83 protein-coding genes, 3 pseudogenes and 1 riboswitch are annotated in these 91,217 nt (G+C 68.9%); of the genes and pseudogenes, 47 read left to right on the forward strand and 39 right to left on the reverse strand.

Annotation, left to right across the window (positions count from 1 at the left end):
- Window positions 1–188: pseudogene (locus A5713_RS27620) on the reverse strand (cutinase family protein); the annotation flags it as partial.
- Between the two features lie 275 nt (window positions 189–463).
- Between A5713_RS27620 and A5713_RS13700 the strand changes: the two are divergent.
- Together A5713_RS13700 and A5713_RS13705 are read left to right on the forward strand one after the other, a co-directional pair.
- Window positions 464–1,372, forward strand: a complete 909-nt coding sequence (locus A5713_RS13700) for an SDR family NAD(P)-dependent oxidoreductase (RefSeq protein ID WP_068096215.1) — start codon at window positions 464–466, stop codon at window positions 1,370–1,372.
- The gene (locus A5713_RS13705; RefSeq protein WP_068096217.1) at window positions 1,369–2,934 is read left to right on the forward strand and encodes an AMP-binding protein; all 1,566 of its coding nucleotides are present in this window, start codon (window positions 1,369–1,371) and stop codon (window positions 2,932–2,934) included. The genes A5713_RS13700 and A5713_RS13705 overlap by 4 nt, the downstream gene beginning before the upstream one ends.
- Window positions 2,935–2,952: 18 nt before the next feature.
- Here A5713_RS13705 and A5713_RS13710 read toward each other — a convergent pair whose 3' ends face one another.
- Both A5713_RS13710 and A5713_RS13715 read right to left on the reverse strand, forming a co-directional pair.
- Window positions 2,953–7,776 carry a cation-translocating P-type ATPase gene (locus tag A5713_RS13710; protein WP_068096220.1) on the reverse strand — a complete coding sequence of 1,608 codons (4,824 nt, stop codon included), beginning with the start codon at window positions 7,774–7,776 and terminating at the stop codon, window positions 2,953–2,955.
- 151 nt (window positions 7,777–7,927) lie between these two features.
- Window positions 7,928–8,908 (reverse strand): annotated as a pseudogene (locus tag A5713_RS13715) (sigma-70 family RNA polymerase sigma factor); the annotation flags it as partial.
- 122 nt (window positions 8,909–9,030) lie between these two features.
- Between A5713_RS13715 and A5713_RS13720 the strand changes: the two are divergent.
- The gene (locus tag A5713_RS13720; protein WP_068096224.1) at window positions 9,031–9,795 is read left to right on the forward strand and encodes an SDR family oxidoreductase; all 765 of its coding nucleotides are present in this window, start codon (window positions 9,031–9,033) and stop codon (window positions 9,793–9,795) included.
- A 32-nt stretch (window positions 9,796–9,827) separates the two neighbouring features.
- Complete coding sequence (locus A5713_RS13725) at window positions 9,828–10,565, forward strand: DUF899 domain-containing protein (protein WP_068096226.1); 738 nt, start codon at window positions 9,828–9,830, stop codon at window positions 10,563–10,565.
- Between the two features lie 99 nt (window positions 10,566–10,664).
- On the opposite strand, the gene A5713_RS13730 is transcribed toward A5713_RS13725, so the two are convergent.
- Together A5713_RS13730 and A5713_RS13735 are read right to left on the reverse strand one after the other, a co-directional pair.
- The gene (locus A5713_RS13730; RefSeq protein WP_067919454.1) at window positions 10,665–10,889 is read right to left on the reverse strand and encodes a hypothetical protein; all 225 of its coding nucleotides are present in this window, start codon (window positions 10,887–10,889) and stop codon (window positions 10,665–10,667) included.
- Window positions 10,890–10,947: 58 nt separating this feature from the next.
- A complete protein-coding gene (locus A5713_RS13735) occupies window positions 10,948–11,310 on the reverse strand; it encodes a nuclear transport factor 2 family protein (protein ID WP_102419121.1) in 363 nt (120 codons plus the stop codon).
- A gap of 98 nt (window positions 11,311–11,408) precedes the next feature.
- Here A5713_RS13735 and A5713_RS13740 point away from each other — a divergent pair, with 98 nt between their 5' ends.
- On the forward strand, window positions 11,409–12,275 hold the full coding sequence (locus A5713_RS13740; protein ID WP_082972944.1) for a rhomboid family intramembrane serine protease: 867 nt from the start codon (window positions 11,409–11,411) through the stop codon (window positions 12,273–12,275).
- Window positions 12,272–12,733, forward strand: coding sequence for an SRPBCC family protein (locus tag A5713_RS13745; protein ID WP_068096230.1), 462 nt, complete (start codon window positions 12,272–12,274; stop codon window positions 12,731–12,733). The genes A5713_RS13740 and A5713_RS13745 overlap by 4 nt, the downstream gene beginning before the upstream one ends.
- Here the strand turns inward: A5713_RS13745 and A5713_RS13750 are convergent, their stop codons facing one another.
- The 4 genes from A5713_RS13750 to A5713_RS13765 are packed head-to-tail and all read right to left on the reverse strand — an operon-like array spanning window position 12,734 to window position 17,477.
- Window positions 12,734–13,507 (reverse strand): SDR family NAD(P)-dependent oxidoreductase, encoded by a 774-nt coding sequence (locus A5713_RS13750; RefSeq protein ID WP_068096231.1) that lies wholly within the window; start codon window positions 13,505–13,507, stop codon window positions 12,734–12,736.
- A gap of 1 nt (window position 13,508) precedes the next feature.
- Complete coding sequence (locus A5713_RS13755; RefSeq protein WP_068096233.1) at window positions 13,509–15,107, reverse strand: AMP-binding protein; 1,599 nt, start codon at window positions 15,105–15,107, stop codon at window positions 13,509–13,511.
- 9 nt (window positions 15,108–15,116) lie between these two features.
- Window positions 15,117–15,863, reverse strand: a complete 747-nt coding sequence (locus A5713_RS13760; protein WP_068096235.1) for a GntR family transcriptional regulator — start codon at window positions 15,861–15,863, stop codon at window positions 15,117–15,119.
- A gap of 9 nt (window positions 15,864–15,872) precedes the next feature.
- The gene (locus A5713_RS13765) at window positions 15,873–17,477 is read right to left on the reverse strand and encodes an SMP-30/gluconolactonase/LRE family protein (protein ID WP_068096237.1); all 1,605 of its coding nucleotides are present in this window, start codon (window positions 17,475–17,477) and stop codon (window positions 15,873–15,875) included.
- 147 nt (window positions 17,478–17,624) lie between these two features.
- Here A5713_RS13765 and A5713_RS13770 point away from each other — a divergent pair, with 147 nt between their 5' ends.
- The 7 genes from A5713_RS13770 to A5713_RS13800 all read left to right on the forward strand — a co-directional run bounded on the left by A5713_RS13770 (window position 17,625) and on the right by A5713_RS13800 (window position 27,251).
- Window positions 17,625–18,485, forward strand: a complete 861-nt coding sequence (locus A5713_RS13770) for an SDR family NAD(P)-dependent oxidoreductase (protein WP_068096239.1) — start codon at window positions 17,625–17,627, stop codon at window positions 18,483–18,485.
- Window positions 18,486–18,499: 14 nt separating this feature from the next.
- A complete protein-coding gene (locus A5713_RS13775; protein WP_068096241.1) occupies window positions 18,500–19,876 on the forward strand; it encodes an SRPBCC family protein in 1,377 nt (458 codons plus the stop codon).
- The gene (locus A5713_RS13780) at window positions 19,873–21,045 is read left to right on the forward strand and encodes an LLM class flavin-dependent oxidoreductase (RefSeq protein ID WP_067919474.1); all 1,173 of its coding nucleotides are present in this window, start codon (window positions 19,873–19,875) and stop codon (window positions 21,043–21,045) included. The genes A5713_RS13775 and A5713_RS13780 overlap by 4 nt, the downstream gene beginning before the upstream one ends.
- Window positions 21,042–22,883 (forward strand): NAD(P)/FAD-dependent oxidoreductase, encoded by a 1,842-nt coding sequence (locus tag A5713_RS13785; protein ID WP_068096243.1) that lies wholly within the window; start codon window positions 21,042–21,044, stop codon window positions 22,881–22,883. The genes A5713_RS13780 and A5713_RS13785 overlap by 4 nt, the downstream gene beginning before the upstream one ends.
- Complete coding sequence (locus A5713_RS13790) at window positions 22,883–23,812, forward strand: SDR family NAD(P)-dependent oxidoreductase (RefSeq protein ID WP_068096245.1); 930 nt, start codon at window positions 22,883–22,885, stop codon at window positions 23,810–23,812. Before A5713_RS13785 ends, A5713_RS13790 begins: the two co-directional genes overlap by 1 nt.
- On the forward strand, window positions 23,805–25,013 hold the full coding sequence (locus tag A5713_RS13795; protein ID WP_068096316.1) for a CaiB/BaiF CoA-transferase family protein: 1,209 nt from the start codon (window positions 23,805–23,807) through the stop codon (window positions 25,011–25,013). The genes A5713_RS13790 and A5713_RS13795 overlap by 8 nt, the downstream gene beginning before the upstream one ends.
- Window positions 25,014–25,247: 234 nt before the next feature.
- Window positions 25,248–27,251 carry an acyltransferase family protein gene (locus tag A5713_RS13800; protein WP_068096247.1) on the forward strand — a complete coding sequence of 668 codons (2,004 nt, stop codon included), beginning with the start codon at window positions 25,248–25,250 and terminating at the stop codon, window positions 27,249–27,251.
- Between the two features lie 3 nt (window positions 27,252–27,254).
- Here the strand turns inward: A5713_RS13800 and A5713_RS13805 are convergent, their stop codons facing one another.
- Window positions 27,255–27,914 carry an O-methyltransferase gene (locus A5713_RS13805; RefSeq protein ID WP_068096248.1) on the reverse strand — a complete coding sequence of 220 codons (660 nt, stop codon included), beginning with the start codon at window positions 27,912–27,914 and terminating at the stop codon, window positions 27,255–27,257.
- Between the two features lie 124 nt (window positions 27,915–28,038).
- Window positions 28,039–28,226, forward strand: a riboswitch (M-box (ykoK) riboswitch).
- Between the two features lie 266 nt (window positions 28,227–28,492).
- Here A5713_RS13805 and A5713_RS27625 point away from each other — a divergent pair.
- Window positions 28,493–28,702, forward strand: a complete 210-nt coding sequence (locus A5713_RS27625) for a hypothetical protein (RefSeq protein ID WP_082972945.1) — start codon at window positions 28,493–28,495, stop codon at window positions 28,700–28,702.
- Between the two features lie 19 nt (window positions 28,703–28,721).
- On the forward strand, window positions 28,722–30,476 hold the full coding sequence (locus A5713_RS13810; protein ID WP_068096321.1) for an NRAMP family divalent metal transporter: 1,755 nt from the start codon (window positions 28,722–28,724) through the stop codon (window positions 30,474–30,476).
- Here the strand turns inward: A5713_RS13810 and A5713_RS29205 are convergent.
- The 3 genes and pseudogenes from A5713_RS29205 to A5713_RS13820 all read right to left on the reverse strand — a co-directional run bounded on the left by A5713_RS29205 (window position 30,468) and on the right by A5713_RS13820 (window position 35,894).
- A complete protein-coding gene (locus tag A5713_RS29205; RefSeq protein ID WP_369804453.1) occupies window positions 30,468–31,409 on the reverse strand; it encodes an NADP-dependent oxidoreductase in 942 nt (313 codons plus the stop codon). The genes A5713_RS13810 and A5713_RS29205 overlap by 9 nt on opposite strands.
- Window positions 31,410–31,433: 24 nt before the next feature.
- Window positions 31,434–35,012, reverse strand: a pseudogene (gene car / locus A5713_RS13815) (carboxylic acid reductase); the annotation flags it as partial.
- Window positions 35,013–35,138: 126 nt separating this feature from the next.
- A complete protein-coding gene (locus tag A5713_RS13820; protein WP_067919498.1) occupies window positions 35,139–35,894 on the reverse strand; it encodes a L,D-transpeptidase family protein in 756 nt (251 codons plus the stop codon).
- Window positions 35,895–36,086: 192 nt separating this feature from the next.
- Between A5713_RS13820 and A5713_RS13825 the strand changes: the two genes are divergently transcribed.
- A complete protein-coding gene (locus A5713_RS13825) occupies window positions 36,087–37,019 on the forward strand; it encodes a LysR family transcriptional regulator (RefSeq protein WP_068096324.1) in 933 nt (310 codons plus the stop codon).
- On the opposite strand, the gene oxc is transcribed toward A5713_RS13825, so the two are convergent.
- Window positions 37,003–38,715 (reverse strand): oxalyl-CoA decarboxylase, encoded by a 1,713-nt coding sequence (gene oxc / locus A5713_RS13830; RefSeq protein ID WP_068096249.1) that lies wholly within the window; start codon window positions 38,713–38,715, stop codon window positions 37,003–37,005. The two genes, A5713_RS13825 and oxc, sit on opposite strands and share 17 nt — an antisense overlap.
- Before the next feature lie 255 nt (window positions 38,716–38,970).
- Here oxc and A5713_RS13835 point away from each other — a divergent pair, with 255 nt between their 5' ends.
- The gene (locus A5713_RS13835; RefSeq protein ID WP_068096251.1) at window positions 38,971–40,563 is read left to right on the forward strand and encodes a FadD7 family fatty acid--CoA ligase; all 1,593 of its coding nucleotides are present in this window, start codon (window positions 38,971–38,973) and stop codon (window positions 40,561–40,563) included.
- Between the two features lie 4 nt (window positions 40,564–40,567).
- Here A5713_RS13835 and A5713_RS13840 read toward each other — a convergent pair whose 3' ends face one another.
- Entirely contained in the window at window positions 40,568–42,724 is a 2,157-nt protein-coding gene (locus A5713_RS13840) for an elongation factor G-like protein EF-G2 (RefSeq protein WP_068096253.1), read from the reverse strand.
- A 165-nt stretch (window positions 42,725–42,889) separates the two neighbouring features.
- A complete protein-coding gene (locus A5713_RS13845) occupies window positions 42,890–43,306 on the reverse strand; it encodes a TIGR03668 family PPOX class F420-dependent oxidoreductase (protein WP_068096255.1) in 417 nt (138 codons plus the stop codon).
- A gap of 176 nt (window positions 43,307–43,482) precedes the next feature.
- Between A5713_RS13845 and A5713_RS13850 the strand changes: the two genes are divergently transcribed.
- The 4 genes from A5713_RS13850 to A5713_RS13865 all read left to right on the forward strand — a co-directional run bounded on the left by A5713_RS13850 (window position 43,483) and on the right by A5713_RS13865 (window position 48,549).
- Complete coding sequence (locus A5713_RS13850) at window positions 43,483–44,532, forward strand: S1C family serine protease (protein ID WP_067926845.1); 1,050 nt, start codon at window positions 43,483–43,485, stop codon at window positions 44,530–44,532.
- A 121-nt stretch (window positions 44,533–44,653) separates the two neighbouring features.
- On the forward strand, window positions 44,654–46,435 hold the full coding sequence (treS, locus tag A5713_RS13855; protein ID WP_068054511.1) for a maltose alpha-D-glucosyltransferase: 1,782 nt from the start codon (window positions 44,654–44,656) through the stop codon (window positions 46,433–46,435).
- Window positions 46,435–47,796: a maltokinase gene (locus A5713_RS13860; RefSeq protein WP_067926842.1), complete on the forward strand. Its 1,362-nt coding sequence runs from the start codon at window positions 46,435–46,437 to the stop codon at window positions 47,794–47,796. The genes treS and A5713_RS13860 overlap by 1 nt, the downstream gene beginning before the upstream one ends.
- Window positions 47,797–47,835: 39 nt before the next feature.
- On the forward strand, window positions 47,836–48,549 hold the full coding sequence (locus tag A5713_RS13865) for a YoaK family protein (protein ID WP_067926838.1): 714 nt from the start codon (window positions 47,836–47,838) through the stop codon (window positions 48,547–48,549).
- A gap of 33 nt (window positions 48,550–48,582) precedes the next feature.
- On the opposite strand, the gene ag85C is transcribed toward A5713_RS13865, so the two are convergent.
- From ag85C to A5713_RS13900, 7 genes are all read right to left on the reverse strand, one after another.
- On the reverse strand, window positions 48,583–49,623 hold the full coding sequence (ag85C, locus tag A5713_RS13870; protein WP_068096257.1) for a diacylglycerol acyltransferase/mycolyltransferase Ag85C: 1,041 nt from the start codon (window positions 49,621–49,623) through the stop codon (window positions 48,583–48,585).
- A 187-nt stretch (window positions 49,624–49,810) separates the two neighbouring features.
- Entirely contained in the window at window positions 49,811–50,629 is an 819-nt protein-coding gene (locus A5713_RS13875; RefSeq protein WP_068096326.1) for an ABC transporter permease, read from the reverse strand.
- Window positions 50,619–51,449 carry an ATP-binding cassette domain-containing protein gene (locus tag A5713_RS13880; protein WP_068096259.1) on the reverse strand — a complete coding sequence of 277 codons (831 nt, stop codon included), beginning with the start codon at window positions 51,447–51,449 and terminating at the stop codon, window positions 50,619–50,621. The genes A5713_RS13875 and A5713_RS13880 overlap by 11 nt, the downstream gene beginning before the upstream one ends.
- Window positions 51,446–51,898, reverse strand: a complete 453-nt coding sequence (locus A5713_RS13885; RefSeq protein WP_068096261.1) for a MarR family winged helix-turn-helix transcriptional regulator — start codon at window positions 51,896–51,898, stop codon at window positions 51,446–51,448. Before A5713_RS13885 ends, A5713_RS13880 begins: the two co-directional genes overlap by 4 nt.
- Before the next feature lie 65 nt (window positions 51,899–51,963).
- Window positions 51,964–52,461: a metallophosphoesterase gene (locus A5713_RS13890; protein WP_068096262.1), complete on the reverse strand. Its 498-nt coding sequence runs from the start codon at window positions 52,459–52,461 to the stop codon at window positions 51,964–51,966.
- 24 nt (window positions 52,462–52,485) lie between these two features.
- Window positions 52,486–55,404: an RND family transporter gene (locus A5713_RS13895; RefSeq protein ID WP_068096264.1), complete on the reverse strand. Its 2,919-nt coding sequence runs from the start codon at window positions 55,402–55,404 to the stop codon at window positions 52,486–52,488.
- On the reverse strand, window positions 55,401–55,832 hold the full coding sequence (locus A5713_RS13900) for an MmpS family transport accessory protein (protein WP_068096266.1): 432 nt from the start codon (window positions 55,830–55,832) through the stop codon (window positions 55,401–55,403). The genes A5713_RS13895 and A5713_RS13900 overlap by 4 nt, the downstream gene beginning before the upstream one ends.
- 235 nt (window positions 55,833–56,067) lie before the next feature.
- Between A5713_RS13900 and A5713_RS13905 the strand changes: the two genes are divergently transcribed.
- The 4 genes from A5713_RS13905 (at window position 56,068) to A5713_RS13920 (ending at window position 58,260) form a co-directional block, all read left to right on the forward strand.
- Window positions 56,068–56,388: a metal-sensitive transcriptional regulator gene (locus tag A5713_RS13905; protein WP_068096267.1), complete on the forward strand. Its 321-nt coding sequence runs from the start codon at window positions 56,068–56,070 to the stop codon at window positions 56,386–56,388.
- A gap of 31 nt (window positions 56,389–56,419) precedes the next feature.
- Complete coding sequence (locus tag A5713_RS13910; protein WP_068096269.1) at window positions 56,420–57,034, forward strand: DsbA family protein; 615 nt, start codon at window positions 56,420–56,422, stop codon at window positions 57,032–57,034.
- 38 nt (window positions 57,035–57,072) lie between these two features.
- Complete coding sequence (locus A5713_RS13915; protein WP_068096270.1) at window positions 57,073–57,492, forward strand: DUF302 domain-containing protein; 420 nt, start codon at window positions 57,073–57,075, stop codon at window positions 57,490–57,492.
- 99 nt (window positions 57,493–57,591) lie between these two features.
- Window positions 57,592–58,260 carry a GAP family protein gene (locus A5713_RS13920; RefSeq protein ID WP_197516371.1) on the forward strand — a complete coding sequence of 223 codons (669 nt, stop codon included), beginning with the start codon at window positions 57,592–57,594 and terminating at the stop codon, window positions 58,258–58,260.
- Window positions 58,261–58,293: 33 nt separating this feature from the next.
- Here the strand turns inward: A5713_RS13920 and A5713_RS28755 are convergent, their stop codons facing one another.
- The gene (locus A5713_RS28755; protein WP_197516372.1) at window positions 58,294–58,467 is read right to left on the reverse strand and encodes a hypothetical protein; all 174 of its coding nucleotides are present in this window, start codon (window positions 58,465–58,467) and stop codon (window positions 58,294–58,296) included.
- 117 nt (window positions 58,468–58,584) lie between these two features.
- Window positions 58,585–58,914, reverse strand: coding sequence for a hypothetical protein (locus A5713_RS13925; RefSeq protein WP_068096331.1), 330 nt, complete (start codon window positions 58,912–58,914; stop codon window positions 58,585–58,587).
- Between the two features lie 294 nt (window positions 58,915–59,208).
- On the opposite strand from A5713_RS13925, the gene A5713_RS13930 reads away from it, so the two are divergent.
- Window positions 59,209–59,664, forward strand: coding sequence for a MaoC family dehydratase (locus A5713_RS13930; protein ID WP_068096272.1), 456 nt, complete (start codon window positions 59,209–59,211; stop codon window positions 59,662–59,664).
- Window positions 59,665–59,754: 90 nt separating this feature from the next.
- On the opposite strand, the gene A5713_RS13935 is transcribed toward A5713_RS13930, so the two are convergent.
- The 3 genes from A5713_RS13935 to A5713_RS13945 all read right to left on the reverse strand — a co-directional run bounded on the left by A5713_RS13935 (window position 59,755) and on the right by A5713_RS13945 (window position 63,150).
- The gene (locus A5713_RS13935) at window positions 59,755–61,059 is read right to left on the reverse strand and encodes an acyl-CoA dehydrogenase family protein (protein ID WP_068096334.1); all 1,305 of its coding nucleotides are present in this window, start codon (window positions 61,057–61,059) and stop codon (window positions 59,755–59,757) included.
- An 82-nt stretch (window positions 61,060–61,141) separates the two neighbouring features.
- Window positions 61,142–61,840, reverse strand: coding sequence for a GAF and ANTAR domain-containing protein (locus tag A5713_RS13940; RefSeq protein WP_068096274.1), 699 nt, complete (start codon window positions 61,838–61,840; stop codon window positions 61,142–61,144).
- Between the two features lie 212 nt (window positions 61,841–62,052).
- Complete coding sequence (locus tag A5713_RS13945) at window positions 62,053–63,150, reverse strand: F420-dependent hydroxymycolic acid dehydrogenase (protein WP_068096276.1); 1,098 nt, start codon at window positions 63,148–63,150, stop codon at window positions 62,053–62,055.
- 73 nt (window positions 63,151–63,223) lie between these two features.
- On the opposite strand from A5713_RS13945, the gene A5713_RS13950 reads away from it, so the two are divergent.
- Together A5713_RS13950 and A5713_RS13955 are read left to right on the forward strand one after the other, a co-directional pair.
- Window positions 63,224–63,829 (forward strand): GNAT family N-acetyltransferase, encoded by a 606-nt coding sequence (locus A5713_RS13950; protein ID WP_068096278.1) that lies wholly within the window; start codon window positions 63,224–63,226, stop codon window positions 63,827–63,829.
- Between the two features lie 47 nt (window positions 63,830–63,876).
- Complete coding sequence (locus A5713_RS13955; protein ID WP_068096280.1) at window positions 63,877–64,272, forward strand: hypothetical protein; 396 nt, start codon at window positions 63,877–63,879, stop codon at window positions 64,270–64,272.
- A gap of 55 nt (window positions 64,273–64,327) precedes the next feature.
- Here A5713_RS13955 and A5713_RS13960 read toward each other — a convergent pair whose 3' ends face one another.
- Window positions 64,328–64,975, reverse strand: coding sequence for a TetR family transcriptional regulator (locus tag A5713_RS13960; RefSeq protein ID WP_197509211.1), 648 nt, complete (start codon window positions 64,973–64,975; stop codon window positions 64,328–64,330).
- A gap of 97 nt (window positions 64,976–65,072) precedes the next feature.
- Here A5713_RS13960 and A5713_RS13965 point away from each other — a divergent pair, with 97 nt between their 5' ends.
- The 4 genes from A5713_RS13965 (at window position 65,073) to A5713_RS13980 (ending at window position 68,970) form a co-directional block, all read left to right on the forward strand.
- Window positions 65,073–66,167 carry a ferredoxin reductase gene (locus tag A5713_RS13965; protein ID WP_068096282.1) on the forward strand — a complete coding sequence of 365 codons (1,095 nt, stop codon included), beginning with the start codon at window positions 65,073–65,075 and terminating at the stop codon, window positions 66,165–66,167.
- An 82-nt stretch (window positions 66,168–66,249) separates the two neighbouring features.
- Window positions 66,250–67,356: an acyl-CoA desaturase gene (locus A5713_RS13970; RefSeq protein ID WP_068096284.1), complete on the forward strand. Its 1,107-nt coding sequence runs from the start codon at window positions 66,250–66,252 to the stop codon at window positions 67,354–67,356.
- 46 nt (window positions 67,357–67,402) lie between these two features.
- Window positions 67,403–67,927: an SRPBCC family protein gene (locus A5713_RS13975; RefSeq protein WP_197516373.1), complete on the forward strand. Its 525-nt coding sequence runs from the start codon at window positions 67,403–67,405 to the stop codon at window positions 67,925–67,927.
- Window positions 67,927–68,970: an LLM class flavin-dependent oxidoreductase gene (locus A5713_RS13980; protein ID WP_068096285.1), complete on the forward strand. Its 1,044-nt coding sequence runs from the start codon at window positions 67,927–67,929 to the stop codon at window positions 68,968–68,970. The genes A5713_RS13975 and A5713_RS13980 overlap by 1 nt, the downstream gene beginning before the upstream one ends.
- Before the next feature lie 66 nt (window positions 68,971–69,036).
- Here the strand turns inward: A5713_RS13980 and A5713_RS13985 are convergent, their stop codons facing one another.
- Together A5713_RS13985 and A5713_RS13990 are read right to left on the reverse strand one after the other, a co-directional pair.
- Entirely contained in the window at window positions 69,037–70,149 is a 1,113-nt protein-coding gene (locus A5713_RS13985; protein WP_068096288.1) for a DUF1214 domain-containing protein, read from the reverse strand.
- A complete protein-coding gene (locus A5713_RS13990) occupies window positions 70,146–70,721 on the reverse strand; it encodes a TetR/AcrR family transcriptional regulator (RefSeq protein ID WP_067923131.1) in 576 nt (191 codons plus the stop codon). Before A5713_RS13990 ends, A5713_RS13985 begins: the two co-directional genes overlap by 4 nt.
- A gap of 28 nt (window positions 70,722–70,749) precedes the next feature.
- Between A5713_RS13990 and A5713_RS13995 the strand changes: the two genes are divergently transcribed.
- Both A5713_RS13995 and A5713_RS14000 read left to right on the forward strand, forming a co-directional pair.
- Window positions 70,750–71,985, forward strand: coding sequence for a sulfotransferase (locus A5713_RS13995; protein ID WP_068096290.1), 1,236 nt, complete (start codon window positions 70,750–70,752; stop codon window positions 71,983–71,985).
- Window positions 71,986–72,014: 29 nt separating this feature from the next.
- Complete coding sequence (locus A5713_RS14000) at window positions 72,015–72,905, forward strand: alpha/beta fold hydrolase (RefSeq protein WP_067923125.1); 891 nt, start codon at window positions 72,015–72,017, stop codon at window positions 72,903–72,905.
- Window positions 72,906–72,917: 12 nt separating this feature from the next.
- On the opposite strand, the gene A5713_RS14005 is transcribed toward A5713_RS14000, so the two are convergent.
- Genes A5713_RS14005 through A5713_RS14015 form a run of 3 tightly spaced genes read right to left on the reverse strand, consistent with a single transcriptional unit; the run spans window position 72,918 to window position 74,822 of the window.
- Window positions 72,918–73,961, reverse strand: a complete 1,044-nt coding sequence (locus tag A5713_RS14005; RefSeq protein WP_068096292.1) for a zinc-binding dehydrogenase — start codon at window positions 73,959–73,961, stop codon at window positions 72,918–72,920.
- Between the two features lie 3 nt (window positions 73,962–73,964).
- Window positions 73,965–74,177: a molybdopterin-binding protein gene (locus A5713_RS14010; protein ID WP_067923119.1), complete on the reverse strand. Its 213-nt coding sequence runs from the start codon at window positions 74,175–74,177 to the stop codon at window positions 73,965–73,967.
- Between the two features lie 39 nt (window positions 74,178–74,216).
- Window positions 74,217–74,822, reverse strand: a complete 606-nt coding sequence (locus A5713_RS14015; protein ID WP_068096294.1) for a TetR/AcrR family transcriptional regulator — start codon at window positions 74,820–74,822, stop codon at window positions 74,217–74,219.
- Between the two features lie 131 nt (window positions 74,823–74,953).
- Here A5713_RS14015 and A5713_RS14020 point away from each other — a divergent pair, with 131 nt between their 5' ends.
- Entirely contained in the window at window positions 74,954–76,279 is a 1,326-nt protein-coding gene (locus A5713_RS14020) for a cytochrome P450 (protein WP_068096295.1), read from the forward strand.
- A gap of 12 nt (window positions 76,280–76,291) precedes the next feature.
- Here A5713_RS14020 and msrA read toward each other — a convergent pair whose 3' ends face one another.
- Window positions 76,292–76,804, reverse strand: a complete 513-nt coding sequence (msrA, locus tag A5713_RS14025) for a peptide-methionine (S)-S-oxide reductase MsrA (RefSeq protein ID WP_068096297.1) — start codon at window positions 76,802–76,804, stop codon at window positions 76,292–76,294.
- A gap of 25 nt (window positions 76,805–76,829) precedes the next feature.
- On the opposite strand from msrA, the gene A5713_RS14030 reads away from it, so the two are divergent.
- The 4 genes from A5713_RS14030 to A5713_RS14045 are packed head-to-tail and all read left to right on the forward strand — an operon-like array spanning window position 76,830 to window position 79,679.
- Window positions 76,830–77,384 carry a nuclear transport factor 2 family protein gene (locus tag A5713_RS14030; protein WP_369804450.1) on the forward strand — a complete coding sequence of 185 codons (555 nt, stop codon included), beginning with the start codon at window positions 76,830–76,832 and terminating at the stop codon, window positions 77,382–77,384.
- Window positions 77,381–78,406, forward strand: coding sequence for an NAD-dependent epimerase/dehydratase family protein (locus A5713_RS14035; protein WP_068096299.1), 1,026 nt, complete (start codon window positions 77,381–77,383; stop codon window positions 78,404–78,406). Before A5713_RS14030 ends, A5713_RS14035 begins: the two co-directional genes overlap by 4 nt.
- A 51-nt stretch (window positions 78,407–78,457) precedes the next feature.
- Window positions 78,458–79,240 carry a class I SAM-dependent methyltransferase gene (locus A5713_RS14040; RefSeq protein WP_102419078.1) on the forward strand — a complete coding sequence of 261 codons (783 nt, stop codon included), beginning with the start codon at window positions 78,458–78,460 and terminating at the stop codon, window positions 79,238–79,240.
- A gap of 58 nt (window positions 79,241–79,298) precedes the next feature.
- Window positions 79,299–79,679, forward strand: a complete 381-nt coding sequence (locus A5713_RS14045) for a DUF427 domain-containing protein (RefSeq protein WP_067923102.1) — start codon at window positions 79,299–79,301, stop codon at window positions 79,677–79,679.
- Here A5713_RS14045 and A5713_RS14050 read toward each other — a convergent pair.
- Window positions 79,676–80,071, reverse strand: a complete 396-nt coding sequence (locus tag A5713_RS14050) for a nuclear transport factor 2 family protein (RefSeq protein WP_068096301.1) — start codon at window positions 80,069–80,071, stop codon at window positions 79,676–79,678. The two genes, A5713_RS14045 and A5713_RS14050, sit on opposite strands and share 4 nt — an antisense overlap.
- Window positions 80,072–80,125: 54 nt before the next feature.
- On the opposite strand from A5713_RS14050, the gene A5713_RS14055 reads away from it, so the two are divergent.
- Both A5713_RS14055 and dps read left to right on the forward strand, forming a co-directional pair.
- Window positions 80,126–81,037 (forward strand): DNA-3-methyladenine glycosylase, encoded by a 912-nt coding sequence (locus tag A5713_RS14055; protein ID WP_068096344.1) that lies wholly within the window; start codon window positions 80,126–80,128, stop codon window positions 81,035–81,037.
- Between the two features lie 94 nt (window positions 81,038–81,131).
- Entirely contained in the window at window positions 81,132–81,680 is a 549-nt protein-coding gene (gene dps, locus A5713_RS14060; protein WP_067923093.1) for a DNA starvation/stationary phase protection protein Dps, read from the forward strand.
- On the opposite strand, the gene A5713_RS14065 is transcribed toward dps, so the two are convergent.
- A complete protein-coding gene (locus A5713_RS14065; protein ID WP_068096303.1) occupies window positions 81,677–83,119 on the reverse strand; it encodes a chloride channel protein in 1,443 nt (480 codons plus the stop codon). The genes dps and A5713_RS14065 overlap by 4 nt on opposite strands.
- 136 nt (window positions 83,120–83,255) lie before the next feature.
- Between A5713_RS14065 and A5713_RS14070 the strand changes: the two genes are divergently transcribed.
- The 6 genes from A5713_RS14070 to A5713_RS14095 all read left to right on the forward strand — a co-directional run bounded on the left by A5713_RS14070 (window position 83,256) and on the right by A5713_RS14095 (window position 89,401).
- Window positions 83,256–84,239, forward strand: coding sequence for a pirin family protein (locus A5713_RS14070; RefSeq protein ID WP_068096305.1), 984 nt, complete (start codon window positions 83,256–83,258; stop codon window positions 84,237–84,239).
- A 2-nt stretch (window positions 84,240–84,241) separates the two neighbouring features.
- Window positions 84,242–84,877, forward strand: coding sequence for a TetR/AcrR family transcriptional regulator (locus A5713_RS14075; RefSeq protein ID WP_082972949.1), 636 nt, complete (start codon window positions 84,242–84,244; stop codon window positions 84,875–84,877).
- Window positions 84,878–84,942: 65 nt separating this feature from the next.
- Window positions 84,943–85,884 (forward strand): class I SAM-dependent methyltransferase, encoded by a 942-nt coding sequence (locus A5713_RS14080; protein ID WP_068096309.1) that lies wholly within the window; start codon window positions 84,943–84,945, stop codon window positions 85,882–85,884.
- Window positions 85,885–85,933: 49 nt separating this feature from the next.
- Window positions 85,934–86,866: a class I SAM-dependent methyltransferase gene (locus A5713_RS14085; RefSeq protein WP_197516374.1), complete on the forward strand. Its 933-nt coding sequence runs from the start codon at window positions 85,934–85,936 to the stop codon at window positions 86,864–86,866.
- Window positions 86,867–87,058: 192 nt separating this feature from the next.
- Window positions 87,059–88,489: an aldehyde dehydrogenase family protein gene (locus tag A5713_RS14090; protein WP_068096311.1), complete on the forward strand. Its 1,431-nt coding sequence runs from the start codon at window positions 87,059–87,061 to the stop codon at window positions 88,487–88,489.
- Window positions 88,490–88,540: 51 nt separating this feature from the next.
- Window positions 88,541–89,401: an SDR family oxidoreductase gene (locus A5713_RS14095; RefSeq protein ID WP_067923075.1), complete on the forward strand. Its 861-nt coding sequence runs from the start codon at window positions 88,541–88,543 to the stop codon at window positions 89,399–89,401.
- A gap of 8 nt (window positions 89,402–89,409) precedes the next feature.
- Here A5713_RS14095 and A5713_RS14100 read toward each other — a convergent pair whose 3' ends face one another.
- Both A5713_RS14100 and A5713_RS14105 read right to left on the reverse strand, forming a co-directional pair.
- Window positions 89,410–90,237: a tyrosine-protein phosphatase gene (locus A5713_RS14100; RefSeq protein ID WP_068096312.1), complete on the reverse strand. Its 828-nt coding sequence runs from the start codon at window positions 90,235–90,237 to the stop codon at window positions 89,410–89,412.
- A partial coding sequence (locus A5713_RS14105; protein WP_068096314.1) for an acyl-CoA dehydrogenase family protein occupies window positions 90,230–91,217 on the reverse strand: 988 nt, incomplete at its 5' end. The genes A5713_RS14105 and A5713_RS14100, both read right to left, overlap by 8 nt.

Consider the following 91,217-nt stretch of genomic DNA (forward strand, 5'->3'; position numbering starts at 1 on the left):
TCGACGAAGGCTTGTCCGGTGGGGCCGACGCCGGGGGCTTCGCCGGTGCCGCGGGCGAAGACCACCTGTACGTCGGGGCATTGGGCGGCGGCGGTGGGCAGGGCGGAACCGACGAGGGCCGACGCGCCGAGGCCGGACGCCGCGGCGACTGCTGGAGCAACAAAACGGGCTATTTGACGTGCGATCATGCCGCAATGGTGCCCAATGAATCGAAGGCCTAAACAACGTAAGCCAAGGAAATTACCGCGAATTCACACAGCGGCGTTTCACCTGGCGGTATCCGGGCGAGATGGGTTGCGCGCGACTCTGATCCGGCGCCGGGCCCCCCGCCGGTCCGGCATCTCGCCCGACGAGGCGGCCAATGCCGGGGCGGTGCGTGCGGCCCGGACGGCGATGTGGTCTGCTAACTAGACGAGTCGAGCGCACGGTGAAGCCATCCGCCGATCCTCGACAAGCGGCTCGAGTGAATGCAGCGGCAGAGTTGAACGCAGTAGTGCAGGTCCTCAACAAGGTCACGGACCACTTGGCCAATCCGGCGCGGGTGTCGGATCCCGACATGCTACGCAGCGCCGTCAGCGGTAAGACCGTTCTGGTCACCGGTGCCTCGTACGGAATCGGCGAGGCGACCGCCCGCAGGTTGGCCGCCGCGGGCGCCACGGTGCTGGCCGTCGCGCGGTCCGAGGAGCGGCTGGGCGACCTGGCGGCGTCGGTGAACGCCGCCGGCGGCCGCGCGATCGCCTACCCGACCGACCTCACCGACGAGGCGGCCGTCGGCGCGCTGACCAAGGAGATCACCGAGCGACACGGTGCGCTCGACATCGTGGTCAGCAACGCCGGCAAGTCGTTGCGCCGCTCGCTGCATGACCAGTACGACCGGCCGCACGACTTTCAGCGCACCATCGACATCAACTATCTGGGGCCGATCTGGCTGCTGCTGGGTCTCCTGCCGGCCATGCGGGAGAACGGGCGTGGGCACATCGTGAACGTGTCCAGTGTCGGCGTGCGCGTCGTGCCGGGGCCGCAATGGGGCGCCTACCAGGCGTCAAAGGGGGCTTTCGACCGGTGGCTGCGCAGCGTGGCGCCGGAACTGCACGCCGACGGCGTGGACGTCACCACCGTCTACTTTGCGCTGGTCCGGACCCGGATGATCGAACCCACCCCCATCCTGGGGCGGCTCCCCGGCCTGTCGGCCGACGAGGCCGCCGACGCGATCGCCAAAGCCGTCATCGATCGGCCCCGCAGCAACGAACCGCCGTGGGTGCTGCCGGCCGAGTTGGCCTCGGTGCTGCTGGCCGGGCCGGCCGAACGAGCGGCCCGGCTCTGGTACCGACGGTTCTTCTCGGAGCGCGGCGCCCGCGAGGCCCGCCGATGACCGGCGAGGGGGTGGTCGGCACCGCGGCGCGGGCGCTGCTGCGGTCGCGACTGCTCGCCCCGCCGTCACCCCTTGCCACACTGCGGCTGCTCCGGGAGGTGCGCCGGGGCGGCACCAACCCCTACACCCTGCTGGCGGTGACCGCCGCCCGCTGGCCCGACCGGGCCGCGATCGTCGACGACGACGGCGCCTGCGACTACCGCGAGTTGCGGTCGGCGACCGAGGCGCTGGCTCTCCGGCTCTCCCGCGACGGTGTGGGGCCCGGCGACGCGGTGGGCGTGATGTGCCGCAACGGGCGCGGTTTCGTCGCCGGCGTCTTCGCCGCCGCCCGGGTGGGGGCCGACGTGGTCCTGGTCAACACGGACTTCCGCAGCGACGCCCTGGCGTCGGCGATGAGCGCCCACCGCATCGGCACGATGATCGCCGACGGAGAATTCGGCGAACGCGCCCGCGCCGCCGGCCCGTCGGTCGTCCTCATCGACCCGGCGACGGTCACCGCGCGGGCGGGCGATCCGCGGCCCGGCGTGGCCGCCCCGGGCCGGATCGTTCTGCTGACATCGGGAACCACCGGCACGCCCAAGGGGGTGCCGCGCTCACCGCAACTGCGGTCCGCGGTGGGCGTGTGGGTGACCATTCTGGACCGGACCGGCCTGCGCACCGGGTCGCGAATCTCGGTGGCCATGCCCATGTTCCACGGGCTCGGGCTGGGGATGCTGATGCTCACCGTGGCCCTCGGCGGCACCGTGCTGACGCATCGCCACTTCGACGCCGAGGCCGCGCTGGCGCAGGCGTCGCTGCATCGCGCCGACGCGTTCACCGCCGTTCCGATCGTGCTCGCCCGCATCCTCGACCTGCCCGAGCGGGTGCGGGCCCGCAACCCGGTGCCCTACCTGCGGGTCGTGATGTCGAGCGGCGACCGGCTCGATCCCACCCTGGGGCAGCGGTTCATGGATGCCTACGGCGACATCCTCTACAACGGCTACGGTTCCACCGAGGTCGGGATCGGTGCCCTGGCCACACCCGCGGACCTGCGCGAGGCGCCCGAGACCGTGGGCAAACCGGTCGCCGGCTGCCCGGTGCGCATCCTGGACCGACACGGCAGGCCCGTCGGCGCGCGCGTCACCGGGCGCATCTTCGTCGGCGGCGAACTGGCCGGCGAGGGCTACACCGGTGGCGGCGCGAAGACCGTGATCGACGGCATGACCAGCACCGGCGACATGGGCTACCTCGACAACGCGGGCCGGCTGTACATCGTCGGCCGCGAGGACGACATGATCATCTCCGGCGGCGAGAACGTCTACCCGCGCGCGGTCGAGAACGCGCTCGCCGAGCACCCGGCCGTCGCCGACAACGCGGTCATTGGCGTTCCCGACGAACGGTTCGGCCACCGGCTGGTCGCGTTCGTGGTCTTGCAGCCGGGCAGTGACACCGACCCCGAAGCGCTGCGGGAGTACCTCAAGGGCAGGGTCTCCCGGTTCGAACAGCCCCGCGACATCACCGTCGTCGACAGCATCCCGCGCAATCCGGCGGGCAAGGTCCTGCGCAAGGAGCTGTCCGGCTGACGGCGCGCGGGTGCCGCCTCAGTCGTGCTTGGGTTCCAGGGCGGTGACCTGCTTGGCCAGCCAGTTGGGTGCCAGCACCGAGACGACGGTCGCGCCCGCGGTGGCGCTGATGACCCCGCTCCAGGCGACCGGGCCCAGCGGGGTGCAGCCGAAGAAGTGGCTGACGCCCGGGGTCTGGACGATGGCGACCAGCACGCCCGCGCTGCCCAGCGCCGTGCCCAGCACGAGCGGGCTGTGGCGGCGCGTCAGCAGGGTCTGCGCGAGCTGGGTGGTCACCAGCGCCGTCAGTCCCATGGTCGACGTGCGACGTTCGGTCCCCGGTGTCCAGCGCCCGATGGCCCAGGCCGCCGTCGCGCCCGCCGCCGTGACGGCGCCGCGGGTGACGATCTGCCGCATCAGTGGCGCGTCGAGGGACGGCGACGGCCCGGACAGCGTCGCCAGCTGGAATGCGCGGTGCAGCTGTTCGGCGTCGCGGTCGACCCCGTCGGCGGCCTCCTCCGGCTCGCGGTACTGCGGGGTGACGGCGACCGCCAGCGCGGGGAACATGTCCGTCAGCAGGTTCACCAGCAGCAGCTGGCGGGTGCCCACTGGGGCGCGGCCGGTGCCCAGGGCGGTGCCGATGAGGGTGAACAGCACTTCGCCGACGTTGCCGCCGACCAGGATGCTCACCGCGTCCCGGACGCCGCCCCACATGCCGCGGCCCTCGACCAGCGCGTCCAGCAGCACCCCGAGGTCGTTGTCGGTCAACACGATGTCGGCGGCCCCGCGCGCGGCCGACGAGCCGCGCCCGCTCACGCCGATGCCCACGTCGGCCATCCGGATGGCGGCCGCGTCGTTGGCCCCGTCGCCGACCATCGCGACCGCCTGCCCGCCGGCCTGCAGCGCCGCGACGATCTGCACCTTCTGCTCGGGGCTGACGCGGGCAAAGACCTGCACGTCGGCCGCGACTTTGGCGCGGTCCTCCTCGCCGAGCGCGGCGAGCTCCGCCCCGGTGATCTCCCGGGCGTCCGGCGGCAACCCCAGTTGCCGGGCGATCGCCCGCGCGGTCACCGGGTGGTCGCCGGTGATCAGCACCACCCGCCGGCCGGCTTCCACCAGCGCCTCGATCAACGGCCGGGCCGAGGCGCGCGCGGTGTCGGCCAAGCCGACGTAGCCGAGCAACTCGAGGTCGTGGGCGGCGGCGTCGACGGCGTCGGCGTCGGTCTCCTCCTCGCCGGTCGTGCCCTCCCAGTGGCGCTGCGCCACCGCCAGCACACGCAGGCCCTGCTCGGCCAGGCGCAACACCAGCGCCTGGGCGCGGTCCTGCTCGACATCGGAGTCGGCGAACCGGCAGCGCGGGAGGACCTCTTCGGGCGCGCCCTTGACCATCAGCATCGGCCCGCCGTTCCCGCCCGCGATGCCGATCGCGGCGGAGTAGCCGCGACTGGATTCGAACGGCACGTCCGCGAGCACCGTCCAGTCCGAAGCCCATTGCGCGTCAACGGCGTTGGCTGCCGTGAGGATCGCCTCGTCGGTGGCGTGCGCGTGGCCGCCTCCGTTGTGCGGCTGGGTGCTGCTGCGCGCCGCGGCCCGCAACACGGCGGCCGCCGCCGGGTCGGCCAGGTCGGGGAACGCGCCGTCCGCGTCGGTGCCGTGCGGGACAACGCTGACGGCGCGCAGATGGTTCTCGGTGAGCGTGCCGGTCTTGTCGAAACAGATCGTCTCGACCCGGCCCAGCGCTTCCACCGCACGCGGCGTGCGGACCAGCACCCCGCGCCGCGACAACCGCTGGGCGGCGGCCAGCTGGGCCAGGGTCGCCACCAGCGGCAAGCCCTCGGGGACCGCCGCCACGGCGATGGCGACCCCGTCGGCGACCGCCTGACGCAGCGATCCCTGATGCAGCAGCGCCAGGGCGGTCACCGCCGCGCCGCCGGCCAGGGTCAGCGGCAGCACCTTGCTGGTCAACTCACGCAACCGGGCCTGCACCCCGGCCGCCGACTCGACGTCGGCGATCGCCGAGATCGCGCGCTGCGCGGCGGTGCCCGCACCGGTCGCCACGACGATCGCGCGGGCGTGCCCGGCGACGATGGTGCTGCCCTCGAACAGCATGCTGGCGCGGTCGGAGTCGGCGACGGCCACGGGCTCGACCTGCTTGTCCACCGGCAACGATTCGCCGGTGAGGAAGGACTCGTCGACTTCGAGGTCCTCGGCGACCAGCAGGCGGGCGTCGGCGGGGACCACCTCCGGGGCGGCCAGGTCGATGATGTCGCCGGGCCGCAAGGACTTGGCGTGCACCGACACGGTCCGCTCGGCGGTGCGGGCCGCATCCAGCCGGCGGTGCGCGGTGGCGACCGCGGGGACGACGACCCGGCGCGCGTACTGGTCCTGCTCGGCGAACAGCTCGGCGACAGCGGCCTCGGCCCGCAGCCGTTGCACCCCGCCCGCGATCGCGTTGGCGGTCATCACGCCCGCCACCAACAGCGCGTCGACGCTGCTGCCGACGATCGCCGAGGCCGCCGCCCCGACGGCCAGGATGGGGGTCAGCGGATCGGCGAGTTCGGCCCGCGTCGCGGTCAACAGCCGTCCCACCTGGCTCGCGGGCCCGCGCAGCGGCGCGACCACGGGGTTGTAGGAGAGGTCGTCGAGCAGCTGCCGCCAGGGCGCCACGCCGGGCTCGACGGCCAGCGGCCGCGTGCGGCTGGCCAACCGGGCGTAGACGATCTCCGGATCCAGGGCATGCCAGGCGGTCAGCGGTTGCGGGGTGGGGTCGGCCAGGCGAAGCACCCGGGAGGCCGCGAAGGTGCCCTGGATGAGGGCGGCCGCGGCGGCCGCGTTCACCGGGTTGAGCCAGCGCTGCACGGCGAACGGGCTCAGGGTGCGCGGATCACCGGTGACCAGCAGCAGCCCCGCCAGCGTGCTGCCGCCCTTGGCCAGGCGCACCGCCGACTCCGTCGCCTCCCGGGCCACCGGCAGCGCAGACAGGATGCGCACCGCGGCGGCCAGGTCCGTGCCGGTGATGATGTCGGCCGTCCAGGGCGTCGCCGCCTGCGGGTCGTCGAGCGCCACCCCGACGTCGGCGATGGCCAGCGCGGCCAGCGTGTCAGTCGACGCGAAGTCGCGATGCAGCGCGGTGATCAGCAACACCGGCCCGCGATCCGTTCGCAGGTCGCGCACCAACTGCAGCAGCGGCGTGCCCGGTGGGTGGCTCACGGCGACGCTGGCGGTCAGGTCCTCGGTGCCGGCGACGTGGCGCAGCACCACCCGGGCGCCGGTCCGGTGCGCGATCTGCAGCAGCGGGATGGCGAACGGGTCGACCTCCCAGCCGACGTCGACGCTGCCCACCCGCTCACCGTCGACCACCAGGTCGGCGTGTTCGAGTCCCTGCGCCGGCGTGGCCGACGACTCCTGCGCCCGGACCCAGCGCAGCCGGGCGCCGGTGGCCGGCAGCTCGTCGGGGTCGGGTTCGGGCGCCTCCTCGCCGTGCAGCAACGCATCGGCGACCTCGTAGACGCGGTCCTCGTCCCACCCGGGCACGTCGCCTCGGGCCTGCAGCACGGCGCGGTTGTCGCCCCGCAGCGCGGCCCCGTCGACGACGACCACCTTGACCCGGTCCAGCCGCCGCAGCGCACCCGGGTCCAGGAACAGCTGCCCGGCGTTGGCCAGGCCGCGGCCCAGCACGGCCGCGAATGCCTGCCGGCCCGTGTGCGCCGCCCGGGGCACGCCTGCCAGCAGCGCGCCGGCCGCATCCTCGGTGCCGCCGCCGGCCAGCAGCGCACCCGCCGCGGCCAGCAGCGAAGCGTTGGCGGCCTGGTCGGCGTACTCCTCCACCGGCCCGGCCATCGAACCCTTCGCGGTGTCGATGGCGGCGTCGATGGCCCCGCCCACCACCACGTGGGACGCTTCTCCCGCCGCGGCGGCCGCCGAATTATGGCGGGGCGCGTGCGATTTCGGCCCGGCCGACGAGATCACCGGAACCACCGGCGCCTGCGGGCGGCTGGGCGAGGCCAGCTCCGGTTCGCGGTCGCGCCATCGCTGACGGTGCGCGGTGGCCTCGGAGACCTGCAAGCTCCGTTGGGCCAGATCCAGCAGCGGGGTGCCGACCGCCTGCGTCAGCCCGTTGGCCAGCGCGGTCGACGCGCTCAGGGCGATGTCGGTGCCGACGCGGCCCAGCCGCGATTCCAGCACGGCGACCACCCGCGGCTGATGATTCAGCAGGGCCGCGGCCGCGCGGGCGCTGCGCGGCGCGACGGGCAGCCTGCCCAGCCAGCCGGTCACCGCGGCGCCGATGGCCGCCACGTCCATCGCGGCGGCGCTGGCCGGCACCAGGATCGCCAACGGGTTTCCCGGGTCGGCGAACGGCGCCGTGCGAGGCGAGTCTTTGGCGGCGACCAGGGTCAGGTCCGCCGCCACGCTGCAGACCGTGTCCCTGACCCGGTCGAGCACGGCGTCGTTGTCGCCTTCGTTCTCGAATTCGACCACCAACCGCCCCAGGGCGCCCTCGACGTGGGCCGCGGCCACCCCCGGAATTCGGCGGACCGGCTCCTCCACGGCGGGGGCGTGATCGTGCCAGCCGGGGAAAGGCAGCAACGGATCCAGGTCCAGATGCACCCGCCGCCCGCTCTGCCACCGGATCGGCGGGGTGACGCCGCGCCCGGAACCGTTGGTGGGTCCGGTCAATCCGATGGCGCGGCCCGTGGTCTGGGCCATGGACTGCACGACCGGGACCGCCAGTTCGGCGACCGGGCTGGCCAGATTCTGCAGGGCGTCCGCGGCGCCGGCAGCGGTGGAGATGCCGGCTCGCACTACCTGCGCGGCTCCGTCGGTCATGCCGGCGACGACGCTGGCAACGCCGGGAATCCTCACTCAGTCACCCTTCGATTACGTCTACCGCGCCTAATGATGCTGGGGGGCATGGGGCCTGTCCACATTTGCGGGCCATGCGGCGGCACCGATGACTCCGCTGGGTCGGCCTTCCTTCGGTGACCGGAGGTGCGGTCGCTTCCCTGCGGACAGGTTACCGGCTGGAGGGAAAACCAAACGTGCTGAACAGGCCCGGGTCGAGGAAGACGGTGATGGTGGCGATCCCGTCGGCGCCCGCGGTGAGGACGTGGATGGAATGGGCGCGCATCGCCCCGTCGGCGTCGCGGCGGTATTCGGCGACCGCGGGTTGCGCGTTGGCGGCCGTCGGGATCATCGCGATATCCCCGGCCTTGGTGAAAGCGCGTGCGGCGAGGAATCGCCGCACCGGGTCGCGGCCGGTGAACCACACATCCAGGGGCGGCATTTCGAGTTTCACGTCCGCTTGCAGCAGCGCGGTGAGCGCGGCCATGTCGGCGTTCTCGAAGGCGGCGCAGTAGCGGTCGAGCAGTTCGCGGCGCGCGGCATCGTCGGGCTCGGACAGGGTGTCCTCGGTGGGGGAGAGCTCCGCGAGGCGGGCACGCGCCCGCTGCAGCGAGCTGTTGACCGCGGCCGGCGTCGTTTCGAGCAGCTCGGCCACCTCGGCGGCGGTGAACTGCACGACGTCGCGCAGGATGAGTACCGCTCGCTGGTGGGCGGGAAGTTCCTGCAGGGCCGTCATCACCGCCAGCCGCAGGCTTTGCCGCGCGGTGACGTTGTCCTCGGGGGTGGCCATCAGCGAGTCGGGGATCGGCTCCAACCACTCGTGCGGGCTGTCGGTCGCGTCGAGGCCGGCCTCCGGGTCGATCGATCCGTCGCCCAGCCCGGCCGGCAGCACCCGGCGGGCGCGGTTCTGCAGGGCCCGCAGGCACGCGGTCGTCGCGATCCGATAAAGCCACGTCCGCAACGCCGCCCGTTCCTCGAACGCCGGGTAGCCACGCCAGCCGTTGAGGTAGGTCTCCTGAACCAGGTCCTCGGCGTCGTGCACCGACCCGAGCATGCGGTAGCAGTGCGCGATGAGCTCCGCGCGGAACGGCGCCGCCTGCGCGATGAAATCCTCCCTCGCCGGCATGGCTTCTCCTGTCTGGGCTGCGACCGAACGCTACTCCAGTACAGAGACGGCGGGCCGCCGAAATTCATCGGTTCCCCGGCGATGAATTCGCGCGCCGCGCCGCCTCTCAATTGGTGGACGCACATTCCCTAGCGAGAGCGAGGACGACCATGAACGAGCCCGTGAGCACCGCCGGCCTGGCCGGCACCACGGCAATCGTCACCGGGGCGAGCCGCGGCTTCGGCCGCGCGATCGCCGGCGCCCTGGCGGGGGCCGGCGCCGAGGTGGTCGGTGTGGCGCGCAACCGAATCGGTCTCGACGAAACGCGCGACGAGCTGGGCGACGCTTTCGTCCCGGTGGTCGCCGACGCCTCCGACGCCGCGACCGCGCAGCGGCTGATCGACACGTACCGGCCGCACACGCTCGTGTTGGGTGCCGGGGCGGCGCCCCACATGAGCCCCATCCAGGATCAGAGCTGGGACAGCTTCAGCCAGAACTGGAATGTCGATGTCGCCCAAGCCTTTCACTGGACCCGCCACGCGCTGCGACGTCCGCTGGCGCCGGGCAGCTCGGTGATCCTCATGTCCAGCGGCGCCGCTGTGGCCGGTTCGCCGCTGAGTGGGGGCTACGCGGGGGCGAAGGCGACGGTCAGGTTCATCGCCGGCTACGCCGCCGTCGAATCGCAGCGCGCCGGGTTGGGGATCCGCTTCGTGTCCGTCCTGCCGCGGTTGACGCCGGCCACCGACCTGGGCGCCAAGGCCGTCGCGGCTTACGCCGAACGCCAGGGCCTCGACGTCGAGGCGTTCGCGCGGGCCGCGGGGCCGGCCCTCACCCCGGAACAGGTGGGCCGCTCCGTCCTGGGGATCGCCGTCGGCGCGCCCGGCGGCGAGGACGCCTACCTGCTCACCTCGACGGGCCTGTCGGCGGTGGCCTGATGTCACTCGAAACCACAAGGAGGACAACGACAATGAACACACCCCCCATCGTGTCCGCCCGCGACTGGGCGGCCGCGCGTGAACGGCTGCTGGCCAAAGAGAAGGAAGTGATGCGCGCCCGCGACGCCCTGGGGGCGGCGCGCCGCCGGATGCCGTGGCTGGCCGTCGAGAAGGAATACGCGTTCGAGGGGCCCGGGGGCAGGGCAAACCTGCTGGAGCTGTTCGCCCGCCGGCGGCAGCTCATCGTGTACCGCGCCTTCTTCGAGCCGGGCGTGGACGGCTGGCCCGACCATGCGTGCCGCGGCTGCTCGATGATCGCCGACCACGTGGGCCACCTCGCCCACCTGAACGCCCGCGACACCACCCTGGTCTTCGCCTCGCGCGCGGCACAACCCGACATCGCGCGGCTGAAGGCGCGAATGGGTTGGCAGATGCCCTGGTACACGATCACCGACGACTTCGATGCCGACTTCGGGGTGGACCAGTGGCACGGCACCAACGCGTTCATCCGGGACGGCGACCGCGTGTACCGGACGTACTTCATCAACAACCGCGGCGACGAGGCGCTGGGCAACACCTGGAGTTACCTCGACATGACCGCACTCGGGCGCCAGGAGAGCTGGGAGGACTCGCCGGACGGTTATCCCCAAACCCCGCCGTACGAGTGGTGGGACTGGCACGACGCCTACGGCGAGCGCACGCCGTCGCGGTGGTTCGGCGAACCGGATCCCGACGACCCGAACGACCCGCGCCCGGCGCGCAACGGCTGAATCGGGCCGATCGCATTTGGTGTCTTCGACCCGAATAACACGAATGCGCGGTAGCCGTCCAACGGCTACGCGCGCACTATTCGGCAGAGTGAATTGGGGCTATAAAATTCGGTGGTTCGCCCTGTTGACGTGGTAGCCCGCCGGGAACGACTTCTCGATGACCTGCAGGTGGTGGTCCACCCGGGACTCGAGTTCGAGGACCACGCAGCCGTCGCCGACGGTCTTGGACTCGAGGACTATGTACCGCTGGCCGCAATCCGTGATGGGATCACCCGAGTGCAATGTTTCGACGGGCACCAATTCCGGGGTTCCGTTTGATTCCACCCATCACACGGTAGGTCAATCCCGTGGGCGAGGGAATAGTTTTCGCGATCACCCGGGCTCACCGCGTCGCGGGCTGCTTGAAGAACACGCTGACGTGACGGATCCGCCCGTCGTCGCTTTGCTCGAACAGGATGCATTCCGGCCACCGCTTGGTGACCCCGTCCATTTCGAACGCCTCGGTCAGCTCGACGTAGGACAGCCGGGAGTTCACGTGCGAAACCCGCTGCACCTCCAGCCGATGCCCGTCCAGGTTGGTGAGCACCTTGCGCAGATAGGCGACGTAGTGCTGCTTGCCCTCGACGACATCGCAGAACGGGCCCTCGCGCAGCAGGCCTTCGTCGGAGATCGTCGCGGCAAGACCGTCCCAGTCGTGCGCGGCCAGGCAGTCCAGGTAGCGCTCGACCACTCCCGGTTCGCTCACGTCGGCTCCACGCACACCACAGTAGGCGACCGGTGGGCCGGAAAACAGGTTTGCTCAAGCCGTCCGCCCGGCCGGGCGGTGCGGGCGAGAATAGGGCGATGAGCGCACCCAGCCCACCGGATTCGCCGCCCGCCGCCCCGAGTTGCTATCGGCATCCCGGCCGGCCGACGTACGTCCGCTGCAACCGTTGTGAGCGCTACATCTGCGGCGACTGCATGCGCAGCGCCGCGGTCGGGCACCAGTGCGTGGAGTGCGTCCGGGCGGGCGCCCGAACCATCCGGCAACCGCGGACCCGCTTCGGCGGGCGGCAGCGGTCGGCGACGCCGGTGCTCACCTACGCGCTGATCGCCGTCAACGTGGTCGTGTTCGTGCTGCAGATGGCGTCGGGGAATCTCGAGAAGCAGCTGGCGCTGTGGCCGCCGGCGGTCGCCGACGGCCAGTTCTACCGGCTGGCGACGTCGGCGTTCCTGCACTACGGGGCGACGCATCTGCTGTTCAACATGTGGGCGCTGTACGTGGTGGGACCGCCGCTCGAAATGTGGCTGGGCCGACTGCGTTTCGGTGCGCTGTACGCGCTGAGCGGGTTGGGTGGCTCGGTGCTGGTCTACCTGGTCTCGCCGCTCGACACCGCGACGGCGGGCGCCTCGGGGGCGATCTTCGGCCTGTTCGGCGCCACCTTCGTGGTGGGCAAGCGGCTGGCCGTCGACGTCCGCTGGGTGGTGGTGGTCATCGGGCTCAACCTCGTCTTCACTTTCCTTGTCCCGCTGATCAGTTCGCAACGCATCAGCTGGCAGGCGCATGTGGGCGGGCTGGTCACCGGTGGGCTGGTCGCGGCCGCCTACGTGTATCCGCCGAAGGAGCTCCGCAACGCGGTCCAGGCGGCGGTGACCCTGCTGGCGCTGGGAGCGTTCGCCGTACTGGTCTGGTGGCGCACCGCGCAGCTGCTCGCGGAGTTCTCCGCATGAGCTGGTGGCTCGCCCACTCCGAGCACACGCTGACTCAGGACGTGCCCGCACCCCCCGGCGAGGTCCGCGACTTCTACGTGGACCTGGACAACATCAAGATCGTCCACCCGCTGATCGTGTCCGTGCGCACGCTGTCGCGCAGCGAGACCGCGGAGGGCGTCGTCCACAGCTACCGGGTGCGCGACCGGATCCCGTTGGGCCCGTTCACCATCACCAACACCTACCGGGCCACGTTGCGGGTGCCCGCGGCCGGTGACGTGTTGACCGAGGCCGACCAGTCACCGGGGGTCCACCTGCGCGGCACGGTCAGCTTCGAGCCGATCGCGGCGGGCACGCGGATGACCGAACGCATCCGGATCGCCGCGCCGCGGCCGCTGGCGCCGTTCACGGCGCGCGAAGCCGTCAAGGCGCACACCGCGATGCTGGTCGGCATCCGCCGCCATTTCGAGACCGAATGATCAGCGAGGCTTCCACTCCGACGTCAACGCCGTCTCCGACAGATACTTCGTCGAACTCCACCCGCCGTCGACCACGATCGTCTGGCCGTTGATGAAGGCGCCGCCGGGCGAGCACAGGAACGCGATGGTGCTCGCCACGTCGTCGACCGTGCCCAGCCGCTGATGCGGCGTCATCTCGGTGTTGATGCGCCGGAACCGCTCGTCGTGCAGGCGCTCTTCTGTCATCGGCGTCTGAATCACTCCGGGGGCCACCGCATTACAGCGGATGCCCTGCGCCCCGTATTGGCACGCGATGTGGGTGGTCAGCGCGGTGAGGCCGCCCTTGGCGGCCGAGTACGCGCCGCCGCGCAGACCACCGACCACGGCGAAGGTCGACGTGACGTTGATGATCGCCGACCCGGGCGGCATGTGCGGCAGCACCTGGCGAATCAGGCGGAACGGGGCCCGCAGCATCAAACCCAGGAAGTGGTCCAGCGATTCGTCGTCCGTCTCGTGAACCGGCCGGGGGCTGCCGATGCCGGCGATGTTGACCAAAAAGTCGATGCGTCCCCACTTGTCCACCGCGGCATCGGTGATCCGCTGCGGGACATCGTCGTCGGTGAGATCGACAGCCACCGTGGCCACCCGGTCGGGATCGCCGATGTGTTGCGCCAGCTCGGCGAGTCGCTCGTCGTTTCGTCCGGTCGCCAGGATCGCCATGCCCGCCTCGGCGAGCTTCACCGCGCAGCCGAAGCCGATCCCCCCGCTCGCCCCCGTCACCACCGCTACCTGCATGTCACTGTTCCGCCTTCATCAGCGCCGCTTTGATCTGGTGCTTCAATATCTTTCCCGCGTCGTTCTTGGGCAGCATGTCCCAAAGTTCAAGCTGCTCGGGCGCTTTGAACCGCGCCACGCCCGAGTCTTCGAGGAAGCTGCGCAGGCCGGCCACGTCGAGGTCGGGCCCGCCCGCGGGGACCACGACGGCGCAGGCGCGCTCCCCGGTCCGCGCGTCGGGCAGCCCGACGACGGCGATTTCGGCGATGCCGGGGTGGCCGGCGAGGACGTCCTCGACCTCCTTCGGCGAGATGTTCTCGCCGTTGCGGATGATGATGTCCTTGGCCCGGCCGGTGACGACGAGATAGTCACCGTCGAGCCGGCGCGCCAGGTCCCCGGTGCGGAAGTAGCCCTCGTCGTCGAAGGCGTCGGCCTCGTCTTCGGGATGCTGGTAGCCGGTCAGCATCTGCGGCCCGCGCGCGTGGATCTCGCCGCCGACCAGCTTCACCTCCGCCAGGCCGACGCGCCCGTCGGTGTCGGCGGCGCGCTCGGGGTCCCGCAGCGACCCGACCGTCGTGACGGGGACCTCCGTCGAGCCGTAGACCCGGGTGACGATGGCCGACTCGAAATAGGCTGCGGCCCGGCGGATCAGCGCGGGCGGCACCGACGCCCCTCCGCAGATGAACACCTTCAGGTCCGGCAGGCGGGTGCCGGCGCGCTCCGCGGCGGCCAGGATGTGCTCGAGGAACGGGGTCGCCCCGGCCATGTGTGTGCACCGCTCGGCTTGCATGAGCGCCACCGCGTCGTCGCCGTCCCACCGCTCCATCAGGACCGCGGTGGCGCCCAGCAGCAGCGGGCATTCGAAGGCATAGATGGAACCGCCGATGTGCGCGATGGGCGACGCGACCAGGAACGTGTCGCCGGGTTCGACCAGCCAGTGCTCACCGAGCTGGCGGATCAGGGCGTGGATCGAGTTATGGCTGTGCAGAACGCCTTTCGGGCGCCCGGTGGTGCCCGACGTGTACAGGATCATGCGTACGGCATCGGGATTGAGCGCGGGGAGCGCCCCGACCGGGGCGCGATCTTCGAGCAGCGAGTCGAAGGGCGCGAACCCCGCGCCGGCGTCACCGCGCACGATCACGACCTCGGGCGGGGACTCCAGCTGCTCGGCCACCCGGCCGAGCATCGCGGCATAGTCGTGGCGGCCGAACTGTGCCGGCGCGAAGATCATTCGGCTGTCGGCGTCCTCGAGGACGAACCGGAGTTCGCGGTCTCGCATGGACGGCAGGATGGGGTTGGCCACCATCCCCGCCAACGTGGTGGCCAGGTAGATCAGCGCGGCCTCGTGCCAGTTGGGCAGCATGAAGGACACCACGCTGCCCGGGGGGATGCGGGCGTTCAGCGCGTGCGCCAGCGTCGTGGCCTGCCGGTGCAGGGTCAGGCAGTCCAGCCGCCGATCACCGTCGACCAGCGCCACCCGGCGCGGCGTGCGCTCGGCGGCCTCACGCAGCGCGTCGGCCAGCGTGGTGCGGACCCACCAGCCGCGCGCGTAGGCTTCGGCGGCGCGTTCGTCGTCCCATCGAACCCACCGCCCGCCGATCAGCTTCCGGCTGGTGGCCATTGCGGCAGCTTAGCCACGAACCCGGCGCATCGTCATCGAGTGCCGGAAGCGCGACGCGGGATGGGTGTTGATGGTGACCTGGGCGACCCGCCCGTCGGACGTCGTGTAGGTCCGCCGCACCTGCAATGCCGGTGCGCCCGAATCGATCTCGAGACCGGCGGCCAGGTCCGGGGTGATGAGCACCGCGGCGATCTCCTGCTGAACCTCGACGATGCTCAGCCCGAACAGGTCCTCGATCAGCGGGAAGATGGGGCCCTCGTGGCGTTGCAACAACCGGCCGACCCCCGCGAACGCGCGGTTGATGTAGTACTCGGTGCGGCACAGCGCCGCCCCCGCGGCCGCTTCGGCGGCGCGCCGGAAACCGCGCACGGTCAACCATTGCTCGCCGGCCGCCAACCCGGTGCGGGTGGCCAGGTCGTCGTCGACGGTGACCATGGCGACCGACTCGATGGCGAACCGGGTGTCCGTCGCGAACGCCAGCAGGTCGTTGATCGACATGACGTGCTGGACATAGGAGTCCGACGACGGCCGCGGCACCACGAGGGTCCCGGTCCGGGGGCGCGACGACACCAGGTTGTCCTCACGCAGGCGCCGCAGCGCCTCCCGAATGGTGTACCGGCTGACCGCAAACCGCTCACAGAGTTCGTGTTCGGTCGGCAGTTGGGAGCCCACCGGGTAGACGCCCTCCACGATCTCCTTGCGCAACGTGCGGGCGACCTGCAGGTACCGGTGATCGACGACTCTGGCTTCCGGCATCTTTTCCCCTCAACCTTCCCGTCGCACGGCCAGCACGCTCCCGTCGCCGTCCGCCGAGACGTACAGCGTGCCGTCGGGTCCGGCGGCGAGGCCGGCGAACGGACCCTGCGGGCCGGAGAAGGGCGGCATGCCGCGCAGCGGCTTGGGCGTCACCCCGGGCGGGGCGCCCACCGGCAGGCCCGACGCGATGGTCCGGCGGGCCCCGGTGTCCAGGTCGAAGGCGACCAACTCCTTGGCGCCGGCGTCGACGACATAGAGCTGCCCGTCGCGCACCAGGATGCCCTGGGGGCGTTGCAGGCCGTCCCACACGGCGTTGCCCGCCCCGCCGAGCCGGACGACCCGCCCGGCGCCCGCCTCGGACACCAGGCAGGCCCCGTCTGGGGCGATGGCCACGCCGACCGGTTCGCTGAGACCGGTGGCCATCACCTCGACGGCGCCCGCGCCGATGGACAGCACGCGGCCCGCGCCGAGTTCGGCCGCGACCACGGCCCCTCCCGGCGCGACCGCGACCCCGTAGAGCTGGTCGAAACCTTCAGCGAGAACGACGCTTTCGTTGTCACCCGGCCGGTAGCGTGCCACCTGGCCGTTGGAGGTGGTGACGACGAACTCGCCGTCGGCGACGGCGGCCAGGCCGCGCAGGAACCCCGGGTAGCCGGGGGTGAACATCATCCCGACGGTGCGCAGAGAGCCGTCGGAGAGGAGCACATAGAAGTACGTCCCGTCGGCGATGTAGAGGTTGCCGTCGGCGCCCACCGCCAGATCCAGCGGCCAATTCAGCCCGCCCGGCAACACCGTTCGGGTCTGGCCGTCGCCGAGGATCTCGGTGATCTCGCCGGTGAAGTTGGAGACGAACAGCCGCTCACCGACGAAAGTGAGGTTGTCCAGGCCGGGATTCAACGTTGCCAGCACGGTCCGTTCGCCGGTGCGCGCATCGATGCGCAGCACCTGCCCGCTGTGCACCTGGGTCGACACGATGCGCCCGCGGGAATCGAACTTCACCGCGTCGGGGACGCCGAGGTCGCCGGCCACGCGTTCGGGCTCCCCGCCGTCGGGGTCGATACGCCAGATCTCGTTGGCGCCCATCAGCGGGAAGTAGAGCATGCCGTCCGGCCCGACCTCCATGGCGTTGGGCGACGGCGCGTTCTCCAGCAGCACCCGCGCAGCGCCGGCGGCCGGATCGAGCTCCAGCAGGCGGCCGCCCTCGCGGCACTCGCCGATGAACAGCCGCTGCCCGTGAAAGGTGATGCCGTTGGCCGACGGCACGTCGTCGCGCAGCACCCGGCTGCGGCCCGCCGGATCACGCACGCTCACCCGGCCGTCCATGACTTCGGTGGCGAACAGGTTGCCGTTCGGGTCGAACGCGACGTCGTCGGGGGCGACGATCTCGCCACCCTTGGCGCTGACGACGTCCAGCCGGCCGGTCGCCGGGTCGAGCGCGCTGATCTGGCTGCCGGTCACCTGGGCGATGTAGATCCGGCCGTCCGGCCCGGTGCGTAAGCCGTTCGCACCGAACAGCCGGCTCGAGGGTGTCAGGCGGGTGAGGCTCCAGCCGTCGGCGGCGTGCGGGTCCCGTTCGGCGGTATAGCGGCACTGAGGCGGCGACGATCCGGCCATCACGCTCGCACGGTAGCAACGCACCGCTGGTCCAGACAATAGACGCCGCAGTATTTATCGGATCCCTTGACGCGTCGCGGTGCCGCGGAGAATCATGCTCTCTAATGAGTGCACATCGTTATCTTGTCCGGACAATTACCTGATTCGATGACAGGCGACCTACTGAGCCTGGATGGGCGCATCGTCGTGGTCTCCGGCGCGGCCGGGGGCGGCATCGGCACCACGGTCACCCGCATGGTCGCCGAGGCCGGGGCGACCGTGATCGCGGTGAGCCGCGGGCGGGAGAACCTCGATCGCCACCTGGGGCCGCTGCTCGCCGCGGGGCTCTCGGTGGTGCCGGTCACGGCCGACGCCTCCACCGAAGACGGCGTGCGAACCACGATCGACGCCGTGCGGCGCGCCGACGGTGAACTCCACGGGCTGGTCAACGTCGCCGGCGGCGCGGATCCCTCGACATGGATGCCGTCGACCCGGGTGACGCGCAGCGACTGGCGAGAACTGTTCGCCCGCAACCTGGAGACGATGTTCTTCATGAGCCAGGCCGTGGCCGCGGAGCTGAAGCACCGCGGCCGCCCAGGCTCGATCGTGTCGATCTCGTCGATCAGCGGGATGAACACGGCACCCTTCCACATCGCCTACGGCACGGCCAAGGCCGCCATCGTCGCGGCGACCCGCACGATGGCGCTCGAACTCGCGGACGGCCCGGCCCCGATCCGGGTGAACGCCGTCGCGCCGGGGGTCACCGAGACGCCGGCGTCGGGCGCCTACGTCGACTCCGACGCCGAGCGGGATCGCCGCGCCATCGCAATGGGTCGCCGCGGGCGGCCCGCGGAGGTGGCCGGCGCGGTCCTGTTCCTGCTGTCGGACCTGTCGGGCTACATCACCGGACAGACGCTGCTGGTGGACGGCGGATTGAACCTCAGGTGGGGGCACCTGGGCGCCGACAACACCTCGTTGTTCCTCAAAGACGAATCATTCCGCGCGGCGATCACCCGCTGGGACGGGTAGAAAGCGAGGACCCGATGGCACAGAACGGCGCGGCCGCGCCCGGGGAACTGACCGAGCCGGTCACCATCCCGGTGGAGGCGTACCTCTCCGAGGACTACGTGCGCGCCGAGCGCGACAAGCTATGGCGCAAGGTGTGGCAGCAAGTCGGGCGCGTGGAAGAGCTGCGCGGCGTCGGCAGCTATCTCACCTACGACATCCTCGACGACTCCGTCGTCGTGATCCGCACCGGAGCCGACACGCTCAAGGCCCACCACAACGTGTGCATGCATCGCGGCCGCCGGCTGGTCGACACCCCGGCCGGCGCGAGAAATGCTTGCGGACAAAAGAAGTCGTTCGTGTGCGGTTTTCACGGCTGGACGTACGACCGGGACGGCGCCTGCACCCACGTGCCGGAAAGACAGGACTGGCAGGGCGCGCTGACCCCGGAGAACACCCACCTGGCACCGGTGAACATCGACACCTGGGGCGGCTGGATCTGGATCAACATGGACCCCGCCTGCGAGCCGCTGCGGGACTACCTCGAACCCGCCGCCACCATGCTCGATCCGTTCCGCCTGCAGGACATGCGCTGCAAATGGCGCAAATGGCTGCATTTCGACTGCAATTGGAAGGTCGCCATGGAGGCCTTCAACGAGACCTACCACGTGGCCACCACGCACCCGCAGTTCAACAGGTTCGGCAACTTCCGGGGCTGGGCGATGGCGCAGGGCAAACACAGCAACATCGGCTACGACGCGCCCGAGGGGCTGGAGGAGACCAAGTCGAAGATCCGGCTGGGAACCGGTGCCGATCCCCGCATTTCGACGGCCGAGATGCAGATCTACACGCTGGAGGAAACCAACGCCACCACCACCAGGACCCTGGTGGAAGCGGCGCGCCGGCTGGTCGACGAGTTGCCGGACGACACCCCCGCCGGCCGGGTGCTCGAGCACTGGCTGTCCTCGGCCCGGCGCGACGACGCCGCCCGGGGCGTGGTGTGGCCGACCATCGATCCCGAACACCTGGCCAAGAGCGGCACGGCGTGGCAGATCTTCCCGAACTTCCAGATCGGGCAAGGCCTGACCACCGCGCTGTGTTACAGCGCCAGGCCACACGGCTACGACCCGGACAAGTGCATCTTCGAGGCGTCGTGCTACGAGCTGTATCCCGAAGGCGAAGAGCCGCAGACGGAATGGGTGTACGCACCGCCGGACGACCCGAACTGGCGCAGCGTGTTGCCGCAGGACTTCTCCAACATGGCCGCCGTCCAGCAGGGCATGAAGTCCTATGGCTTCCGCGGCCCCAAGCCCAACCCGTACATGGAACGCAGCACCGCCAACCTGCACCGCAACCTCGCCCGGTATATGGGCTCCGGTGCCCCGAAAAAGTTAGCAACGGAGATACAACGATGAAGGTCAATCTTGGTTTCGGCGCGCACAACTCGCACGACTGGGAGCGCGTCCTCGCCCAGGACTTCGGCCGGCCACCCGCGACGCCGGACTGGGAGTGCGTGCAGGCGACGCTCGCCATCGCCGACCTGGCCGAGCCGCTCGGGTTCGACGGCATCTGGATGCCGGAGCACTGCGGGACGCCGTATGGCATGACGCCCAACCCGATTCAGGCGCTGAGCTACTTCGCCGGCCGCACCCAGCGGGTCGGCCTGGGCACCTTCGTCGTCGTCGCGCCGTGGTGGCATCCCGTCCGGCTCGCACACCAGATCGCCTACCTCGACATCCTCTCCAACGGCCGCTACACCACGATCGGGATCGGCCGCGGGGTCTCGAAGGGGGAGTTCGACGCCGTCGGCGTGCCCCGCGAGGAGAGCAGGCAGCGGTTCAACGAAACGCTCGACATCCTGCAGCTGGCGTTCTCCGGGGAGCGGTTCTCCTACGAGGGGGAGATCTTCACGGTCCCCGAAATGTCGCTGCGCCCCGAACCGCGAAGCGACGACCTCTTTTCGCGCATCTACAGCTCGTCGTCGACGGCCGAGTCACTGGAGATACTCGCGCGCCGCGGCATGGTCCCGCTCTTCGTCGGCAACAAGCCGATCGAGGACGCCGGACGGGAAGTGCAGAAGGTCAACACGTTCCGGAAGGAAGAGGGGCTGTCGCCCTGCCAGCCGAAGAACGTGATGTTCATGTACTGCACCACCGGCGACCCCGCGGAGTCCGAGGAGTGGATCTGGACGGCCAACCGCGACGTCACCGTGCACTACGGCTTCGCCGACGCGTCGAACTTCAAGGGCGTCAAGGGCTACGAGGCCTACGCCGCCCGGGAGGCCACCGCCACGGCCGTGCTCGCCTCCTCGGTAACCGGTGACGCCAAAGGCCCGTCCAAGACGCCGGGCTACCACGCCTCAAACCTGCTCATCGGGACACCGGAGGAAATTTTCACCCGCATCAAGGCCGCCCAGGAGGCGTGCTCGTTCTGCGAGCTGACCATCGTCCCCCAGTTCGGCACCATGCCCTACGACAAGGCGATGGCCAGCACCGAGCTGTTCGCCAGGGAGGTGCTGCCCGCCGTCCAGAAGATGGACGCGCCCCTGCACGCCGCGGCGCTGCCGGAGAACGCCCTGGCATGACGGACCCGGATTGCGCCCCTTCGCAGACCCCGAACGACGTCGACTTCGAGGCGCTACGCGAAAAGTACCGTCGGGAGCGCGAGAAGCGACTGCGCCCGGAGGGATCCAAGCAGTATGTCGAACTGGTCGACGACTTCGCGGGGTACTACGAAACCGACCCGCACTCACCGCCGTTGGTGCGCGATCCGATCTCGGCGGACATCGACGTCGCCGTGATCGGCGGCGGGTTCGGCGGCCTGCTGTGCGGCGCCTATCTGAAGAAGGCGGGCGTCGCTGACGTCCGGGTCATCGAGCTGGGTGGCGACTTTGGCGGCGTCTGGTACTGGAACAGGTACCCGGGCATCCAGTGTGATAACGAATCATATTGCTACGTACCGCTACTGGAGGAGCTGAACTTCATCCCGTCGAAGAAGTTCGCCGACGGCGCCGAGATCTACGACCACTGCCGTCGGATCGGGAAGCACTACGGGCTCTACGACTCGGCGATTTTTTCGACCCAGGTTCGCGAGCTGCACTGGGACGAGCCCGGCAAGCGCTGGCGGATCAGCACCGACCGCGGCGACGACATCCGGGCCCGCTTCGTGGTGATGGCCTCGGGCCCGTTCCACCGGCCCAAACTACCTGGCATCCCGGGGATCAACGACTTCAAGGGGCACAGCTTCCACTCCTCGCGCTGGGACTATGAGTACACCGGCGGGGACACGTCGGGTGGGCTGGACAAGCTCGCCGACAAGCGGGTCGCGGTGGTGGGCACCGGGGCGACGGCCATCCAGATCGTGCCGTTCCTGGGCCGGCATGCCAAGCAGCTCTATGTCTTTCAGCGCACCCCGTCCTCGGTCGGCGAGCGCAACAACGCGCCGACCGATCCGGAGTGGGTGAAGTCGCTGAAGCCGGGCTGGCAGAAGGAGCGGCAGCGCAACTTCCATGCCTGGACCTTCGAGGGGATGGCACTGGGCCAGCCGGATCTGGTCTGTGACTTCTGGACCGAGCTGGGCCGCAACACCGCCGCGCGGGTGCTCGGGCTCAAGGACCCGACCGCTATGACGCCGGAGCAGTTCATGGCCATCCGCGACGAGGAAGACTTCAAGGTGATGGAACGGCTGCGGCGCAGGGTCGAGAGCCTGGTCGAGGACCCTGAGACCGCCGAGGCGCTCAAGCCCTACTACCGGTTCCTGTGCAAGAGGCCGACCACCAACGACGACTACCTGCAGACCTTCAATCGCCCCAATGTGACCCTGGTCGACGTGTCGGCGAGCAAGGGTGTCGAGCGGGTGACCGAAAAGGGCTTGGTGGCCAACGGCATCGAGTACGAGGTCGACTGCATCATCTACGCCAGCGGCTTCGAGATCACCACGGAGATCAGCCGACGGTATTCCATCGACGCGATAACGGGCCGCGACCGGGTGTCACTGTTCGACCACTGGCGCGACGGCTACCAGACGCTGCACGGCATGACCAGCCGTGGCTTTCCCAACCAGTTCTTCACCGGCTTCACCCAGGTCGGCATCTCGGCGAACATCGCCGCCAACTACGAACTGCAGGGCGAGCACATCGCCTACATCATCTCCGAGGCGCTGGCTCGCGGCGCGACCACCGTCGAGCCCACCGAGGCCGCCCAATCCCGGTGGTGCCAAACCATCAGGGAGACCGCGATCGACAACAGCGCGTTCGATTCCGAATGCACCCCGGGCTATTACAACAACGAAGGCGGTGGCGGGGACGAGGGCATCCGGTCCCATCTGGGGGAGCCGTACGGGCCGGGGTTCTACGCATTCAGCGATCTGCTGACCGAATGGCGCGACAGGGGTGACCTGGACGGTCTAGAACTGGGATCGTGATGGCGCAACTGAGATTCGACGATCGGGTGGCGGTGGTGACCGGCGCCGGCCGGGGGCTGGGCCGGGAGTATGCGCTGCTCTTGGCCGCCCGGGGCGCCAAGGTCGTGGTCAACGACACCGGCGGAGCGTTGACCGGCGCCGGCGCCGACGACGGTCCCGCCCACCAGGTGGTGAGCGAGATCAGGGCGGCGGGCGGCGACGCGGTCGCCTGCACCGAGTCGGTCACCACGCCGGGGGGTGGCCAGGCGATCGTCCAAGCGGCACTGGACAACTACGGGCGCCTCGACATCCTGATCCACAACGCCGGCAACGTCCGGCGGGGATCGTTGAAGGAGCTGAGCTACGAGGACTTCGACGCCGTCATCGACGTCCACCTGCGGGGCGCTTTCCACGTGGTGCGGCCGGCGTTCCCGCTGATGTGCGACGCGGGATATGGTCGTGTCGTGTTGACCTCGTCGATCGGCGGCCTCTACGGCAACCACGGCGTCGCCAGCTATGCCGCCGCCAAGGCGGGCCTGCTCGGCCTGTCCGACGTCGTCGCGCTCGAGGGCGCGGCGGAGGGGGTGCTGTGCAACGTGATCGTGCCGTCGGCGGTGACGAGAATGGCTGAGGGTCTTGACCTTTCGGCCTATCCGCCGATGGGTACCGAGCTCGTCGCGCCCGTGGTGGGCTTGCTGGCACACGAAAGCTGCCCGGTGAACGGGGAAATCCTGGTCGCCATCGCCGGTCGCGTGGCCCGCGCGGTGATCGCCGAAACTCCCGGCGTGCATCGCCCGTCGTGGTCGATCGAGGACGTGGCCGAGCAGATCGATGCCATCCGCTACCTGGCGGTGCCGCTGGTCTTCCCCGTCATTCCGGACGGCCACGGCGACCACATTCGCTACAGCTTCGAAACCGCGGCACGCAAAGAAGGTGCGCGCCATGTCTAGTCGCGCGGCCGGTCCCGGCCGGCGCGGCGGACCGCTGACGGGTGTGCGCGTCGTCGACCTCACCGCGATGGTGATGGGGCCCTATTGCACGCAGATCATGGCAGACATGGGCGCCGACGTGATCAAGGTCGAGCCGCCGCAGGGCGACGACACGCGTTACGTGTCGGTGGGGCCGGCCCGCGGCATGGGCGGCGTCTTCGTCAACGTCAACCGCGGCAAGCGTGGCATCACCATCGACCTGCGGTCGGAGTCGGGCAAGGCGGTGTTGCGGGCGCTGATCGAACGGGCCGACGTCTTCATCCACTCGATGCGCTCCAAAGCCGTTGCCCGGCTGGGGTTCAGCTACGACGAGGTGGCGGCGATCAATCCGGCCATCGTCTACACCAACTGCTATGGCTACAGCCGGCGCGGCCCCAACGGCGACCTGCCCGCCTACGACGACACCATCCAGGCGGCTTCCGGGGTGCCGTTCGTCCAGGAGCAGTTGACGGGAGAACCCAGCTACGTCGGCACCATCATGGCGGACAAGGTCGCCGGACTGACCGCGCTGTACGCCACCATGATGGCGTTGTTCCACCGCGAGCGCACCGGTGAGGGACAAGAGGTGGAAATCGGCATGTTCGAGACGATGGCGTCGTTCATGCTCGTCGAACACGCCAACGGCGCCATGTTCGACCCACCGCTGGGCCCCGCGGTGTATCCGCGGACGGTGGCCCCGAACCGGAGGCCGTACCGCACCCGGGACGGTTACATCGCGGCGCTGATCTACAACGACAAGCACTGGGCCGCCTTCATGGACGCGGTGCGGCCCCCCTGGGAGAGCGAGCTGTACGCCACACTCGAGCGGCGCGCGCGGCAGATCGACACCGTGTACGCGCTGCTGGCCGAGACGATGGCGCAGCGGACGACCCAGGAGTGGCTCGATCTGTTCCGGGAACTTCAGATACCGGCCGCGCCGCTGTCGAGTCCGGCGGCCCTGTTCGACGACGAGCATCTCAACGCCCTCGGCTTCTTCGAGACGGTGCGCACGCCGCACGGGCCGGTGCGGTTCCCCGGCGTGCCGACCTGGTTCTCCCGGACACCGGGGCGCGTGGCCGGCCCGGCGCCGGAGCTCGGCGGCGACACCCAAGAGGTTCTCGAGGAACTGGGCCTGGCCGTCGTCGACGTGAACGCCGAGGTGAAGCCGGCCGGGCCCGTATAACACGCGCGGCGCCTACCAAAAGCGAAGCGCGTCATGGCGTGTCTCTCCGGTCGATCCGGCCGCCTCGCCTCTAGGCTGGCTTGCTGAACTCAACAGGAGGGGCAGCGACGTATCGGCATCAACCATGGCGCCGGGCGAGATGGTAGTTACGGCGCGCTGACAGCAAGCACCGAGCCGGGCGGGACCCATCCCGCGCCGGCTCGCCGGGCTCGGCGGCCCCGGTGGGTCGCGCCCGTGCGGCGGGCGGGTCGCCTGGCGATCTGGGATAAACCGGAGCGGCGCAGCGGAATTCCGGCGCTCGACGGGTTACGCGCGATCGCGGTTGCGTTGGTGCTGCTCGGCCACGGCGGCATCCCCGGGGTCGGCGGCGGATTCATCGGTGTCGACGTGTTTTTCGTGCTCAGCGGTTTCCTGATCACCTCGCTGCTCTTGGACGAATTGGGCCGCACCGGGCGTATCGAGCTGACCGGCTTCTGGATCCGCCGCGCGCGGCGGCTGCTGCCCGCCCTGGTGCTGATGGTGCTCACGGTGGGCGCGGCCCGCCAACTCCTGCCCGAGCGATCCCTCACCGGCCTGCGCGACGACGCGATCGCGGCGTTCGTGTGGATGGCCAACTGGCGGTTCGTCGCCCAGAAGACCGACTACTTCACGCAGGGCGCCCCGCCGTCGCCGCTGCAGCACACCTGGTCGCTCGGGGTGGAGGAGCAGTACTACTTCGTCTGGCCGGTACTGCTGATCTCGGTGACGCTGCTGTTGGCCGCGCGGGCCAGGCGCCGCCTCACCCGCGCGACCGTCGGCGGCGTCCGGTTCGCGACGTTCGTGATCGCCACCGTCGGCGCGCTGGCGTCGGCCGCGCTCGCCATGGCGATGGTGACCGACACCACCCGCGACCGCGTGTATTTCGGCACCGATACCCGCGCGCAGGCCCTGCTGACCGGTGCCGCGGCGGCGGCCCTGCTGGTTCGCGACTGGCCCTCGCTGAACCGGGGCTGGTGTCTGATCCGGACCCGGTGGGCGCGCCGCGTCGCGCGCGTTTTGCCGTTGGCCGGCCTGGCGGGGCTCGGGGCCGCGACCCACTACGCCACCGGCAGCAGCGGCGAGTTCCGCCACGGTCTGCTGATCGGGGTCGCGATCGCGTCGGTCGCCGTGGTGGCGCCGGTCGCCCTGGAGCAGCGCGGCGTGGCCGCCCGCATCCTGGCGGCTCCGCCCCTGGTGTGGCTGGGCACCATCTCCTACGGCGTCTACCTGTGGCACTGGCCGATCTTCCTGGTGCTCAACGGCGAGCGCACCGGGTGGACCGGGCTGCCCCTGTTCGCCGCCCGGTGCGGCGCGACGGTGGCGCTGGCCGCGGCGTCGTGGTGGCTGATCGAGCAACCCATCCGGCGCTGGCGCCCGGCGCGGGTGCCGCTGCTGCCGCTGGCGGCCGCCACGGTGGCCAGCGCGGCGGCGGTGACCCTGATGGTGGTTCCGGTGGGCACCGGGCCCGGCCTTCGTGAGGTCGGCCTGCCGCCGGGCGTCTCGGCGGTCGCCGCGGTGTCCCCGTCGCCTCCGGGCGGCGGCCGCCCGGCCGGGCCCCGCGATCCCAACCGGCCCTTCACGGTTTCGGTGTTCGGCGATTCGATCGGGTGGACGTGGATGCACTACCTGCCGCCGACGCCGGGATTCGCCTTCCTCGACCACACCGTGATCGGCTGCAGTCTGGTGCGCGGCACGCCGTACCGGTACATCGGCCAGACCCTCGAGCAGCGGCCGGCGTGCGACGGCTGGCCGATTCGATGGTCGGCGCAGGTCGGCCAGGACCAGCCGGACGTTGCGCTGCTGATCATCGGCCGCTGGGAAACCGTCGACCGCGTGAACGAGGGGCAATGGACCCACATCGGTGATCCCACCTTCGACGCCTACCTCAACGGCGAGTTGGAGCGGGCGCTGAACATCGTGAGCGCCAACGGCGTTCGCGTGGTGGTGGCCACCGTGCCGTACAGCCGGGGCGGCGAGAAGCCGGACGGCCGACTGTATCCCGAAGACCAGCCGGACCGGGTCAATTTGTGGAACACCATGCTGCGCAAGACCGTCGCCCACCACCCGGGCGTGCAAATCCTCGACCTGAACAAAAAGCTCTGTCCGGACGGCGTTTACACCGCCAAGGTCGACGGCATCAAGGTGCGCAGCGACGGCGTCCACCTCACCCCCGAAGGGGTGAAGTGGTTGACGCCGTGGCTGGAGGAATCCCTGCGCTAGGCCCTAATCGTCGGTGCGGCAGCTGATCTCCATGCTGTCGCTCTCCCGAACCTGGAAGTTGAAGCTGACGTAGCCGTTCCCGGGATCGCGCACCCTGTCGAGATAGGGCTGCGTGTCGGCGGCGCTGGTGTTGTCGGCGACCACCAACGCCCCGATCGACAGCCGCGGTTCGAGCAGCTCGATCACCGGCAGATACAGGTCCTTCCAGCCGTCCAGCAAGACGAAGTCGACGGGCCCGTCGAGCCCCGCCAGCGTGGCCAGCGCATCCCCTTCGAGGACGGTGATCACGTCGTCCAGGCCGGTCTGCGCGAATGTCTTCTTCGCGGCGGCGATCTTGGCCTCGTTGAGCTCGGTCGTCACCACCCGGCCGGAGCCGTTGTCGCGCACCGCCGACGCCAGGTGCACGGCGGAGATGCCGAACGACATCCCGAACTCGACGACCGTCGCCGGGCGGGTCGCCCGGACCAGTGCGTACAGCAACCGGCCCGCTTCGGGTGTGACCGGGATGTAGAACTCGCTCATGGCGTCGGCGCGTTCCTGCGCCGTCATCGGCCGGTCGAAATCGCCATGCCGCTGGCGCAACAGCGACATCTGGCTCTTCGCTTCGGTGTACATGCGGTCGAGGACGGACGCGACCTTCGGATCTTGCAGAGTATTGGCCATGCTGTCGAGGGTAGGCCCGGGCGGCGCGCGGCGGTCCCGCGCAGCTGATGATCGCGGTGAGCTGCCGTAACGGTTACGCAAACGAGTTTGACGGGCCCCGGGCCGCGGTGTACAAAGGGTTTCGCAAGCACCTCGGTAGGTGAGGCGTCTGCATGGACACAGGCCACTGACCCCGAACGTCGAGAGACGCCCCGGGTCAGGACAGCTCTTCCCGGACCCAAGGGTTGAGCCCAAGTGGCTTCCGGATCGCGACCGTCGGTTGAATTCCGGATACGCCGTGCAGTGCCGAAGCTCCGACGAGAGGGGTGCGACCGGCGGCACGTCGCCGGTTTTCGCTCTTCTCCCGTTCAGGTGACAGTGATGACACCCGCGTGTGTCGCGGCCGTGAGGAGGTGAGGGCGAGATGAGTCCGGGCGATAGTCCCTATCCGAAATCCGTCTTGTCCCGATCCGGTTCCGGCATTCCTTCTGCCGCCTGAGCTTTCACGGACACGCGGTCATTCGTGCGCGTCGAGCGGCGCGCCGTTCCGGCCGGGTGCCTTTAGCTGAGCCGATCGGACCTCCCGCAAGGAGAAGATCATGGCTTTTGTTGTCACACACCGTCTCACCGCTCGGACCGGGGGGCGGGGACGTTCGTGGCTGCGGTCGGCGCGGCTGTGGGCCACCAGGGTGCACGGGCGGACCGTCCTGACGCCTCAGGAGCGGGCCAATCTGTACGTGTCGCGGATGCCGATCGCGGTCGTCACCGCGTCGCTGGGTGGACACCCTTCGACCGGCGCCCACCGGTGACGGCCTTCACGAGGACACCATGACCGCAGTCTCATCCGAGGCCGCCGGCGCCGTCACCGCCGCCACGCCAACGCATCCCGGCGCCGCCCACCCCGGCGACATCGTCGGGGCGTTCGGCCGTATCCGGCGCGACGGCGCCGGCGTGTCCGGCGGTCGCTGGCGCCGCCTGCGCACTTTGCTGGTCATCAGCGGTCCCGGGCTGATCGTGATGGTGGGGGACAACGACGCCGGCGGCGTCGCGACCTACGCCCAGGCCGGGCAGAACTACGGGATGGCGCTGCTGTGGACGCTGGCGCTGTTGATTCCGGTGCTCTACGTGAACCAGGAGATGGTGCTCAGGCTCGGCGCGGTCACCCGAGTCGGGCACGCGCGACTGATCTTCGAGCGGTTCGGCAGGTTCTGGGGCGCATTCAGCGTCGGTGACCTGCTGATCCTGAATGCGTTGACCATCGTCACCGAATTCATCGGCGTCGCATTGGCGCTCGGGTTCCTGGGCTGCCCCAAGCTGATCGCGATCCCGGCCGCCGCCGTGCTGCTGTTCGCGGTGGTGGCCGGGGGGTCGTTCCGCCGGTGGGAGGGGCTGATGTTCCTGCTGATCGCGGTGAACGTGCTGGTCATCCCGATGGTGCTGTTGGTGCATCCGACGGCGAAAGGGATTGCCGGCGGCCTGATTCCGCGGTTCACGGGCGGGGTCAACTCCACCGTGCTGCTGTTGGTCATCGCGATCGTGGGCACCACGGTGGCGCCCTGGCAACTGTTCTTCCAGCAGTCCAACGTGGTGGACAAGCGCATCACCGCCCGCTGGATGCCCTACGCCCGAGCGGATTTGGTGATCGGGATCGTCGTGGTCATGGTCGGTGCGACGGCGCTGATGGCCGTCACGGCTTTCGGTCTGGCCGGCACGGCCGGCGCCGGGCACTTCACCGATGCCGGCGCGGTGGCGGCCGAGCTGTCCCAACACCTCGGCGGTACGGTCGGGACGCTGTTCGCGATCATCCTGCTCGACGCCTCGCTGATCGGGGCGAACGCCATTGGGCTGGCGACCACGTATGCCATCGGCGACGCGATGGGCAGGCGGCACTCCCTGCACTGGAAGATCAGCGAGGCCCCGCTGTTCTACGGCGGCTACGCCTTGCTGCTCGCGGTGTCGGCCGCGGTCGCGTTCAGCCCCGACCATGTCCTCGGTTTGGTGACTCAGGGTGTGCAGGCGCTCGCCGGTGTCCTGCTGCCTTCGGCAACGGTCTTCCTCGTGCTGCTGTGCAACGACCGGGCGTTGCTGGGTCCGTGGGCAAACAGCGTGCGGCAGAACATCGTTGCGTGGACCATCGTGTGGGCGTTGGTGCTGCTGTCGCTGGCGTTGACGGCGACGACGTTCTTCCCGGGCCTGGCGACGTCGACGATCGAGGCCGGCCTCGCCGTCGGCGCGGCCATCGGTGTCGTCGGCGGTGCCGCCGTGATCATCGCCGGTCGCCGGTATTCCGGGCTGCGTGACGCGGAAGCCGTCGTGCGGACGCTCGGGGGTGGCCTGGACCCCGAACAGGTCGACCAACTCGACGACACCCCGACACTCACGCGCGCCGAACGCCGCGCCATCCGCCGCCAGGACCGGATGGAGTGGCAGACCCCGAGCCTTGCCGGCCTGGCCCGCCCGGCCATGTCGCCGATTCGCCGGGCGGGGCTTTTCACCCTGCGGGCTTACCTGGTGCTGGCGGTCGCGCTGGTGGTCGTCAAGGTCGTGCAGGCCGGCATCGTGGGCCCGGCCGCATCACTCTGAATCGTTCGGCAGCAGAACGATTTTGCCGCGGGTATGCCGCTTCTCCAGTTCCTCGTAGGCATCGGCGACCCGATCCAGCGGATAGGTCGCCGCGATTTCGAAATCGATGGCGCCGTCGACCACGAGCCGGGCCATTTCGGCCAGCACCTCGGGCGTCGACGCCTCAGCGCTGGCTTCGGTCTTGGCGCCGACCTCGCCGGCCTTCTGGAACGAGATGATCGTGTCGATCCGGTCGGGTGCGACACCCAGGTCGACGGCGAGCTGCACGTAGTCGGGTCCGAAGAGGTCAATGAACGCGTCGATCCCCTCCGGTGCCGCCTCGCGCAGCCGGTTCGCCAGCCCGTCGCCATAGGGAATCGGGGTGACGCCGTGGGCGCGCAGCCAGTCGGCGTTGGCGAGTCCGGCGATGCCGAGCACCCGCGCCTTCCGCAGCACCAGAAGTTGCACGACGAGGCTGCCCACGCCGCCCGCCGCCGCCGACACGGCGACCGTCTCCCCCGGCCGAGGTGCCACCGCCCGGACGGCCGCGTACGCGGTCACACCGGCGACGTAGAGGGAGCCGGCCACCTCCCAGCTGAGTTGGGGGGGTTTGTGGATCAGCTGGCCGACCGGGACCGAGGCATGGGTGGCGTGGCTGGACCGGCGGAAGCTGAACCCCAAAACCTCGTCCCCCACCGAGAATTCGGTCACCCCGGGGCCCACCGCGGTCACGATGCCGGCCAGGTCGCTGCCCTCACCGGACGGAAAAGTGGCGGGGAACATGTCGTGCACGGCGCCGGTTCGGATGGCGGCCTCGCCGGGGTTGATTCCGGCGGCGCGGACCTCGACGACCACCTCGCCGGGTGCCGGGACGGGCATCTCGACGTCTGCCACGTATAACACCTCGCGACCCCCGTACCGGTCGAACCGTACGGCGCGCGTCGCAGCTGCCATATCGATCTCCTCTCGTCGCGGCCATAGCAGACCGAGCAGCCGCAGGTCGAGAACGTACTTCTCGATCAAGTCCGCCGTCAGGTGCGGGATGTCGTTGTCCGCACCGAGTTTGGCTGCGCGGACCGCGCCGCGGAAGACGTCGGTAGGGGCCGGGGCGCCGCGCAGCGGTGTCTCCGGCTTCCGATAGGCGTCCAGTAATGGCAGCGCCGAATGCTGGCGCTGCCGGTCGGGCAGGGCCCGTAGCGCAGTGCCGAACCGGCCGAGCCACTCGTCGTAATCGTCGATGCGCCGGATGTCGTGGCCGCCGGCGATCAGCCAATCCACGAACACGTCCAGGGAGACGCCGTCGTCGTGCGGGTTCATCACGTCGTAGGAGCGAAACGTCTCAGTAGCCGCCGCATCCTCGGCAACGGTGGCGATTTGCTCGCCGAGCGCGGTCACCGCTTCGGCCACGAAGTCGGCGGGCAGCCCGTCGTAGTGGGCGACCGCCCGGCCGCCGGTGTCGGTGGCCTGGTAGAAGGACCCCGGCGCGATGCCGGTGACCAGCAAGCTGAAGATCAAGCGGGTGAACGCATCCGGGACGTTGAGCTGGCCTGCGTAGCGGCTATGGGCGAGGATCATGTCGGACCGGAAGACGGCGACGGGCAGCCCGCACAGGTCGTGCGCCTCCCGCAGCAGCACCTCGCCCGCCCACTTGCTGTTGGCGTACCCGTTGGCGTAGCTGTCGTCGATCGGCCGCACCGGGCTGGTAGCGCGGATGTCGCCGTCCTCGGCGAACTCGGCCACCGACATGGCCACCGCCACGGTCGACAGATAGCTCACCGGCTTGACGCGTTCGGTGATCGCCAGGCGGATAACCTCCGCGGTGCCAACGACATTGGGGCCGAACAATTGGTCGTAGGGCAGGACGTGATTGACCAGCGCCGCCGGGTGCACGATCAGCTCCACGCCGCGGGCGAGGGAATTCCATGTCGCGCGGTCCAGTCCCAGATCGGGCTCACCGATGTCGCCGGCGAGCACCTCGAGATGGTCGGCCGCCAGCTCGCGGAACCGCTCGAGCAGGCGCGGATCACCGCTGCGGTAGACGTCCTCCAGCCGCGTGGCGGCCGCCGCGGCATTCACGCCGCGGACGATGCAGACGAGCTTTCCGCCGGTCTCCGCGAGGCGCTCCAGCCACTCCAGGCACAGGAAGCGACCGAGGTAGCCGTTGGCACCGGTCAACAGGACCGTGTGCGGCGTGCCGATGGCGCGGGGCAGGTCCGCCGCGGCGCCAAGCGTTTCGGCGTCGATGAATTCGTCCAGGGTGAGGTCGGCCGCGCGGACCTCGGTGGCGTCCCGCCCGTGGACCGTGGCGAAAGTCGGCCGACGCGACCCTGACGTGCGCTCGGCGGCAACGTATTCCGCGAGCTGACCCAGGCTGGTCGCCGGGCCGGTGATCATTCCCACCGGGACCTCGACGTCGAAGATGTCCTGCAGCAGGTTGGAGAAGGTCAAGGCCGACAGGGAATCTCCGCCCAGTTCGATGAACAACGCACCCGGGTCCGGCGGGCCGCCCGCCAACCCCAACAGCGCCTCGGCGGCGCTCACCAGCGTGTCGATCACCGGGCGGTCGGCCGCGCCCTCGCGCAGCGCCCGAAGCTCGGTCGCCCGGTTGTCCGCCAGATCCGCGTACAGCTGCTCGAGCCGATCGCCATAGTGTTCCTTGAGCTTCGGCCGCAGCAGCTTGCCCACTCCCGACAGCAGCCCGTTGTCCTCGCTGAACGGTTCGGGCTCGACGAGGAACTCGACCGGCACCTCATAGGACTGGAGCTCGGCGAGTTTGCCTGACTGGCGCAGCGATTCGCCCAGCGCAGCCCTCAGCCCGTCGGCATCGTCGGCGAATCGTTCCAGCGCGTCCGAGGTCGGCACGATGACGGCCAACAGGTAGGGGCGTTCGCTGTTGCCATAGACGAAGATCTGGCGGATCAGGGCCGCGCTGCTGAACACCGCCTCCAGGCGCGCGACGGCCACGAATTCGCCCTGGGCGAGCTTCAATACGTTGTTGCGCCGGTCGACATAGGCCAGCCGATCCGGCTCCAGTTCCGCCATCACGTCCCCGGTCCGGTAATAGCCCTGCGCGTCAAAGGCATCGGCGGTGACGTCCGGGCGCTTGAAGTACCCGGGCGTGGCGGTCAGCGACTTGACCAGCAGCTCACCCCGCGGAAAGGGCTTGTCCGTAAGGAAGTAGCCCAGCTCCGGGACGTCGACGAGCTTGTAGCCCAGTACCGGGGGCCGGGCGATCCTGCCGTCCTTGGTCACCATCCCGACCTCGGTCAAGCCGTAGCCGTCGAGCACATGCACGCCCAGGCAGGTCTCCACGAAGCTCCGCATCTCGGCGGCCAGAGGAGCCGTGCCGCAGAAGGCGGTGACGATGCGTCCACCCAGCACCTGCTCACGCAGCTCCGTCCGCGCCTCCGCGCTGGCGGATTCCGGGTCGGATCCCCGGGAGACGCGCCGGTCGACGGCGCTCTGGTAACGCTGATACAGCATCTCCGCGACCCGTGGCACCAGCCCCATCTCGGTGGGGCGCACCAGGTTCCAGTCTTCGAACAGCGTCGACAGGTCGCTCTCGGGAACGAAGTAACTGGTGCCGCCCGCTTGGAACGCGGTCGACAGCGGTATCCGGCCGCCGAGGTGGTTGAGCGGCATGAAGTTGACGTTCAACACGGGCGTGTCCGCGAATTCGGGCATCAGCTCGTTGGTCCACAGCTTGCACAGCATGCGCTCGGTGTACATGGCGCCCTTGGGCAGTCCGGTGCTGCCCGACGTGTACATGATCATGGCGAGGCGTTCGTCGGTACCGCCGGTGTACGCCGGCTCGGGCGGCAGGGCGCGGCCGCGCCCGATCAGTTCGTCGAACGTCTCGATCGTCACCGTCATCCCTGCGGCCGACAGCTTCGCCCGCGCGCGCTCCAAAGCCTCGCGCTGATCGTCGATTTGGGGGGAGTAATCGAAAACCACCAAGCGTCGCAACGACGCGCTGCCCAGCGCCGCCTCGACGGCGAGGTCGAGGTAGCCCGCGCCGGCCGCGAGTATCCGCGGCTCGACCTCGGCGACGATCGGCTGCAGCCGCGCCGCCGCCGCGTTGTGCTGCAGCGGCACCGCCACCAGCCCGAGATATCCGCAGACCAGGTCGAGGGTCAGGTACTCGGCGCTGGCGAAACCGACTGTGGCGACGAAATCTCCGGGCGCCACCGGATCGGCGGCGTCGCCGCGCCAGGCGCTGGCAATCGCCCCGACGTTGGCCCACAGCTCGCGATAACTGAGGGTGTCGAACCGGGACAGCAGCTGCGCCGTGGTGCGGCCGGTCGCGGGATCGGTGACCAGCGAGCGCGCCCGCCAGCCCAGTGCCGGCCGGTCGGCATAGCCCTCGATGAGGGTCTGCAGGATCTGCGGCAGGCGAAGGCCCGGCTCGCGCGCCGCCTGTTGGACCGCGGCGTCCGGCTTGGTGGTGCGGAACTGTTCGTCGACGGCGTCGAGCCGGCGGATGCGGTCGGCCACCCGTTGCCGCGCCGGACCGCTCGAACCCGCAACCGCTGACTCTTGCTTCGCATCACCGGTCATCGCCAGCCTCCCGCTCGGATCCTCGTCTACCGAGAACTCACCGCCGCGGGCCAGTCTTCCGTTCAACCGTTGTGACCGTCGTCACACGGAGGTCGATTGCGCCGTACGCGCGGCGCGGATCCGGCGTCAGGCGACGACTTGGATGGGATCGCCGACGTTCACCTGGTTGAAGTACCAGGCGGCGTTGTCGGGACTCAGGTTGATGCAACCGTGACTCACGTTGGCGTAGCCCTGGGAGTCGACCGACCAGGGCGCCGAGTGCACGTAGACGCCGCTCCAGGTGACGCGCACGGCGTATTGGGCGGTGATCTTGTATCCCTCGGGGGAGCTGAGCGGGATCCCGATGGTCCGCGAGTCCATGACGACCGTGCGCTGCTTCTCCAGGGCGGTGAAGTTGCCGATCGGCGTGGGCCGGCTGGGCTTGCCCATCGAGGCGGGCATGGTGCGTAGCACTTCGCCGTTACGGCTGACGGTGAACGTGTGCGCGGAGATGCTGGCGACACCGAGGAGCGCGTCTCCGGTGTCGAAGCCCGTCGTCAGGGCCTGAACACCGACCGACACGTGGGTGTGCGCGGGCCAGTACCGGTCGGGTACCCACTGCACGACGTTGTCCTCGACCCACTGGAAGTGTCCGGGCGTGTTGCTCGGCGAGGCGACGTGGATGGACCGCTCGACGGCGGCGCGATCGCCGACCGGCGCCGTGAACGTCACCACGACCGGATGCGCGACGCCCACTACCGCACCGTTAGCCGGCAAAACCGAGGCAACCGAGGGGGCGGGTTGCGGTGCGGGGATGGAGGCGTGGCTACGGCCGGTCGATCCGATGAGGCCGATCGCCGTGATCGCGACCATAACAAACAGATAACGAACACCTCGACGCATAGCGCCCGCCCTTCGAGATGGTGCGATTGACACAACCGTATTCTACCGGCTATTCCCGCATGGCCACTTTCAGCAAACATTTGGCGATTCGCCGGGCAGCACGAACACGATCCGATCATCGCCTCACGGGACTGGCTGGCGAGCCGGCGAGACGTTAGCCTCAGCGAAACTCCCTGGGCCGAGGAGGTGCGGGTGCTCTTCCGACAGTTGGAGTATTTCGTTGCGGTCGCGCAGGAGCGCCACTTCGCCCGCGCCGCCGAAAAGTGCTTCGTGTCGCAGCCCGCGCTGTCCGCCGCGATCGCCAAGCTGGAGCGCGAATTGAACGTCACGCTGATCAACCGCGGGCACAGCTTCGAGGGCCTCACGCCCGAAGGGGAGCGGTTGGTGGTGTGGGCCAGGCGGATTCTCGCCGAGCACGACGCATTCAAGGCCGAGGTGCACGCGGTGCGCTCGGGCATCACCGGCATGCTGCGCCTCGGCACGGTGCCGACCGCCTCCACGACGGCTTCATTGGTGCTCTCGGCGTTCTGCTCGGCGCACCCATTGGCCAAGGTGCACATCCTTTCCCGGCTGGCGGGCAGCGAACTGTACCGGCGGCTCCGCGAATTCGAGCTGGACGCCGCGATCGTGCACGCCGCGCCAGACGAGGCGCACGACATGAACCTGGTGCCGCTATACCAGGAGCACTACGTGCTGTTGTCGCCCGCGGACATGCTGGGATCCGCCGCGCCGACCATGACCTGGCCGGAGGCGGCGCAATTGCCGCTGGCGCTGCTCAGTCCCGACATGCGGGATCGCCAGATCATCGACAAGGCCTTCGCCGACCACTCCATCGAAGTGACTCCGCAGGTCGAAACCGACTCCGTCGCCTCGCTATTGGCTCAGGTCGCCGCGGGGAATTGGGCGTGCATCGTCCCGCACACCTGGTTGTGGACGTCGCCGCTGGGACCGGAGGTCCGCGCGGTGGAGCTGGTGGATCCGGTGCTCAGGGCCGACATCGTCCTGGCCACCAATTCCGCCGGACCGGGATCACCGATCGCCCGCGCGCTCGCCGCCTCCGCCGAGGAGCTGTCGCTGAACGAGTTCTTCGACGCGCAGCTATCGCGAATCACCCTCCGACACTGACCTTTCCGGCCTCAACCCCACTTTTCGGGTTCAGGCTCGCCAGATGCCCGCTTTCCACTCCCGCCGCGGGGTCGAGCTCGCAGTCGATGACCGACGGCATCCGGGAGCCGATCGCCTCGGACAGCGCCGACCGCAATTCCGCCGGGGTGGTGACGTGATATCCCTTGCCGCCGAAGGCTTGGGCGATCAGCTCATGACGCGCCCGTGCGTTCAACACGGTGGGGGCCGGATCGTGGCCGTTGGGGGATTCGTCGCCGCGGTAGACGCCGCCGTTGTTGAGGATGACCACGGTCACCGGGAGCCGGTAACGGCAGATCGTCTCGACTTCCATGCCGCTGAAGCCGAATGCGCTGTCACCCTCGACCGCGACGACGGGCCGGTCGGTCTCGACGGCGGCCGCGATGGCATAACCCATGCCGATGCCCATGACGCCCCAGGTCCCGGTGTCCAGCCGGTGCCGCGGCAGCTCCATGCCGATGACGTTGCGGGCCAGGTCCAACGCGTTCGCTCCCTCGTTGACCACGTAGACGTCCGGATTATCCCGCAGCACGGCACGAATCGCGGCGAGCGCGTTGTAGAAGCGCATGGGATGCGGGTCCTCGGCCAGGCGCTCGGACATCTTGGCGTCGTTGCGGGCGGTGCGCTCGGCCAACTCCGCAGCCCATTCCGCGGGCGCCGTGACCGGGCGGGCGGTGAGGCCGTCGCGCAGCGCCGACATCACCGAGCCGATGTCGCCGACCAGGGGCCCCGCGATCGGCTGATTGCTGTCGAGTTCCGACGGCGCAATGTCGACCTGCACGAACTTGGCGTCGGCGGACCACTGCGGCGAATCCCCGTGGCCAAGAAGCCAATTCAGCCGCGCGCCGACCAGAAGGACCACGTCCGCCCGTGCGATCGCCAGGGAGCGCGCGGCCGCCGCGGACTGCGGGTGGGAATCCGGCAACAGCCCCTTGGCCATCGACATCGGCAGGAACGGAATCCCGGTGGTCTCGACGAACTCGCGAATCACATTGTCCGCCTGAGCGTATGCCGCGCCCTTGCCGAGCACGATCAACGGTCGCCGCGCATGCGCCAGCAGCTGCAGCGCGCGTTCGACCGCATCGGGCGCCGGCAGCTGCCGTGGCGCCGGGTCGACGATCCGCCAGACCGTGTCCGCGGCCGCCGCGGCGTCCATCGCCTGCCCCAACACGTCGCCGGGGATGTCGAGGTACACGCCCCCGGGGCGGCCGGAGATCGCGGTGCGGACGGCGCGCGCGACGCCGCGCCCGATGTCCTCGATCCGGCCGATCCGATAGGCCGCCTTCGCGAACGGCCGCGCGGCGTTGAGCTGGTCGATGTCCTGGTAGTCGCCGCGCTGCAAATCGACCAGGGCCCGATTGCTGGACCCCGAGATCTGGATCATCGGGAAGCAGTTCGCGGTGGCGTTGGCCAGCGCGGGCAGCCCGTTGAGGAACCCGGGTCCGGATGTCGTCAGGCAGATGCCCGGCCGGCGGGTCAGGAACCCGGCGGCGGCCGCGGCATTGCCGGCCGAAGCCTCGTGGCGGAAGCCGATGTAACGGATCCCGGAGGCCTGCGCAACGCGGGCGAGGTCGGTGATCGGGATGCCGACGATCCCGTACATGGTGTCGACGTCGTTGGCCTTGAGCGCCTCCACCACCAGATGGAAGCCGTCGATCAAACGCGTGGACGCGGTCATGGGGGCGACTCCTCGTGTGGTTCCGCTGTAGTAAACGCTTGGCCCTTACTCTGACGCGGCCACCCGCCGGGTGTCCAAGACGGAGCCGCTATGCAGCGATTCACGACGTCTATCGGCGCTGGCAGCGTGGTATTCGGTGGCGTCGATAGTCAGTGGTTATCGGTCGTGAGCGAACCACTATTGGACGGGCGGCCGGGCCGCCGGGCATGGTTCGAGCAGATGCTTATCAAGACGAGGGCGAAAGGGAGCGCGGCGATGAGGACGACGAGGCCGGAAGAGATCATCGGCGGCACGGGCTCGGCCCAGACGCCGGGGCCGGGCATCACCGATCTGGTCGAGGAGGCGGGGCACCGATCCCCGGAGGCGCCCGCGCTGGTCGTCACCTCCGATCGGGTGCGGGTCAGCTACCGCGATCTGCTCCGGCTGGCCGACGACCTGGCGGGGCAGCTGGCCCGGGGGGGGCTGCGCGCGGGCGACCGCGTCGCCCTGCGCTCCGGAAGCAATGCCGAGTTCGTCGTCGGGCTGCTGGCGGCTTCCCGGGCCGGCCTGGTCGCCGTCCCGCTGGATCCGGCCCTGCCGGTCGGGGAACAGCGCGCTCGCAGCGAGGCCGTGGGCGCCAGGGCGGTCCTCATCGACGGCGCGGCACCCGCCGACGACGAGGGACGGCACCTGCCGTGGTGGCCGCTCGCGGTGACGCCCGGCGGCGCGGGCGGCACCCCGGCCGTCGACGTGGACACCACCGCCGCTCCCGCGCAACAGTTTTCGACGCCCGAGGGCCTGCGCGACGACGATGCCATGATCATGTTCACCGGCGGTACCACCGGGGTGCCGAAGATGGTCCCGTGGACCCGCGGCAACATCGCCGGCTCGGTGCACGCCATCATCGCCGGATACGGGCTCGGCCCCCGGGACGCCACCGTGGCGGTGATGCCGCTCTACCACGGTCACGGGCTGCTCGCCGCGATGCTGGCGACCCTGGTGTCCGGGGGAACGGTGCTGCTACCGGCCCGCGGTCGGTTCTCGGCGCACACCTTCTGGGACGACATCGACGCCGTCCGCGCCACCTGGTACACGGCGGTCCCGACGATTCATCAGATCCTGTTGGAGCGGGCCGGCACCGGCCGAGAGGGCAGCTCCGCGTTGCGCTTCATCCGCAGTTGCAGCGCCCCGCTCACCGCCGAAACGGCGCAGGCGCTGCAGGACACCTTCTCGGCCCCGGTGGTGTGCGCCTTCGGCATGACCGAGGCCACCCACCAGGTGGCGACGACCGAGATCGGCCACACCGAAAACCCAGCCGCCACACCGGGTCTGGTCGGCCGGTCGACCGGGCCGGAGATCCGGATCATCGGGCCCGACGGGCGGCCGGTGCCGCCGGGGGAGGTCGGCGAGGTGTGGCTGCACGGCCCCACTGTGGTCCGGGGCTACCTCGGCGACCCGGCGATCACGGCCGCCAATTTCACCGACGGGTGGCTGCGCACGGGTGACCTGGGAACGCTGTCGGCGGCCGGCGAGCTGGTCATCCGCGGCCGGATCAAGGAACTCATCAACCGGGGCGGGGAGAAGATCTCCCCGGAACGCGTCGAGGGCGTGCTGGGCAGCCATCCCGGCGTGCTGGAGGTGGCCGTCTTCGGCATGCCCGACACGCTGTACGGCGAGACGGTGGCCGCGGTGATCGTCCCCCGGGGATCGGCCGCGCCGACCCCGGACGAGCTGACGTCGTTCGCCCGCGACCGGCTCGCGCCCTTCGAGGTGCCGGCCAGCTTCCAGCAGGCCGCGGAGTTACCGCACACCGCGAAAGGGTCGCTGGACCGCCGCGCGGTCGCCCAGCGGTTCGGGCGCGGGGCGTGACGGTTCAGACGGTCGCCTTCACCCGGGTGGCCGCGGCCTCCGGCATGGGTTCGTAGCGGGCGAAGGCCCGGGTGAACGACGCGGCGCCGTGGGCCAGCGAGCGCAGGTCGATCGCGTAGCGCGTCAACTCCACCTGGGGCACCTCGGCCCGCACCAGCGTGCGCTCGCCCGCGGTCTCGGTACCGAGCACCCGGCCGCGGCGACCCGACAGGTCGCCCATCACCGCGCCGACGAAGTCGTCGGGCACCAGCACCGAAATCTCGTCGATCGGCTCGAGCAGGCTCACCTTCGTCGCCGCGGCCGCCTCGCGCAGCGCCAGGGAGCCCGCCATCTGGAACGCGAAATCCGAGGAGTCGACGCTGTGCGCCTTGCCGTCGAGCAGCGTGACCCGGATGTCGACCACCGGGTAGCCGGCGTGCACGCCCTTCTCCATCTGCGCGCGCACGCCCTTCTCCACGCTCGGGATGAACTGCCGCGGCACCGCCCCGCCGACCACCTTGTCGAGGAACTCGAACCCGGAGCCCTCCGGCAGCGGTTCCACTTCGATGTCGCACACCGCGTACTGGCCGTGCCCGCCCGATTGCTTGACGTGCCGGCCGTGGCCTTTCGCCTTGCCGCCGAACGTCTCGCGCAACGGGACCCGCAGCTCCACGGTGTCCACGGTGACGCCGTACCGGTTGGCCAGCGCGTCCAGGACGACACCGGCGTGGGCCTCGCCCATGCACCACAACACGATCTGGTGCGTTTCCTGGTTCTGCTCGATCCGCAGCGTCGGGTCCTCGGCGGCCAGCCGTCCCAGCCCGACCGACAGCTTGTCTTCGTCGGTCTTGGCATGCGCCTGAATCGCCACCGGCAGCAGCGGCTCCGGCATCGTCCACGGCTTGAGGACCAGCGGCTCGGACTTGTCCGACAGGGTGTCGCCGGTTTCGGCGCGGCTCAGCTTGCCGATCGCGCAGATGTCGCCCGCCACCACCGCGGCCGCTGGGCGCTGCTGCTTGCCGAGCGGGAAGGACAGCACCCCGACGCGTTCGTCCTCGTCGTGATCGGGGTGCGAATTCCCGTTCCCGTTGGCCGCGCCGAAGAACGACGCAAAATGGCCCGACACATGAACCGTCGTGTCGGGCCTGATGGTCCCGGAAAAAACCCGGACCAGGCTCACCCTTCCGACGTAGGGATCCGACGTCGTCTTCACCACCTCCGCGAGCAATGGCGCGTCGGCGTCGCACGCCAGTGTCGCGTGGGCGGCACCGTTCGGCGTGAAGACCTCCGGTAGCGGGTGCTCCATCGGGGACGGGAATCCCCGCGTGGCGACCTCCAGCAATTCCAGGGTGCCGACGCCGGTGCCGCTGCACACCGGGATCACCGGGAAGAACGAGGCGCGGGCAACGGCCTTCTCCAGGTCGCCGATGAGCACCGCCTCGTCGATCGCCTCGCCGCCGAGATAGCGCTCCATCAGCGACTCGTCCTCGGACTCCTCGATGATGCCTTCGATCAGGGCCCCGCGCGCCTCCTCGATCCGCTCGGCGTCCGACGGGTCCAGCGCCTGCGCGGTCCGCTTGCCGCCGGAATACTGGTAGCGCGTCTGCGACAGCAACCCGATCAGGCCTTCGCAGGACGGCATGCCGGTCGGCAGGTAGAGCGGTAACACCTTGTCGCCGAACGCGTTCTGCGCGGCCGCCAGCGCCTCGGAGTAGTTGGCGCGGGTGTGGTCGAGCTTGGTGATCACCACGGCGCGGGGCATGCCGACCTGATCGCATTCCTGCCACAGCGATTTGGTGGGTTCGTCGACACCCTCGTTGGCCGCGATCACGAACAGCGCGCAGTCGGCGGCGCGCAAGCCGGCCCGCAGCACGCCGACGAAGTCGGCATAGCCGGGCGTGTCGACCAGGTTGATCTTGACGCCGTCGTGCGCCAGGGAGGCGACGGCAAGGCCGACCGAGCGCTGCTGGCGGATCTCGGCGTCGTCGTAGTCGCAGACGGTGCTGCCGTCGGTCACCGAGCCCGCCCTGGTCAACACCCCTGCGGCGACCAACAGCGCCTCGACCAGGGTGGTCTTGCCGCCGCCCGAGGGCCCGACGAGGACGATGTTGCGCACATCGCCGGGACCCTTCGCGATGGGAGCGGCCGCCGCGCCCTGGGCAGCGTTCGCCTTGTCCGCCATGACATTCCTCCAGTCCTCCCCGGCCGCATCACCGCTGGGGCACCCCAGTCGCGGTGTGTTCTGGCTCACAGGGCCTGTAAGCAACTTTTCCCCCAACCGCGGCCCAACACAAGGCCACGGGCCGGCCACAATTGCGTCGACCCGACGGGAAGCCGGGAGTTGCCGTCAGGCGTGCCAGCTGGACCAGCGGTGCACCGCGACCGCGATCACGGGACCGTCCAGCGAGACGGATTGATACTGGGGATATTTGGCGCGCAGCAGCCGGTACGCGGACGCCATCGCCGGCCCCTCGGTGTGGACGGTCGCAGCCCCGTCGGCCCGCACCCACCACAGCCGCGCCCAGTCGTCGGCGTAGTGGTCGACGAGCAGGCTCACGTGCGGGTCGTTTTCGATGTTGGCCAGCCGCCGCAGCCGCCGCGTCGTCTTGGGCTTCGCGTCGACGGCGGTGTACAGCACGTCGGGGGAGTCCTCGGCGACGGCGAATACCACCGGAACCAGATGGGGGAGGCCGGCCGGCGTGACCGTGGCCAGCCGGGCCACCGGCGATTCACCGAACCTGGCCTTGGCGTCGAATCCGCCCACCGTGTCAGCCTAGGCGCCGGTCATCCGGGCGGCCGGGAGACCATCGCGGCTGATCAGAACCTCGCCAGTGCCGTGCATAGCTACCTGCATTACGGTTATATACACACGATTGTGCCGCCCAGAACCGCAAGGCCGGGACAGTTCGGTGTTTTCCGCGACGCAGGAAGGGTGACGGGATGAGCAAATCGCACCACCGCTCGGTGTGGTGGTCATGGTTGGCGAGCGTGCTGGCCGTGGTCGGGCTGGGCCTCGGTCTGGGCACCGCCCCGGCGGTCGCATCGCCGATCCCCCGGCCGCAGGCTCCAGTCGATGCGGCGGCACTGGTCGGCCAGGTCGGGCCGCAGGTGGTCAACATCAACACCAAGTTCGGCTACAACAATGCCGTGGGCGCCGGGACCGGCATCGTGATCGACCCCAACGGCGTCGTGCTGACCAACAACCACGTCATCTCCGGTGCGACCGACATCAGCGCCTTCGACGTCGGCAACGGCCAGACCTACGCCGTCGACGTGGTCGGTTATGACCGCAGCCAGGACATCGCGGTGCTGCAACTGCGCGGCGCCGCCGGGCTCCCGACGGCCGCCATCGGCGGCGGGGTCAGCGTGGGCCAGCCGGTCGTGGCGATGGGTAACGCCGGCGGCCAGGGCGGAACGCCCAGCGCCGTCTCGGGCAAGGTCATCGCGCTGAACCAGAGCGTCTCGGCGACCGACACCCTGACCGGCGCCAACGAGTCGCTCGGCGGGCTGATCCAGGCCGACACGCCGATCAGGCCCGGGGACTCCGGCGGACCGATGGTCAACAACGACGGGCAGGTCGTCGGCGTGAACACGGCCGCCACCGACAACTACAAGATGTCGGGCGGCGGACAGGGCTTCGCCATCCCGATCGGCCACGCGATGGGCGTGGCCGGGCAGATCAGGTCGGGCGCCGGCTCGAACACCGTGCACATCGGCCCGACCGCGTTCCTCGGCCTGGGTGTCACCGACAGCAACGGCAACGGTGCGCGCGTCGAACGCGTGGTCACCGGCGGCCCCGCCGCGTCGGCCGGGATCTCGCCGGGTGACGTCATCACCGGGGTCGACAACGTCGCCATCACCGGGGCCACGTCGATGACGGACGTCCTCGTCCCGCACCACCCCGGCGACAACATCGCGGTGCAGTACCGCTCCGCCGGCGGCGGCGAACGCACCACGAACGTGACGCTGGGCGACGGGCCGCCGGCCTGACACCCGCACCGACGATGCGCGCTGGGTGGTCAATTCGGTTGTCGCCAAGCGCGTTTCGTCGCATGCCAGCGGGCGTGATTCCGAATGTCGCGCCTCGGGTACACGTGGCATCGTGGATTTGATGAACGACGCAAGAGAAGCGGTCGAGCACCATCCCGCAGGGGGCAGTCACGTTCAGGACGGTGTCGTCGAGCACCCGGAGTCCGACGACTTCGACAACGCCGCCGCGCTGCCCACCGACCCGACGTGGTTCAAGCACGCCGTTTTCTACGAGGTGCTGGTGCGGGCGTTCTTCGACGCCAACGCCGACGGGTCGGGTGACCTGCGCGGACTCCTGGGACGCCTGGACTACCTGCAATGGCTGGGCATCGACTGCATCTGGCTGCCCCCTTTCTACGATTCGCCGCTGCGCGACGGCGGCTACGACATCCGGGACTTCTACAAGGTGCTGCCCGACTTCGGCACGGTGGAGGACTTCGTCGCGTTGCTCAACGCCGCGCACGAGCGGGGCATCCGGGTCATCACCGACCTGGTGATGAACCACACCTCGGATTCACACCCCTGGTTCCAGGAGTCGCGGCACGACCCCGACGGCCCGTACGGCGATTTCTACGTGTGGAGCGACACCAGCGAGAAGTACACCGACGCCCGGATCATCTTCGTCGACACCGAGGAGTCCAACTGGACCTTCGACCCGGTGCGCAAACAGTTCTATTGGCACCGGTTCTTCTCCCACCAGCCGGACCTGAACTACGAGAACCCGGCCGTGCAGGAAGCCATGATCGACGTTCTCCGCTTCTGGCTCGGGCTGGGCATCGACGGGTTCCGGCTGGACGCGGTGCCCTACCTGTTCGAGCGGGAGGGCACCAACTGCGAGAACCTGCCCGAGACGCACGCCTTCCTCAAGCGCGTGCGCAAGGTCGTCGACGACGAGTTCCCGGGCCGGGTGCTGCTGGCCGAGGCCAATCAGTGGCCGGCCGATGTCGTCGAGTACTTCGGCGACACCAGCACCGGCGGCGACGAATGCCACATGGCGTTCCACTTCCCGCTGATGCCGCGCATCTTCATGGCGGTTCGCCGGGAGTCGCGCATTCCGATCTCGGAGATCCTGGCGCAGACGCCGGAAATCCCCGACATGGCGCAATGGGGCATCTTCCTGCGCAACCACGACGAGCTGACGCTCGAGATGGTCACCGACGAAGAGCGCGACTACATGTACTCCGAGTACGCCAAGGACCCGCGGATGAAGGCGAACGTCGGCATCCGGCGCCGCCTGGCACCGCTGCTGGACAACGACCGCAACCAGATCGAGCTGTTCACCGCGTTGCTGCTGTCCCTGCCCGGCTCGCCGGTCCTGTACTACGGCGACGAGATCGGGATGGGCGACGTGATCTGGCTGGGTGACCGCGACGGTGTGCGCACCCCGATGCAGTGGACACCGGACCGCAACGCCGGCTTCTCCAAGGCCAACCCGGGCCGGCTCTACCTGCCGGCCAGCCAGGACTCGGTGTACGGCTACCAGGCCGTCAACGTGGAGGCTCAGCGCGACACGTCCACGTCGCTGCTGAACTTCACCCGCATGATGCTGGCCGTGCGGCGCCGCCACGAGGCGTTCGCGATCGGCACGTTCGAGGAGCTGGGCGGCTCCAACCCGTCGGTGCTGGCGTTCGTGCGCCAGGTGCCAGGCGGCGGCGACACGGTGTTGTGCGTCAACAATCTCTCGCGGTTCCCGCAGCCGATCGAGCTGAACCTGCAGCACTGGAGCGGTTGCACGCCGGTGGAACTGACCGGGCACGTCGAATTTCCGCGGATCGGGCACCTGCCCTACCTGCTGACGTTGCCCGGACACGGTTTCTACTGGTTCCAGCTGACCGCATGTGAGGATGAGGAGGAGCGGCGCTGATGACTGAGCCCGCCAAGCTGCCCTGGTCGGACTGGCTCCCACAGCAACGGTGGTACGCCGGACGCAACCGGGAACTGACCTCCGCCGAGGCCGCCGTCGTCGTCCCGTTCCGCGACGACCTGGACCTGGTCCTGGTCGACGCCCAGTACGCGGACGGCTCGTCGGAGCGCTACCAGGTGATCGTGCGCTGGGATACCGCGCCGGTCTCCGAGTACAGCACGGTCGCCACCATCGGCGCCGCCGGCGACCGCACCGGTTTCGACGGCCTGTACGACACGGACGCGCCGCAGTTCCTGCTGTCGTTGATCGACTCGTCGGCAGTTCGGAGCGCGTCCGGCACCGAGGTGCGGTTCGTCAAGGAACCCGGCGTCACGCTGCCCCTGGAGGCGTTGCCCCACGTCTCGGACGCCGAACAGAGCAACACCAGCGTCATCTTCGACCGCGACGCCATCTTCAAGGCGTTTCGCCGGGTCAGCAGCGGCATCAACCCCGACATCGAGCTGAACCGGGTGCTGGGCCGCGCCGGCAACCCGCACGTCGCCCGGCTGCTCGGCACCTACGAGATGGCCGCCCCCGACGGCACGGCCGACGACGCGTGGCCGCTCGGCATGGTGACCGAGTTCGCGTCCAACGCCGCGGAAGGGTGGGCGATGGCCACCGCCAGCGTGCGCGACCTGTTCGCGGAGGGCGACCTGTACGCCCACGAGGTCGGCGGCGACTTCGCCGGCGAGTCCTGCCGGCTGGGCGAGGCCGTGGCATCCGTGCACGCCACCCTGGCCGAGTCCCTCGGCACGGCGCAGTCCGCCTTCCCGGTCGACACCGTGCTGGCGCGGCTGTCGTCGACCGTGGCGAAGGTGCCCGAGCTGCAGGAGTACGCGTCGACCATCGAGGAGCGGTTCTCCAAGCTGGCCGGTGAGGCGATCACCGTCCAACGGGTGCACGGCGACCTGCACCTCGGCCAAGTGCTGCGAACCCCGGAAAGCTGGCTGCTGATCGACTTCGAGGGCGAGCCGGGCCAGCCGCTCGATGAGCGCCGGGCCCCGGATTCACCGCTGCGCGACGTGGCCGGCGTGCTGCGGTCGTTCGAATACGCCGCGTACGGACCGCTGGTGGACCAGGCGGACGACAAGCAACTGGCCGCCCGCGCCCGCGAATGGGTCGAGCGCAACCGGACCGCGTTCTGCGAGGGGTACGCCGCCGCGTCGGGGGTCGACCCGCGCGATGCGGCCGACCTGCTGGCCGCCTATGAACTGGACAAGGCCGTCTACGAGGCCGGCTACGAGGCGCGGCACCGTCCCCACTGGTTGCCAATTCCGCTGCGCTCCATCGCCCGGCTCACCGCCTCTCATAGCAAACTCTGATGATCTGCGAGTAACGCGGGCTTCTGGAACCATGTCCGTGTGAATAGCGAGATCTTCGACAGCGAGGCGCGGTTGTCCTGGGTGCTGGCGGCGCTGGCCGGCATCATCGGGGCGATCTCGTTCACCCACTCCGCGGGATACTTCGTGGTCTTCATGACAGGGAACGCGCAGCGCGGGGTGCTGGCGTACTTCAGCCACCAACCGTGGCTCGCCGCGAGCGCCGGGCTGCTCATGGTGGCGTTCCTCGCCGGCGTGGTGATCGCCTCCATGTGCCGGCGGCACTTCTGGGTGGACCACCCGCACGGCCCCACCGTGCTGACCACCGTCAGCCTGGTGGCGGCGGCGGTGGTCGACGTCTTGGACGAAGGGTGGGAGGAGAACTTCCTCGACTTCGCGCCGATCGTGTTGATGGCGTTCGGCACCGGCGCGCTGAACACGTCGTTCGTCAAGAACGGGGAAGTGTCGGTTCCGCTGAGTTACGTGACCGGAACGATGGTCAAAATGGGCCAGGGCATCGAGCGCCACCTGGCCGGGGGGAAAGCCGCGGACTGGCTCGGTTATTTCCTGCTGTTCGCCAGCTTCGTCGTGGGCGCCGCGATCGGCGGCTTCATCAGCGTCGTGGTCAACGGGACCTGGATGCTGGTGTTCGCCGCGGTGGTGTGCACGCTGACGACCATCTACACGTACTTTCACCAGGATCGCCGGGCGCTGTTGAACGACCGGCAGGACAAAAAGCATCGGCAGCAGCGCTGACCGGTGCGCTGCTGCCGATGCTGGCTTGGCGGTTCAGGCCGCCGGTTGTGCCGGCTGTGCCGGTTGGGCCGGCTGGGCGGTGGTGTTGCTGGCGAGCAGCACCTGCTGGATGTCGGGCTTCATCGCGACCAACTGCTGGTTCCAGTAGGGCCACGAGTGCGTGCCGTTCGCCGGGAAGTTGAACGTCCCGTTGCGGCCGCCCGCGGCGACGTAGCTGTTCTGGAACTGCTGGTTGGTGCGCAGCGTGAGGCCCTCCAGGAACTTGGCCGGCATGTTGTCGCCGCCGAGGTCGCTGGGCGTCCCGTTGCCGCAGTAGACCCAGATCCGGGTGTTGTTGGCGACCAGCCGCGGAATTTGGACCATCGGGTCGTTGCGCTTCCACGCCGGGTCGGTCGACGGGCCCCACATGCTGTTGGCGTTGTAGCCGCCCGAGTCGTTCATCGCGAGCCCGATCAGCGTCGGCCACCAGCCCTCGGACGGGTTGAGGAAGCCCGACAGCGAGGCGGCGTAGGGGAACTGCTGCGGGTAGTACGCGGCCAGGATCAGCGCCGAGCCGCCGGACATCGACAGGCCCACCGCGGCGTTGCCGGCCGGTGAAACCTGCTTGTTGGCCTGCAGCCACAGCGGCATCTCCTGGGTCAGGAAGGTCTCCCACTTGTAGGTGTAGTTCTGTCCGTTGCCCGACGACGGCTGGTACCAGTTGCTGTAGAAGCTGGACTGGCCGCCGACCGGCATCACCACCGACAGGCCGGACTGGTAGAACTCCTCGAAGGCGGGGGTGTTGATGTCCCAGCCGTTGTAGTCGTCCTGGGCGCGCAGCCCGTCGAGCAGGTACACCGCGTGCGGTCCGCCGCCCTCGAACTGCACCTTGATGTTGCGGCCCATCGACGGTGACGGCACCTCCAGGTATTCCACCGGAAGCCCCGGCTTGGAGAACGCCCCCGCGGTGGCCGAGCCGCCGGCCGCGGTGACGAGGCCGGACATCAGGGCAGCCCCCATGGCCGCGACCGCCAGCTGACGCGGCATGGTTGCCGCGGCGCCACGCAACTTCCGCAACTCTGAAAAGAACTTCATAGCCCTCTACCCATCCCAACTTTCATCTGCCGCGTGCGGCGGTCGAATCCGTTCGCTGGGCAGTGAATCACGGGGAGAGGACGCAAATCGCCTGTCGCGGCCGGAGCAACAGATCGCGGTTGGCTAACGATTGGGCGTCGGCGGGAAATCGTTGCTAACTGGTCACGATTGGCTACCGAGGGTGTAACTAGGCGACGAGCCGGCGCAATAGCGTTGATGCCGCGGCGATTCCGAGCACGGCGGCCACCGCCAGCACGACAACGTCCATCGGGTTGAAAGGCATCCCGATGAGCAGTCCGCGTAAGGCGTCGACTTCGTAACTGAGCGGGTTGACCCTGCTCAGCACGTGCAACCAGGCGGGCATCACGTCCACCGGGTACAGCGCGTTCGAGGCGAAGAACAACGGCATCGTGATGGCCTGGCCGATCCCCATCAGGCGATCGCGGCTGCGCACCAGGCCGGCCAGCGTCATCGACAGGCAGGCGAAGAACGCAGCGCCCAGCATGACGACGGCCATCGCCGCGACAATCCGCAGGGGGTTGACCGTCAGCCCGACATTCATCAGATACGCCAACGCCATGACACCGACAACCTGGGCGACCGAGCGCACACCGGCCGCGAACGCCTTGCCGGTGATCAGCGCCGACGCCGGCGCCGGCGTCACCATCAGCTTGGCCAGCACGCCCGCGTCTCGATCCCAAATGATCTGTATCCCATAGAAAATCGAGATGAACAGCGCCGACTGGGCGATGATCCCCGGCGCCAGGAAGGCCAGGTATGAGACCGATCCCGTGTGGATGACGTGCAAATGGCTGAAGGTGGTCCCGAAGATCAACAGCCACAGCGCCGGCTGCACCATGCGGGTGACGAGCTCGGTCCTGTCGTGCTGCAGCTTCTGCAGTTCGACGATCGCGAACGCGCCGACGCGGCTGAACACGGCGCCCACCCGCTGCCATCCGCGCGGCGCGCGAACCAAGGTTCCCGGCATGGCGCTATCAACCGACACGGCGTGCAACCTTTCTGGCGGAACGGATTTCGCGGATCGAACCCGTCGGCTCGGAGGAGGCCGGCTCACCCTGCAAGTCGGAGGCGGCGTAGTGGCGGAACACGTCTTCGAGCGTCGCCCGCGGCGAAACGGTGGATTTCAGCTTGGCCGGTGTGCCCACCGCGCGCAACTCGCCGCAGTGCATGAGCGCGACGCGATCACACAGCGCGTCGGCCTCCTCCATGTAGTGGGTGGTCAGCAGCACAGTCATCCCGAACCGCGCCTGCATCTCCTGCACCTGTGTCCAGACGCCGTCCCGCGCAATCGGATCCAGCCCGACGGTCGGTTCGTCGAGCACCAGCAGCGACGGGCGGTTCACCAGCGCCTGTGCCACCTCGAGACGCCGAACCATGCCGCCGGAGTAGGCCGCGGCCAGCCGATCGGACACGTCGAGCAGGTCCATGGCGGCCAGCGCCTGCCCGACCCGGTCGGAACGCTCGGCCCGGGGCACACCGTAGAGCCGCGCGAACCACTCGACGTTCTGGCGGCCGGTCAGCGCGGGCTCGATCGAGAGCTGTTGCGGCACATACCCGATGTTGCTGCGAATGTCGGTCGTCTGGCGGCGCGCGTCCAGCCCGAAGATCCGCAACTCACCCTGCTGCACCGGCGCCAGCGTGGTGAGCATCCGGACGATGGTCGTCTTCCCGGCGCCGTTCGGGCCCAAAAGGCCCATGGTTTCCCCGGGGCGCACCTGCAACGTCACGTCGTTGACGGCGGTGAACTGGCCATACCGATAACTCAGGTGCCTGGCGTCGATGGCCATCGGCAGTGATGCGCTCATGACCGTCGCTCCTGCAGTGTCCTGGTCATCATCTCTATGACCTCCAATCCTCTTGTCAATGCCTCGATTTGATCGTCGTCGAGTTCGGCGAGCACTTCCGCCAGCGCCTCTCGTCGCGCCGCCCGAGACGCGTCGACGATCTGCTGGGCGGGCTCGGCCAGGTGTAACCGGCCGACCCTGCGGTCGGTGTCGCCGACGGTCCGGATGAGCAAACCCCCGGACACCAGCTTCGACACCAGGGTTGACGCGGTGTTGGGAGCCAGTCCGAGCTCGGCGGCGGCGGCGTTCACCGAGATGCCGGGTTGCCGGCCCACCAGCCACAACAGCTCGGACTGCGATTCGCTGAGCCGCGCCGAGTCAAAGCCGCGGCCGGCGGACCGTCGCAGCTGCCTGCGGAACCGGCCGACGACGCGAAACACCTCGGCGACCACATCGGTACTCGTATGCACCCTTCCAGAATACCTCTGTAGCCGAGCTATTTATGTGCGGACGCTGTGCGTCGGTTAGGTATCGGCTACTTCGAAAGTCGATGCAGGACGACGTCGGTGACGGCCCCGTCGTCGACGGAGGCGGTCATATAGGTGCAGAACGGCTGCCGGCGGCGATCGGTCGGCGAGCCCGGATTGAGCAGTCGCAGGCCGGTTCCGCTGGTGGTGTCCCAGGGGATGTGGCTGTGCCCGAACACCAGGACCTGGGTGTCGGGGTACAGCCTCGACATCCGCGCCTCGCGCCCGGCCGCGGCGCCGGTCTCGTGCACCACGGTGAACCGCACGCCCGCCAGGGTCACATCCGCGCGTTCCGGCAGGCGCGCGCGCAACGCGGGACCGTCGTTGTTTCCCCAGCAGGCCACCAGCCGGGCCGACCTGCTGTCGAGCTCGTCGAGCAGGTCGGTCGCCACCCAATCGCCGGCGTGCACGACGACGTCGGCCGCAGCCACCTCATCCCACACCCGCGCGGGCAGGTCGCGGGCGCGGTTGGGGACGTGGGTGTCCGAGATCAGCAGTAGCCGCACAGCCCCATCTTGCGCCGGCGGTCGTCAGCCCGGCGTCGACGCCATGGTCTTTTCGGGCCTGGGGGCAGGCGCATCGGCGGGCTCGCCCAGCAGAAGCGAGCGAACCAGGCGACGCGGACCGAAGGGCCGCAGCATGGAGCTGGCGGGCCGCGGGCGCACTCGTATGGGCCACCAGAACCACCGCCCGAGCAACGCGGCGATCGACGGCGTCATCAACGACCGCACGATCAACGTGTCGAACAGCAGGCCGAGACCGATCGTGCTGCCGGCCTGGCCGATCGAGCGCAGATCGCTGGCGACCATCGACATCATGGTGAAGGCGAAGACGAGCCCCGCCGTGGTGACGACCCCACCGGTCTCGCCCATGGATCGAATGATGCCGGTCTTGAGGCCGGCGCCGATCTCCTCCTGGAACCGCGACACCAGCAGCAGGTTGTAGTCCGAGCCGACGGCCAGCAGGATGATCAACCCGAACACCGGCGCGATCCAGTTCAAATCCAGGCCGAAGAGGTGTTGCCACACCAGCACCGAGAGCCCGAAGGCGGCGCCCAGCGACAGCAACACCGTCCCGACGATCACCAGGGACGCGACCAGAGCCCGCGTGATGATCACCATCACGACGAAGATCAGCGTCAGCGCCGCGAGTCCCACGATCAGCAGGTCGTAGTGCGAGCCGGACTGGATGTCGCGGTAGATGGCCGCCGTACCGGCGAGGTAGAACTTGGCCCCGGTCAGGGTCGTGCCCTTCACCGCTTGATGCGCGGCGGCCAGTTCCGGCATGACGGCCGAGATGCCCGCCGGGGTGGCCGGATCCGCATCGTGGGTGATGATGAAGCGCGCGGCCTTCCCGTCCGGAGACAAGAAGAGCTTCAGACCGCGCTGGAAGTCGGGATTTTGAAAGGCCTCCGGCGGCAGATAGAAATAGTCGCCACTGCGGGAGGCGTCAAAGGCCTGCCCCATTGCGCTGGCCGTGTCGGTCATCTGAGCCATCTGCGTGACCAGGCCCGAGAAGCTGCTGTGCATCGTGAGCAGCGTCCCCTGCATGGATTTGGCGACGGCGATCATCGGCGGGAACTGCGCGGCCATCTGCGGGATGATCGCGTCGATGTTGTCCACGTCCTTGATCAGCGTGCTCATGTTCTCGCTGAACTTGTCCACCCCGTCGATCGCCTCGAACACCGACCTCGTCGCCCAGCAGACCGGAATGTTGTAGCAGTGCTGTTCCCAGTACAGATAGCTGCGGAGCGGTCGCGCGAAGTCGTCGAAATCCGCCAGGTGATCCCGCATTTCGTCCAGCGTCGCCTGCATGTCGTGCATGTCGCCGACCATGCGGTGCGTCGCGCCGCTCATCTGCCCGAGCAGGCCCTGCATCCGCTGCATCGAGCCGATCATCGCGCCGAGGTCATCACTCATCTTCAGCATGTCCGCCGTGCGGTCCCTCATGAACTGGAGGTTCTCTTGGATCGGGATCGATTGCGCGCTGATCTGGAACGGTATCGAGGTGTGTTCGATCGGCCCGCCCAATGGCCGGGTGATGCTTTGCACCATCGCGATTCCCGGTGACCGGAAGATGTCCTTGGCGAGTCTGTCCAGGATGATCATGTCGCCGCTGTTCCGCATGTCGTGATCGCTCTCGATCATGAGGATGTCGGGGTTCATCGTCGCGGCGCTGAAATGGCGTTCGGCGGCGGCGTATCCGACGTTCGACGGCACGTTCTGGGGGGTGTAGAAGCGGTCGTTGTAGCTGATCTTCATGCTCGGCATGATGAGGATGCCGACGATGGCGATGACCAACGACGCCGCGAACACCGGGCCCGGCCACCGCACCGTCGCGGTGCCGATGCGCCGCCATCCGCGGGTCTTGATCATCCGGCGCGGGTCGAGCAGCCCGAACCGGGTAGCCACGGCGACGACGGCCGGGGCCGCGGTCATGGCCCCCGCGACGACGACGAGCAGCCCCAGTGCGGACGGAATGCCCAGCGCCTTGAAATACGACAGGCGCGCCAGGTGCAGGCAGAAGGTGGCCCCCGCGATCGTCAAACCCGAGCCCAGGATGATGTGCGAGGTCCCGCGAAACATGGTGTAGTAGGCCGTTTCCCGGTCCTGCCCCGCCTGCCGCGCCTCTTGGTAGCGCCCGATCAGGAAGATCGCGTAGTCGGTTCCGGCCGCGATCGCCAACGATGACAACATGGCGACGACGAACGTCGAGAACCCCAACAGCTCGTAATTCCCCAGAAGCGCGACAAGCCCTCTGGCCGTGCCCATTTCAAAGCCGACCATCACCAGAACCAGCAGCACGGTGCTGACGGACCGATAGGCGATGAACAGCATGATCATGATGACGACGCCCGTGACGCCCATCATCTTGAACATGCTCTTGTCGGCGGCCTCGTTCATGTCCGTCGTCAGCGGTGCCGGGCCGGTCACGTAGACCTTCAGCCCGCGGGGCGGATCCGACTTGTCGACGATCTTGCGCACCGCGTCGACGGATTCATTGCCCAAGGTGCTGCCCTGGTTGCCGGCCAGGTTGAGCTGGACGTAGGCGGCTTTGCCGTCCTTGCTCTGGACGCCCGCGGCGGTGAGCGGGTCCCCCCACACGTTCTGGACGTGCTGCACGTGCTTGGGATCCGCCTGCAGCTTGCTCACCAGGCCGTCGTAATAGCGGTGCGCCTCGTCGCCGAGTTGCTTATCGCTTTCGAGGACGATCATCGCGATGCTGTCGGAATCCGACTCGTGGAAGGTCGCGCCCATCCGTTTGGCGGCGATCATCGCCGGTGCATCCTGCGGCGACATGGTCACCGCGTGTTTGCGTGCGACCGATTCGATCGGCGGCACAAGCACGTTCAAGGCAACGGTGAGCAGCAGCCAGCCGATGATGATCGGCCACGCGAAGGTGCGGACGAACCGCATGAACCTCGGGCGGGTGTCGGTGTCGGTGTTCATGCGGCCTTCACCAGACAGGAAATTTGGGCGTGGCGCCCGGCCGAGGACTGCTCGTCCTTGACCACGCCGTTGACGGTGATGCGGCACCCGAGTTTGTCGCTATCGCCCTGCGCCACCACGTTGGCGATCACGGCGGGCACCGTCGTGGCGATCGTGAAGCTCCAGGGGAGGTTGGTGAAGTTGGCCTGTGCCGGCTGTGCGTTCTTGTCCAAGTAGCTCACGCTTCCCGTCGTGTCGCTGGGCCCGTAGATCTCGTATGTCACCTGCTTGATGTGCGAGGGCTCGAGAGGCGCGGCGCTGCTGCCGGTCGCGGTGAAGATCTCTTCAGAGCCGAAGACGCCGCGCAGCCGATCGACGGCCACGCCGCCGAGGGCAACCGCCACCACAACGACGAGCGGTACCCAAGCCCGTCTCAGAAACGTGGACACTGACGTTTCCTCTCCCTCGTGACCGGGTCCCCCGCTATGGAGTCTCGGCCCGCGTCACCGCAGCCAATAGGGCCGTTCGGCCCGCAGTTGAGGGTCGCCAGGCACCGGCCCCACGCCAACGCGGTGACCGGATACCCGCGAGCCCTCGCTTCACCCGCGGCTCCATTAGTACCATACCCCCAGGGGTATAGACAATCCTGACGTAATGCCCCCTGGGGTATGGTATGAAGGAGTCATGAAAGAAGAAATTCAGGTCGGTTCGCCGGTTCCGGCCGACGTCGCCGGGCACGACCCCGCCGACATGGATGCCGTCCTCGCCCGGTTACGGCGGGCCCACGGCCAGCTCGGCGGCGTCATCGCGATGATCGAGCAGGGCCGCAGCTGCAAGGATGTCGTCACGCAGTTGGCCGCGGTGTCACGGGCGCTGGATCGCGCCGGATTCAAGATCATCGCCTCCGGCCTGCGCGACTGCATCGCCCGGCCGGAGGGTAGTCCCACCGACGGGCCCGGCCTATCGATCGACGAGCTGGAAAAACTGTTCCTGAGCCTGGCCTGACGGCCGGCCTCTCCGAGAAGGGGGATGAGCAATGGACCCCGCCGACAAGGGTCGAGCTGGATCGAAAGCCACGCTGTGGCTGGACCCGGTGTGTCCGTTTTCGTGGAACACCGCGCGTTGGCTGCGCGCCGTCGCCGAGAAGACCGGCGTGTCGGTGGATTGGCAGCTGATGAGCCTGGCGGTGCTCAACGAGGGGCGCGAACTCCCGCCCCCACAGCAGGCGCGCATGCGCGACTCCCGGAAGGTCGGCCGGTTGATGGCCGCCGTAGCGCGGGAAAAGGGCGCCGCCGGGTGGGCCGCCGCGTACTTCGCCTTCGGTGAGCGATACATCGACCGCTCGGAGCCCCTCGACGACAACCTCGTCGCCCACGTCTTGACCGCGGCGGGCGTGCGCGACACCCTCCCCGGGGCGATCTCGGACGAATCGCTGGACGAGCTGGTGCGGCGAGGGCACCAGGCGGCACAGGATGCGCTCGGCGAAACCGGCGGCAGTCCGATCCTGCAGATCGACGGGCATGCGTTCTTCGGGCCGGTCCTGACCGCGGTACCCGACGAAGGGGACTCGATCGCATTGTTCGACGCGGTCGCGACATTGGCCGCGGTTCCCCAGTTCGCCCAACTGCAACGGCCGCGCACCGCGGGCTGACGCCCGCGCGACCGAGAAAACCTGAAAGAGGAGGAGAAATGACATCAGGATTGACCGCCACGCTGCACACCTCGTTCGAGGACGCGGTGAATCGGACGACGGAAGCCCTCGCCGAGCAGGGCTTCGGCGTGCTGACCACCATCGACGTCAAGGCCACGCTGAAGAAGAAGCTCGGTGAGGACATGGAGGATTACCTCATCCTCGGTGCCTGCAACCCGGTGTTGGCCCATCGCGCGCTCGGGATTCACCGTCAGATCGGCCAGTTGCTGCCATGCAACGTCGTGGTGCGAACCGACCCCGACAGCCGGGGCGATGCGGTTCTCGTCGAGGCGATGGATCCCCAGTTGATGGTCAAGGTGACCGGCGAGCAGGGCGCATTGCAGGACGTCGCGGACCAGGCCACCGCCAAACTGCGGGCCGCGATCGGAGCGCTCAAGCAACCGTCTCCGACGCCCTGACGCCGGTCTTCGGGGGGCGGGCCAGGCCGTGACACCGCGGGCCGCGGGGCTCGGCGAACGTCCCGACGAGTCGCTCGTGCACGTCTGAAAGGCGTTGGTGTGTCGGTACTTTCGGGCCTGGTGTTGGCTAAGCTGACCGCACCGGCACTCGTGGTAGCAGTCTCACCCATATCCATCGGCGTGTCGTTGGTACTGCTCGCCCACAACGACCGGCCGTACTCTTCGAGTGTCGCCTACTTGCTGGGCCGGCTGGTGTCGCTGACCGCCCTCGCCGCGGCGTTCATGCAGTTCCCGCGACTGTTCGACGGCCTGCTGGGGCCCGCGCCGGCGTGGGCCGACGGGGTGGTCGTCGGGGCCGGCGTGGTGCTGATGTCATTGGGCACCTGGCTTTGGTGGCGACGCGCCCACCCCACGGGCGGGCTGCGGTGGGAAGGCAGTGTGGGCAGGATAACGCCTTCGGCCGCGGCCGCGATCGGAATGCTCCCCATGCTGGCCAACCCCAAGGTGCTGGCCGCCAGCGCGGCCGTCGGAACCCAGATCGCCAGCGTGCGAATGACGGCCGCCGGCTCGGTGCTGGCGGTGGCTTACTATGCGGCGCTGGCGAGTTCGACCGTCGCAGCCCCGGTCCTGGCCCACCTCGTCGTCGGGCCACGAATCGACCCCCAGCTCGAGCGGATCAGGCAGTGGATTCAGCGCCGGCACCGAGCGTTCGCGGCCACGGCCGTCGTGCTGGCCGGCTTTGCCGTTGTGCTGTACGGCCTCTCCTGAGACCGTGGATCACTGACCGGGGCTCCGTGTCGGTCAGCCGCGTTGACTGCGTGCCTCGGCGCCCGTCTCCCCGGCGTCGAAAGAATCATCCGAACCGGCCGCCCCGACGTACGAGCCGTCGGCCTCTCCGGCCGCGGCGCGTGAGCGAGACTCGTGAGCCTCCGGTTCGACGTCGGATTCCGTCTTGTGGCCCTTCGGATCTGCCATGTGCTTCCTTTCGATGCGGCACCCAATCCCTGACGGGTTCCCCAGCCATGCAGTGCCAAACCCCAGGTGTTGGCGACCAGGTGGATGCCGTATGGAGCGGGCGCCCGGCACAGCCGTTCAAGCGTCGCTCAAGGCGTCGCCGAACTCTCGGACGACGCGATCGTGCTGGCTCTCCGCCAGCGCCTGGCCGGCCCCCAGCACCAAAGCCATGGGCCAGTCGAGGATTTGGAACGCCGCCAGCGCGGCCAGCCCGCCATAGAACGCGAGGTGATCGGCGTGCGGAACTCGCACCCGCCCGATGATCGGGATGTTGAGGCGCGGGCGTTCCGTTTTGCGGGTTCGTTCCGAAGGGCGCCTGCGCGTCTGGGTGCCCCCGTTGTCCGCTTCGCCGCGCGTCCGTGACTGGTGCGCGTCGGATTCAACCGTCTGGCTTCTGCGTTCAGGCATCCCGTTCCCTCCGTGCGGTTCGCAGTTCACGCAGGGCTTCCCCCGAACGGCCGCACCGAAACCAACCTCAGGCGTGCGCCGGGCCGAGCCGTCGGTGTCGTCGGCGTGCGGGCGGCTGCTGTGAAACCCCATGGTGTGCGGCGACATTGGGCACGAAGTGACCTTTCCCCGGAGCAACGCCGCTGTCCCAGCCGCGACTACCCCCGCGGTGCTCGGGCAAACGGGGTGGGCCGGATGGTGGGGCGGCGCGGCAACGGCGCTATGGTTACCACCCGGAGTCAAGGAGGACCGTCAATGCGCACCTTCGAATCAGTGGCCGACCTCGCCGCCGCCACCGGCGAGACGATCGGGCACAGCGACTGGGTGACGATCACCCAGCAAGACGTCAACCTGTTCGCCGACGCGACCGGCGATCACCAATGGATCCACGTCGACCCCGAACGCGCGGCCGCGGGTCCGTTCGGTGGGACGATCGCCCACGGATTCATGACCCTGGCGCTGCTGCCCCGCCTGCAGCACCAGATCTACACCGTCAACGGCATCAAGCTCGCAATCAACTACGGCCTCAACAAGGTTCGCTTTCCCGCGCCCGTGCCGGTCGGTTCGAGGGTGCGCGCGCAGACGGCGCTGGTCAGCGTCGACGACGTCGGCAACGGCGCCGTGCAGGCGACCATGTCGACCACCGTCGAGATCGAAGGCTCGGCCAAGCCGGCCTGCGTGGCCGAGAGCATCGTCCGCTACATCACCTGACCCAGGCGGCCGTCGCGAGACTTAAGCTACGGCGATGCATTGCGGCGTGTCGTGTGCGTGGTTTAAGTGTCGCCGAAACGAGCGCCCGGGTCAGAACTCCGCGACGGAATGCTCGAGACGTTCGGCCAGGCGCGCCTGCGCCTCCGCGCGGCGGGTGGGGATGTGCGCGGACGGGAATGGCGTTGTCACGGGCTGGTATTCGCGCAAGGTGCGGCGGGCCACCGTCATCTTGTGCAGTTCGGTGGCGCCGTCGGCTATCCCCAGCGACTCGGCGGCCACCATCATCTTGACGAACGGCATCTCGTCGGAGACGCCGAGCGCGCCGTGCAGGTGCATGGCCCGCTGCACGACGTCGTGCAGCACCTGGGGCATGGCGACCTTGACCGCCGCGATGTCGCGGCGCACCTTCTGGTAGTCGTGGTGCTTGTCAATCAGCCACGCGGTGCGCAGCACCAGCAGCCGGAACTGCTCGATCTGGATCCAGCTGTCGGCGATCTTCTCCTGGGTCATCTGAAAGTCCGACAACCGCCCGTGCCGCGTCTTACGGGAGACGGCGCGCTCGCACATCATGTCAAAAGCGCTGCGCGCCAGGGCGATCGTGCGCATCGCGTGGTGGATACGGCCGCCGCCGAGCCGGGTCTGCGCGATCATGAACGCCTGGCCCTCGCCGCCCAGCACGTGGTCGGGCGGGACGCGGACGTCGGTGTAGCGCACATAGCCGTGACTCGCGCGCTTCGACGATTCGGCTCCCACGCCGACATTGCGGACGATCTCGATGCCCGGCGTCTCGGCGGGAACGATGAACAGCGACATCTTGTCGTAGGTGCGCGACTCGGGATTGGTCACGGCCATCACGATGAAGAACGAGGCGTGCTTGGCGTTGGTGGAGAACCACTTCTCGCCGTTGATCACCCAGTCCCCATTTCCCGAGGCGTCCCGGGTCGCGGCAGTCACGAACTGGCCGGGGTCGGAGCCGCCCTGCGGTTCGGTCATCGAATAGCACGAGGTGATCTCGCCGTCGAGCAGCGGTTGCAGGTAGCGGGCCTTCTGTTCGTCGGTGCCGAACATGGCCAGAATCTCGGCGTTGCCCGAATCCGGCGCCTGGCAGCCGAACACCGACGGCGCCCAGCGGGAACGGCCGAGGATCTCGTTCAGCAGCGCGAGCTTGACCTGGCCGAAGCCCTGGCCGCCGAGCTCGGGGCGCAGGTGCGCGGCCCACAACCCCTGATCCTTCACCTGCTGCTGCAACGGCCGCAGTATCGCCATCATCTCGGCGTTCTTCTTGTCGTACGGGTCGAGGGCGACCAGATCGAGCGGCTCGAGTTCGTCGACCATGAACTTCTCGACCCAGTCGAGCTTTGCCTGATAGTCCGGATCCGTTTCGAAATCCCACACGGTGGCCACCCGTTCCCCGGCGCAGCGTCGCACCGGCTTCGTCGATGAAGGCCACCCCATCGTAGATGGCGGCAGCGGCGGATCAGCCGTCGCCGCGGGTGTCGATGACGCGCTGGGCGATGTCGACGAGCTTGACCTGACTCTCCTGAGACAGCCGGCGCAGCAGGTCGAACGCGCGCAGTTCGTCGACGCCGTAGCGCTCCATGATGATGCCCTTGGCCTGGCCGATGCGGTCCCGCGTCGACAGGGCCGACTGCAGCTGCTGCCCGTGCCGCCCGGCGATGATCGCCGACGCGGCATGCGCGGCGAAGACCGCCCCGATGGTCTCGGCTTCGGTGTCCCAGGGGTCGGCCCGGAAGCTGAACAGGTTCAGCGCGCCGGCCGTGCGCTCAGCGGTGTACAGCTTGAACGAGAGACTGCTCAGCACACCGCGTTCCACGGCCGCCGGCGCGTATTGGGGCCAGCGTGGTTCGTCGCGGAGGTCGTCGGTGCGCACGATCGTCTGTTTCAGGGCGGCGTCGTGGCAGGGGCCCTCACCGAAGTCGTGCTGCAACTTGTCGAGCTGCGCAACCAAGCTGTCGGTGTCCGCGACCGATTCGAACTCCTCGCCGCCCTTGATCAGCAGCACCCCGGCGATGTCCGCCGCGGGTATCAGCTCCACCGCGGCGGTGGTCACGTCGGCGAGAACGTGGCCCAGCGAACGCGGCGCGGCGATGTCGCGGGCGAGTTCGGCCATGCGCACGGCCAATCGGTGGATCGACGTCGGGTCTGCAGACTCCATGAAACCGGATTCTCCACGATCGCCCGGTGCGTAAGCCTCCGGTGCCGATCATCGGTTGCTGTCGTTGCGAATGCCGGCGGCTGGCCGCCACCGCCGGGACGGATACCCGGGCCCGCGGCCTTGAAACGGGCCGGTGCCTCATCAGCCCGGCTGTGGTGCCAGATACCTTGCGGCGGTGTGGATATCGGGAACGCGGTATCGCCCGCGGGTGCTCAATGCAACTTCGGCAATACGTTGGTGCGGTAGAACTCGATCGCCGTGAGCGGATTCCCTTGGGGGAAATGGAGAAACGGCACGGCGCCGGCGTCGACGATCGCTTGCACCGCCTTGATGTGCGGCGCGGGGTCGGTGCCGACGGTCCAGTTGGCCAGCACCTTGTCGAGGGGATTGACCTGTGCGGCGCGCTGGATGTCCTCAGGGTTGGGCTGGTCGACCGCGCCGGCGGTGAAGCGCCACAGGCCGGCGGCGGCGGTCGCCTCGGCGCTGTCGCCGACGACCGCGAACAACTCGGCGCGCTTGCCGAGGGCGCCGGGGTCGCGGCCGGCGGCGCGCGCACCCGAGTCGAATGCGGTCAGCAGCGTGGGATTCGTGACATCCCGGGCCTGCCCGATCCATCCGTCACCGTATTGGCCCGCCATTGTGGCACTCTTGGGGCCGCTGGCCGCCACGAAGATCGGCGGCGGCGCCGAAGGCCTGTCGTAGAGCTTCAACGAATTCGTCTGAAAATAGCGCCCGGCGAACGAGGTTCGTGATCCGCTCCACAACTGGCGGATCAGGGTGATCGCCTCGACCAGCCGGTCGTGGCGCTCGGTGTACTTGCCGAACGCGTTGGTGGTCGCCTGTTCGTTCAGCCGTTCCCCGGTTCCGACCCCCAGGAAGACGCGTCCGGGATACAGAACCGCCAGCGAGGCGAACGCCTGCGCCACGACGGCCGGGTGATACCGGTAGGTGGGGCAGGTGACCCCCGTGCCGAAGGAGATGCGGCTGGTGGCGTTGCCCACCAGCGCCAGGGTCAGCCAAGGGAACATCGAGTGGCCCTCGTTGTCCTGCCACGGCTGGATATGGTCGCTGGCCCAGACATGCGCAAAGCCGGCCTGTTCGGCCGCCTGGGCTTGCGCCACCAGTTGGTCGGTGCGGAACTGCTCATGGGAGAGCACCACACCGACCGCCTTGGCCGCGGGCGGCGGCGGTGCCGCGGGCGCGGCGTGGTCGGCGTCCGGTCGCCCGCAGCCGGCGGAAAGTCCGGCGGTGCCGAGCACACCCGCACCCGCGGCCATCCGTCCGAAGTCGCGACGCGAGACGCCGGTCACCGGACTAACGTACCCAACGCCGGGCCGCTCACACCCCTGATGCGGCGGTCGGTCACCCGCTAGCCTGACTCGGGTGAGTCCCCAGACCCGCCCGGCGCGCAAGGCCGATCTCCGTGAGCTGTCACGCACGCTCGGCCGGGCCTTCTACGACGACCCCGTGACCACCTGGCTGCTGCCCGATCCCCGGGCGCGGGCCGCGCACCTGCACCGGTTGTTCGCGACGATGACACGCCATCACCACCTGGGGTGCGGCGGCGTCGAGGTGGCCTGTGACGGCCCGGGCATCGGCGCGGCCGCGCTGTGGGATCCGCCCCACCAGTGGCGGGAGACACGCATGGGTGAACTCGCGATGATCCCGACTTTTCTGCGGGTGTTCGGCCTGCGTTCGGGTAAGGCGCGCGGCCTGCAGGAACTGATGAAGAGCACGCATCCCGAAGAGCCGCACTGGTATCTCGCCGTGATCGGGAGCGACCCCTCGGTCCGCGGGCGGGGCTTCGGTCGGGCGCTGATGCGGTCGCGGCTGGACCGCTGCGACGCCGAGTACTGTCCCGCCTATCTCGAGTCGAGTAAGCCCGAAAACGTGCCGTACTACGAACGTTTCGGTTTCACGGTGACCCGCGAGATCGTCGTGCCCGACGGCGGCCCGACCATGTGGGCGATGTGGCGGACGCCGCGCTAGCGGTCACCGGCGTTTAGCCCCCCAACCCGGCGGGCAACCGTTCCCGCATGAGCGATAACCCGCAAGCCGACGAGCTGGTGGACCCGGCCGACTTCCCCGAGGAGGGCGGACCCGGTGACACCCTGAACGCGAGCGAAGGCACCGACTCCGACGAGGTCCACAACGACGACGGCGACATCGTCGTCGACCCGCCCGAGGGCTGGAGCGAAGCGAACCGGTTCGGCATGACCGCACGGGAAGCGCGCGAGGGTGAGTCCCTGGATGCCCGGCTCGCCGAAGAGGAGCCCGACGTCACCGCCGAAGGTGTGGCGGGCGCGACCCTCGACGGCCCGCCCGGACGCGCGCATCGCGGCCAGATCGACGGGGCACCCGAGGATGGCCAGTCGCTCTACGAGGTCATCGACGAGAACGGGGCGCCGGACTTCACACAGACCACCGAGTAAGACGACCAGTGTTCGACTGTTCACTCCCGGTGGGGTGCACGGACGCCCGCTAGGGCTAGGGGCTGCTCTTCCAGCCGGCGATGCCGATCGCGATCATCCGCAGCTGCTTGACGGCGATCCGCCGGATGTCTTCCAGCGCCTCGGTGCTCTGCGCGTCCTCGATGGCCTCCGCGATGACGATCATCGCGTTGACGAACAGGGTCGCCAGCACGTTGAGATCCTCGGTGCTCCACTCGTGCAACCGCGGAAAACGCGCCAGGTCGGTCGCCAGCTCGGACGTGATCAACCGGATCTCGGTGCGGATGGCATAGCGCAGCACGCTCAGCCCGCTGTTGCGTTCGCGTGCGATGAATCGCCAATGTTCCCGCCGCTGCGCGACACTGGCCACCAGGATCTCGACGGACGACTCGATCACCCGATTCGGGTCGAGCTTGCCGGCGCGCGCGTCTCGCAGCGTGTCGCGCAGGCTCCGGAACGACTCGTCGATCAGGACCAGCCCAAGGGCCTCCATCGACTCGAAGTGACGGTAGAACGCCGCCGGGACGATGCCGACCTCACGGGTCACCTCACGCAGGCTCAGGCTGGAGAAGCTGCGGTCCTGCAACAGCTTGAGAGCCGCGGCGATGATGGCGCGACGGGTCGCCTCCTTGCGCTCCTCGCGCGACCGGCTTTCGCGCACACGCTCGCGACCAGAACCGCGCACCCGTGAGGTAGGAGTACGGCTGTTCACTATGTGAACCCTACCACAGAGCGGCAGTAAACCCTTGACTGACCGGGTGGTACGGCCCCACGGTGTACATATGTTCACTCAAACCGCTCAGACTTCTGGCCGGGCCCTCGCTCGCACGTTTCGGAAGCGCGTCTTGGGTTCAGACCTTCTCGACCTGCTCACCGGCCCGCACGGCGTCGACCGGTACACCGAGCTGGTGGCGCCGACCTGGACGCTGGGCGAGGCCCGCGCCAAGGTGACCGGCGTCCGTCGCAACACCGCTCGCAGCGTCACGCTCGTCCTCGCCCCGAACGAGCGCTTCACGTCCGCCTGGACGGTCCAGGCCGGCCAGTACGTCAACCTCACCGTCGAGATCGACGGCCGCCGGCACACCCGCTGCTATTCGCCGGCCAACGCCGAGGGCGCGAGCCGGCTGGAGCTGACGGTCGGCCGGCACGACGGCGGGCTCGTCTCGACCTACCTGTACGAGCACGCCCACCCCGGCATGGTGGTCGGTTTGGCGGGTGTCGGCGGCGACTTCACGCTGCCCAAGGACAGGCCGCGGCGAATCCTCTTCGTTTCCGGCGGAAGCGGCATCACGCCGGTGATGGCGATGCTGCGCACCCTGGTCGCCGAGGGCCACGCGGGCGAGATCGCGTTCGTCCACTACGCCCGCACCGCGGCCGAGGCCTGCTACCGCGACGAACTCGCCACGCTGCGCGGCGTCCGGGTGCTACACGGCTACACCCGATCGGGCGGCGGTGACCTTGCCGGCCGGTTCGATGCCGCACATCTGGCCGCCGCGATGCCATCCCCGGACGCGGTGTTCGTCTGCGGGCCGGCGCCTTTGGTCGACGCCGTCCGCAAGCACTGCGACAACGTCCGCACCGAGAGCTTCGTGCCGCCGTCATTCGATACGCCGGCGGATCCCTCGGGCGGGCGGGTCAGCTTCTCCGACAGCGGCGTCGATGTCGTCGACGACGGACGCTCGCTGCTGGACCAGGCGGAGTCGGCGGGCCTGACACCGGAAAACGGCTGCCGGATGGGCATCTGCCACACCTGCACCCGACGGAAGACCACCGGAACGGTGCGCAACCTGATCACCGGCGCGGTCTCGACCGGTCCCGACGAGGACGTGCAGATCTGTGTGTCGGTCCCCGTCGGCGACGTCGAGCTGTCGCTGTAGTGACAACCCATTCCCGTGGCGATCGTAAGCGCGGCGAAGCCGGGCGCAGCGGATCGCCACCCAATTCCTTGGAGGAAAAGCCATGACACAGAACAAGATCACCCTCACCCCCGAGCAGGCCGACGCATTCGGACGCGAGCTGGACGCCATCAGGGAGCGCGTGATGGCTGACCTGGGCGCGCAGGACGCCGACTACATCCGCCGCGTCATCAAGGCGCAGCGCGCGCTGGAAGTCGGCGGCCGCGCGTTGCTGTTCCTTCCGCCCGCCTGGCTGCTGGGCACGACCATGCTCGGATTGTCGAAGATCCTCGACAACATGGAGATCGGCCACAACATCATGCACGGTCAATACGACTGGATGCGCGACCCGAACATCTCCGGCCGCTCCTTCGAGTGGGACACCGCATGCCCGGCCGATCAGTGGCGCCACTCCCACAACTACATGCACCACACTCACACCAACATCGTGGGAATGGACCGCGACATCGGCTACGGCATCCTGCGGATGAGCGAAGACCAGCCCTGGCAGCCGTACTTCCTGGGTAACCCCGTCTACGCCTTCCTGCTGATGGTGCTGTTTCAGTACGGCGTCGCGCTGCACGAACTGGAGACCGAGCGCATCCGCTCCGGCGAAATCGAGCTCGCCGACAAACGCGAGGTGCTGCGCGCGATCTGGAAGAAGACGCGCCGGCAAACCCTCAAGGACTACGTGGCGTTCCCGTTGCTGGCCGGCCCGTTCGCACCCTTCGTCTTCGCGGGCAATCTCTCGGCGAATCTGATGCGCAACGTGTGGTCGTACATGATCATCTTCTGTGGCCACTTCCCCGACGGCACCCAGGAATTCACCGTCGAGGAGACCAAGGACGAGTCTCGCGGCATGTGGTACTTCCGCCAGGTGCTCGGCTCGGCGAATCTCACCGGCGGCAAGCTCTTTCACCTGCTCTCCGGCAACCTGTCCCACCAGATCGAGCACCACCTGTTCCCGGACATGCCGGCGCGCCGCTACGCCGAGGTCGCGCCCGAGATGCAAGCGATCTGCGAGCGCTACGGCATCCCCTACAACCGCGGCCCGCTGCTGCGCCAGTTCGGCACCGTCGTCCGCAAGATCGTCCGGCTGACCTTCCCGGACTCGGTGCTGCGCAAGGCGACGAACGACCGATCGGCCGACCCGGCGCCCGCCGCCGCCTGACGGCGGGCCGCGTCCCCCGCGCCGTAGGTCTTGCGCGCGGGGGACAATGGGCGACGTGGAATGGACCGGCGCGCGCTATGCGGACAAACCGACGGTGGAAGCATCGACGTGGATCGACGCGGACCCCGCCCGCGTGTGGAGCCTGGTTTCCGACATCAAGCTGATGCCGACGCTGAGTAATGAGCTGCAAGCCGTGGAGTGGGCCGAGGGTGCCGACGCCCCGCGCGTGGGCGCCTGCTTCATCGGACACAACGCACACGAGGCCTTCGGGCAATGGAGCTCCAGCTCGCAGATCGTCGCGTGCGACGAGCCCCGCGAATTCGCCTGGGCCGTCGGCGATCCCACCAACCCCGCGGCGATGTGGCGGTTCCGGCTGACCCCCCGCGACGGCGGCACGGCGCTGAGCTACTGGATGCAGATGGGTCCGGGGCGTTCGGGGCTGTCGGTGGCCATCGAATCGATGCCCGACAAGGAGCAGAAGATCGTGTTCGTGCGGATGCGCGAGTTCGAGGCCGCGATGGGCAAGACACTGGCGGCGATCAAGAGGCTGGCCGAGCACGGGGTGCGCTGATGCGCACCGCGACGACGGTCGAGTTGTCCACCGCCGGTCGTGACACCGCGACCTTCGTCGTCGAGGCGGAGAAGCTGGGCCTCGACGTGTGCTGGGTGGCCGAGGCCTGGGGCTCCGACGCGCCGTCGGCGCTGGGCTACCTGGCGGCGCGAACCGAGCGGATCCTGCTCGGGTCGGGCGTTCTGCAAGTCGGCGTTCGTTCGCCCGTCATGGTCGCCCAGACGGCGATCACCCTGTCCAACCTGTCGGGCGGGCGTTTCCTGCTCGGACTGGGCGCCTCCGGCCCGCAGGTGATCGAGGGCCTGCACGGCGTGTCGTTCGGCCGGCCCCTGGCCCGCATCGCCGAGACCGTCGAGATCGTGCGGCAGGTATTCAGCGGGGGGAGAATCTCTTACTCCGGCAAGCAATTTCACATTCCGCTACCCGGTGGTGAGGGCGTGCCGATGCGATTGTCGACCCGGCCCGAGCATCCCATCCCCATCTACCTCGCCGCGCTGTCACCGGCGATGCTGCGGTTGACCGGGCGGATCGCCGACGGCTGGCTGGGCACCAGCTTCGTCCCCGAGGGCGCGGGCGAAGCCTACTTCTCGCACTTGGACGAGGGCTTAGCCGCCGCCGGCCGCACGCGCTCCGACGTGGACATCTGCCAGGGCGCCGAGGTCGCCTTCGCCGCCGGGGAGGACGAACTGCGCGGGATGGTCGCCGGCCGCAAGAAGGGGTTGGCCTTCAGCCTCGGCGGGATGGGGTCCGCGAGCACGAACTACTATAACCGGGCCTACAGCCGGCAGGGCTGGGCCGACATCGCCGCCGAGGCCCGTGAGCGCTGGCAGCGGGGCGATCGCGACGGCGCGGCCGCGCTGATCACCGACGAGATGGTGCTGGCCACGACGCTGATCGGCACCGAGGAGATGGTGCGCGCCCGGCTTGCGGTGTGGCGGGACGCCGGCGTGAACACGGTGCGGCTGTATCCGGCCGGCGACACGCTGGAGGCCAAGCTGCGCACCCTGGGCCGGGCCATCGAGCTGGTTTCGGCGGTCGGCTGATCTCGAGTGTGGGGGCTACGGACGGAATCAACGCGGTTCACGTACGTAGGCCACACACTCGGCGGGTTAGGTGGTGGCGGTCGGTGCCTGCGCGGCCTTCATCAGCTTCACCTGGGGCCGCGCCGGCACCCCGTCGGCCAGGAACCACCGGAAGGCGAGGTTCCCGCGCGGGTAGCCCAGCGTGGTCAGCGAATTCGGGTGACCGGTCAGTGCGCGGGACAACACGATGGTCACCGAGCCGTCGCTGTTGACCGTGGCGCTGTGGCCGTTGATCGAGCAGCGGACATCGGGGCCCTCGGCGGCGCCGAAGGTGGCCATGAACTGGTTCCACACCACCAGGTTCCAGAACCGGCAGGCGGGCGGCCGGTGCGTGATCACCAGCGCTTCGTCGTCGTCGAGCACGAAGCTGCCGTACGAGTAGCAGGCGTCGCGCGCCGACCACCCGAAGTTGGCGTCGGGGACCTGGTACGGGTCGGCGAATTCGTTTGCGGCGTGTGCGGTTTCGTGCCCCAGAGCGTGCGTCTCGTCGACGCGCGTCCCGACCGCCAGCGGCACGATCGCGAACATGGTGCGCAACCAGGTCGACGCCGCGCGCAGGCTCGCCGCGGTCTCGGCGTCGCCGTGCCGGATGGGGTCCGGCGCCTCGAGCGCCTCGATCCGCCACGTGACGGGGCGCCCGGTCAGCGGGTCGGCCTGGTAGTCGCGGGTCATCAGCACGGCGGCGTCCGGCGTGGGGCCGAGTTCGAAGGAGAAGTTGCCGTCGGCGTCTACGTCCAGATCACTGTCGCGGACGATCGCGACCACCCGGTCGGACCACGCGCCCGGCGACGGCTCGTTGTAGGCGGTCACCGAAAAGTACACGCTGTCACCCGTGTTGCCGCTGATGCGGTAGCGGCGCTGCGGATCGACGGGGCAGAGGTGGTAGTAGGCGTCGGTGTTGTCGCCGCCCCAGCGCCGGTCACGGCGGAACGGCGTGTTCACGGCGAAGAACTGGGGCCGGCCCGGCTCGGTGAACAGGTAGGCGTCGAAGGCCACGCCGAGCGTACTGGCGAGCATGCGGTACCCGTCCGCGACGTGCCGCTCGTCGGTGACCGCCCGGTCGCCCTCCATGAAGGACCGGTCCAGGGTGCCGAGGGTGCCCAGCAGCTCCTGCCACGCGGCCGTCGTTTCATGCGTCATGCGCGGATTCCCTTCAGGAGCAACGTGGTGGTGCGATCGATCCACCCGTCGTCGAGCTCGGTGACGCGGGTGAGCAGGCCCATCAGCGTGATGCCGGCGATGGTCTCGGTCAGTTCGGTGGCGGTCACGTCGGGCCGGACCTCGCCGCGGTCCGCGGCGCGCGCCAGCAACTCGGCCAGGCCGCCGCCGATGACGCCGGCGAACCGCTCCAGCAGCGCCGCATGCAGGGAAGGGTCGGCGGCCATCTCGGCCACCAGCCCCGGCAAGGCCGCCCGGGCGGCCGGCGTCGTCAGGAAAGTCATTGAGCGACGGACCATTTCGCGAAGGTCCTCGGGCAGTGACCCGGTATCGGGCAGCTCGGTGGCGGCGCCGATGGGGAACACCGCCTCGTGGACGAGGTGCGCCTTGCTCGGCCAGCGCCGGTAGATCGCGGGCTTGCTGGTGCCGGCGCGTTCGGCGATCGCGGACACCAGCAGCCCGGCGTAGCCGGTCTCGGCGAGCAGTTCCACGGTGGCGCTCAGCACCGCGCCGTCGATGCGTGGGTCACGGGGCCGGCCAAAATCCACTACCATTACGAAACCGAGAGTAACATAAGTCGCCGTGACCGACGCCGTTCTCCTCGACGACCTCGCCCGGCCCCGCTTCAGCCCCGAGGCACAACAAATCCTCGACATGATGGCCTCGCTCGCACCGGACTGCCCGCTGGACGCGGACGTCCTGCACTCAAGGGCCAGTGCCGATACCGGCCTGCACGACTTCGGCCCGCAGGATTATCGGGAACGACTCGAGGCCTACCTCGCCGACCTGCGGGCCATCGACGGGCTGCACGCGGCCGGGGCGGTCAACTTCTTCGCGCAATTGGTGCAGCTGCTGAAGAACCGGCTGCTGTTCACCGACCTCGTGAGCCGGCATCCCGAGATCGACGACATCGAACTGCAACCGCCGATCGTGATCGCCGGCCTACCCCGCACCGGCACCACCCACCTGCACAACCTGCTCGCCGCGGCGCCCACGTTCCGCACCATGCCGTACTGGGAAAGCGTCGAACCGTTTCCCTTGCCGGCTGAGGCGGGAATCGAGCCCGATCCCCGCCGGACCCGGATGGACGTCGGGGTCTCGGTCATCAACACCGTAATGCCCCACTTCCCGCTGATGCACGAGATGACCACCGAGCACGTCCACGAAGAGATCCAGCTGCTCGCCAACGACTTCTCGACGATGCTCTTCGAGACCCTCGCCGAGGCGCCGCGCTGGCGCGACTACTACCAGGCGCACGACCAGACGCCCCACTACCGCTACCTCGCCCGGCAACTCAAAGCCATGCAGTTCCTGCGCGGCGGGCGGCGCTGGCTGCTCAAGTCGCCCCAGCATCTCGAACAGGTGCCGGTGCTGAGGCGCGTCTTCCCCGGCGGCATCGTCGTGTTCACGCACCGCGATCCGGTGCCGGTGGCGCTGTCGATGATCGCGATGATCACCTACTCCGCACGCATGCACCGAACGCCCGTGCCGGTGGCCGAGATCGCGGCCTCGTGGATCGACCGCCTGGACGACATGCTCTCCGCGCTCGTCCGCGACCGCGACACCATCGGCCCGGAGCGCTCGATCGACATCCGTTTCGACGACTTCATGGCCGACGAGCTCGGTGTGGCCGAACGGGTGTACGCACTGGCCGGCGAGCCGTTCACCGACGAGGCCCGAACCGCGATCGACGCCTACCTCGCCGGCCATCGCCGCGGCCGGCTGGGCAACGTCGCGACGTCCTGCGAGATGTTCGGATTGGACGAGGCCGACCTGCGTGACCGGTTCGCGCCCTATGTCGAGCGGTTTCTGGCCTAACCCGCGGCAGCCCGCTAGCTTCTTTTGGCATGGTGACCATGCCCGCGCTGGACGGTGTCGAACACAGGTATGTGGATCTGGGAAGCGGGGTGACGATCCACGTCGCGGACGCGGGTCCGGCCGACGGGCCGGCGGTGATGCTGGTGCACGGCTTCCCCCAGAACTGGTGGGAATGGCACAACCTGATCGGGCCGCTCGCCGCCGACGGCTACCGGGTGCTGTGCCCCGACCTGCGCGGCGCCGGCTGGAGTTCGGCGCCGCGCTCGAGCTACACCAAGGCCGAGATGGCCGACGATCTGGCGGCCGTCCTGGATCGCTTGAACGTGAAGACGGTCAAGCTCGTCGCACACGACTGGGGCGGGCCGGTGGCGTTCATCATGATGCTGCGCCACCCGGAAAGGGTGACCGGCTTCTTCGGGGTGAACACCGTCGCGCCCTGGGTGAAGCGGGGGCTGTCGACGGTCCGCAACGTCTGGCGGTTCTGGTACCAGATCCCGATTTCGTTGCCGGTCGTCGGCCCGCGGGTGATCAGCACTCCCAACTCACGCTTCGTCCGCCTGCTGGGATCCTGGGTCGGCGGCGGCTTCACGCTGCCCGACGACGACGTCGCCATGTACCTCGAGTGCATGCGCCAGCCCGGCCATGCCGAAGCCGGTTCGCGGTGGTACCGCAGCTTCCAGACCGGCGAGATGCTGCGCTGGATGCGCGGCGAGTACGACGACGCTCGCGTCGAGGTACCCGTTCGCTGGCTGACCGGCACCGAAGACCCGGTCATCACGCCCGACCTGACTGACGGATATGCCGACCACATCAGCGATTTCAAGGTGGAGCTGGTCGACGGCGTCGGCCACTGGATCGTCGACCAGCGCCCGGAGCTGGTGCTGGACCGGGTCAGGGCTTTCCTGCGCGGCGAAGGTTGAGCGTCCGCGCGCTCAGGGCCGCACCAGGATCCGGATGGGGTCGCCCTCCTGCCGCTCGAGCATCTCGATGCCGTGCGCCACGTCTTCCAGGGTGACGATCCGGCTGATCGACCGTGAAAGGTCAAGGCGCCCGGCCGAAACCAGCTTCGCCAGGGTTTCGATGTCGACGTTCTGATAGCCCAGGTGGCCCAGCACCTGCTTGCGGGTCAGACCGAACAGCGAGGTCGGTCCCACGGTTGGCGCCTCGGCGCTCATCCCGACGCCCACCAGCCGGCCGCCCGGGGTGAGGCAATCGAGGGCCTGCTCGAACGTCGCCTTCAGGCCGACGGCGTCGAAGGCCACGTCCAGCAGGCGGCCGCCGGTGACGTCCGCGATCTTGTCCCGCAGCCCGTCTTCGCGGGAGTCGAACGCGTAGTCCGCGCCGACGGCCAGTGCCCGCTCCAACACGGCGGGGTTGATGTCGACGGCGACGATCGGCACGGCGCCCACCAACCGCGCGAGCTGGACGATGTGCGTGCCGAGACCGCCGACGCCCCAGACGCCGACCGACTCGCCGACCGCCACCTTGCCCGTGCGGACGACGGCGCCGAACGGCGTGGACACCGCGTCGGCCAGGATCGCGGCCTGCTCCAGCGGCACGTTGTCGGGCACCCGGGTCAGGCCCGCCGCCTGCGCCACCGTGTATTCGGCCCACGCCCCGTCGTAGGCGAAGGCCATCAACTGGATACGCAGGCAATTGACCACGTCGCCGCGCCGGCAGTTCGCGCAGCGTTGGCAGGGCCGGCCGGCGGCGACCACGACGCGGTCACCCTCGGCCCAGCCGGCCACCTCCGGGCCCAGTTTGGCTATGGTGCCCGAGGCTTCGTGTCCCTGGGTCACCACGGGTTGCTGCGCCGGGAAGGTGCCGTTGATCAGGCTCAGGTCGGAGTGGCAGATGCCGCAGAAGGCGACCTTGACCAAGACCTCACCGGGGCCGGGCTCGGGTATTGGAACATCTTCGAGCGCAACCCTTTTGGTGTCGGCGTAGAAGCGCTCGGCGCGCATCGTCGTTGTCATGGGCTAGTCGACGCCGATGGTGACTTCCGTGGACTTGATGAACACGGTCGCCGGTTGGCCGACCTTGAGTCCGAGATCGATCGCGGCGTCCTTGGTCACCGACGACGTGACGACCTGATCGCCGCCGTCGAGCTTGACCTTCACGATCGCCATCACGGTGCCGAGGTCAACCTCGGTGATCGTCCCTTTGAGCTGGTTTCGGGTGGACAGCCGCATCGTGAGTCCTCCGTCTGGTTGAGGGGTCTGCGAGTGACTTTAGTGTCGCGGGCCGAGCAGGGCTATGGAGGCGTCGACGGCCGGCTCGACGATTCCCCGCACCGGGTTTCCGTCTTCGACGGCGAGGGCGGTCAATTCGCGCAGACCGCCCAGCAGGATGACCGCCAGCGGGGCGGTCAGCGGGGGCAGCTCGGCCCGCTGGAAGCCGGGGCTGGCACTGAGGTCGATCAGCAGGCTGGACAGCAGTCGCAGTCCGCGCCGCTGCACCGGGCGGGCGGCGGCGCCGAGCGACGGGAGCTCCCGGATCCAGCTCAGCGTGAGGGCCGGCCGCGACTCGATGTGCCCGACGTAGGCCTCAACGGCCTGACGAATCTGCTGATGCCAGTCGGCCTCGGGATCGACCGCCGCCGCGATGCCCTCGCCCAGCTTTTCGACGTCGGAACCCAGCAGCTCCAGGAAGCACTCCTCCTTGCTCGCGAACTGGTCGTAGAAGGTGCGCTTGGACGTCCGCGCGTGACGGACGACGTCGGCGACGGTGCTGGCCCGGTAACCGCGCTCGGCGATCGAGGTGGCCAGGCCGTCGAGCAGCCGGACCCGGAACGGGTCGCCGAGAACCGCGACCGTTGCCGTTGTCGGTGATGTCACGGCCGGCGCCCCTTTCGATGGGTGCGGCACCCTTGTCACGCTGTGGTACCACAGAGTACCGTATCCCCGAAAGGTCTGGTACACCGCGGTACCACCCCCGGTGCCCGGGGTGAACAGGGGAGCAGCCCACCATGAGTGAAGTCGTCACCGCCCCGCCGGCCACTGCCGCCGTCAGGTTGCCCCCGGCCACCCGGTTGCCGAAGTTGTTGCAGGGCCTGGGTTTTGCGGTGTCGCGGCGGGCGATGATTCAGCGGCTGGCGCGCCGGTACGGCGACGTCTTCACGCTGAACCTGCCGATCTACGGCCCGGTCGTGGTGGTCGCCGACCCGCAATTGGCCAAGCAGATCTTCACCACCAGCCCGGACGAACTCGGCAACATCCAGCCCAACCTGAGCCGGTTGTTCGGCTCCGGCTCCGTGTTCGCGCTCGACGGGGAGGACCATCGCCGCCGGCGGCGGCTCCTGGCGCCGCCGTTCCACGGCAAGAGCATGAAGAAGTACGAGGCGATCATCGAGGAAGAGACGCTGCGGGAGACCGCGGGCTGGCCGGAGGGCGAGGCGTTCGCGACGCTGCCGTCGATGATGCGTATCACCCTGAATGCCATTCTGCGCGCCGTGTTCGGGGCCGAGGGCGCCGAACTCGACGAGCTGCGCCGGCTCATCCCGCCGTGGGTCACGCTGGGTTCGCGAATGGCCACCATGCCCAAGCCGAAACGCAGTTACGGCCGCTACACCCCGTGGGGACGGCTCGACGAATGGCGGCGCCAGTACGACCTCGTCATCGACAGGCTGATCGAAGCCGAGCGGGCCGACCCGAACTTCGAGGAACGCACCGACGTGCTCGCCCTGATGCTGCGCAGCACCTACGACGACGGTTCGGTGATGTCGCGCAAGGACATCGGCGACGAACTGCTCACGCTGCTGGCCGCCGGTCACGAGACCACGGCCTCCACGCTGGCCTGGGCGTTCGAGCGGCTGACGCGCCACCCCGACGTGCTGGCGGCGCTGGTCGAGGAGGCCGACGGCGACGGTCAGGAGTTGCGTCAGGCGACCATCCTGGAAGTGCAGCGGGCCCGCACGGTCATCGATTTCGCCGCCCGGCGCGTCTACCCGCCGCGCTATCAGCTCGGGGAGTGGGTCATTCCGCGCGGCGAATCACTGTTGGTGAGCATCGCGCAAATCCACGAGAACCCCGACGTGTTCCCGAATCCGGAACGCTTCGATCCGCAGCGGTACATCGGGACCAAGCCGTCCGCGTTCGCGTGGATTCCGTTCGGCGGTGGCACCCGTCGCTGTGTGGGCGCCGCGTTCGCGAACATGGAGATGGACGTCGTGCTGCGAACGGTATTGCGGCACTTCACCATCGAGACCACGACGGCGCCGGGGGAGCGGTGGCACGGCCGGGGGGTCGCCTACACGCCCAAGGACGGCGGCCGGGTCGTGGTACACCGGCGCTGAGCGGCGCTCCGCCTACTGGTCCGCGGTGGCCCGGCGCGGCAGTTTCCAGCCCGGGCGGATGTAGTGGCAGGTGTACCCGCTCGGGTAACGCTGCAGGTAGTCCTGATGCTCGGGCTCGGCCTCCCAGAAGTCGCCGGCCGGGCTGACCTCGGTCACGACCTTGCCGGGCCACAGCCCGGAGGCTTCGACGTCGGCGATGGTGTCCAACGCGATGCGCTTCTGCTCCTCGTCGAGGTAGAAGATGGCCGACCGGTAGCTGGGGCCGCGGTCGTTGCCCTGCCGGTCCTTCGTTGTCGGATCGTGGATCTGGAAGAAGAACTCCAGCATCGTGCGGTAGTCGGTGACGGCCGGGTCGAAGACGATCTCGATCGCCTCGGCGTGCGTGCCGTGATTGCGGTAGGTGGCATTCGGGACGTTGCCGCCGGTGTAACCGACCCGGGTGGAGACCACGCCTGGCTGCTTGCGGATGAGTTCTTGCATGCCCCAGAAACACCCGCCGGCAAGTATCGCTTTTTGGGTTGCCATTGCTCGTCCTCCTTAACCGGCCGCAATGCCGCCCAGGCTACACTCCGCCGATGAGCAGCAACGGTGCCGCGAAGTGACCACCCGTTCGTTCTCCCGCAGCGAACTGGCCGCCGCCTTCGAGAAATTCGAGGAAACGGTCGCCCGGGCCGCCGAGACCCGCGACTGGGACGCCTGGGTCGAGCAGTACACGCCGGACGTCGAGTACGTCGAGCACGCCGCCGGCACCATGCGGGGCCGCGACGAGGTGCGCGAGTGGATCAAACAAACGATGACGACCTTTCCGGGCAGCCACATGGTCGCGTTCCCCACGTTGTGGTCCGTCATCGACGAGTCGACCGCGCGGGTCATCCTCGAACTCGACAACCCCATGCGCGATCCGGGCGACGGCAGCGTCATCAGCGCAACCAACATCACGATCATCACCTATGCCGGCGACGGCCAGTGGAGCCGTGAAGAGGACATCTACAACCCGCTGCGCTTCCTGCGCGCCGGGATGAAGTGGTGCCGCAAGGCCCAGGCGCTGGGCACGCTCGACGACGACGCCGCCCGGTGGATGCAGCAAAACGGAGGATCTCAGTGAGCACCAGACCCAAACTCGTTATCGGCGCCAACGGATTCCTGGGTTCGCACGTAACCCGGCAACTCGTGGCCGACGGTCACCAAGTGCGGGCCATGGTGCGTCCGAACGCCAACACCCGCTCCATCGACGACCTCGAGCTGACCCGGTTCCATGGCGACGTTTTCGACGACGCCACCCTGCGCGAGGCGATGGACGGCGTCGACGACGTCTATTACTGCGTCGTCGACACCCGCGCGTGGTTGCGCGATCCGGCTCCGCTGTTTCACACCAACGTCGACGGCCTGCGCAACGTCCTCGATGTCGCTGTCGACCAACCCGACTTGCGCCGGTTCGTCTTCACCAGCACCTACGCGACCGTGGGCCGGCGCCATGGGCACGTGGCGACCGAAGACGACGTGATCAGCCCGCGGGGGTTGACGCCGTATGTCCAGTCCAGGGTGCAGGCGGAGAACCTGGTGATGCGGTACGTGGCCGACGCCGGGCTGCCCGCCATCGCGATGTGCGTGTCAACGACCTACGGCAGCGGTGACTGGGGCGGCACGCCGCACGGTGCCTTCATCGCCGGCGCCGTCTTCGGGAAGCTGCCCTTCGGAATGAACGGCATTCGGCTGGAAGTCGTCGGCGTCGACGACGCCGCGCGGGCCATGATCCTGGCCGCCGAGCGCGGCCGGATCGGTGAGCGATACCTGGTCTCCGAGCGGATGATCGCGCTGAACGACGTGGTGCGGATCGCGGCCGACGAGGCCGGGGTGCCCCCGCCGCAACGCTCGATCTCGGTGCCGATGCTCTACGCCCTGGCGGCGGCGGGCACCCTCAAAGCGCGGCTCACCGGAAAGGACTCCGAACTCAGCCTGGCCTCGGTGCGCATGATGCGCGCCGAATCCGACGTCGACAGCAGCAAGGCGAAGCGCGAATTGGGTTGGCAGCCACGCCCGGTCGAGGAGTCGATCCGGGAGGCCGCCCGGTTCTGGGCGGCGATGCGGACCCCGCGGAAGAACGCTCCGGCCGCGCAGTCCGAATAGGCCCGGCCGGTGGACCGCATACGCGTCGATCTCCACGGGCCGCCACAGACGATGCTGGCGACGCTCTACGCCAAGGCGCTCGACGCTGACCTGCCGAACCCGATCCTGGGTGACCGTTATGCCAAGGAGGTCGTCGAGCGGATCGAGTACGACTGGGCGCAGACCACCATCACCGCGCGCAGATCAGCGTCGGTGACGACCCGCACCGCGCACTTCGACATCTGGGCTCGCCAATTCCTCGACGCGCATCCGAACGCCGTTGTCCTGCATGTGGGCTGCGGACTGGATGGCCGATACTTCAGGCTCCAGCCGGGCCCGCTGGTGGAGTGGTACGACATCGACTACCCCGACGTCGCCGAACTGCGCACCCGGCTCTACCCCGCTGCCCCGCACTGCCACGTCGTCGCCGCGTCGGTTACCGATCCGGCCTGGCTCGCGGAGATACCCAACGACCGGCCTGCGCTGATGATCGCCGAAGGGCTGACCATGTATCTATCCGAACAGAACGGCACAGCGCTGCTGCAACGGATCGTTGACCACTTCGAACACGGCGAGCTGCAATTCGACGCCTTCAACCGGACGGGTATCAAAACGCAGTGGATCAACGCGGTGGTGCGCAGATCGGGATCCAAGTTGAGCTGGGGCATTGACGGCCCGGACGAGATACTCGCGGCGGTGCCCGGAACTCGACTGCTTTCCTGGGTGCGGTGGTTTGAATCGGCCACCTTCGAGCGGCTTCCGCGGGCCTACCACCTGATGGGCAGGGCCATGTCCCTGGTTCCGGCCATGGCCAACATGGCGCAATATCACCGCTACGCATTCGGACCGCCCTGATCGGGAAGCGTCGGGCCCCGGCCCGTGTTGGACCGGTTATCGGCGTCTAGGAGGAACCATGAGCCATCCCGAAATCAAAGAGCCGAATGCCGGCCACCCGATCACCATCGAGCCGACCCGGGGTCGGGTGCAGGTCCGCGTCAACGGCGAGCTGGTCGCCGACACGACGGCCGCCCTCGAATTGCGCGAGGCGACTTTGCCCGCGGTGCAATACATTCCGATGAGCGACGTGGTGCAGGACCGGCTGACTCGCACGGACACCAGCACCTACTGCCCGTTCAAGGGGGAGGCCAGCTACTACAGCGTGACCAGTTCCGCCGGAGATACCGTCGAGGACGTGATCTGGACGTACGAGCAGCCCTACCCGGCGGTCGCGGCGATCAAGGGGCACGTCGCCTTCTACCCCAACAAGGCCGAAATCAGCGTCTCGGCGTCCTAGCAGATCCACCCGGGCAGAGCGGCCTCGTGAGCCCGGGTGTCGCTGTACAAACGCATCGAGACGATCAACCCGTCGCGGGTGTCGAAGATGCAGACGAACGGGCTGTCGTATTCGACGCCGCCGGTGGTGGTCCCGTTGGCCTGGGCCTCGACCACCACGGTTTCGCCCTCGTTGACGCAGCGCACCAGGTCGATGGTCAGCTCGAGTTCGGACTTGCGCCGCTCGACCGTTCGGCGGAAGGTCTTCTTGTCGCAGGAGTTGCGCGTGACCAGTGACCAGTAGGTGAAGTCGTCACTGAGCAGCGCGAAGCCTTCGTCGAGGTCGCCCCCCTCGCTCGTGCTTTGGAGGAACATCCAGGCCAGTTCGCCCTGCGGGTCATCGAACGGCGTCATCACACCGCAATATTGACTTGGCACCTCGTTAACGGTCAATTGGAGAGTCGGTCGGTGGAAGTCGCGCGCACGGTCACGTTCCCCGGGGCGGTCAGCTTCGGACACACGTTGGCGCCGCTGCGCCGCGGTTTCGGGGATCCGTGTTTCCAGGCGTCCGGTGACGGCGCGATCTGGCGGACCAGCTTGTTGCCGACCGGTCCCGTCACCGCCCGGATCAGCCGCGCTGCCGTCAACGCCGCCCATTGCCTGGCGTGGGGTGGCGGGGCTCCGGAGTTCGTCGAACGGCTACCCGCGCTGCTGGGCGTGCACGACGACGCTTCGGATTTCGCGCCCCTGAATCCGGTGGTCGCCGACGCCCAGCGTCGGATTCCGCACTTGCGCCTGGGGCGCACGGGGCTCGTGCTGGAGGCCCTGATCCCGGCGATCATCGAGCAGCGGGTGCCCGGTGCCGACGCGTTCCGGTCGTGGCGCCTGCTGGTGTCCAAGTACGGCTCGCCGGCCCCGGGCCCGGCGCCGGCGCGGATGCGGGTGCCGCCACCGGCCGAAGTGTGGCGACGCATCCCGTCGTGGGAATTCCACCGCGCCAACGTCGATCCGAGGCGTGCGCAGACGCTGGTGGCGTGCGCGCGGCGGGCCGACTCGCTGGAACGGTTGATGGACCGTCCGGCCGCGCGGGCCCGAGAGGCGATGATGTCGTTGCCCGGGGTGGGGGAATGGACGGCCGCCGAAACGGCCCAGCGGGCGTTCGGCGACGCCGACGCGCTGTCGGTGGGCGACTATCACGTCCCCAAGATGATCGGCTCGACGCTCCTGGGCCGCCCCGTCGACGACGCGGGCATGCTCGAACTGCTCGAGCCGATGCGCCCACACCGCCACCGCGTGGTCCGGTTGCTCGAGGCCAGCGGGTTGGCATACGAGCCCCGGCATGGCCCCCGGCTGCCGGTGCAGCACATCAGCGAACTCTAAACGTGGTCATGGCCTCGCCGGGGCGGCGTTTTCAGCACCGGCCATCGGGTAACCCACAGCGAAGACGTGACCGTGTGCGAAACGGAGGAAATCGATGACACAGTTCACCATCCCGGGGCTCACCGACAAACAGGGAGCGCGGCTGACCGAACTGCTGCAGAAGCAACTGAGCACCTACAACGATCTTCACCTGACGCTCAAGCACGTTCACTGGAATGTGGTGGGACCCAACTTCATTGGTGTGCACGAGATGATCGACCCGCAGGTCGAGGCGGTCCGTGGCTTCGCCGATGACGTCGCGGAACGCATCGCGGCCCTGGGCGGCTCACCGCAGGGCACGCCCGGCGCGATCATCAAAGACCGCACCTGGGACGACTATTCGGTGGGCCGCGACACGGTCCAGGCCCACCTGGCCGCGCTGGACCTCGTCTACACCGGTGTCATCGAGGACATCCGCAAGTACATCGAGGAGACCGAGGAGCTCGACCCGGTCACCCAGGACCTGTTGATCGATCAGGCCGGAAACCTGGAGAAGTTTCAGTGGTTCGTCCGCGCGCACCTGGAGAGCGCGGGCGGGAAGCTGACCCACGAGGGTTCGACCACCGAGAAGGACGCCGCCAGCAGCGCGCGCGGCGCTTCCTAATCGCCGTCTTCGGTCCGACATTCGCGCTCGGCCGCGGCGGTATCGCGGTTCAGGCGCTGTGATTCGTAGATCGTGACGTTGGTGCGCGACATCAGCAGCGCGGCGATGCCGACGGAGAGGATCGCCCCCGGCACGACCGAGAACGAACCGGTCATCTCGGCGACCATGATCATGATCGCGAGCGGCGCCCGCGCCACGCTTCCGAAGCACGTCATCATGCCGACCACGACGAAGATCCCGGGATCGTGCGGAACACCGGGCAGGCCGGACAGCTCGCCCAGGCGCCAGACCGCGGCCCCGACGAAGGCGCCGATCACGATTCCCGGCCCGAAGAGTCCACCGGAGCCGCCGGTGCCGATCGACAGTGACGTGGCGACGATCTTGGCGACCGGCAGCACGACGACTATCCACAGCGGGATGGCCAATAGTGACCCCCGGTCGGCCGCCAGCTGCGCCCACCCGTAGCCGCTACTGAGGATCTGGGGAATCACCAGCCCCAGCAATCCGACGAGAAGCCCGCCGCTCGCCGGTTTCAGCACCGGGCCGCCTGGCAGTCGACGGGTGAGGCGCACCGCGGCGTGGAATGTGCGCGCGTAGAGGTAACCGACCGCGAAAGCCGCCAGGCCGATGACGACGAACCACAGCAGGGGCCATGCCCTCTCGAATCGGTACTCGGCATCGATGTAGCCGAAGAGCGGATCGAAGCCGAGGAACGCGCCCAGCACCGCGTAGGCCGTGCCGGAGGTGATGAATCCCGGTAGCAGACAGCGATAGTCGAAATCGTCGCGGTAGGTGATCGACGCGGCCAGCACCGCCCCTCCGAGTGGCGCGGCGAAGATCGCCCCGATGCCGGCGCCGATACCCAGCGCCACCGCGATGCGGCCGTCCTCATCGGACAGGTGGAGCCGCCGAGCGAGTAAAGAACAGAAGCCAGCGGAGATCTGCGCCGTCGGACCCTCGCGCCCGGCCGAACCGCCCGATCCGATCGTCAGCGCGCTGGCCACCATCTTCACCAGCACCGCGCGGAAGCGGATGGCGCGCGGATCACCGTGCACGGCCTCGATGGCCTGGTCGGTCCCATGGCCGGTGGTCTCCGGGGCGAGCTTCGCGACGATGAAGGCGGAAATCAACGCCCCACCCGTCGTCACCAACGGGATGGCCCAGGCGCGGCGGAAAGTGGAGTCCCCGCGGCCGCCGCCCTCGCCCACGGGCGTCGGGATGTGGTAGCCCCCGAGATAGCCGAGTAGGAACTCGCCGGTGTACCTCAGCGCCAAATAGAAGACGACGGCTCCCAGGCCGGCGACGAAGCCGATCGTGACCCCTAACAGCAACCACTTCTGCAGGTAGCCGGACCTCCTGATCGAGGCCCCGAATCGTCCGCCGGCGCCGGGGGTCGACGCCGCCGCGGGCTGGGTTTCGTCATCCGTCTGTTCGGTCACGGCGCGTTGCCGTCTCCCGGTCGTGGCACGCGTCCCCCGGACATCAAGCCATCCTATGCGGCCGCGCCGCACCACACCGCCGGAATAATCGGACCGCGGTCCGGTTATACGGGAAGTTCTCACCACGGAGGTTCACATGCCCGCCATCACCGCAAACACCCTCACATTGCCGCGCGTCGGAGCAGCCGCGCCCGCCGACATCGAGCGGCCGGTCCGATCGATCACCACCGGGCCGCGAGGCTACGAGGGCGAGGGCTTTCCGGTCGTCCGGGCCTTCGCCGGGGTCAGCGCCGCCGCCCTGGATCCCTTTGTGCACATGGACCAGATGGGCGAGGTGGAGTACCAGCCGGGCGAGCCGAGGGGAACGGACTGGCACCCGCACCGCGGGTTCGAGACCGTCACCTACATGATCGACGGCAAGTTCGCCCACCAGGATTCGCACGGCGGTGGCGGCCTGATCACCGACGGCGCGACGCAGTGGATGACCGCCGGTTCGGGCATCCTGCACATCGAGACGCCGCCCGCCGAACTCGTCGACAGCGGCGGGCTCTTCCACGGGATTCAGTTGTGGGTGAACCTGCCCAAGCGGGACAAATTCGCGGCGCCCCGGTATCAGGCCATCGAGGGGGGCGACGCGGCGTTGATCGCCTCCGACGACGGCGGGACGCTGGTCCGCATCATCGCGGGCGAGATCGACGGTCACCGCGGGCCCGGCGTCACCCACACGCCGATCACGCTCGCGCACGCCACGATCGAACCCGGCGCCCGCATCAACCTTCCGTGGCGACGCGATTTCAACGCGTTGATCTATGTGCTGTCGGGCAGCGGATACCTCGGCCCGGTCGCTCACCCGATTCACGCGGGGCAATTGGCGGTGCTCGGGCCCGGAGATCGGATCACCGTGGGCGCCGACCGGGCACAGCAATCGGCGCGCATCACGGCCATGGATGTCCTGCTGCTGGGGGGCCAACCCATTCGCGAGCCGGTATTTCACTACGGGCCTTTCGTGATGAACTCCCGCGCGGAATTGGTCGAAGCATTGGAGGACTACCAGGCCGGCAAATTCGGCAGTATTCCGCCAAATGCGCTGATGCCGCACCATGGCGGTGGCACACTTTAACGGTGTCTTCACGGGTCAGCCGTCGGCCGGGACGGCCCCCTGCCGCAAAGGCGGACGAGACGCGACAGCGGATCATGCGGGCCGCTCGCCTGGTGTTCAGCGAACGCGGCTACGACGGCGCGACTTTCCAGGCCATCGCGGCCCGCGCCGACCTGACGCGTCCGGCGATCAACCATTACTTCTCGAGCAAGCGGGTCTTGTACCGAGAGGTGCTGGAGCAAACCAACGAAGCCATCATCGGGACCGGGATCAGAGAGGCCGAGCGGGAAGCCACGCTGCCGGCGCAGCTCGCCGCGTTCATTTCTGTTGCGGTGCGCGCCAATTCCGACACTCCCGCCGGGTCGGCGCTGATTATCACCGGAGTACTCGAGTCGCAGCGCCATCCGGAATGGAACACGACGGAAAACGATTCTGTCCGGATCGTCCGGGAGTTTTTAGTCCGGGCCGTCGATGCTGCAATCGGGCGGGGTGAGGTCCCGGCCGACTTCGACGCGTCGGCGTTGGTCGAGGCACTGGTCGTCCTGATGTGCGGGGTGGGTTTGTACGCCGGCTTCGTCCAGACCCCCGAGGCCCTGCTGGCCATCACCGGGATGATGCGCCGACTGCTCGAAGGCGCCTTCCGCGTGCCCGACGCGTAGCCCGCAGTGAAGTTGCCCACAAAGCGTATAGGCTAACTAACTTATCCGGGTAGCATGGTCGGGTCATGACTGACCTGGACGCGTCGATACCGCCTTCTTTGAGATCAGCCGGCGACACCTGGACCATCACCGAACTCGTCGGTGCCACCGCGCTCGGCGTCGCCGCGTCGCGTGCCGCGGAGACGGCGGGAAACGATCCGCTGATCCGCGACCAGTTCGCCGGCCTATTGGTCTCGTCCGCCGGTCCGGCATGGGCCCGGCTTGCCGACCCCAACTTGGCCTGGCTCGACGGCGACGAGCAGGGCCGCCGGGCGCACCGCATCGGCATCGACTACCAGGCCGTGCGGACGCACTTCTTCGACGAATACTTCGACGAGGCCGTCAAGGCCGGGATCCGGCAGGTGGTCATCCTGGCGGCCGGGCTGGATTCCCGGGCCTATCGCCTGAACTGGCCGGACGGCACCGCGGTGTACGAGATCGACCAGCCCAAGGTGCTCGAATACAAGACCGGAATCCTGCTGCAGCACGGCGCCGTTCCCACGGCGAGTCGCCGCCCGGTTCCCGTCGACCTGCGCGACGACTGGCCGGCGGCGTTGGCCGCGGCCGGATTCGACCGCACCCAACCGACCGCCTGGCTTGCCGAGGGCCTGCTGCCGTACCTGCCGAGCGACGCGCAAGATCGCCTCTTCGAGATGTTCACCGCTCTCAGCGCCCCGGGGAGCCGGGTCGCCATCGAGGCGTTCGGCTTGAACTCCCGGAGCAATTCGCAGCGCTGGCTGCGGATGCGGGAACGGCTCGGGCTGGACGTCAACGTGCAGGCGCTGACCTACCACGAGCCGGACCGTTCGGACGCCGGCCAGTGGCTGAGCGACCACGGCTGGCAGGTGGAGACCGTCGACAACCGCGACGAGATGGCCCGGCTGGGCCGCCCGGTACCCGAAGACCTGGCCGAGGAGGCCGTGCGCAGCACGCTGCTGCGGGCGCGTCTCGGTGGGCCGGCCTCGTAAGACTTTCACCCTTTCGCCCCACGACCCGAGGAGCAACGCGATGAGCTCACTGCGCACCCACGACGACACCTGGGACATCAAGACCAGTGTCGGCAGCACGGCGGTCATGGTGGCCGCGGCCCGGGCCGTCGAAACCGAACGGCCCGACGCCCTCATCCGCGATCCCTACGCCAAGCTTCTGGTGACCAACGCCGGCGCGGGGGTGTTGTGGGAGCACATGCTCGACCCCGACGTCGCGGCCAAGATCGAAGCTCTCGACGCCGACTCCGCGGCGCAGCTCGAGCACATGCGCGGCTACCAGGCCGTGCGCACCCACTTCTTCGACACCTACTTCAAAGACGCCGTCGCCGCCGGAATCCGGCAGGTGGTGATCCTGGCGTCGGGCCTGGATTCGCGCGCGTACCGGCTCGACTGGCCTGCGGGCACGGTGGTGTACGAGATCGACCAGCCCCAGGTGCTCGAGTACAAGTCCGCGACGCTCGCGGAAAACGGCGTGACCCCGTCGACCGACCGCCGCGCGGTGGCCATCGACCTGCGGCAGGACTGGCCGGCCGCGCTGCGCGCGGCGGGCTTCGACCCGACGGCGCCGACCGCGTGGCTGGCCGAGGGCTTGCTGATGTACCTGCCGGCCGAGGCGCAGGACCGGCTGTTCACCCAGATCGGCGAGCTCAGCCCGGCGGGGAGCCGCGTCTCGGCCGAGACCGCGCCCGCGCACGCCGACGAGCGCCGCCAGCAGATGCGTGAGCGGTTCCGCAAGGTCGCCGACGAGCTCGGCATCGAAGAGACGGTCGACGTCGGGGAACTGATGTACCGCGACGAGCACCGGGCGGACGTCACGCAGTGGCTGAACAACCACGGCTGGCGGGCGCACGCGCAGCGCTCGACGGACGAGATGCGCCGGCTGGGCCGCTGGATCGCGAACGTCGCGCTGGCCGCCGACGACGACGCCTTCTCCGACTTCGTCGTGGCCGAGCGGCTGTAAGTCTCCGCCCGCGGACGACTCCCGCTACCTGACGATCTTCCGAGCCGCCGGCGGCTGCGCGACGGTCGTGGGGGTCGGCCGGATCCTTTCTACTGCTCTCCCAACCGGATGGTTAGGATCGCGGTTATCACCCACGAGCGTCGCGGGCCGCGAGCGCGGACGCCTCCGGGATGACCGAAGCAGGGAAGGACAATGATGACCACCGAATCGGTTACACCCACGACATCCGCCACCAATGGGGCGCCGGGTCCGCAGCCGGCGAACGTGCCCGCGACGGTGGAGCGGCTGCGCAAGACTTTTGCCACCGGCCGCACCCGCGACATCGAGTGGCGCAAACGGCAGTTGCTGCAGCTGGCCAAGCTGATGGAAGAGAACGAGGCGGCCATCGCGGACGCCCTCGCCCAGGATCTGGACCGCAGCCCGTTCGAGGCTTTCATCGCCGACGTCGCGACCACGGCCGGCGAGGCGAAGTATGCGGCCAAGCGGGTGCGCAGGTGGACGCGCCGCAAGTACCAGCTGCTCGAGATGCCGCAGCTGCCCGGCCGCGGCTGGATCGAATACGAGCCGTACGGCACGGTGCTGATCATCGGCGCGTGGAATTACCCGTTCTACCTGACGCTGGGTCCGGCGGTCGGTGCGATCGCCGCGGGCAATGCCGTCATCCTCAAGCCCTCGGAGATCGCCGCGGCGTCCGCGCACCTGATGGCCGAGCTGGTGCCCAAATACCTCGACAACGACGCGATCGCCGTCGTCGAGGGTGACGGTTCGGTCAGCCAGGAGCTCATCGCGCAGGGCCTGGACCGCGTGCTGTTCACCGGCGGCACCGAGATCGGTCGCAAGGTCTACGAAGGCGCCGCACCCCACCTGACGCCGTGCACGCTGGAGCTCGGCGGCAAGAGCCCGGTGATCGTGGCGGCCGACGCCGACGTGGACGTCGCGGCCAAGCGGATCGCCTGGATGAAGCTGCTGAACGCCGGCCAGACCTGCGTCGCCCCTGATTATGTGTTGGCGGACGCCAAGATTCGTGACGAGCTGGTGAGCAAGATCGGCGCGGCCATCACCAAGTTCACCTCCGACAAGCCCAACGGCATGCGGATCGTCAACCAGCGTCAGTTCGACCGGATCAGCGGCTACCTGGCCGGCGGCGACGGCAAGGTCATCGTCGGTGGCAAGTGCGACCCGTCGAGCCTGCGGATCCAGCCCGCCGTCGTGGTCGACCCCGACCCGGACGGCCCGTTGATGCAGAACGAGATCTTCGGGCCGGTGCTGCCGGTGATCACGGTCCAATCCCTGGACGACGCAATACGTTTCGTCAACTCGCGACCCAAGCCGCTGTCGGCCTACCTGTTCACCAAGACGCGGGAGACCCGCGAGCGGGTGATCAAGGAGGTGCCGGCCGGCGGCATGCTGGTCAACCACCTGGCCTTCCAGGTGTCGACGGCCAAGCTGCCGTTCGGCGGTGTCGGCGCGTCGGGGATGGGTGCCTATCACGGGCGCTACGGTTTCGAGGAGTTCAGCCACCGCAAGTCGGTGTTGACCAAGCCGACCCGGCCCGACCTTTCGAGCTTCATCTACCCGCCGTACACGGCGCGGGCCTTCAAGATGGCCCGCAGGATGTTCTGAGACCTCGAAATCGCTTGCTAGGACGTCGTTTTCACCTTAGAGAGGAACCTGATGCCAGGAGTGCAGGACCGCGTCATCGTCGTCACCGGAGCCGGTGGGGGACTGGGGCGTGAATACGCCCTGACCCTCGCCCGTGAGGGCGCCAGTGTCGTCGTGAACGACCTCGGCGGCGCCCGCGACGGCACCGGCGCCGGCCACAACATGGCCGACCACGTCGTCAACGAGATCAAGGAAGCGGGTGGCCGGGCCGTCGCCAACTACGACAGCGTCGCCGAACCCGAGGGCGCGGCCAACATCATCAAGACGGCGCTCGACGAGTTCGGCGCGGTGCACGGCGTGGTGAGCAACGCGGGCATCCTGCGCGACGGCACGTTTCACAAGATGACCTACGAGAACTGGGACGCCGTGCTCAAGGTGCACCTGTACGGCGGCTACAACGTGCTGCGCGCCGCCTGGCCGCATTTCCGCGAGCAGAGCTACGGCCGGGTCGTCGTCGCCACCTCCACCAGTGGCCTGTTCGGCAACTTCGGGCAGACCAACTACGGGGCGGCCAAGCTCGGCCTGGTCGGCATGATCAACACGCTGGCGCAGGAGGGGGCGAAGTACAACATCCACGCCAACGCCGTCGCGCCGATCGCCGCCACCCGGATGACCGAGGACATCCTGCCCAAGGAGGTGCTCGAGAAGCTGACACCCGAGTACGTCGCGCCGGTGGTGGCCTACCTGTGCACCGAGGAAAACGCCAACAACGCATCGGTTTTCGTCGTCGGCGGGGGCAAGGTGCAGCGGGTGGCGCTGTTCCAGAACGAGGGCGCCAACTTCGACAAGCCGCCGACGGTCGAGGATGTCGCCTCGCACTGGGCCGAGATCGACGACCTCTCCGCGGCCAAGCAGGCCAACTTCAAGCTGTAGCGGCGGGATCAGGCGAGCAGTTCGTTGCGCAGGCGGTCGACATCCGCCTGCGCAATACCTGCGTCGCGCAGGTATTCGTCCAGCGAGCCGTGCGCCTCATCGATGGCTTGGCGCGCGGCGGCCAGGTACTCCGGCCGGACGCCGAGGACACCGTCAGCTAGCCGCGCCTTGGTGAACGTGACGACCTCCGGGGTCAGATCGACGTCGGAACGCTGTTGGATCATCTCGTAGATGTGGTCTCGCAGTTGCGGTACCGCGGCGTTGCTGCGCAGGTAGTCGGCGACGATGGTGTCGCGGTCGATGCCGACCGTTTCCAGCACCGTGGCGATCACGAAGCCGGTGCGGTCCTTGCCCGCAAAGCAGTGGGTGAGCACCGAATGCCCGGCCGCCAATAACGAAAAGACATGCCGCACAGCGCGTTGCGCTCCGTTGCGAAACGGGAATTGCCGATATTCGTCGATCATGTGGCGGACGGCGGCCTCGTTGACGGCCTCGTCGGATTGGTCGGGATCGCCCTGGAACAGCCGCCGAAACGCGGTTTCGTGCGGCGCGTCGTCGTCGCTCTGCTGGTCCTCGTCACCGAGGTCTGGGAACGGCAGTAGGTGGACGTCGACGCCGTCGGGAACCAGTCCCGGGCCGCGGCGGGCGACCTCCCGGGCGGCGCGCAGATCGGCCACGTCGGTGATACCCAACTCGCGCAGCGTCGCGCGGCCGGCGTCGTCGAGACGGCTCAACTCGCCGGAGCGGAACACCCGCCCGGGCCGAAGCCCCGGCGTCTCGTCGGCGACATCGCGAAAGTTCCATGCGCCGGACAGTTCCCGCAGTGTTTCAGTCATGTGTGACCGCCGCGGCGAGCGGAGACTTCTCCGCGCCGAGTTCGGCGCGCGCGATGGTCCGCATGTGCACCTCGTCGGGGCCGTCGAACAGGCGCATGGCCCGATGCCAGCCGTACGACCGGGCCAGCACCGTGTCCTCGCTGACCCCGGCGGCACCGTGCACCTGGATGGCGCGGTCGATCACATTGCAGGCCACCTGCGGCGCCACCGCCTTGATCTGCGACACCAACGTGTGCGCGGCCTTGTTGCCGTGCTGGTCGATTGTCCAGGCCGCCTTGTGGCATAACAGCCGCGCCTGGTCGATCTCGTTGCGCGACTTGGCGATCGCCTCTCGCACCACGCCCTGTTCGGCCAGCGGGCGGCCGAACGCCACCCGATTCTGCACCCGGTCCACCATGAGGGCCAGCGCGCGCTCGGCGGGGCCGAGCGCGCGCATGCAGTGGTGGATGCGGCCCGGCCCGAGCCGGGCCTGGGCGATCGCGAAACCGCCGCCCTCCTCGCCGAGCAGGTTGGTGACCGGCACCCGGACGTTGTCGTAGATGATCTCGCAGTGGCCGGGCTGGTCCTGGTAGCCGAAGACCGTGGTGGAGCGGACGACCGTCACGCCGGGGGTGTCGATCGGCACCAGCACCATCGACTGCTGCTGGTGGCTCGCCGCGTCCGGGTTGGTGCGGCCCATGACGATCAGGATCTTGCAGCGCGGGTCCGACGCGCCGGAGGTCCACCACTTGCGGCCGTTGATGACGTAGTCGCCGCCGTCGCGCACGATGGAGGTCTCGATGTTGCGCGCGTCGCTGCTGGCGACCGCCGGCTCGGTCATGGAGAAGGCGCTGCGGATCTCGCCGCCAAGCAATGGCTCCAGCCACTGCTTGCGCTGTTCCTCGGTGGCGAACAGGTGCAGCGTCTCCATGTTCCCGGTGTCGGGCGCCGCGCAGTTGAGCGCCTCGGGCGCGATCTCCAGGCTCCATCCGCTGATCTCG

Source organism: Mycobacterium sp. E2497 (assembly GCF_001668695.1).
GTDB lineage: Bacteria > Actinomycetota > Actinomycetes > Mycobacteriales > Mycobacteriaceae > Mycobacterium.

Coding starts and splice junctions, on each gene's coding strand:
- A5713_RS13705 (WP_068096217.1), top strand. CDS start 1,369: ATGACCGGCGAGGGGGTGGTCGGCACCGCGGCGCGGGCGCTGCTGCGG.
- A5713_RS13720 (WP_068096224.1), top strand. CDS start 9,031: ATGAACGAGCCCGTGAGCACCGCCGGCCTGGCCGGCACCACGGCAATC.
- A5713_RS13725 (WP_068096226.1), top strand. CDS start 9,828: ATGAACACACCCCCCATCGTGTCCGCCCGCGACTGGGCGGCCGCGCGT.
- A5713_RS13740 (WP_082972944.1), top strand. CDS start 11,409: ATGAGCGCACCCAGCCCACCGGATTCGCCGCCCGCCGCCCCGAGTTGC.
- A5713_RS13745 (WP_068096230.1), top strand. CDS start 12,272: ATGAGCTGGTGGCTCGCCCACTCCGAGCACACGCTGACTCAGGACGTG.
- A5713_RS13750 (WP_068096231.1), bottom strand. CDS start 13,507: ATGCAGGTAGCGGTGGTGACGGGGGCGAGCGGGGGGATCGGCTTCGGC.
- A5713_RS13755 (WP_068096233.1), bottom strand. CDS start 15,107: ATGGCCACCAGCCGGAAGCTGATCGGCGGGCGGTGGGTTCGATGGGAC.
- A5713_RS13760 (WP_068096235.1), bottom strand. CDS start 15,863: ATGCCGGAAGCCAGAGTCGTCGATCACCGGTACCTGCAGGTCGCCCGC.
- A5713_RS13765 (WP_068096237.1), bottom strand. CDS start 17,477: ATGGCCGGATCGTCGCCGCCTCAGTGCCGCTATACCGCCGAACGGGAC.
- A5713_RS13770 (WP_068096239.1), top strand. CDS start 17,625: ATGACAGGCGACCTACTGAGCCTGGATGGGCGCATCGTCGTGGTCTCC.
- A5713_RS13775 (WP_068096241.1), top strand. CDS start 18,500: ATGGCACAGAACGGCGCGGCCGCGCCCGGGGAACTGACCGAGCCGGTC.
- A5713_RS13780 (WP_067919474.1), top strand. CDS start 19,873: ATGAAGGTCAATCTTGGTTTCGGCGCGCACAACTCGCACGACTGGGAG.
- A5713_RS13785 (WP_068096243.1), top strand. CDS start 21,042: ATGACGGACCCGGATTGCGCCCCTTCGCAGACCCCGAACGACGTCGAC.
- A5713_RS13790 (WP_068096245.1), top strand. CDS start 22,883: ATGGCGCAACTGAGATTCGACGATCGGGTGGCGGTGGTGACCGGCGCC.
- A5713_RS13795 (WP_068096316.1), top strand. CDS start 23,805: ATGTCTAGTCGCGCGGCCGGTCCCGGCCGGCGCGGCGGACCGCTGACG.
- A5713_RS13805 (WP_068096248.1), bottom strand. CDS start 27,914: ATGGCCAATACTCTGCAAGATCCGAAGGTCGCGTCCGTCCTCGACCGC.
- A5713_RS27625 (WP_082972945.1), top strand. CDS start 28,493: ATGGCTTTTGTTGTCACACACCGTCTCACCGCTCGGACCGGGGGGCGG.
- A5713_RS13810 (WP_068096321.1), top strand. CDS start 28,722: ATGACCGCAGTCTCATCCGAGGCCGCCGGCGCCGTCACCGCCGCCACG.
- A5713_RS29205 (WP_369804453.1), bottom strand. CDS start 31,409: ATGGCAGCTGCGACGCGCGCCGTACGGTTCGACCGGTACGGGGGTCGC.
- A5713_RS13820 (WP_067919498.1), bottom strand. CDS start 35,894: ATGCGTCGAGGTGTTCGTTATCTGTTTGTTATGGTCGCGATCACGGCG.
- oxc (WP_068096249.1), bottom strand. CDS start 38,715: ATGACCGCGTCCACGCGTTTGATCGACGGCTTCCATCTGGTGGTGGAG.
- A5713_RS13835 (WP_068096251.1), top strand. CDS start 38,971: ATGAGGACGACGAGGCCGGAAGAGATCATCGGCGGCACGGGCTCGGCC.
- A5713_RS13840 (WP_068096253.1), bottom strand. CDS start 42,724: ATGGCGGACAAGGCGAACGCTGCCCAGGGCGCGGCGGCCGCTCCCATC.
- A5713_RS13850 (WP_067926845.1), top strand. CDS start 43,483: ATGAGCAAATCGCACCACCGCTCGGTGTGGTGGTCATGGTTGGCGAGC.
- treS (WP_068054511.1), top strand. CDS start 44,654: ATGAACGACGCAAGAGAAGCGGTCGAGCACCATCCCGCAGGGGGCAGT.
- A5713_RS13860 (WP_067926842.1), top strand. CDS start 46,435: ATGACTGAGCCCGCCAAGCTGCCCTGGTCGGACTGGCTCCCACAGCAA.
- ag85C (WP_068096257.1), bottom strand. CDS start 49,623: ATGAAGTTCTTTTCAGAGTTGCGGAAGTTGCGTGGCGCCGCGGCAACC.
- A5713_RS13880 (WP_068096259.1), bottom strand. CDS start 51,449: ATGAGCGCATCACTGCCGATGGCCATCGACGCCAGGCACCTGAGTTAT.
- A5713_RS13895 (WP_068096264.1), bottom strand. CDS start 55,404: ATGAACACCGACACCGACACCCGCCCGAGGTTCATGCGGTTCGTCCGC.
- A5713_RS13905 (WP_068096267.1), top strand. CDS start 56,068: ATGAAAGAAGAAATTCAGGTCGGTTCGCCGGTTCCGGCCGACGTCGCC.
- A5713_RS13910 (WP_068096269.1), top strand. CDS start 56,420: ATGGACCCCGCCGACAAGGGTCGAGCTGGATCGAAAGCCACGCTGTGG.
- A5713_RS13915 (WP_068096270.1), top strand. CDS start 57,073: ATGACATCAGGATTGACCGCCACGCTGCACACCTCGTTCGAGGACGCG.
- A5713_RS28755 (WP_197516372.1), bottom strand. CDS start 58,467: ATGGCAGATCCGAAGGGCCACAAGACGGAATCCGACGTCGAACCGGAG.
- A5713_RS13925 (WP_068096331.1), bottom strand. CDS start 58,914: ATGCCTGAACGCAGAAGCCAGACGGTTGAATCCGACGCGCACCAGTCA.
- A5713_RS13930 (WP_068096272.1), top strand. CDS start 59,209: ATGCGCACCTTCGAATCAGTGGCCGACCTCGCCGCCGCCACCGGCGAG.
- A5713_RS13940 (WP_068096274.1), bottom strand. CDS start 61,840: ATGGAGTCTGCAGACCCGACGTCGATCCACCGATTGGCCGTGCGCATG.
- A5713_RS13955 (WP_068096280.1), top strand. CDS start 63,877: ATGAGCGATAACCCGCAAGCCGACGAGCTGGTGGACCCGGCCGACTTC.
- A5713_RS13965 (WP_068096282.1), top strand. CDS start 65,073: ATGTTCACTCAAACCGCTCAGACTTCTGGCCGGGCCCTCGCTCGCACG.
- A5713_RS13970 (WP_068096284.1), top strand. CDS start 66,250: ATGACACAGAACAAGATCACCCTCACCCCCGAGCAGGCCGACGCATTC.
- A5713_RS13975 (WP_197516373.1), top strand. CDS start 67,403: ATGGGCGACGTGGAATGGACCGGCGCGCGCTATGCGGACAAACCGACG.
- A5713_RS13980 (WP_068096285.1), top strand. CDS start 67,927: ATGCGCACCGCGACGACGGTCGAGTTGTCCACCGCCGGTCGTGACACC.
- A5713_RS13985 (WP_068096288.1), bottom strand. CDS start 70,149: ATGACGCATGAAACGACGGCCGCGTGGCAGGAGCTGCTGGGCACCCTC.
- A5713_RS13990 (WP_067923131.1), bottom strand. CDS start 70,721: ATGGTAGTGGATTTTGGCCGGCCCCGTGACCCACGCATCGACGGCGCG.
- A5713_RS14000 (WP_067923125.1), top strand. CDS start 72,015: ATGGTGACCATGCCCGCGCTGGACGGTGTCGAACACAGGTATGTGGAT.
- A5713_RS14005 (WP_068096292.1), bottom strand. CDS start 73,961: ATGACAACGACGATGCGCGCCGAGCGCTTCTACGCCGACACCAAAAGG.
- A5713_RS14010 (WP_067923119.1), bottom strand. CDS start 74,177: ATGCGGCTGTCCACCCGAAACCAGCTCAAAGGGACGATCACCGAGGTT.
- A5713_RS14020 (WP_068096295.1), top strand. CDS start 74,954: ATGAGTGAAGTCGTCACCGCCCCGCCGGCCACTGCCGCCGTCAGGTTG.
- msrA (WP_068096297.1), bottom strand. CDS start 76,804: ATGGCAACCCAAAAAGCGATACTTGCCGGCGGGTGTTTCTGGGGCATG.
- A5713_RS14030 (WP_369804450.1), top strand. CDS start 76,830: ATGCCGCCCAGGCTACACTCCGCCGATGAGCAGCAACGGTGCCGCGAA.
- A5713_RS14040 (WP_102419078.1), top strand. CDS start 78,458: ATGCTGGCGACGCTCTACGCCAAGGCGCTCGACGCTGACCTGCCGAAC.
- A5713_RS14045 (WP_067923102.1), top strand. CDS start 79,299: ATGAGCCATCCCGAAATCAAAGAGCCGAATGCCGGCCACCCGATCACC.
- A5713_RS14050 (WP_068096301.1), bottom strand. CDS start 80,071: ATGACGCCGTTCGATGACCCGCAGGGCGAACTGGCCTGGATGTTCCTC.
- dps (WP_067923093.1), top strand. CDS start 81,132: ATGACACAGTTCACCATCCCGGGGCTCACCGACAAACAGGGAGCGCGG.
- A5713_RS14070 (WP_068096305.1), top strand. CDS start 83,256: ATGCCCGCCATCACCGCAAACACCCTCACATTGCCGCGCGTCGGAGCA.
- A5713_RS14080 (WP_068096309.1), top strand. CDS start 84,943: ATGACTGACCTGGACGCGTCGATACCGCCTTCTTTGAGATCAGCCGGC.
- A5713_RS14090 (WP_068096311.1), top strand. CDS start 87,059: ATGATGACCACCGAATCGGTTACACCCACGACATCCGCCACCAATGGG.
- A5713_RS14095 (WP_067923075.1), top strand. CDS start 88,541: ATGCCAGGAGTGCAGGACCGCGTCATCGTCGTCACCGGAGCCGGTGGG.
- A5713_RS14100 (WP_068096312.1), bottom strand. CDS start 90,237: ATGACTGAAACACTGCGGGAACTGTCCGGCGCATGGAACTTTCGCGAT.